Here is a 115343-nt window from a genome sequence, read left to right as displayed (position 1 = left end):
GCCTTGCCACAAGGCTATGTTCATCGCTTTTTGTTGTTTACGAACTTCCTCAGCAGGCTGTTTATTATCAATGGCCATTTTTACGCCATAAAGACCCTGCCAAATAGAAGCGTATACCGGTACGAAGTTAGTTTCTATTGCGCTGTGAAACTTAACTGATTCCCAATATTCAATTAAATCATCAGTTTTTACAGCTTTTGCGCCTTTAGTGTCGTAGTCGCTTACCATGGTATCAACTTTGCCTACCATCCATTCTACTTCTTCTGCGTAACTTTTAAGGTTAGCTTGAAGATGATTAACATGCTCGCCAATAGGGCCGTTAGCTAATACTGGTTGAGCCATAAACGCCGAGGCTAGTAAAAGGCTTGCACCTAAAGTTTTGGCTGGTTTAAATAGTAATTTCATAGCAAAGAAGTCCAAAAAGGTAATTGTAAATGATAGACATTATCATATAGCTAATAGTTAACGAGATCAATAACCACAAACTCGCTTAATAGATAAAAACACTAAATGTAGCGGTAGGTTACAGAAAATAGCCCTATAAACTGTATTAGGATTAGTTATTGAGACCGGCTATTAAGCGTAATGCTTGCCTTTAATGGCATTGTAAATGGCATCACACAGTGTTTTTATACTGGTGTCGTCACTTATATACGGTGGCATAAGGTAAATTAGTTTACCGAATGGACGTATCCATACGCCTTGCTCTACAAAATAAGCCTGAATTTTAGCAACATCAACATTGCCAGCAGCCTCGTTTAGCTCAACAACACCAATAGCACCTAAGGTACGTACATTGGCAACCGCATCTAGTTCACTGCATTTATTAAGTTGTTGTAGTTGGGTATTTATTTGCTTTATTCGTTGTTGCCAGTTTTGCTCAAGTAATAAATCAATACTTGCGCAGGCCGCAGCACAGGCAAGCGGGTTGCCCATAAACGTAGGGCCGTGCATTAAAACACCTGCTTCACCTTCGCTTATGCCAATGGCTATTTTATCACTTGTTATAGTGGCCGATAGCGTCATTGATCCGCCAGTTAATGCTTTACCAATACACATTATATCGGGCTCTATATTGGCGTGCTCTACAGCAAATAATTTACCTGTACGGCCAAAGCCAGTGGCTATTTCGTCGCAAATTAGCAGTACATTATATTGGGTGCACAATTTACGAACGCAGGCTAAATAATCGGGGTGATAAAAGTTCATCCCACCCGCGTTTTGTACAATAGGCTCAATGATAAAGGCGGCTACTTGGCTGTGGTTTGCTTTAAAGTATTCTTCAAGCTCTTTGTCTTCAGCTTGGTTAAACTCGCCCCCAAATTGACTAACCGGTGCAGGTACAAAAACGTGTTCAGGTAAAAAGCCTGAATATAAACTATGCATTGAGTTAACGGGGTCGCATACGCTCATGGCTGCAAAGGTGTCGCCATGGTAGCCCTTGTAAGGCGTCATTAATTTTTGTTTTGTTGTAATGCCTTGGCTTAACCAATACTGCAGCGCCATTTTTATTGCTACTTCAACACTTACCGATCCGCTGTCGGCTAAAAACACTTTAGTTAAACTCGGCGGCGTTATATTTACTATTTTTTTGCAAAGCTCTACCGCGCTGTTATGTGTAATACCGCCAAACATAATGTGGCTCATATTATTAATTTGCTCAATCATGGCGTTATTTATAACAGGGTGGTTATAGCCATGTATTGCGCTCCACCACGAGGCCATGCCATCGATTAATTGCTCGCCAGTTTCAAGGTGAATAATGTTGTGATTTGCATGTGTAACGGGATATACCGGAATTGGCTTAGTCATCGATGTATATGGATGCCAAATGTGCTCACGATCAAAATCAAGGTCAATCGCATTCTTTTTAATCATATGTAAACTTTAACTTGGTGGGCTTCGTTGACAATGGTACTTCAACTCGTAGACTAAGCCAATATCACCGCTGAGAAAAAATAAGAGAGTATTATGGAACTTGCACCTGTTCGTCACGATTGGACCCACGCTGAAGTTAAAGCATTATTTGAAATGCCATTTAACGATTTACTTTTTAAAGCCGCATCGGTTCACCGTGCTAACTTTAACCCAAATGAAGTGCAAATTTCTACTTTGTTATCAATTAAAACAGGCGCTTGCCCAGAAGACTGTAAGTACTGCCCGCAGTCTGGCCATTACCGAACCGATTTAGAACGCGAACGCTTAATAGAAGTAGAAAAAGTAGTAGAGCAAGCACGCCTTGCAAAACAAAAAGGTGCGACGCGTTTTTGTATGGGGGCTGCATGGTCAGATCCAAAAGACAGAGACATGCCATACATTTCGCAAATGGTTAAAGAAGTAAAAGAGCTAGGGCTAGAAACCTGTATGACGCTGGGTAAACTCACAAACGAAAAAGCTCATGAACTTCGAGACGCTGGGCTTGATTACTATAATCATAACCTTGACACGTCACCTGAGTATTACGAGCAAATTATATCAACCCGTACTTTTCAAGATAGATTAAATACCATTGACCACGTACGCGATGCTGGTATGAAAGTATGCTCAGGCGGAATAGTCGGTATGGGCGAGCAAGCAAGCGACCGTTATGGGTTACTGATGCAGCTAGCTAATTTGCCACAACAGCCAGAAAGCGTGCCTATTAATATGCTCGTTAAAGTTAAAGGCACACCGCTTGAAAACGCAGACGATTTAGATCATTTTGAATTTATACGTACCATAGCAACAGCGCGCATTATGATGCCACACAGTTATGTGCGTTTATCGGCAGGGCGTAACGCCATGAACGAGCAAATGCAGTCAATGTGCTTTTTTGCAGGCGCTAACTCAATATTTTATGGCGACAAACTTCTTACCACCGAAAACCCAGACGCTGATGCCGATATGAACCTAATTAAAAAATTAGGCATGAACCCAGAAAAGCGTCACGACTATTCAGACGAAGCAGTAGAAGCTTCGCTTTCATCGCAAGTAGCCGACAAAGCAACCTCTGAATTGTTTTACGAAGCGTAGGCTTTTATATCTATGCCTTTTGATTTTATAAACACGCATCTGCAGGCTCGCCTGCAAGATGCGTTACTTCGTAAACGCCACGTAGTGCAACATGCAACAGCGCGTACTATAACGGTTAATAATAAAACCTATCTTAATTTTGCCAGTAACGATTACTTAGGCTTTGGAGATGTGGCTGTTAACCTTAATAACTCCCAAGCATTAGGCAGCCACAGCTCCGCATTAGTGACAGGTTATCAGGCGCAGCAAAAAGCGCTTGAACAATACTTATGCGAGCAATTTGGTTATGGCGCAGGGATGCTATTTAACTCAGGGTTTAGCGCTAATAGCAGCGTAATTAAGGCGTTGTTTCAAGATAAAGCCGCTGCACAAAACAGCGCTATTTTTCAAGATAAGTTAAATCATGCAAGCCTGATTGACGGTGCTCTGCATTGTAACGCGGCTTTAGTGCGTTTTAATCACAACGACATGAACCATTTACGCTCACGGCTCGAAAAATCAAAAGCGCAAAACAAGCTAATTATAAGCGAAGGCGTGTTTTCGATGGATGGCGATACCGCGCCTCTTAAAGAATTACTCGCACTTGCAAAACAGCACAACGCATGGCTAATGATTGACGACGCACACGGCTTTGGCGCATTAGGTAAAACAGGTTTGGGCAGTTGCGAAGCATTTATTACTCAAACGCTTCCAGATATATTAGTCATTACGTTTGGTAAAGCAGCGGCTAGTAGTGGTGCGTGTGTATTAGGCAGTAAACAGTTTATTGATTACATGCTGCAGTTTAATCGCGATTACACGTATTCAACCGCCATGTCACCGCTTATGGTAAGCCACACACTAGCGCGTATTAAAAGCATAAAAATAGCTGATGATAAACGCGATAAGCTTAATGCTAATATTGCGTTATTTAAGCAACTCGCTAAAACCCATAAGATTGCTGTAATGGAGTCAAACACAGCCATACAGCCCATTGTATTAGGCTGCGCTGAGCAAACGTTGCAAGCGGCAGATAAACTTAAACAACAGGGTATTTGGCTTACTGCAATTAGGCCGCCGACGGTTGCAAATAACACCTCACGTTTACGCATTACTTTAACCGCCGCACATACCGAGCAAGACATAACGCACTTAGTTAAGCATTTAGTAGGTGCAATAGCATGACTGCTCAGCCAGTATTAAAAACAGATCTAGTGCAAACACAACTTGTAAAACCGTGCCTAGTAAGTAGCGATTCAAATAAAGAATTAAATAAGGAGCCAAATCGAGAGCTAAACAAGGAGCTTAAAAAGTCTACACAAAGTAAATTTTCAAAGGCGGCAGCGCGTTATAACACCCATGCAAATGTACAAAAACATGCTGCGATCGATCTATTTTCACTCATAAAACTAGGTATTAATAAAAATAAGCTTTGTGTTGATTTAGGCGCAGGGCCACTTGTTAATACGCATACCTTACAAAGTATGTTTGCAAGCGTTATTGCCATGGATTTGAGCATAAACATGCTGCAAAGTAGTAATTTAACCACACCTAAAATATGTGCAGATATGGATAACTTACCGCTGCAAGCAAACAGTGTTGATGTTATTTACAGTAACTTTGCAGTGCAGTGGTCTGCTAATTTTTCGGCTTTAATGCAATCGCTTTACAGCATATTAAAACCAGGCGGGCAGGCGTACATAAGCACTGTGGTAGAGGGCTCACTTAACGAAATAAAAACAGCCTTTGCAGCGCTTGATTCTAACAGCCACATAAATACCTTTAATAGTGAGTTGCATATAAACCAATCAGTCCAAAAAGCAGGGTTTACTATTAACAGCGCTCAAAAACGTATTTACACCGATGAATACACAACACCTTTAAAAGCTATTGCCTCAATTAAAGCTATAGGTGCAACTACGCAAAATCATACCAATACACGTCAAGGGTTACTTACTAAATCGGCGCTACAAAAAGTATGCAATGCGTATCCGCTTATAAATAACAAAGCATGTGTGTCTTATCATGTGGTGCTGTTATCATTAGAAAAACACTAAATAAGCCCAAAGACATTAAAGGCAACGCATGAAAGAATTTTTTATAACAGGCACCGACACCGATGCCGGAAAAACTCACGTTACCAGCTTGCTACTCAAGCTACTTGCCCAACATAAAAAACACGCTATTGGCTATAAACCCCTTGCTGCTGGCTGCGAAATGGCGTTTGAGCAGCTAGTAAACGCCGATGCTCTAATACTAATGGAAAGTGCAACAGTCAGCGCTAAATACGACGTAGTAAATCCGTTTGCGTTTGCACCCCCTATTGCGCCGCACATAGCAGCGGAGAAAGTTGGGGTTAGTATTACTATTGATAAACTAAGTGATGCTTATAATGATGTAAAACAGCAGGGCGCTAATTACATACTTACCGAAGGTGCTGGTGGCTGGGCGTTACCTATTAACAATACGGAGTATTTATACGACTGGGTTAAAGCAGAGCAACTGCCGGTAATACTCGTTGTTGGTATGAAATTAGGTTGCTTAAATCATGCGTTACTAACCGCTGCGCATATGCAAAGTATGGGTATAAACTGCGTTGGCTGGATTGCAAACCAAGTCGATAAAAACATGGACGAGTATCAAGCAAACCTTGATTCACTTAAAGCACGTTTACCGTTCCCAATACTTGCTATAAGCCCATACAGCGAGCAAACTCCTAAGTTACAAATATACAAAAGCTTGCTTAGTGCATTATCTATAAACACTTAAGTGGTTTAAAAAGATTTACTTTTTTAGGTAAATCTTGAAATAGTCAGCCTTAGTACACATATAAACATTTATAAATACATAGCTTGCTTAAAGACAATGTTACTAAGTTACTAAGGACATAACGACTATATGACGCACCCATTTATTGAAAGCTACGCCCCAGATGCGCACGTAAGCGCCGAGCCAAAAGCACTAAACTATGGCTTACCTAAAAAACGCGTAGGCATAATAGGTGGGGGCACAGCTGGCGCCACAATAGCCATTAGACTTGCTGCGTTAGGGTTAGAAACTTATGTACTTGAAAAGAAAAAGTCGTTAATTGATGGCCCTCCAATGTGCCATTTGCATGCAGGTGGCAACTTATACCGTGAAATACCCGATGAAGACTGCATAGATTTACTCAAGCAATGTATAGACATTGCGCGCCTTTATCCTCACACCATCGATGTTCGTCCTACCGTATTTGCCGTACCTAAACGCGATGACGACTCACCCGAGGATTTATTTCCGCGTTTAAATAAATTAGTAAAAGCCTACAGCGAGCTTGTAGAGCAAGACAGCGCTAATAAAGTATTAGGCGAGCCAGAGCATTATTATCAGTTATATAGTTATGAGCAAATGCTAAAGCTTGCTAAGCAAAAACAAGTAGCGAAGCCCACGTCGTTAGATGAGTGGATGATACCCGTTGCTAAGCATTTAGATTTAGATAAGCTAAAGTTTCCGCTTATTGTTGCACAAGAATATGGTTGGAATATATTTCGTTTATCGGCCAGTGCACAACTCGCCCTTGCACAGTACAAACACGCTCACGTTTTAACAAGCACCAGTGTTAAAAGTGTATCGCCAGTTATAAATACCAATAATGATAAGCAAACACTTAAGTGGCGCATTGAATACCAATCAGAGCCAAGCCTTGATGAACAACCTGATACTCAAACCGATACACAAGTCGATACACAAACGATTGAGGTAGATTACCTTATTAATGCGTGTGGTTTTCAAACCGGTATTATTGACGACCTGGTTGGGGTAGATGTAAAACGCATGGTCGAATTTAAAGCCTCTTACATTACTCATTGGCAAGGTGCTGGTGGGCAAATACCCGAAATAATTATTTATGGTAACCGTGGTACGCCAGAAGGTATGGCGCAGCTGACGCCTTACCCTAACGGATATTTTCAAATACATGGAATGACTAACAACATTACATTGTTTAATGATGGGTTAGCTGATGCAACGCCAATGAGCGCACAACCTAAACTTCCCAATAAATACCTGCATTATATTAAAGATGGCTGGGATGAAGCAGCATTGCAAACACGTACCCAAACAGCAATTGATTATGTAGCCGAGTTTGTACCTGCGTTTAAAACTGCTAATAAACAAAATAATGCCTTGTTTGGCGGGCAACAAATCCCAGGGGATGACGACACTTTGCGCGTAGTCGATGTAAGTTTATATTCGCATATTAATTATGCGCGGGCCGAAAATGTTAAAGCATCGTCAACGTTAATAGCGGCAGATCAAATAGTGGGTGAGTTTATAAAATTGGGAATAATAAGCAGCGATCCTGCTGTAAATCATCACCGCAGTACCCACCAATGGTCGTACCTTAAACATAATAGCGGCGAAAAAATTGACGAAGTTGCACGCATATTGGCACACGAGCGTGGTTTTCCAATTGATATGGCAGAGCTAAATCACAGCTTGTAATAAGCTGATTTATAAAGAAACTTCAGTTTTAAAATTGCTGTAAAACTCTTCCTAAAAAAATTATCAATAAACACATAAATAACACTTGTGTTATGACATAGTTTGTCACAAAATAGCGCTAACGTTATGACATAGTGTGTCATAACGCAGTGATTGCTTTAACCTAATTTAATTTTATGTTCGGTGATCAAACCTATTTTTGTGAGGACAATATGAAACGTGTATTTTTGTTTTTATTAACTAACCTAGCGGTTATGTTGGTATTAGGTGTAGTGCTTTCAATAATCATGAGCGCGCTGGGCTTAAGCCATCGTAGCCTAGGCGGAATTTTACTTATAGCCACCGTATTTGGTTTTGGTGGATCGTTTATTTCGTTATTTATGTCGAAATGGATCGCTAAAAAATCAACAGGCGCGCATGTAATTACGCAGCCTCGAAACGAAACCGAACATTGGCTTGTACAAACGGTATCTGCGCAAGCACAAAAAGCAGGTATTAAAATGCCAGAAGTGGCTATTTACGACAGCCCAGAAATGAACGCGTTTGCAACCGGCCCAAGTAAAAACAACTCGTTAGTGGCAGTAAGCACAGGCTTAATGCACAACATGACCAAAGATCAAGCCGAAGCCGTACTTGCCCACGAAGTATCGCATATTGCTAACGGCGACATGGTAACGCTTACGCTAATACAAGGCGTGGTAAACACCTTTGTAATATTTGCCGCAAAAGTACTGGCAGGCATAGTAGATAACTTTATTAATAGCGATGAAGAAGAGGGTGGCAGTAGCTGGACATACTTCTTATTCGATATGTTATTCCAAGTATTATTTGGCGTGCTAGCAAGCATAGTAGTTGCAAGTTACAGCCGTAAGCGTGAGTTTGCAGCCGACAGCGGCGCAGCTAAATTAGTAGGTGCAGACAAAATGCGATCAGCGCTTGAGCGATTAAAGCAAAACCACCCATCGCAATTAGAAGGTTCAATGATGGCCTTTGGTATTGCAAGTGGCAAAGGTATGGCTGAGCTGTTTTCATCTCACCCACCGCTTGATGCGCGAATAGACGCACTTCGTAAGTAGCTATGTAAGTAACTATATAAATTAGTAAATATACTAAGCCAGCTTAACCGCTGGCTTTTTTATGTTTACGTTAAAATGCTAAAAACAAGCGCACTGTGTTTATATACAGTTATTTTTAATGGGTGCTAAAATCGTTACTTATTTAAGCTATTTGTATTTACGGATATTCTTTGCATGCGTACACTTAAACTCCTTAAAAGTCAGCACTGCTGCTGGTTTTAATACTTAACAAGGATGCTTATTGTAATGGTAGATATTCAGCAAACTAAAGAATGCATTATGTGTTTCAGCTCAATTGATTCTCGCGCTAAAAAATGCCCGCAATGCACCTCTCTTCAAGCTAAGTACTCTAACTTAGAAAATAATCCCATAATTATTGGTGCATTGGCCTTAAGTATTGTTGGTATTTTTGGGTTTGTTTTTTATCAAAATATTTATGTAGCAGGGCTTGAAGAACAAGCACAAAAAAACTTAACTGCTAATGTAAGCCAAATAAGCACTAAAAATGAAACAGATGGTTTGTATGTTGCGTGTATAGGGCAAATAAAAAATGAATCAGACTTTTCGTTTAAAAATATAAAGTTTAAAGTCGACTTTTTATCAGAGCAAAACGCACTAGTCGATACGCTATCAATAACCGACGAAGATCTAATAATAGCTAATGGCTTAACTAATTTTAGAGTAAGAGGCATAGCCCAAAAGTCTGCTACTAGTTACAACAAGTGCCAAGTGTTTATAACCGATGCTTGGGCTTATAAATAGAGACAAATTTTACGAGCAAAATAAAAAAACCAGCAAAAAAGCTGGTTTTTAATATAAACAAATCAGTTGTTACTGAGAAAGTATAATTTCGGTAATTCCCTCAGCAGAGAGTATTTCAATCCAATAGCCGTCAGGGTCTTTAATAAACGCAAGCCCTTTCATTGAGCCATCATCTGGCTTTTTAACAAACTCTACATCGTATTTTGCAAAGCGCTCACTAGCTTCGTAAACATCAGGCACGCTAATACCAATATGGCCAAAGCCTTTAGGTTCTTGATTGCCACTGTGGTAGCCCTCAAAACTGTCATCGTTTTCAGTGCCCCAGTTATGGGTTAACTCTATTAGCGCAGGGCGGCGAAACACCCATTCAGCTTTTGCTTTATCATCGCCTTCTGGAAGCTCTTGCTCGTAGCCTAAAAAGTAAAGCGTAAACTTCATACCAGGAAAGTCATACTTACCTAACAGCTTCATACCTAATACATTTTGGTAAAATTCTAAAGACGGCTTTGGATCTTTAATACGCAACATTGTTTGCTGCATTACATAGCCTTGTGTGGCTTGTTCAATTTGCTCTGGAGATTCGTTATAGCTAGACATGGCGATCCTTTCATAATAATAAAGCGAAAACATAGATATAGTATTTAATTTATCATAATCAACCGTACGATAAATTTAAACCACTGCTTAACATTTTAACCATTAATAATGGGTTTAAGCTCGTAAATGGTGTTTTATAAATAGCACATGTTATTTACTAAGCCATTTTCCTAGATTGATTAGGAATATGGATGATTTTTTACTTTTATAATTACTATTAAACTCTTTACAACTAGGACGTTGAGATACAAATATGACTTTATTAGATGAAAGTACAAAAGAATTTGGCAGCATGAGCGTATTACTTCATAACATCAATACAGCAAGTTATTGTATTGAATGGTTTAGTAAAATGACTGGAGCGTCAATTACCTTAGCAAGAATGGAAGCTGGCAAGTATTTAGTTACCCGAAAGTGGGCAGCAGGGCGAGAGCTAGACGATGTTACTAGTGACTTTAGCCGCGCTAACCAAGCCATTATTCATTTTTTGAATAATGTTGATATAGCTAAAATGAACGAACAAAGAGTTGCCGCAGCTAAACTTTATTGCATAAATTTATTTGTAAAAGCAGAAGGGTTAAGACCTGTTACTAACCCTAATTTACCAAAGCCAAGGCTGCAAGACGCTATAGGCAAAAAGGTGGTTGTAAAATCAACCTTAGGCAATTGCCAAATAGCGACCGGGTTATTGCTACAGCTGGTGGGCAACCAAGTTGAAATACAGGTAAACCCCGATGACGCATTTGATGATCAACCAAGGCAAAAGTTTTACACTAAGCAAGTATCAATTTGTTAAAGCGTTTAACGCCCAACACTTATAGGCAGTTTTACTTTAATGGTAAAGCCGCCTTGATCAGTAACCTTAAAGCTACCCCCTAGCGCAATAGCGCGCTCTTCCATAAATGCTAAACCATAGTGACCTGAATTTTCGGTCGGTTTTACTTTGCTTCCGTTATCACTAATTTCTAATTTTATAAACTGACTATCCGTTTTAATATTTATAATAAGATTGCCAGCATTACTGTGCTTAATACAATTGGTCACGGCTTCTTGGCAAATTCGGTAAATGGCAATTTCATGCTCTTTTGTCAGCGCATTATCTACATTAAAATTAACCTCGTAGCTAATATTTGCTTTGGTAAGTAAGCTTTTTAATCGCCCTTGGGTCATCGCATTTTGTAGCCCTAATTCGTCCAGTTCACGAGGGCGAAGGTAATGCATTAATTGATAAACAGAATCGTACATAGAGTTTGCATTGCTTTTTAACGTGGCCACAAACGATTGCGTTTTTTCATCACTAAGGTGCGACAAAATAGCCAAATCGGTTTTCAAAGCCGTTAAGTTTTGCCCAAGTTCGTCGTGTAACTCTTGTGACAGATGCTTTCGCTCGTTTTCTTGCACGCTCACCATTTTAGCTCCAAGAAGCGTGTTTTGCTCAAGCTGCTTTTTAAGCGCGCGGTTAATATTTTTTAATTCGGTATTTTTACGTTTAAGCTCTGTAATAGCCGCGCCTAAAACCATACTGGTAATCGCATTAGCTAAAATAAACAACTGGCTAATATAGGTATTGCTAGGCTCATGGGTAATACTTGCTTCAACTATTATTAGTGTATTGATAAGTGTAGCGCTAGTTACCGCGCCTAATACGCCAAAGCGATACGAAAACCAAATAATAGGTAATAACGATGCAAGGCGAAGCAATGGATAGGTATCAGGGCGTATCAGGTATACAAGCATCATAACAAGTAAAAGGGTAGCCAACGTAACCGTTAAATTAGTGATTTTAAGTAATGCAGGGCGCTTTAACGGAAGGTTTAAAGAATGAAAAAGCATAATAAACGGCGCAATTAATAACGAGCCAGTTATATCGCCAAGGCACATATTTAATTGATACTGTAATAGCTCTTTAGCAACCAATATGTTTGTAAATTCAAACGCACTGGAAAACAAAAACCACTTTATTGAGGTGCTCGCAACACACAATAAAATTAACGAAAGTATACCTAAACTATTATTAATACTCGGCAGCCAGCGGCTATGTTTAAATGCATACACAAGGGCAAAAAAGCAAAGTTCCTGCCAAAAACCATGCAGTAAATTAAACTCCCAAGCGCCGGTCATTGTATACCCTAAGTGAGCAGCCAAAGCACGAGACGATACCCACAAAGTAATCCAATAACGAGTTGGCGAAAGTAAATAAAAAGCAATTTTTATCCCTGCGGGAATAAATATAGCGCTACTTTCGGGCACGGTTTCTAAATTAGCTCCAACCCAAAAAGCAGCAATACAGGCAATAAAATAAATTACGCCAACTACAAACTGCTTTGTAATTTCTTTAACGGTCGCTGTAATAGTAAAGTTAAAGGCGGGCAGTGTACTAGGTAAGTTCATCTAGCTTTATTACTCCCGCATCAATAGCTATTTTTAACAGCTCAAACGAGGTTGTAACATTAAGCTTGCTGTAAATGTTTGCCTTATGCACGTGCGCTGTTTTAGGCATTATTTCTAATTTTTGCGCTATTTGCTTTGCATTAAAGCCCTTTGCTAACAGCGGTAAAGCTTCAAGCTCGCGGTTAGTTAAAATAGTTAATGCTAAGTTTGGTGTATTTAAAGCAAAGTTTACGTCTTCACTTATGTAGCGTTTACCTAATGCAACCGATTTAACGGCATCAATTAACTCCTCCGACGCAGAACGTTTAGACACATAACCAAGCGCACCTAGTCGTAGTGCATTACTTACATAAGGTTCGTAATCGTGCATAGAGGCAACAATAGTTTTAATTTCAGGGAAATTTTCGTTAAGGTAGGTTAAAAATGTAAGGCCGGTTTCTGATTCATTAAGTGATATATCAACAATAAATATATCGGGTTGTTCAAGCTCAACAGCCAGTTTTGCTTGGCTAACGTTGCAGGCTTCTATTATTACTTCCCAGTCTGCTTGTAGCTCTAATAGCTTTTTAAAACTGTCGCGTACTAATTGATGATCTTCAATTATTCCAATGTGCATGTATTTCTCCCTTTAAATTTATTATACATTGAAATACATAACCATCAGCCAAAAAATTTATTAAATTTAATTACCTAGCAAAAATGTACACTGTAAAAATTAAAGGAGCAATAACGCTCAGTATTTATATATTTAAACGGAGGCACTATGAAAACTCTAAACATTATTTTTGGACTCGCATTACTTTTTACTATTACAAATGCTAACGCAGTAGAGTGGCTAATTTCAGTCAAAAGTCCATTAAGTGCAAAAGCCACTATGGATAAGTTTGAGAATTTGGCAAAACAAAAAGGGCTAAATATATTTGCACGAATAGATCACGCAGCCGGTGCTAAAAAAGTAGATAAGGAGCTTAACCCAACAGAAGTACTTATTTTTGGTAATCCTAAAGGCGGCACACCACTTATGCAGTGCGCACAAACAATAGGTATTGATTTACCACTAAAAGCATTGGTATGGGAAGACGCACAATCGCAAGTGTGGTTAAGTTACAACGATCCTACTTATATAGTTGCGCGCCATAATGTACCAAACTGTTTAGTTGCTACAAAATTAAGTAAAGTATTAAACACACTCGCAACCGCAACTGTTAAGCAGTAAATTAACGCACGTAAATAAGGATTATTTTGAAAACAATTTTAGTTTTTTTATGCTTGGCTTTACAGGCTTTTATAATACTGTCGCTAATTAGTTTTTTTACAGGTATTTATAATGCCTATATAGCATTTTCTGGTGGCGATCCTAAATTAATCGCAGGGCATATTTCATCTGGTATAGTAATTTCGTTAATACAAATGATACCAGCGTTGGTTGGCTATTTTATAAGTTACATGTTGATTAAAAATAAACGTGTAAACGATTTTGCATTGCTTAAACCTGCTTTAAAGTTTTTTGCCTATCTATGGCTTTTATTCATCCCCATTGGTACTGTTTTAGGTGCGAAATTATTAACTAAATTAAACAAGGGTTAGATTTAATAGCGGCATTATATAAAGGAGCCATTATGTTTTACAATGACATGCAGGGGTTATTACGCGTACTTATAATTGGTGTGCTGGGTTATGTAGCACTGGTGTTTTGGTTACGTGTATCGGGTAAACGTACGCTTTCAAAGTGGAATGTGTTCGACTTTGTAGTCACCATTGCGCTGGGCTCTATATTAGCGTCTGTTATTATTTCAAAAAGCGTCCCGTTAGCTGAAGGTATACTTGCCTTTATTGTACTAATAGGGCTGCAATACGCTATTACCTGGTTTAGTGTGCGCTCGTCAAAATTTGCAGCGCTTGTAAAAGCAAACCCCACGTTATTATTAAGTAATGGCGAGTATTGTGATTCAGCTCTTAAATCGCAACGGGTAACAAAGTCAGAAATTCGCGCTGCAGTGCGAGGCGCAGGTATTATTGCAATAGAAGAGGTAGCCGCAGTTGTGCTCGAAACAGACGGCAGCTTTAGCGTAATGCCACACAATAACAGTGGCTCTAAAACCGCGTTAAGCGATGTAGTGTGAGTATTAAAGATCAGTAAAAGAGAAGACAGGCTTTATTGCCTAGCAGATTCAAGCCTGTCTTATATAACTATTTTAGCTATTTAGCCGGTTCTAATAAACTAAACGTAGGCAAGCGCCATTTAAAGCGTATTGATGCCATACGTATTAAGTATCCCGCAACTAGGCTTACAATAATGCTTATGTTGTCGTCAATATTGTAATGGTGCAGCGCTAAATATAAGCACGCTACAATTAACGCCACGCTAGCATACAGCTCGTTGTGCAATACCAACGGTGCTTGACGACATATTAAATCACGCAATAAGCCACCAAATACGCCAGTAACAATGGCTGCCACAACACAAATACCATAGTGCAAGCCCATATTAAGCCCCACTTGGCAGCCAATAATGCTAAATGCAGCTAAACCGAGGGCATCTAAGCGCATAAATATGCCTTTAAATTTAACCACCCATTTAGCCAGCCACGTAGTCACAATGCCTGCAATACAAGTAATTAATAAATACTCTGGGTGCTGTACCCACGTAAGCGGGTAATTGCCTAGTAATATATCTCGTACGCTGCCACCGCCAATTGCCGTTGCACTGGCTACTAGCACTACGCCAAACCAGTCCATTTTCATTCGTCCTGCGCTAAGTGCGCCAGTCATGGCTTCTGCTGTAATACCGATAATATAAACAATCGTTAATAGCATGAGATAATCACTTGAAATATGTGCGTAAAAATAAAGGAGTGATTGTATAGATAAATGAGCTAAAAAACGAATGAGAAATCGTACTAAAAAAGCTTAATTCAGATAGAAATAACTAATGACAAAATACAGTGTAAACAGCCTGTTAAGTCACTGTAGAGCTGAGGGTTAATTATTAAAATTTAAAGGACATTTGTCCGTTAGCCATAAAATAAAGCTGGTTGATTTTTTACTTGGTTTTAGTCCTATGAGCATTTTTAGAGCACTAGTTTTAGCGCTTTAATTAATAGCTAAATTTAATAGTTAAGTTTAATTATTAAGCTTAATAGATAGAGCGTGAAATTAACGCAATATGAATAAATAGTTGCATGGTTTTAATTTAGGAACGTATAATAACAAGTGTTAACTAAATGAAACTAGCGTAAAACGCAGTTTAAGCATTACAGGTTATTAAGGCACACATATGCACAAAGGATTGTTAAAGTCGTGGAAAACAGACAAAGGTTTTGGTTTTATTAAATCAGACATCCTAGAACACGACACGTTTATACACATATCAGCGCTCAAACACATGAGCCGCAAGCCTAAAGTTGGCGACACTATTTATTTTGAGGTTGCAACACAGCCCGACGGTAAAACAAAAGCAATTAACTGTCGCATAGAAGGCGTTACAGAGCTAAAAGCACCTTACCAAAAACACACACAACAGCCGTACCGTATGGCTAAATCTAATTTTGCCAGTAGCTTTTTAGGTAAAGTTGCCTCAATAGCGCTAATTGCTGCACTTTGCTTTTATGCGATTAATAAATACAACGCTCACTCAAGCAACCAAACTCCCATTCTCTTAAATGACGATTTAGCCACCAATGATGATTTAGCCACCTTTGATGAAAAGTACCCAGAAGTCGTTATTCCAAAAAGCACGCAAAATTTTACGTGTGATGGCAGGCAATATTGTACTGAAATGCGCTCACGCGAAGAGGCGGTATTTTTTATTAATAACTGCCCGGATACAAAAATGGATGGCGATAGGGATGGTGACCCTTGTGAGAGGGATACACGGTTTTAAAGGGTAGGGCTATAAAGCTTTTAGCTTTAAAAAAATAGAATTAATTAATTGCTGTGTATAAATACAGTTATGTAAGTTTTGTCCCATAACATTATTAAAAGTCGTTTTGGGGTTAAATTACAAAGGTCATTGAATAACTCTTGTAGTTAGTTGTTACTAACAGAGTTATTTAGTGTAAGTATCGAACAACGTAATATACACCGTTTTGGGGTGTTATAACCCCCCAAAGTGGGGTTCAATAAGCTGTTAGCACTACAAGGAAGTATGGAGTATGCCTGAACGTTTAGAACTAACTAAGAATGCTCAATTCTATGTACCTATAACGGAAATTGAGGATTCAATTGTAAATAACATACTGGACTCTGCTGTGGATAATATGGATAGCGGAGCTGAATATGTTGTTGATTTATTCAGAGAAGATAAAGTTGTTGAAGAACTAGAATTGAACTACAAGTGCTCAATCCGAGTTTTTCCTTCTGTGCGACCAGTATATTTCATTGATGAAGAATTAGAAGATAGAGTTTATGCTTTTATCATATTGATTGAGTATGAAAACTATTTAGCAGTATTTAAAAAAAGTTGTGCTAATACATCTGAGTTCCTAAAAGAGCATTTTAGGTTAGTCGATAGTAGGGAGCTAACAGCTACATTTGATGATAATGATGTTGAATTTCAAAAAATAGCATTAAGAAATATGACTGTTTCAGATCGAGCAATGAGAGCTCGCTCTTATGAAGCCGCAGACCTTAAAGGCTTACTTTCGACCCATTCTGCGGGTAGATCAATTCCGTTCTACTTAAAGTTGAGGCAAGGGGCTATTACCAAAACTATTTCCGGAACGGGTCGATTAGTGGAGTCATCAGAACGTAAATCTTTAGATGATATTGCTATATGGGTTAAAGACCAGGTTGAATTAATTGAAAACCCTTCTAATGGAAATAACTTCCTCGATTCATTTGCAAAAAAAGTTGAGTTAACTGAAGTTTTAGATGTATGTGAGCCTAGTGCATTGTTAGTGGAAAGCACTCCTCTATATGAAAGAATTGAAAAAGATGGCTTAGTCTTGAAATATAAATCATCTAAAAACGGTAATGTAGACGCGTCCACAAAATTATTGAACAGATTATTTTCGTTACTTGAGAAAGTGTACGAGCTCAATTCAGAATGTAAAGTTATAGGAAGAGAGTCTTGTACAAGGCTTCGTAAAAATGCAAAGAGTTTAACTTTGACATCCAAAATATTGACAAAATTTAGAGTTATTGAAAACGGTAAAGAAGTCACGTTACAAAAATTTATTGTAAAAAATGGATACTACAGTGTTACCTTTACCGACCCTAAGTATATGTACTTTATGGGCTCTTGTTTTGAAGACTCCTCTGGAATTTCCGAGATAAATAGCATTTTAGAAATATTTCATCCTAAAATCGAAATTCAGTCTGTCACGTCAGAGAAAGGTAGTTTCTCTAATACGATTACAAGCTTTGATGCAGATTCAATGTTTGGTGTTATTGAGGACTTACATCAAAACGATGACTTCATATTATGTGATGATTTAGGAATTGAATGGGCAGACCATATTACTTTTAATAGAGCTGATTCGAGTATTAGTTTTATACATTCAAAACATGGTGGCGCAAGTACTTCGGCTAGTAATCTTCACGATGTCGTGGGGCAAGGGATTAAAAATCTAGGGAATATGTATTTTACTAAAGCTCAAATGGTTGATCGTATAAATGATAAATTTTCCAATACATATAATAATAATGGGTTTAATACTCAAATAACAAGAGTCAGAAAAGGAAATCCAGCTACAGCCGAAGTTTTTCTTGAAGGATTACTTAAAGATTATAAGTTACATAGAAAATGTATTCTAAGTTGTTCTTTTTTATCTAAAGCTGCCGTTACTACTGAATTTTCAAAAATCCAGCGAGGTGAAAGTGTTTCTGGTCATGTAATTCAGTTACTTTGGATAATATCTTCGTTTGCACACGCGGTTAAAGATATGAATGCAATACCAATTATATACTGTGCCAATTAGTAGTGCTAACAAGTACATTAAATCGGAACAAAAACAGCGGGCTATGTTTCGTTCCTCAACAAAGTTTAGCCCACTATTTTAGTCCGCTTATGTGGGCGTTGAGGCTGTAGAATAACTCATTTTTAAGAAAAACAGCCTGTTTTATGGGTTCCAAATGCATTACCTAATGCTTTAAAAACGCTTAGAGTTAATTACAGGAACTCGTTTTTTAATTGAATTTGGCTGGTGGAGTTATTCTACAGCCTCGTTAGGTGCTAGTGTTCACCATTAGCACTGCAAGTACTTTAACTAAGAGGTTTTAATGAAGAAACTCTATTTATTGGATAGAAATGCAATAGCTGAAATAAAAAAAAGTGCAGATGGTGTTAAAGCAGATCCAAATAAATTAAAGAAGCTAAAACAGAATTAACAAGACACCCAATCTAAATTTTGCACTTTTCGAAGTTAGAGGCTAGCCTTTATTTAGTGCAAAAAACAAGCAGGGTGTCTTATGGCAATTGCAAGAAAGCGTCAAGTAAGTTTGGTTGATACAAAATACTACCATTGTATTTCACGGTGTGTTCGTCGTGCATTTTTATGTGGGGAAGACCGTTTTACTGGTCAATCTTACGAGCATCGACGAGGGTGGGTTGAAGATAAGCTGCTTGAATTAGCGAAGGTATTTTGTATTGATGTATGTGCTTATGCCGTAATGAGTAATCACACCCATTTAGTACTGTATGTAGATGATAAGAAAGCAAACAGGCTGAATGATAAAGCGATTGTTATTCGCTGGCATAAACTCTGTAAAGGCACATCGTTAACGCAAAAATATGTACAAGGTGAAAAGCTAAGTAAAGTTGAACTCATCTTTTTCAATCAAACGGTTAAACAATACCGCGAACGCTTAGCAAGTATCAGCTGGTTTATGCGGCTATTAAATGAAGATATTGCGCGCAGGGCAAATAAAGAAGATAACTGCACAGGACGATTTTATTCGCTGCCATCCATGGCGCTCACCCTTCGGGCCGCCTAAGGCGTTCAAAGTTGTTCCATACAACTTTGTGGGAGGGTAGATTCAAATCGCAAGCATTACTAGATGAAGCAGCACTTGCAGCCTGTATGGCCTATGTCGATTTAAATCCCATTAGAGCTAAAATGGCTAACACACCAGAAGAATCAGACCATACCAGTGTACAAAATCGCTTAACATGCGCGGCAGAAGGTAAACAACCAAAACAGTTACTACGTTTTGCAGGCATGCCACGTCAGATTATGCCTAAAGGGCTGCCGTTTGAGCTTAAATCGTACCTTGAACTTGTTGAGTTAACAGGGCGAATAATACGAGAGGATAAACGCGGGCACATTGATAATATGAACCTTCCTTTGCTAGAAAGACTTAATATATCCCCCGAAAACTGGTTAAAACTCACCACACAATTTACGCGCGTATTTCATGGTGCAGTAGGTAGGCCCACTTCACAAGCAAGTTACTGTGAAAATCTAAACCGGAAACGGCGCTCAAATATCAGTAATTGCGAAAAGCTACTCGCATAAAATTTAAGCTACTCAGTAAAACCATTCAGTAAAAAGTTAAAACTGCATTATGCAGTTATTTTCATGCGTGTAATTTAGTAGGTTTGTGCAAAAAGCAAGCAGGATGTCTTATTGCAATCGCAAGAAAGCGTCAAGTAAGTTTGGTTGATACAAAATACTATCACTGTATTTCACGCTGTGTTCGTCGCGCATTTTTATGTGGAGAAGACCGTTTTACTGGTCAATCTTACGAGCATCGACGAGGGTGGGTTGAAGATAAGCTGCTTAAAATTAACAAGACACCCTAAAATTAACAAGACACCCAATCTAAATTTTTTATTCAAAAATTAATGCTTAAGTTTTTTTATGCGTTAACGACTAGTTATGCATTTAGTAAGTATTACAAACAACAAAATGGTATTCATAATTTATGAATACCATTTTAATGTTCAGTAAAAGCTTATTTAAACTACTTACCTCAACTGCTTATAATAGAAATTTAAAGTCTACGCGTAATACTCTCGTCTGAGTTTATTACTTGTAAAGCTGCACTTGTGGCAAAACCACCCGCATCATCAAAGGTGACATTAATCCAGTTACTGCCTTGTAAAATGTCATGAGGTACAGGGATTTCAATCACGCCAAAGAAGCTTGCACGACCGTTACGGGTTTTACCGTTCTTTTGGTCATATCCTCTAAAGTCTTTTGGTACTGTTACCGTAACACCATTCACTTTTACAACTGGAACAAGAGACTTACCATGAGCACGGCCCATACCTAAGCGTAATACAGCTTCACCTTGGGCTCCCACTTCAACATTTTTAATATTAAATAATAGACTACTATTCGCCTTAATCGGCTTTTTATAAGTTGTTGCGTAATACTTTGTTTCTTGATTTACTTTATCAATGTTTATCTTGTTTTGATAAGTAATGGTCATAATCTTAGTACTTTCTTTCGGTAAAAATACGGTACCTGGCACACTCGTTAGGTTTTTAGTTTCCAATAACGCATGGTTATTATTATCGTAAGATAACGTTTTTATTTGAACTGATTTAACCGAGTTACCCGTAATACCCAATGCTTTCAATGAAACATCAGTATCTTCAAACTCTAAACTCGTCATGATGATGTGTGCTTTATTATTTTGCACATACGCATCAACCATTATATCTAAATCTGATGCCCAACTATCAACATGCGTACCTCGAACATTCGACCATAATTGATAAAACTTCACTAAATCAGTGTATACCCATTGTGTACCTGTTTGACCTGCTTTCTCAAAATTTTGACGCATTAAACGGTTTTCATATGGGTAACCGGTATCACCATGTCTACCCCATTCAGCTTTCACTGGAATAAATGGGATAGCTTTAGCAATAACATTAGGGCGTTCTAAAAATTGTGTTAATAACGCATTATAACCACGTAATTTTTCAGCATCGCGAACATGCGTCCATGGTTTATTACGTAATGAATGCACCGAAGCACCATATTCAGAGATTAATAATGGTTTAACTCGACCAAACTTAATCGTTGAATATTGCTCTAACATATCAAGGGTTGCTTCAACATTACTACCACGTCTATATTCTTCGCCGCGTGGGTGAGTAGGAAAATCATATAAATGAATTGAAAAAACATCCATATCTTTGCCTCCCGTGTCGATAAATAATTTATCGTTGTCTTCCCAGCGTTGGAAGTTATCCCAATCATAATTAGGGAATGCTGTGGTATATCCAGCAATTTTAACGCCTTTATTTAACTTTTCGTTATTTGTTTTACGAACTTCTTTAGCGACACTGGTGTGGTAACTAAAAATATCAGAAATAGGAGCTTTTGCTCTGCCATCTTTAGGATCGATATTAAGATCGTAAAGAGGTTCGTTAACTACCTCTATAAACGCAGGTTTTGGATGACCTACTGCAGTATTACTTTGCGCAAAGTAATTTTTTAAGAACTGGCCCATATAGTGACCTGTTGCTGTACCAAGTGGCTCTTGCGCTGTATCTGTTTGTGAGAAAGCCCAACCAGTATTGCCAATGTTAGTACCATCAGGATAATACGGGTGAACTTGACCTGCAACAACCATATTTTCTGATCTATTTTTAAAACGTCTACCATTAACGAATCTGGCCTGAGTGCTTTTTTCAAAGGTATTTACTGCTGCTTTCCCTAGAGTTGTTGCGGTTGATTCGTCAATAAAACCTGAACGGATGTTATCTTGTGCTTGACCAAAAAGTTGGTTTTTCATATACCCTGTATCACGACCAAAATATACGTCGTAACCTTTGATGAATTTTCCGATCAAATCATCTAATTCATTATTACCTTTGCTATCATCATTCCAATCATTTTCAGTTGGTGCTGAATGTAACGAAATAAACTTTTCACGATTGAAACTTTGAATATTACCGATACGATGTTTAGTATCTAAATTAACATCAACGTTAACTTTATTTGTAGCCGCTATTACATTACTTGTAAAAGTAGCTGTAAGTATTGGTAGAGCGATAATTAATGCTTTATATAGCATTGAATAATTTTTTTGCTTGTTTATCATATAGTATCTCGGATGTTTAGATGTTGTAATTATTTCCATATAAGAAAATCCTCTATTTCTTTTTTATCCTTTTTATTTCTTCCATTAATTTTTCTATTCCATCTGACATAAATCATTAATTAACAGCGATTTTTTATAATTTCAACTACTCGCTGTTAATTTATATTAATAATTAAAGTCAATATTTTAAATCTGAATAGAACAATAAAACTTCTTTAAAAAATAGCTCTATTCAATAAATACCTAGCCAAGATGCATTGTAAACAATTAACTATCAACTAAAGGTGCGGTTTACTCAGTATGCGTCACGACAAGAAAGTATCAGCAATTGCGAAAAGCTACTCGCATAAAATTTAAGCTACTCAGTAAAACTATTCAGTAATAAATCACAACTGCATTATGCAGTTATTTTCATGCGTGTAATTTAGGTTTAATAGGGCTAATTACTTATTTAACGGATGAAATAAAGTGACCCAGCAATAAAAGATAAATTTTGAACTTGAAGAGCAAATTTAGTGTCACAGTTTTGTTTGTTCAATAAATGTGGCTGTCTAGTTTGGTCTGTTCCATAAAGATTGGCCTATTGAGAATACGCAAAACTAGCAAGAGACTTTAGATTGGGCAATTTTATAAGTTGTCCATGTTCTACAGGCTATTAAAAAGGCTGCTTAAATTAAGCAGCCTTTTACATTTAATGTTTTTGAGATTAACCTCAGAGGAAATAAAGAATTAATCTACTGAACGATTAATTTTTAAGGCAAGGAGTCTTCAATTGACAATAAAAATAAAATTCATCCAAAGTATTCCTAATGAAATGGTAGATCCAATTACAGGTTTTAAAGCGAGTAATGAGACAGAGTTGAGCTCGTTATTGGCCTATCATCATGCAAATAGCTCTATTGACTGGGGTAGTGTTAACCTTTATTCAATTCCATATTTATCTGACAAACTTTGTTCTTCAGAATATATTAATTGCTCAACCCCATTTTATTGTGAATATCCTCTTTTTTCAGATGCAGAAACTGTAGATATATGGGGGCAGATGCCTGCAGATTTACTTTCGTTTTCTAAAAGCGAAAATACAATCGTGTTAATCGAAAATAAAATTGGAAGTAAATTTACAAGCGCTGGTACCCAGCTTATAAGGCAAGCAAAGTTCCTTAAGAAAAGTGGTTTTAAAAACAAAATATTGATAGTTCTTACTTCAGAGTTATTTTTGTCTAAAGGCTGGTATTTAAGTGAAATGCAGAATGTAATCGACAACGTTGAAGGTGTTAAAGTTTTTGCTATGAAATGGGAAGATATCTTCAATGCTATTGAATCTAAAGGTATTAATTAGGAAAATAAGAATCTAAAGGGGTCAAATGTTGACTTCATACATCAGAACATAAATTGGTTAAAAGGTTTTGATATAAGCTATTTTTATCCTCTAAAAGCGCAGCGCCTCATATCCTCTTTGTGAATTAATCTTAGTTTACGAAAGAGGGCATTAACTTGAGGTACGCTAGGCGAATGCTTTAAACGTAAAACATCGGCGAATTAGATCTCTAATATACGCCGATGTTTATAACTTATTTAAATAAGCACATTACTTGAAAGGTATTAAGCCTTAGTCTTGTTTGCGGTAAAGGCTTATTAAGCATATCGCTAAAAGTAACGTTGCAATCATACCCGAAGCGCCAGCAACAGCTGATGGAAGAAATCCATCACGGCCAAAGGTAATTAAAATACCATTGGCAAGCATTGCAACTCCGCCTGCTAAGGCTGTAAGCCCGCCAATGGCTTTACCACCTTTAGCTAAGTAAGACAGGCCAAAAACAAGTGCTGCTAATCCTAATAATACTTTAGCTGCGTAGTAAATCATGAATGACAACGAAACCACGCCACTAATTAAAGGTTGTGCGCCTTCTACGGTACCCGCTACTTTTCCAAATGTTGAAAACAAAGTAAGGCCAATGCTTACCTGCACTATGTTAAGAATCGCGCTAAATGTTATAGCCGACCATCCTAGCTGAGCGTTTTTTGCTTGCACCATAGCAGAACCCGCAAAGGCAACAAGTAGAGTGAAAACCACGGCTTCTAGTCCCCATGCATACTGCCTTGAAAAACTAATTTCTGCACTGTAAAGGGCAGTAAAAACAGCCTGTGTTATCGCTAACACCAACAATAAAGATGCCGTAATTAGCATGGTGCGTTTATTCGTAAATTCCATTATGTACCTCTTATAATTTTATGCTTTTAAAAGCTGTAATAGCTCTCATACTTGGGTAGAAGACAGGTAAAGCTATTTAATTATTTCACTCAAACCTACAAAAGTAATAATTAATAACAAATAGGCTCAAGCTACGGATTTTAATTAAAACTTAAATCGGCAAAGTCGTTGTGATTCAAGCCATTTATGCCTCTAAAAACGCTGGGTCTCACACCCTCTTAGTGAATCAACTTTTAGATTACTAAGAGGGCATTTTACACGTATTCTAGCAATGGACATAAGTGACTTTGTAAAAGCCACTTATTGTAGTCGGGCAATGCTGTAAAATAGCTTAAAACCTACTTTGTTAAGATAGAAATATAAAGTGAGACCAATCACTTAACGCTGTGATAGTTTGTTCTGTAGGGGGCGCAACATAGATTAAACCTGCAATGGCAATAATTGAAGCTAGCGTAATTAACTTATTATCAAAGTCAGCTATTTTTAAAGCGGTGCCAAAAGAGCGTTTAATTCTGACATTACTTAAATCTACACTGTAAATTTCATCCAGCAATAAATGAATTAATCCGCCTAATAAAATAAACCCACCCGTTAACCAGGCAAAAACAGCAGCTTGTGTGGTTGATTGGTCATTCAGTTTCCATGTTACTTGAGTCGTTAATAGCGCGCATAACAGTATAAATAGTAAAGAGTGGCAACTACCTCTATGTACTGTGATCCATTCAAAAATGGGTCTAATAATATATTTCATAAATCCGTAAACCAATAATGGCACTACGATTAACTCGATAAAGCTAATTTCAATAATGAGCTCGGTGGTTATGTAATGCAGTACCAGTAATACAGCGCTCAGTGCAAATAAGTTAAAAATAGTATCGAGTGATGTTGAGTTATCTGAATCTATGTCGGGTAATAAGCCGCCAATTGAGCCTAAAAACCATAGCCAGAGTGCGCCGTTTAAATCAATATGGCCTGCAGATAATAAAGTGGCTGAACTTAAGCCGGTGATGATTACGGCAGTATTAAGATGAGTATTGAAGTTTGCCATTGTATCTCTTGATAGAAAAATAGGTTGGCATTCTATCAATTGAAAACTTAATTGTTCAATTTACTTTAAAGGTTTGGATGTAAATCTATGTTTTAGGGGTCTGGTTTATCACTTTTTACTAGTGTGGTTTTTTGTGGTCAATGAGGTAAGTTGTAATTGTTATTATAAAAATCAATAATAAGCGTAGTTATTTTAGCTTAGCATACTAAATGAAAGGTCACTTCTTATGAATCAAAATAGATATAAAGCATCGTTTCCTGCGCCTGACATTGGTAGTAACTATTTTGTCTCATCAACTTGGAGCAGTTATGGTTTCTGGGCTTTATTAGCACTGACTCCGCTCGCTCATTACATGATGTACTATACCGAAGATGGTTTAGCGTATGGGGAAGATTTAAACACTTTAGTGTATGTAATACTTGGTGCTATTACCTTGTTTGTTTTAAATATTGCAGCCCAATCTATATGTTGTTTAGGCAGGCTTTTGGCAGTGGTTTGCTTTAGCATTAGTCTGTTTTTTATATTATTGCTTATTTACCTCAGCGTATATTCACACTTCCCAATTGCTTATTTAGGTGTTATTTCGTATTTTGGGTTAGCGGCTTATTTTTATAATAAAGATTATTTGAAAGCCATAAATACGTTATAGCATTTACTATGTAGTTACTCATTCACGCCATCTAATTTTTTATATCGTCATAAAAGGCGACTTTTCCTCGGCCTGTTTCTTTTACGTGATAAAGGGTTTTATCACCGTTATGCATTAATTCGAGTAGCTCTTCACCATCATTAGGGCCGACTGCAATACCAATGCTTGCACCCACGGTGCATGTTTTATTTTGTGAAATATAAATGTCTTGTTGTAGCTCATTTAGCAAAGCGATTGATTGCTCACGCGTGGCTACTTTGTTGTAGGTATTTACCTGTTGCGCAATTATAAATTCGTCACCGCCTAGGCGGATACAAATGTCGTTTTTTTCGTGGAAAAGTGTTTTAAATCTGTGCGCTGTTTCAATAAGCACTTTGTCACCGGCTTCGTGGCCGTAGGTGTCGTTAATGGGTTTAAACTTATCTAAATCAATCATCATTAGTACTAGGTGCTGATTGTGTTTAATACACTCGCGCAGCGCTTTTTTAAGTCGTTTTTCGCCGGCTCGACGATTAAGTAAATCGGTAAGTGGGTCGTGATCGGCTTCAAAGCGGGTTTGAAATTCGCGTTCGGCGCGCTCAGTTACATCATGTAAAATTACTTCAACTAAGTGTTCTTGTTGAACGCTTCGCTTTGTTTCACGTTGCTCTGTTAATCTAACAAATAAACAGTGCAGCCAAATGGTTTTATGGCCCACTTTACACTCTATATCTAGGGTTGCTTGTGGTGGGTTTTTATCACAACGTATATCCGCAAGTAGGTTTTGTAATTCATCAACGTTATTTAACAGAGCAGGAAAGTGCAAGGTTGATAACTCTTCTTCGCCGGGTACGGTAAAGTAATGTTTAAACGCGGGATTAAAGGTGGTGATAATATTTTTGTCATCTAATAAACAAATACCGGCGCTGGCTTGTTCAAAAATAAGTCTAAATTTAGCTTCTAGTTCTTGAGTTTTTTTACGAAGGGATTGCTCATTACTAATGGTTAGCTTTAACTCATGCATTAAGGCATTTATACCTTGCGTCAGTCTGCTTATTTCGTCTCGCTTACCTTGCTTAAACTCTAGCATTGTCATGGTTTCGGGATTGGTAGGATCAATTGTCGCAAAGCTGTCTGTTAGGTTTTGAATAGGCTGAGTGAGCCATTTGCGTACAACCAGTGACACAAAAAAAGCGATGACGATTGATTGAATCAGCATTAAAATAAATTCTTTTATAAGTGATGACTGTGCTTGTTGTTCAATAAAGTTATCGTCGGGGTATATGGCCAGTACACCTATAAAAGTGTCTTCTATAAAGGGGTGAACTAATTTAATTAAAACAGCTTCTTTTTTCTTGTTAGTAGAGCCACTTGCAATAAATAAATCCATTTCTCCTTTTGGGTTTACCTCTCCTTCTAAGCTTGCGCCTTGCACTAAGTCGTTACTTAGCAAGCCATTAATAATTTCTTGGCTTAATTCACGATCGTTTAGGTAGGCTGCTATAGCGGCTGTTTTTCCCATTGTTTGTGCTAACTGCTGCACGAGTAGGTAATTGGTGTTTTTCTTTTCTTTAAGACCCGAGTAATAAGAAAGTGTTGACGACACTAACGTTACTACAATGGCGACAATAGCGATTGATAGAGCAACGCGTACGTAGAGTGCTTGGCTAATTTTTATCAAATGTGTATACCACTTTTACTGCGTCTGTAACCTGCGATTGAGGAATATAACCAATTGCAAATTGTGATGCAGCTATTTTGTTTAACGCGTCTTCAACGGATGTTGACGGTGATGGGGGCTTTGCGCGCCCTGAAAATAATAACCTTGCCCAATAAGCATTAATTTTTTGCTCATTTTTGTTGACCAGTTGCAGGTAAAAATCATTTTTTAATGCAGATTGCGCCGGTAAATCAAGTGGCTTAGAGGTTTCACCATCAGGAAACGTTAAATAGCGACCCATATAAATATCGATGACTTCGCGTTTGGATAAAGCGTTAATTGTATTGTTTTTATTTACCACCACTACAAACTCTGTAGATTTGGCATTAACACTAACAAGAAGCAGGCAAAGCGGCAGCAACACATAAAGGAGTGAGTTACGATAGCTCATCATTGTTAAAACACCATACTAGCGTTCAAACTTAGCATATGTACTTTGTGGCCTTTGTCTACATCTGCAGGATTACTAAGACTCCATAAACCCGCACCTTCGGGCTTTATATCAAAGCGGTCTAGTTGAGCTTTTAGCGCTAATCGCTCCGATAGTTGCCATTTTACACCTATGTTAATTGAATGCTGATGAACATAAGGCACCTTAATAGCAGCTTGTGTTGCAAATGCTAGCTGTTGTATTGGCTCTGAAATTTGATCGGGTATGCCTGGTGAAAAAACAGGTTCGTTTACTTGTATAACATCGTGACGATTTTTGGCTGCAGAAAAGCTCGTGTAAAATATTGCATTATTTACCCTATAACCAGCGCTAATATAAGTATTGAGTACTGATGGAGCTATTATCCAATCGGATTCCGAAATACCTACTTCAGATTGAATAAGCCAATTATTATGATCGTAGGTTAGTCCAAATGCCGCGTATTCTATACTGTGGCCTTTGGTATTAAATTTGTTAGATATCGTTTGTGCTTGTGGCCATATACTTTGTGGTACTGCGTCTAGTAAGGCTAAAAACTCATCTAATGATGTTAACTTATAGCCACCAAAATCAGATTTAGATAAAGAGAAACGTGCGGTCCATGCGTCAAGTGAATAGGTTACACTAAAGGTGGTTAAATTATCAAAATCAATAAAAAAGTCGTCATTATCGGCTTTTAACTTTGCTGTAGAGCTTCCATATGCGAGCTTTAAACGTAAAAAACCTTCATCAATGGCTTTACTGTATTCAATATCCACACCGTCGTAATTTCCTGCAATGTTTGCAAAAGAGTAGTATTCATGAGGAGGGCGGATCCACAAATAGGCGTATCCTACATAAGGATATTCAGAGAGTAAGTAAAGATCGCTGTTTAGCCTGCCAGCACGAATAGCCCAATGGCGCGAGGGGCGATAACGAATAAAAGCGAGTTCTAAAAAGTTATCAAGACTTTTGAAGCTATGATCTTGTACTACTACTTGAACCACAGAGTCCCAGTTTTTTGAGAGCGAGATATTAGCTTGCCCACCTAAAATTGAATCACGCGTTACTGAAAAACCGGTATCGTTTTCGTTTAAATAATTTGATGCAAAGCCAATATCTGAATCGTCAGTGTAACTGAGTGTTAAAGATGCAAAACCACTAAATTGCACGTCTACTTCATTTGCATCGCTTTTATTAGCAGCAGAAATTACCAATATGGCTATGGCAATTGTACCTCGGAACAACATGTTAGCGCTTATTTTTATGATATGGATAATAAAAAGATAGCACATTTTTTAAAATTACCAACTTACTCGACATAAGGTTTTACCAAAGGCGTTAGCATGGCAAAGCTAAAAAAATTACACTCTTTATGCTTGGTTTATAATTTACGTTAAATTGTAAATAAGCACACATAACACCATCCTAAATTCCATATAAAAGGGGTAATTAAAGTTGCTTTAATTTTTACCTCCTAAAGTAATAATTTATTAACTAAGTAACCTATTAACTAAGTAACCTATTAACTAAGTAACCGTAATTATCTTATTTGTTAATTATTGTGATGTTATATTGTTGTAATTGGCATTTGATATAGTATAACATACACGCCATCTAATTTTCCTAAATAGAGTTTGAGTGTGACAACACCTACCGCGATTAATAAAACACCAACAATTGCCCCTAAAACTTTTGATAAACAACTTAGCAATGCAGACGCCGTCCTAAGTGATGCGATGATTGAAGTGAGTTCTTTAAATTTTAGTATTAAAAATAACGCTATTTTAAAAAACTTAAGCTTTAGTGTGGCTGCAGGTGAGGTTTATGCGCTACTTGGTGGTAATGGTGCGGGTAAATCAACCACGTTAAAAACGCTACTTGGGTTTAATAAACCAACCGAAGGCTCTGTAAAAGTAGCGGGTAAAGAGGTGAGTAAAGCGCTTGATTTTGTGCGAGGTAAAACAGCGTATTTGCCAGAGTCGGCTACGTTATATCCGCATTTAACTGCTCGTGAAAATGTTGAATATTTTTTATCACTCGCTGATATTAAAAAATCAGATGAGCAAATTAACGCGGCTTTTAATCGAGTTGCATTGCAACACGATGCATGGGATCGCCACATGCAAACTTATTCAAAAGGCATGAGGCAAAAAACAGCAATTGCACTTGCGATACTGCGTGAAGCACCCATTTTTTTACTTGATGAGCCAACCTCTGGCCTTGATCCTGTTGCTATTGATGAATTTAATCAACTTGTACGTGAGCTTGCATTAACTGGTGCGACTATTTTAATGGTTACCCACGATGTATACGGTGCCTGCCAAGTCGCTAATCGAATTGGTTTACTTAAAAACGGTGAGCTGGTGGGAGAGTTTGATGCGCCCCAAAGTGGGCGTATTGATACCGAGCAAGTACACGCTGCGTTTGGGCATCACGCTAAAAGAGGTGCTTAATGAGTATAAATAACTTTTCAAAGGTGGTGATTGTTGCCAAAGATGAGTGGCGTTATTGGCTTCGCTCAAAATTAGCAATGACCGTGCTTGCTATAGGTTTGGTGCTCACGCTTGCTTCGGTAATTGTAACGGCTATTACCATGATGGAGCTAAGCCATGCTCGTCATGAGTTACAAACAACAAGCGATAAGAGCTTTGTTGATCAACCCGACCGCCATCCACACAGAATGGTGCATTACGGGCATTATGCATTTAGAACGCCTTCGCCACTTAGTACGCTAGACCCTGGTATTGACGCTTACACAGGCAACTCTATATTTTTAGAAGGGCACAGACAAAACAGCGCAATGTTTGCAGATAGTCGCCAAGGGACTGCATTAACTAAATTAGGCAGTTTAACGCCTGCATTTATTGGGCAAACACTCGCACCGTTATTATTAATATTAATTGGCTACAGCGGTATTAGCCGAGAGCGCGAATCGCAAACGCTTTCTTATTTGTTATCGCAAGGTACATCGGGTGTAACGCTAATTGCAGGTAAAGGATTGGCGCTACTTTCTGTTGTAGGCTTAATTTTAACTCCGCTTACGGTATCGGCTTTATTTACGGTTGCTGCGGGCGAAAGCTTACTGGCAGTTGTAAGTTTTGTTGTTGGCTACGCTTTATATTTAACTGTGTGGGTATTACTGATTTTACTGGCATCGAGCGTGTTTAGTAAAAACAGTGGCAGCTTTACCGCACTTGCCTTTGTGTGGATTTTACTGTGTATTGTTATGCCACGCGTAGCAAGTACCAGTGCTTCAACGGCTGTGCCATCTGCCGGTAAAATAGAAACAGACTTTGCTGTAAAAGCACAACTTAGAAAATTAGGCGACGGCCATAACGCAAACGACCCTGCCTTTATGCAATTTAAACAATCACTTCTTAAAAAGTACAACGTTAAAAGTATAGATGAGCTACCCGTTAATTTTAGAGGATTAGTAGCCAGCGAATCTGAAGCAAAATTGACTAACGTACTAAACAAATTTGCCGAGCAACGTATGCAAGCTGAGCTTAAACAAACGAAGGTATCTCGTTATTTTGGTTGGGTTTCACCTATGGTGGCTATTCGGTCGTTATCGATGATAGTGGTAGGAACGAGTATTGAAACTCATCACCGCTTTTTGCGTGAAACCGAACAGTTGCGTTTTGACTTTGTGCAAGGGCTTAACAAAGTTCATGTAGAAAAGCTTAGCTACCAAGACGATATGAACCGCAATGCCAGTACCGAAGCGACTAAGCAGGCTCGTGTAAGTGCACAAAATTGGCAAGTACTGCAAAACTTTACTTTTAATGTAGATAACGCACAAGTGAGAGCGCAGCGAAGTATCCCTGCATTTTTACAGTTATTTATTTGGATTGCAGTGCTGTTAGGCGGTATTAAATTTGTAGGGAAGCGTTTGTTATGAGTTATGTATTTTCACAGCTAATTCGTGAATGGCGTTTTTTACTTCGTCAAAAATATTTAGTGATATTACTAGCATGTACATTTGCTATATCGGGGTTTGCAGTTTTCAGCGGCCTTAGTGAAGTAAGCCAGCAACAACATACTATTGAGCGTTTAAAAACGGCTGATTTAACTGAATTAGCTAACGTACAAAATAAATACAGTGATGCTGGTTCGCTTGCCTATTACAGCTTTCATTTAACGTATTCAGCACCTTCAAATTTAGCGTTTGCTGCTTTAGGCGAGCGCGATATTTATCCGTGGAAACACCGCTTAAATTTACTTGCCCTAGAGGGGCAAATTTACGAGAGCGATTCACAAAACGCAGAGCTAGCGGAGGCAGGTAAAATTGATTTTGTATTTGTAATTAGTGCATTAGCACCGCTGATAGTTATTTTACTATTTCATGATTTATTTGCTAATGAGCGAACAAGCGCTAGGCATGACTTATTAGTGACTACGGCTAAGTCGTACTTTGCATTATGGGGGGCGCGTATAGCTGTAAGGTTAATAGCAGTAATAGTGTGTTTAATGTTGCCATTTTATGTAGGTACATTGCTTAGTCATTCGGCCCTTGCTGATGTGGGGTTTGTTACTTTTATATGTGTAATTTACATTGCGTTTTGGACTTTGCTCAGTGTGTGGTGGGGCAAAAATGCCAACAGTGCGCCGCGTGTTGCTTCAACATTAATCGGTTTTTGGGTGTTAGTTGCCTTTATTATTCCTATTTTAGGCGATTTAGTTATAAACAAAACGGTTCACTCACCAAAGGGCGGCGACATTGTGCTTACTCAGCGTGAGGCGGTTAACGATGCATGGGACTTACCAAAGAAAACCACAATGGATGCTTTTGTAGCGTCAAATCCACAGTGGAAAGATCATGTTGATATGCAAAGCGAGTTTGAGTGGAAATGGTATTACGCATTTCAGCAAGTTGGAGACGAAAAAGCAGGGGAACTTTCGCATGCTTATCGTGATGCAGCGCACACAAAGTATCAACTAGCAGGGATTGTATCGTGGTTTTCACCACCACTATTGCTACAACGCAGTTTTACCCGATTGGCGAGCACTGATGCTTTAGCTGCATTTAGATATGAATACCGTATGCGAGGATTTCATAAAAGTTTAAGGGAGTTTTACTACCCTTGGCTGTTTATAAAAGGCAACCCACCTAAAGCTGCGCTTAAGAGTATACCTAGCTTTAAAAAAACAATGCTTAATGAAACGGATGAGCCTGACGTTACAGGCGTTAAGCTAAAAGAAAATTTATGAGTCAACTAATTAACAAGGTTTATAATGAATACCAATAAAAATGGGCTAAAGCTCAGCTATTTAAGCGCATGCTTAGTCAGTTTGTTTAGCAGCCACGCTATGGCTGCTGAACAAACCCCAAAGGATGACAGCGTAAATAATAGCCCTATAGAAAGATTGGCAGTGATTGGCTCGCGCCAAGCTTATCAAGGCAATTTTAGCCCTTTAGAAACACCGCAATCAGAATTAAAAATAGATTTAGAAGCGCTTGAAAACGCAGGTGCTATAAATTTAAATCAAGCGCTTGGTTTATCGGCATCGGTAGCGCGTCAAAATAACTTTGGCGGACTTTGGAATAGCTTTGCGCTACGCGGCTTTGTAGGCGATGAAAACTTGCCAAGTAATTACCTTGTTAATGGGTTTAATGCCGGGCGTGGTTTTGGTGGCTCACGTGATTTGTCGGGTATTGAATCGGTTGAGGTGTTAAAAGGTCCACGTGCTGCTTTATTTGGCCGTGGTGAACCTGGCGGTACAGTAAATCTCGTTACTAAGCGCCCAACGTTTGATACAAGCGGCGAGCTAAAGCTAAGCGTAGGCAGCTTTGACACCTACCGCGCTGATGTAGATTACACCACACCCCTTAGCGACGACGTAGCAATTAGACTGGTTGGTTTTTATGAAGACGCAAAAAGCTTTCGCGATACAATAGAGACAACTAAACAAGGCTTTAGCCCATCAATAACATGGAATATTAATGATAATAGCCAACTAATATATGAGCTTGAATACAGCGACCAAGAGGTCCCTTTTGATAGGGGCGTATTAGCCATAGATGGCGAACTTGGTTTAATACCACAGAGCCGCTTTTTAGGTGAGCCAGGTGATGGCCCAATAGAGGCTGACGTACTTGGCCATCAATTAGAGTTTATTCATGACTTTAATGATAATTGGAGCGTATTGCTGGGCGCTAACTACCGTGATACTTCGCTTGAAGGGTTTGCTACCGAAACTGGTTTTGCAGGTGTTGTTGATGGTGAAGTAAATCGCTTTAGGCGCTACCGTGATTACAATGCAAAATATCAGGTATTTAGAGCCGAAGTGACAGGTAATTTAGAGGTTGCAGGGTTGGATCACCGTTTAATAATTGGTGTTGATTCTGATAAGTTCGAAAATGATCAATTTGTTCTTCGTGTACGTGGCGATCAGTATATAAATGTTTTTAATCCTGTATATGGAGCATATGAGTTACCTACGCCAACGGCCAATACCGATAAGTTAGAAGTCCAAGAGTCGTTAGGTGTATTTATACAAGACCAAATAAGCCTAACCGATAAGCTTGATGTACGTATTGGTATACGTTTTGATGACTACCAGCAAACACTTAATAATCGTTTAGCTGACACGCAATCAAAACAAAATGAGTCACGTGTTAGCCCCCAGTTAGGTGTTGTGTATGAGGCGAGCGAGTTTGTATCTGTTTATGCCGCTTATGGCGAAAACTTTAGGCCTTTATCAGGTACTGATACAAATGGCGATGGGTTTGAACCAAATCAATCTACTTCAACAGAGTTGGGAGTTAAATTTACTTTAAACGATGGCGCTTTATTTGGCACTATCGCGATGTTTAAAGTAGAGCAAGACAACATGCTGGTGGTTGACGATCCCACTGCATTTACTTTTGCTGCAATAGGCGAAGCACAAAGCAAAGGCATAGAGATTGATATAAACGGTGAGCTAACGGATGATGTGAGCCTATGGTTATCGTATGCGTATGTTGATGCAACTATTGAAAACTCATTTTTTGATGCTAACTTTGGCTATACCGTTGAAGCGGGTAGTTCTTTATTAAATATTCCTAAACATCAACTTAGTTTACAGCTTGTTAAATCAGCCGAGTTATATGGCAAAGCAATTAAGTTTGGCGCAGGTTTAGTTTATGTAGACTCACGAAACGGCTTTTTTGGTACCGATTTTGAGCTACCAAGCTATACAACAGCGCGTACGTTTATAGATGTTGATGTAACTAAGGCAATTGGCTTGCGTGCAGAGGTAGATAACCTGTTTGATGCAACCTATTATACTAACTCATTTGCTGATGCATGGGTTCAACCGGGCACACCCAGAAGTGTAAGGCTATCTGCAACGTATAAATTTTAAACGTAAGCTAAAACGATACTAACAAAAAGGCTGCTTAAATTAAGCAGCCTTTTTGCTTAGTTAAAAACTTAGCTAAAAACTTAGTTAAAAACTCGATTAAAACGGTGCATAGCCGTCGTTCGTTTTTTTAGGGTTAATCCAGCGCTGTTTAGCATCAATAGGAATGCGTGGTGCACCTTGTGCTGGTAATCGCCCGCGTTCTCCATACAACCACAAAACAAAATTAGTTCGCTCACCACTGGTTATAGGCTTTGCTGCGTGTGCAATATTGCCACGATGTAACATGGCAGTGCCGGGCTTAAACGTAAGTGATTTAATGTCGCCTGTGTACGGGTGATAAAAGTCAACTTCTGACCCTGTAAACTCTTCGCCTGGTAAGTTTAAGTTAATATTAAGCGTTACGGCAGATGCATCGGTATGTGGGCGAATTGACGAATCTGTGTTTGGCTCATAATAAATAGAAAAACCAAATGTTTGTGTATCAAACCCCGTAACCTCCGGGAACAGCATACGCGAAATAGGGCGCATGTAAGTGTTTAGTATTTCGTTATAAAACGCTTGAAAGCTTGGCGCTGCTAAATAACCTTCTGATCGGCTATCAAGCATGGCACCACGGCGATTTAACGCTATGCCATATGGTGGGCGCATAGGAATTTGCGAATTCCATACTTGTTCTAAATACCCGCGTAATACGGCAAGGCGCTTTGGATCAAAAAATTGAAATTGAAATACATCAGGCGCTACTTCGTGTAATAACGCTTTTACGGCCAGCTCTTTTGATGGATCTTCCCATGCTTGCTTTACTGCTTCGCGTAGGTTTTTATCAAGTAGTGTGTAGTCAAGCGTAAACGTTGAGCCATCTATTGATGTTGTTTCCCATTCGCTCCATGCGTTTGTAATTAGGTCGGTGTTGCTATTCCAAAAGTGTTGTACTGCTGGTTCACGGTAAAGCATGGCTTGGCGTGTTGGTAACTCTAGAGCACGCGCTAGTTGTAATTGGTTGGCAAACATTTTGTGTAACTCCAGTTGTTGAATTTGGTTTATATCAATTTAGGAGTGCAATTTATTGCATTTGATTTAGTAGATAAACAGCCTGCTTTAGGAAACAGAATATACTATTTATTGATAATGAAGGTTTGTATACTTTTTGAAGCAGAGAAAGCTAGCTTTGTAGATAAGCAAAAGGCTGCACAATATGCAGCCTTTTGTTGGTGTAATTTAAGTTGCTTAATAAATACTAGTGGGTTGCTCTGTCGCCCCAAATATCTTCTAGGCGGCTATCGCGACCACAACGCCAACGATAAGTGTTGTATCGGATTGGGTTGTTTTTGTAATAATCTTGGTGAAAGCTTTCCCTCCCTTTAATAGGGTAAAAGGTGCTTGCGTTTAGTATAGGTGTCACCACCGTTTGATTAGGAAACTCGGCTACAACAGCTGCTTTTGTTTTTTCAGCTAATTTACGTTGTTCGTCGTTTTCTACAAAAATAGCGCTTAAGTAACTCGGGCCTTTATCGCAAAACTGGCCTCTGGCATCAAAGGGATCAATATTAACCCAGTAATGATCAAGTATGCCCTTATAGCTTACTATGGCTGGGTCGTAAGTAATTTCTACAGCCTCGTAATGGCCTTTATGATTACCATTGTATGTCGGGTTTTTAAGTTTTCCGCCAGTAAAGCCCGATATTACATCGGTTACGCCTTCTAGCTTTTCAAAGTCACTTTCCATACACCAAAAACAACCTCCAGCTAAAACGGCTTTTTCGGTTTTAGCTGCATGAGTAAATGTGCTAAACAATATTGCGGCAGATGTTAATGCGAGTGCGAGTGATTTTTTCATAAAATTATCCACCTGAAGTGTGAGTTTAAATACTTATGAAGTTAGACCCGCTAAGTGCTAATACTATTTCATTGTAGAGGCATAGTTTTAGCTGGCTAACTTATATATGGTGCAAACTAATGTGCTTGTGATGTTTTATAAACGTAAAGCGGGTATTTAGATCACTTTTTAGTTAGTAGCATTGTTTAATTAGTTTAGCCAAATAAGCGTTATTTAATGGGGTGTTGAATTATGCTGGCTTGTTCATTAAAGTGACAACATTCGAGATATAAATTAGCAGGTGATAAATGAACCAGTTAACTGAAAAATCAATAAGCTGCCCTTATTGTGGAGAAAGTATAGAAGTATTACTTGATGCAGCAGATATTGATGAGCAATATATAGAAGACTGCCAAGTATGCTGTAAGCCTATTTCGTTTGTAGTATTTGAAGATGAGGACGAGTTAAACGTTAATGTTTACAGTGAAGACGAAGCATTTTAACTCGTTAATTAGATATTAGGCTGCAAAATTGCAGCCTTTTTATTGTGTATGTGTTTGGTTAGCTATTTTGCTCACGCGCTAGCTGGTTAGGAAGAAGTTCTTCTACTATTTCGCGTGCTGGAAGTGTATAGCGTGTGCCGTCAAACATTACTGAGGTAAACTCGTTAATATTAGTAATGCCTGTTAAGGTCCAGCCTTCGCCGCGCTTTGGGCAATATACTGTGGTAGTGGGTTGTATTACTTGAAAATCGTCACTCATTACGTTCTCTTACTCTTTTTGCTTTAAAGATAATGCTTGTTAATGGGGTATGGTAAGTTAATAATGTGTGCCTATAAAGAGCTAATTTAACTAACCACTTAAATAAAATGTTTAATACCACAAAGCTTGAACGCGTTACGCTGCGTTTAATTACCCACAAACACGCTGCGTGTTTATTTAATATTTTAAACCACCCGCATGTGTCAGAATTTAACGACTACGAAACACCGCTCAGCAAAACACAAATCAAACAATTAATACAAGATGATATTAGTGCCTACTACGAAGGCGAAGTGATTAGAGTGGCAATTGAACATAATATATCTGGAAAGTTAATGGGTACTTGTGGGCTTTATAATTTAACACCGTGTAAAAGTAGTGCGTTTATAGGATTTGAGCTGCACCCCGACTTTTGGGATAAAGGCGTAATGTTTGAAGTAGTCACCGGTTTTATTGAAGCGCTACTTAAGGAAATTGCGCTTAAACATTTATCGGCTGAGGTGAGTGCACACAATGCACGTTCCCATAATCTACTTATTAAGTTAGGTTTTAGCTTAAGAGAAAATTCTATTTGGCATAAATCACTTTAACTCAATACTACAATTATAAGTGCTTACCTTTTTTCAATCCTGAAAGGTCAACGCCTCCAAGTGTAAATTAAATACAAAAAATAACGGCTTTCTATTATAGTTAAGCGTAAGCAAATGAATTTGTTACCCGTGTTTTATTAAATATTTACGCTTAACAAGGATTTTATATGCTAGAAAAACTATCTCAAGATGCGCTTGTTATTTGGGCTACCATTGACCCAATAGGTACTATGGCGCTGTTTGCTGCGCTTACTTCTCATTTAACAGATCAACAACGTCGTAAAACAGCCTTTAAAACGGTCCTTTATGCTGGTTGCGTACTATTGGGTTCTATTTTAATAGGGCAGCTAATACTTAATGCGATGGGAATTAGGTTGGTGTCGTTTCAGTTAGGGGGCGGAATTATATTGTTTTTGTTTGGCCTGCAAATGATATTTGGAAACGATTCTAACAAAGCTAAACAAGACCCCGATCACGATATAGCAGTGTTTCCGCTAGCTATACCTGCAACGGCGACTCCTGGCGCTATTTTGGCGGTGATACTACTTACCGACAATCATATTCACCCAATTACTACTCAAATAGGCACAGCGCTTGTTACAATTGGTGTGTTGGGTATTACATTAATATTGTTGCTGCTTTCGGGTAAAATAATTAAGCTTATTGGTACTGGCGGCGCGTCTATTTTAACGCGTGTGATGGGGATGATTTTAGCCGCGTTTTCGGTTGAGCTTATTATGACCGCGCTTGAAATAAAACAATGGGTTAAGCTCGATTAAATAACTCCTAAATATTTAAAGGAATGCCGCATGGCAATAAAAATAACAAAACACTATTTTATTAATTTAAGTTTAGCCGTAGTCATTTTTGCTATCGGTATTTTAGCCATACGCTATTACAACCATTATGTATCGGCCTATACAGACGTAACAATTAACTCAAGCGTGCTTAATGAGTCGCGCAAAGTGTTTATAAGATTACCCGCTAATTACAATCCTAAAAAAGCGTATCCGTTAATTATTAAAACCGATGGTAACTTTAATTTAGATACATGGGACAAAGCACTTACAAAACAAGCTAAGAGCGAAAAAGGGGATAAGGCTATATTGGTGTCTATTCCTAATTTGTTTTTTACAGATACACGTAATCGCGATTTAGTGCCACCTTATGCTCGCCAAGATGTAAATACACAAGCGCGCCCAGAGGGCGAAACACTTATAGAGCCTAATGGTGAAGCCGACAAGTTTTTAGCGTTTATTGAAACTGAGTTATTCCCGTATTTATCGGCAAAATATAAGCTTAGTAATAACCGTGTATTAAGTGGTTTTTCGGCCGGTGGCAGCTTTGTACTTTATACACTGCATACAAGGCCTGAACTGTTTAATGGCTATTTTGCATTTAGCCCAGCGGCTTGGTATGACGACATGACAGTGGTTAATAATGTAGAAGCGTTTTTAACTACTCAAGCTAACAAAGTTAAGGCGCCTACTTATTTATATCTTTCGGTGGGTGGGGCAGAGCATCCGTTAATGTTAAAAGCGTTTAATAATTTAGAGTCTGCTTTAAAAGCAAACCCTAATAATAACCTTGCGTGGCAAAGCGCTATAAACGAAGGTGCTGAGCATTCAGATAATCCACCACTTAGTGTATCAAAGGCATTAGCTGGTTATAGTGCGTTTATTAAAAAGTAGGTTAGATAGGTTTAAGCGGCAACTGTATGTATATACAGTTGCCGCTGTTTTGTGTATTTAGAATGCTCAATCAGCTTTATAGCACTTTACTTAGTTTAATATTATTAACGACTTACAAAGGAAAGTTGGTTTAATTTATATTTGCACAGGAAACACGAATGCTGTGTTTATATACAGTGCGTAGCTATTGAGTTAGAATGCAGTACGTACCTATGAGCATATACACATCTATTTGTTACTGCTTTTAATCAGCTTTGTGATCAGTGATAAGCAGTGTAAGTACTTTGCAATTTCAATATAATTTCACCATCTTTTTACACTCTTAATGCAGTTAATATAAATTAGCTGGTGGCTTTATAGTAAAAGAACACATCATACTAAATATTACTATAACGCTATACTTAGCAATAGAGTTAAATTAGAAAAAGTAATCAGGTAGGTAGTGCAAATAATAAAGCGGGAGGTTTAGGTAAAAAAGAGCATTTATAAAAGTGCTCTTTTGTAAGTTATTACTACTTTGCTTTGGTCGGTTTAAAAAATAATACCAGTGCAATTATAAATGCTGAAACGCCACAAATTATAAATACGTTTTTTTCACCACCAGGTATGTATTGCATAAATGAGGTAAAAAACTGACCCGAGAATACAGCCATCGTAAAGTACGATAAATTACGGCCTCGTACTTTCACATCACTGAGCTCTACCGTCATATGGTTTAAAAGCGGAATACTAAAACCAAATCCTATACCTATTAATATTGCGCCTAAAATTAAAAGTAGGGTGCTTACTTGTGTAAAACAAATATACGATAAACTAAACGCTAAAAAGGCAAATGCCAAAACCTTGGGCTCACCAAGCTTCTTTGTTATTTTAGGCATAAAGCCTGCAGTAACTACAGCCACTAAAGATATAAATGCGAGTAGTTGGCCTATTTGTGACTCATTAAAGTTTTCCTCGTTCATTGTAATGGGCAGTAAAACAGTAGACGTAAAAAATATGGTCATCGCGAGTGTTGAAATTACATAAACGCTTTTTAACGAGAGGCCATTGTTAGCTTTGTGGTGTATATGTTCTGACACTTCATCGCTATTACTAGCCAGTGAGTTTTTACTTGGCACAAATAATAAAAGCATAGCCAAAAATACCCACGCTATTAAATAAAGTGAAAATGGCAGTGCCCAAAATTGCGACGCTAATAATCCGCCTAAAAATAAAAATATAACACCGCCTAACTCTATCGCCATGCCTTGTTTTGCAATCATGCCAAGGCGTGCTTCGCCTGTGTACCAAGCAGAAATTAAAACCGTACAACTTGCCATTACCACAGCAGTTATACCGCCGAGTAAAAATCGATTAGCAAATACAAGCGTTGGGCCTTTTAAAAAGTAAGCACTGGCACCCGCAACCCCATATAAAAATAACCCAATTACTAAAAGTTTATAAGCTCCGTATTTATCTATTAATTTTCCTGCTAGCGGCGCAAAAACCACAGCGCCTAACGATGGCAACGTAATTAAAAGTACGGTGCTATCGGTTATACCTAATCCTTGTGAAATACTTACTAAACCTGGCGCAAGTAGGGTTCCCACCATAATAGTTAAGCTGGCAATACACAGTAATGTAAAGCTACCCGCTGTTTTTAACATACCCATTTTTACTCCTTAAGTTTTAAGCTATTACTTTTTAGCAAATGAATTAAAAATGCCACTTAGCAAAATAAATATAATGCTTACAGCAACAACGCCAGGCCATTGATAAAGTGCAAATGCTTTAACACCAACCATTGAACCAACAGCGCCTCCAATGTAATAACCCAGCATGTAAATTCCATTTATGCGACTTTGCGCAGTGGGGTCAATACTAAAAACACGCACTTGGTTAGCCACTTGCGCACTAAATATGGCAAAGTCGATTAAAATAATGCCAATAACTAACGACGCTAAACTGCCATTAAACAAACCTGTAATAGCAAAGCCGATTGCCGCAAGCGTAAGTGCAATCATAATTAGAGCTTTAGATCCCAGTTTGCTGACCCATTTACCCGACGACTTAGCGCCAATTACGCCAGCCAATGCTATTACACCAAATAAACCGGCTTGTTGAGCGTTGTAGTTAAATGGCTCGTTACTTACATAAATTGCAAGTGTTGCCCAAAGCACATTAAATGATGCAAACCAAAATGCACCCGAAAGTGTAAAGTGCTGCAGTGATTTATGTTTAATAAACAACGCCAACGTACTTTTAATGAGAGGCCAGTAACGCAAATTAGTGTGTGGCTTATTGCCAGGTAAAAACACGCGCAGTAATATACCAAATACCGCTGCAAGTACTGCCGACATTAAAAATACACTTCGCCAACCAAATTGCTCACCTACAAACCCATTTAACGTTCTTGAAAGTAAAATACCGATGGTTAAGCCCATCATTAATGTGCCTAACGTGGCACCTTTTTGCTCGCTCGATACAAGCGATGCTGCAAAGGGTATTAATTGCTGGGTTATATTGGCGCTTACACCAATTAAAAATACCGATATAAGTAATAAAGGTAAGTTAGGTGCAAGCATTGCTGCACTACAAGCCACTACTAATAAGCTCGACAAAATAGTAATTAAACGCCTGCGAGCAATCGAGTCACCCAAAGGAGAAATAAATAATAACGCAAACGCGTAACCAATTTGTGTAAGCGCGGGAATACTCCCAAGCTGCGAATCAGTTAAATTAAATTCGTTCGCTATAAGCGGTAAAATAGGCTGGTTGTAGTACAAGTTTGCTGCTGTTGCTGCAATTGCAGTGGTCATTAGTAATAAAATAAATCGACTTAATGACTGATTTTGTTTGGGTTTGGTCATAGCTGTCTTGTGTTGTTAACTCATGCCGCTATGGTATGAGTTCTTTACCTATAACAAAAATGATATTATTTTATAGAATCTATACAGATAATGCATTTAAGGTGCATGATGGATATTAAAACATTAAAAAGTTTTGTCAGCGTGGCTAAGCATCAGAGTTTTTCAGAAGCGGCCAAAGAGCTACACACCGTGCAACCTGCAATAAGTAGGCATATTGCTCAGCTCGAAAGCGAGCTTGATGTTGTGCTGTTTATAAGAAACTCACGCGATGTTGCAATAACTCAAGCGGGTGAGCAGCTATTAAAAGATGCACGCGCTATTTTGGCTCTAGCTGACAAAGCTAAAACTCAGGTTAAACGTGCCCACAACGGGCAGGTAGGTACACTTAATATTGCGCACTTAAGCTCGGCATGTTTAACCTTTATGGCAGCACTGGTTCGAGAATATAAACAGCAATACCCAAGCGTGCACGTTACATTGTTTGAAATGACTGCAACTGAGCAGATACATGCGTTTAAAAATGATTTAATTGATGTGGGTTTTTCACGGCCTTTACCTGATTCAATTAATGATGAATTTGTAAGTCATACTATTTATGTAGATTCATTGGTGGCCATCGTTAATCAAAACCATGCGCTGGCAAATTATAAAAATATTGATTTAGCTAAGCTAAAAAATGAACCCTTTATTATTTTTAATAGAGAGGAAGCACTTGGTCTTTTTGATGAAACCATTTTGCAATGCAAACAAGCTCATTTTTCACCGAACATTATTAGCCAACCTAGGCTTATGCAAACATTAGTTACTGAAGTGGCTGCTGGCCTTGGTGTGGCAATTGCGCCTTATTGCGTACGTAAATTATATAGTGAAGGGTGCCATTTTATAAAACTGAGCGACGTACTCACGCAAATCCCGGTGCTATTACAAATTAAAAAAGCAGATACCAATGCGGCTGTTAATGCATTTGTTGAAATAGCCTTAAATGCAAAATTGAGTATTGAAAAAAGTATGGCAGAAAAAAAGCCCAGTTAAAAAAGTTAAAAGGGCTAAAAGGGTTGTGCTTAGGGAAGTTGTAGTCGTTTTTAACTTATATTTAGAGCTTATATTTAGAGCTTATATTTAGAACTTATATTTAGAACTTATATCTAAAACCAAATGCTATACCGTCATCTTCCGACTGCTCCATTTGTGCTTGTTGATCGTCGTTATCACTTTCAAAGTCGCTAAAGTCTTTACGCGCTTCTACGTAGGCAATAGTGTCTTCGTCAATTAAGTAGTGAAGGCCAATAACAGCAAACTGACGCTTAAATACATCGTCTGGATCGGCGTTAAAGTTTGGCTGAATTACGTAGTCATCACCTGCATCAAACACGTTGTAGGCAATAAAAGGGCGAAAATCGTTATCAAAGCGGTAAGATGCAAATGTTTCTACACCTATTGCGTCATCAATTAAGCGACCAATATTATCGGTGTCGTGGTTTTTGTTTTTATTTATGTTGGCAGCAACGTAAAGGCCGGGCTTATCAATATTGCCCCACATAATGCCTGCACCGTAAATTAAATCTTCAACATTGCGAGTAGAACCATCGCCAAACGTTAAATCAAACTCGCCACGGTTAATACCCGCTGTAAGCGTGAGCATATCGGTAGGGGTATATGTTACAGATGCACCAAATGTGTAGTTAAATTCAACTTCTTGGGCTGCACTATCGCCAGAGTTCCATAGCGTTTCGCATTCTTCTTCTGAAATATCGCTTACGTCACAGGTATAAAATTCGCTGTTTTTAAGCTGCGCTTGTACTGCAAAACTAAAATCGTTATAGCTATTGCGGTACTGCACTAACTTATCGCCACGGCCAGTGCCATTTACAGCGCCATCGTCTTTGTTATAGGTGTAAACGCCAGCTGCATTACCATCCCATACAAAGCTATTATTTGTGCCATAAACTACGTCGTACCATGCACCCCATTGTTTACCAATGGTAAGTTGACCATACTTTTCGTGTGAAAGGCCTGCGTAACCTAAACGGTTATACAAAAACTCGTCCTGAATTGACTCAAAACGATTGTTATAAATTATATCGCTACTGCCTACAGGGTTTACACCCCATTCTACGAGTGCAAGGGCAGTCCAGTCTTTCTTGAGCTTTCGGGTAAAGCCAAAGTTAATGCGCGAAGTACCGTTAACAACTTCGGTTTCGTTTTGTGTGTTAATTACACGCACATCAAGATATCCACCTACTTTTAGAGTGTTTTTATCATCTTTGTATAACTCTACCGCCGAAACAGCGGGTGCTAATACAATACTTGCGCTAATCAGTGTCGCTAATTTTTTGCTCATCTTGTGTGTTGCCCTGTGTAAATTTCAGTGTTTTTACGTAGGTAAAAATTCAGGTTCGAAGATTAACAAAGCAATAAACGGCTCAAAAGTGAAAAAAAATCAACAAAATTGGACGGCAAACTTAATTGACATTCACTCGAGGTTAATTTTGTTTTTCAGGTGTTGCTGAGGTTTGTTTTTTTAGTTGTTTTGTAGGTAAAAAGGATTGGTAATAAGTGGTGTGTTAAAATTCTAATTTGAATTAATTTCATCTTGGTTAAAAAATAGCGACTAGTGCAAAAGCTCTAAAAGTGCTTTATTTTCATAAATATAACTTTTTATTGTTATAGGTTGTACAAAAATGAGTTAAGTAAACACACAAACACGTTAAAAGTGTTTTTACTCTAGGGTCTGTTGATCTTTGCGGATTGAAATTTGTTCAAACTAGGGGCTATTTAATTGCGGCGCGAAGTTTGTAACCTAGTGGGCTAAGTAAAAACCGAGCAAAGCTTCCGCGTCCTGCTCACGCCCCTTACCTACATCCATGTAGGCAACAAAGAGTAAATAGCCCCTAGGAAGAACCCTTTGGGCAGCGCCTGTTTGGCATTAATGCTACGTTATCGCCCATTTATGGGGAATAACCACACTGTATAGGCTCTGCCTTGCCTAAATACCAAACAGACTGCTGGAAATTCAACCTTAAAAGATCAACAGACCCTATTTATATACCAAATTCTAAACGCTCATATTGGTTTATTATGAATGTATTTATGAATTTTAATTTATCTAAGTTGAATAACAATTTGCAAAAACACTAAATCTAATTTGTTATTTTAATTACGAGTAGCTCAGTGATAATAATTGCCTTAAACGACGAGGTTTGCCTTTAAACTTTCATAGAAAAACAGGCCATTTTGGTTTAAACTGCGCGCAATTTAAATACATCATTACTCCTTTGGAGGGTAGCGCTATTATTAGTACAGCTAATGTCACCATGCAATTTGGTGCTAAACCATTATTTGAAAATATCTCAGCAAAATTTGGCGACGGAAACCGTTACGGTTTAATCGGTGCAAATGGTTGTGGTAAATCAACATTTATGAAGATTCTAAGTGGTGAGCTCGAAGCGTCTTCAGGTAATGTAAGTACTGATCCAAATGAACGTGTTGCTAAACTAAACCAAGACCAGTTTGCCTACGAAGAATACTCAGTAATTGATACTGTGATCATGGGTCACAAAGAGCTGTGGAAAATAAAACAAGAACGCGACCGCATTTACTCTTTACCAGAAATGAGTGAAGACGACGGTATGAAAGTAGCCGATCTTGAAACTGAGTTTGCTGAAATGGATGGTTACTCTGCTGAATCTAAAGCAGGCGAGCTTCTATTAGGCGTAGGTATTGGCACAGACCAACACTTTGGCCCAATGTCAGAAATTGCACCTGGTTTTAAACTACGTGTGCTACTTGCACAGGTGTTGTTTTCAGACCCAGATATAATGCTACTTGATGAGCCTACCAATAACTTGGATATTTACACCATCAAGTGGTTAGAAGACGTGTTAAACCAACGCGACTGTACCATGATAATCATCTCGCATGACCGTCACTTTTTAAACTCTGTGTGTACTCACATGGCCGACATTGACTACGGTGAGCTACGTATTTACTCAGGTAACTACGACGAATACATGTTTGCAGCAACGCAAGCACGTGAGCAACTACTTAGCGAAAACGCGAAGAAGAAAAACCAAATTGCTGAACTTCAACAGTTTGTATCACGTTTCTCTGCTAACGCATCTAAAGCTAAGCAGGCAACATCGCGCGCTAAACGTATCGACAAAATTCAGTTAGACGAAGTTAAAGCGTCTTCACGCCAAACGCCGTTTATTCGCTTCGACCAAGAAAAGCAGTTATTCAGAAACGCGCTTGAAATGAATAACTTAACGCAAGGTTTTGAGGACAATACGTTGTTTTCTGGACTTGAAGGTTTAGTAGAAGTTGGCGAACGTATTGCTATTATTGGTGAAAATGGTGTTGGTAAAACAACATTACTTAATACATTAGCAGGGCGCTTAGCTCCTAAAGCCGGTGAGTTTAAGTTCTCTGAAAACGCGAACATTGGCTACTACGCGCAAGATCACGCAGATGAGTTTGCAACCGACATGAACTTGTTTCAGTGGATGGAGCAATGGCAACAAGAAGGCGACGACGAGCAAGTGGTTCGTAGCTTCTTAGGTCGTATGCTGTTCTCTCAAAACGATATTAAAAAGTCAGTTAAAGTAATTTCAGGTGGTGAGCAAGGCCGCATGCTGTTTGGTAAAATTATGATGCATAAACCAAACATATTGCTAATGGATGAGCCAACCAACCACATGGATATGGAATCTATTGAAGCGCTTAACTTAGCACTTGAAGCCTACGAAGGCACATTAATGTTTGTATCGCACGATCGTCAATTTGTATCATCGGTAGCTACCCGAATTTGGGAAGTTAAAGATGGTAAAATCATTGACTTTAGAGGCAACTACGCAGAATACCTAGCGAGTAAAGAAGCTTAATTAGCTATTTACACGTTAGCCCTAAAAAGCCATGTTTAAACATGGCTTTTTTTGTTTTTGTGGCTTTGTATTAGTCGCAATTAATATGGCTTTGGGTATAATACCCGGCTTAAACAGGACATAAGTCCGCTATTTTAAAAATACATTACTGAGGAGTATTTATGACTGTTGGCATTATTATGGGTTCTAAATCAGATTGGCCAACCATGGAACATGCAGCACTTATGCTTGAGCATTTTGGCATTAAGTACGAAACTAAAGTCGTGTCTGCACACCGCACTCCTCAATTACTTGCTGATTACGCAAGTTCAGCCGCAGAACGTGGTATTAAAGTGATTATTGCAGGCGCTGGCGGCGCTGCGCATTTACCGGGTATGGCTGCTGCTTTTACATCGCTTCCTGTACTGGGCGTACCTGTAAAATCAAAAGCATTAAATGGTGTTGATTCACTTTTATCTATTTGCCAAATGCCTAAAGGTGTTGCTGTTGGTACGCTTGCCATTGGTGAGCCGGGCGCAGCAAACGCAGGTTTACTAGCCGCACAAATTTTAGGGTGTCAAAATCCAGAAATTTTTGCAAAAATTGAAGCTTTTCGTAAAGCGCAAACCGACACTATATTAGCTAATCCAAACCCTGCAGAGTAATAATGAATATTTTAATATTAGGTGCAGGGCAACTTGCACGTATGATGAGCCTTGCAGGCGCGCCACTTAATTTAAACGTAGTGGCGTACGATGTAGGCAGCAAGCAAATTATGCACCCGCTAACTGGCGAGGTTTATACCACATCACTTGAGCAAGCAATTTCAAACGCAGATGCAATTACTGCTGAGTTTGAGCACATTCCTGATGACGTACTAACACTTTGCTGCAACAGCAATAAGTTTTACCCAGGAAAAGCTGCGATTAAAACCGGTGGCGATCGCTCGCTTGAAAAAGCATTGCTTGAAAAAACAAACGTAACTTGTGCGCCGTACCAATTAATTACTGAAAAAGCGCACCTTGAACACGCTGTTAAAACCCTAGGTAAGCCACTTGTTATTAAAACATGCCAAGCAGGTTACGATGGAAAAGGTCAATGGCGATTAAAGTCAGATGATCAAATAGATGAAATTTGGTCACAAATGGCTGATTTTATTGCATCGGGCACAGAGCTTGCGCCACATACAATTATTGCTGAAAAAATGATCCCGTTTGATCGTGAAGTCTCTATTATTGGTGCGCGCGATAAACACGGTAATGTTGCTATTTATCCGCTAACAGAAAACGAGCACACAAATGGTGTGTTAACGCTCTCTATTGCTGGTAAAAACAATCGCAGCGTTGAAGCTCAAGCAAACGATGCATTTACTAAAATAGCAAACGAACTTAACTATGTTGGCGTACTAGCTATTGAGTTTTTTGATGTACAAGGCACGTTACTCGTTAACGAAATTGCACCGCGTGTACATAACTCAGGCCATTGGACGCAGCAAGGTTGCCACTGTTCGCAGTTTGAAAACCACATGCGTGCTGTTGCAGGTTTACCGCTTGGTAATACTGAGCTTAAACACATTACCGCGATGATAAACGTATTAGGGCAACCTAGTATTCCAGCTGACGTACTAAAATACGCAGATGTGACTAGCCATTGGTACGGTAAAACTGCAAAACCAGGTCGTAAAATGGGCCATATAAACGTATCGGCCACTAGCATGAACGACCTAGCAGATAAATTAGGCGAGCTTACTGAATATTTACCTGAGCAAGACTACCCAGGTATTTTAAAAGCGGCAGCTAATTTAATCCTTCATTAAACGGCTAAATACTCGTTTTATTAAATGCCGAGCTTGCTCGGCTTTTTTATGTTTAAAAAAGGCGCGTGGATACCCAGTTTGTGAAATAATGATTGAGTCTAAAATTTTACAGTGAAATTATTTAATGAAACTTAAAGCAATTTATAGCGCACTACTTGTTGCCGCTTCTTTTAGTCCTTTTTTTAGTAACAGTGCATTTGCATCAGACTCTCTTCGTGTTGCTACTTTTAATGTAAGTATGGATGCAACTAATCACACACCTAAAGGTGAGCAAGTTAAAAGTGATGCTTTAGTGAATGCACTTAAAGCAAACCACCAGCAAATTAAGAACATAGCGGAAATTATTCAACGTGTTCGCCCTGACATTATTTTACTTAACGAATTTGATTACATCCCAAAAGAGCAGGGTATTGAATACTTTAATAAGCATTATTTAAATGTAGGTCAACATAAACAAGCCGCTATTAATTACCCTTACTCTTATATTGCCTCGGTAAATACAGGCCTAGCCACTGAGTTTGATTTAGATAACGACGGCAAGAAAAATGGCGTGATGGGCGATGCACAAGGTTTTGGCTTTTTTGAAGGGCATTACGGTATGGCTATTTTGTCAAAATACCCAATCGATTTTGATAAAGTAAGAACCCTTCAAACCTTTAAATATAAAGACATGCCAAATGCACAAATGCCCGTAATGCCTAAAACAGGCGAAAACTGGTATAACGCACAAGAATGGCAAGCGTTAAGACTTAGCTCTAAATCGTTTTGGGATTTACCTATTAACGTAAATGATAAAACCATTCATGTTATTGCATCTCACCCAACACCCCCTGTATTTGACGGTGAAGAGGATAGAAACGGCAAACGTAACCACGATGAAGTAAGGTTAATTGCCGATTACGTTTCAAACGCTAAGTATATTTACGATGATAAAGGCGAAAAGGGCGGTTTAAAAACTTACTCTCGGTTTGTTATTTTAGGCGATTTAAATGCCGCACCAGAGGGCGATAAAGCCCGCACAAATACCACCGATCAACTGCTTAAAAATCCATTGATAAACGCTCACTTTGTTCCAAAAAGTGAGGGCGCTAAAGAGCAGTATGCTGTGCCTTATGCAAAAAATTACAGTGCTAATTGGCAAGCGCGTGTTGATTACGTTTTACCGTCAAACTATGGCCTAAAAATTAAAGACGGTGGTGTGTTTTGGCCAACTAAAACGAGCAATGAATATCGTTTAATTAAAGACAGAAACGCATCGAGCGATCATCGACTGGTGTGGCTTGATTTAATCGTTGAATAACGCCTATTAACAGGGGATGCGCTAGTAAACTGAGCTTTACCCTGTTTAATGGCTATTTATCTTAAAAAATTGCAATAACTTGAGTGCTTCTGCTTAAATACGGCTTAATTATAATAACCGTATAGAAGCACTATGATTTTTAATTTTTCTTCATCTAAAACGTTAGTGGCCTTAGCTGTTGCCTCAAGTGTTATGCTTGCAGGTTGTAGCGCGACCGCTAACACCTCATCAACACAGCAAAGTGCTTTACCAGCAACATCGGTTGCTGCGGTTGTAAACACGCCAGCAGATGCCGGCTCACAAAAAATAACGCTAGAACAAGCAATGGCCGATCCTGATTGGATGGGCAATCAGCCAGAGAACGCTTACTGGGCGAGCGATTCGGCTACTATTATTTATGCTCAAAAAGAGCAAGGTAATACACTACGCAATTTATTTAGCCAATCGGTTACTAGCCAAACAGCAGAGCAGGTAGCACTTAATAAACTTCATACTGTGGGTTCAAATAAAGTTGTTTATTCAAAAAATAAAACAATGGCGGCCTACACGTTTAAAGGCAATGTGTTTGTTAAAAACCTAAAAACCGGTGAACTTAAACAAATTACAGCGACATCAGCGAGCGAGTCTAAACCACAATTTTTAAATAATGGCGATTTAGTTTACCGCCAAGGCAATGTATTTTTTAAAGTTGATTTAAAAACAGGCTTAACGAGCGAGCTTGCTAACTTAAAACTTGCTGGTGAGCCAAAAGGGATTGAAGAGCCAAGCACGTATATTGCTAAAGAGCAGCATAAATTGATTAAGTTTGTGGCGCTTCAACAAAAAAATAAAAAAGTTAAGCAAGCACGTAATGAGCAAATTAATGAACAAAACGATTCAATTGCTAACACAGCTTACTACTTAGGTGACGGTAATAAAGTTGCAGAAGCACAGCTTTCGCCAAATGGTGATGCGCTGTTAGTCGTTGTACAAAAGCAAACAGATTGGCGTGGTGATGGCGATATTATGCCTAACTACATTACAAATGACGCCACTATAGAACCTAAAAAAGCACGCCGCCGTGTAGCCGATGCTAAAGAAGAAACCTCAAAGCTTGTGTACATCAATTTAACTAACAAAGAGCAAACATCACTTAGCTTTAATACCTTACCGGGCTTTGATGAAGATGTTTTAGCCGCAGTTAAAAAAGAAAATTATGCACGTGATGGTAAAACATATAAGTCTAAAAAGGCGCCTCGTGGCATTAACCTTATTATGGACTGGGGTTTTGAGCAAAGCCCAATAGTATGGAACGATGACGGCTCGCAAGTAGCTGTCATGCTCGAAGCATGGGACAACAAAGACCGCTGGCTTGCTACCGTTGATTTTAAAAGCAACAAACTTGTGTCGCAACATCGCCTTCATGACGATGCATGGATTGCTTATGCGTTTAACGACTTTGGCTGGTTACATAACTCGAACACGCTTTATTACCTATCGGAAGAGTCGGGTTATAGCCAGCTTTATAAAAAACCAATTAACGGCAAAGCAACTGTGCTAACACAAGGCCAATTTGAGGTTTCTAACTTAACGCTTACCAGCGACGACAGCGCAATTTATTACAAAGCGAATGTTGAGCACCCAGGCCTGTACGAAATTTACCGTGTTAACCCGCAAACAGGTAATAGCGAGCAAGTTACTGACTTAAATGGCATGACTGATTACACGTTAAGCCCAGATGAAACTAAGTTACTCCTTAAGCACTCTACAATTACCAAGCCTAATGAGCTTTATGTAGCTGACGCTAAAGCCAATACAAAAGCCACGCGCTTAACCCATACTGTGTCGGATGAGTTTTTAGCTAAAAAGCTAACTGTACCTAAAATTGTTGCTGTGCCATCGAGCCATACAGATCAACCGATATACGCAAAAGTGTACTACCCAGCTGATTACGTAGAAGGTGAAGTAGGTAAAAACCGCAAAGCGGTTATTTTTAATCACGGCGCGGGTTACTTACAGAATTCACATATGGGGTTTTCGGTTTATTTTCGTGAATTTATGTTCCATTCATTGCTCGCTGATGAAGGTTACATAGTAATGGATATGGATTACCGCGCATCTAAAGGTTACGGCCGTGATTGGCGCACCGCGATTTATCGTCAAATGGGCACACCTGAAACACAAGATTTAGCCGATGGCGTTAAATGGATGGCGCAAAATGCCAATGTTGATACCAAAGCAGTCGGCACTTATGGCGGCTCTTACGGCGGCTTTATGACCTTTATGGCATTGTTTACCGCGCCTGAGTTATTTCAATCGGGTGCAGCACTTCGCCCTGTTACCGATTGGGCGCACTACAACACAGGTTATACGGCTAATATATTAAACCATCCTGATGTTGACCCGATTGCCTATGAGCGCAGCTCGCCAATTTATTATGCTGAGGGTTTAAACAAGCGTTTATTAATTAACTCACCAATGGTTGACGATAACGTGTTTTTTCAAGATTCAGTACGTTTAGTACAGCGCTTAATAGAGCTTGAAAAGCAAAACTTTGAAACAGCGATATTCCCCGTTGAACCACATGGCTTTGTACAGCCTTCAAGCTGGTTAGACGAATACCGCCGTATTCATAAGTTATTTAAAGAAACGCTTTAATTCTTAAAATAAAGTATAAAAACAAAAACGCCGCGTTAGTTTAATAAATTAACGCGGCGTTTTTATTGGAGGGGCAATAGCTTATGCGCTATTTTTGCTTTTTTAAGAGCTCTATAGCCAGTGGTATGGCAAGTAGAGTCCCACCTATAACTCCAATTAAATGTGCATCAATGGCCACTGTGGAGTTAATAAGTTTTCCTATATCAGCATTTGGGCCGCTAAATTGCTCAAACGCTATTTTAATCCATACGCCTACAAATAATAAATAACCCGACTTAAGCCCTACAGTTATGTCTTTAACTGCCCCCCAAATAATTACACCATGCAGCAGAGCACTTAATCCGGTGTAAATATGTATGCTTGGGCAAAACCAATACACGCCGAGTCCACACCACAGTGCTAGCGCAGTTGTATTAAAAGCGTAGCGAGTAGGTGATGTGTATTCGCCATGTAAAAGCCATATTAGTAAAACACCACTGGCATTTAGTCCCAAATGAGCCCAATTAGCATGAACAAATTGGCTAGAAAAAATTCGCCACAGTTCGCCTTCATCAATTAGGCTTCGGTTAAATTCAAGTAAATTATTTAAATCAAATGCAGCAAAAATGGTACTAAATAGCAGCAGAATAATAGGCGGTAATATATAACGAGGTTGAATAGGTAAATTAAGCATTTTATTATATTTTTTTAGTCAAAATTTTTGCATATTGTGCCCGTTTAACTTTAAGATGCCAAATACAACTACGTAATTAAGTGTTTTTAGTATTTTTATGCATTTTAAACTTAACTCATTATTTGCCATTGGACTGTGCGCAGTATCACTGCCTTCATTTGCACAGCAAGCAACTCAAATTGAAACTCGCGAACCTGAAGCCGCTACTGGATTAATCCATAAAAAAGTGGTGCAAGGTGATAAATACATGGTTGCTGCGGCAAATCCATATGCCTCAAGAGCCGGTCAACAAATTTTAGCCCAAGGCGGCAGTGCCGTAGATGCTGCTATTGCTACTCAGCTTGTACTTACTTTAGTTGAGCCGCAGTCGTCAGGTATTGGCGGTGGTACATTTATGATGTACTACAACAAAGCAACCAATAAGCTTACTAGCTTTGATGGCCGTGAAACAGCTCCTGCAAATGCAGACGAAACGCTGTTTTTAGATAAGCACGGTAAAGCCGTTAAATGGATTGAAGCAGTAGTAGGTGGGCGCTCTGTTGGTGTACCTGGTATTTTACATGCCTTTGCAAGCGCGCATAAGCAATACGGTACCTTGCCGTGGGAAGAACTTTTTAAACCAGCTATTGAACTTGCAGAGCAAGGCTTTGTAATTTCGCCGCGTTTACATGGTTTATTAGCACGCCAGTTAAACCCAGGCGTGTTGAGTATGCCTATTATTAACGAATATTTTTACCCAAATGGTAAATTAATCGAAGCGGGTAGCGTTAAAAAGAATCAACCACTTGCTGATTTATACAAAGACATTGCAAAGCAGGGCATTGATGCATTTTACAAAGGCGAAAACGCTAAACAAATGGTTAATGCTGTACAGCACTCTAAAGTTGCCCCTGGTAAGTTGAGCGTACAAGACTTAGCGGATTACAAAAGCAAAGAGCGCGACGCTGTGTGTATACAATACCGAGCGTACAACGTATGTTCAATGGCACCACCTAGCAGTGGTGGTGTAGCGGTGCTACAAATGCTTGGCTTACTTGAACATAAAGATATGAGCGCACTTAAGCCAAATGGCGAAAAAGCGATTCATTACTTTAGCCAAGCATCGCGTATTGCATTTGCCGATCGCGATATGTACATGGGCGACCCTGATTTCACCCAAGTACCAACAAAGGAGCTTTTAAACAAAGATTACATTGCCTCGCGCGCTAAATTAATTACCGAAACAGACCAACCAGCCGTTGCAGGTAATCCTGTAGGTTACTTAAGCTACGCAATGGATGACTCATACGAGTTACCGTCTACCTCGCACGTATCTATTGTCGATAGTAAAGGCAATGCAGTGTCGATGACCAGTTCAATTGAAATGGCGTTTGGCTCTACGGTTATGGTTAATGGCTTTATTTTAAATAACCAACTAACTGACTTTTCGTTATCGCCACGTAAAAACGGTAAGCTAGTAGCAAACCGTGTAGAGGCTGGTAAACGCCCGCGTAGCTCTATGTCACCGGTAATGGTATTTAATAAAGACGGCAGCTTACGTTTAATTGTAGGCTCACCTGGTGGTAGTCGTATCATAGATTACGTTGCACAAGTTGTTGTGGGTGTTATTGACTGGAATTTATCAGCACAAGACGCTATTAACTTACCGCGTACAACAAATCGTAACGATTACACCAGCCTTGAAAAAGGCACAACCATTGAAGCCATTGCGCCTGCGCTTACTAAACGTGGCCACAATGTACGTATTATTGATTTAAACTCAGGCTTACACGCAGTTGAAGTTAAAAATAATACCTTATATGGTGGTGCGGACCCTCGCCGTGAAGGTGTTGCGTTATCTGATTTAACTGATAATAACGCCACTATACAATTTTAAATTATGTATAATATGCATGTGGGCAGTGAAGCCCGCATGTATTTTCTCTCAATGGTCTGACTAGCTTAATTGTCGTTGCAATTAAACCTTTAACACTGATAATGACAGATCATAACTTAAGACTCCGTTAAAGCCTGGAAATATGACAACTAATACTGATCCTAACTACTTATATATTCATCATTCTGGCCCTGGCCTAATTGAAACACCGCTATTAAATAAAGGCAGTGCCTTTAGTAAAAAAGAACGCGAAAATTTCAATCTTGCTGGTTTACTTCCTCCTCGCTTTGAAACAATAGAAGAGCAAGTTGAGCGTTGTTATCAGCAGTATTCTAGCTTTACCGACAACCTTAATAAGCATATTTACTTACGTGCGATTCAAGATAACAACGAAACACTTTACTACCGTTTAGTGCGTGATCATCTTGAAGAAATGATGCCAATCATTTACACGCCGACAGTTGGCGACGCTTGTGAAAAATTCTCAGACATTTATCGCAGCGCACGCGGCTTATTTATTTCGTATGAAGATCGTTACCAAATTGACGACATTTTACGCAACGCTACCAAAGGTAAAGTAAAAGTGATTGTTGTAACTGATGGCGAGCGTATTTTAGGCCTAGGCGATCAGGGTATTGGTGGCATGGGTATCCCAATTGGTAAATTGTCACTTTACACTGCGTGTGGTGGTATAAGCCCAGCATACACATTGCCTGTAATGCTTGATGTGGGTACTAATAACGAAAAGCTTTTAAACGATCCTATGTACATGGGTGCACGCCATAAGCGTATTGCTCAAGACGAATACGATGAGTTTTTAGATTTATTCATTAAAGCGGTTAAACGTCGCTGGCCAAATGTATTACTTCAGTTTGAAGATTTTGCACAACCAAATGCAATGCCGTTACTTAAGCGCTACCGCAATGAAATTTGTAGCTTTAACGATGACATTCAAGGTACTGCTGCTGTAACGGTCGGTTCTTTACTTGCTGCGTGTCGTGTTAAAAATTCAACCCTAAGCCAACAAAAAGTAGTTTTTGTGGGTGCAGGTTCTGCTGGTTGTGGTATTGCTGAGCAAATTATTAGCCAAATGGTTTTTGAAGGTATTACAGAAGCTCAAGCGCGTAGCCAAGTATTTATGGTTGACCGTTTTGGCCTACTTTCAGAGGGTATGGAAGGCTTACGCGATTTCCAACAAGCACTTGCACAACCGCAAGGCTCGTTAAGTGATTGGACTTACAGCGGTGAATACGCATCACTTCTTGATGTTATGCACTGTGCACAACCAGACATTTTAATTGGTGTTTCAGGCCAACCTGGTTTGTTTACTGAGCAGGCTATTCGTGCAATGCACGCCGGTTGTGAACAGCCAATTATTTTCCCATTGAGTAATCCATCTAAGCAGGTAGAAGCGCATCCTGCTGATGTGATTAAGTGGACTGACGGTAAGGCGCTTGTTGCAACAGGTAGCCCGTTTGATCCGGTTGAACACAACGGTGAAATTTTCCCAATCCCACAATGTAACAATAGCTATATTTTTCCTGGTATTGGTTTAGGGGTTATTGCCGCTAAAGCGACACGCATTACAGATGCTATGTTAAGTGTGTCTAGCGAAATGCTTGCAGAGTCGTCGCCGCGTGCAAACACAGGTAAAGGCAGTTTATTACCAGCCTTAACTGAAATTGAAACGCTAAGTAAGCGTATTGCATTTGCCATTGCTAAAAAAGCAATCGAAGAGGGCGTTGCTCTTGAGATTACTGATGATGCGTTATGGGCAGCAATCGACAAAAATTACTGGTTACCAAAATACCGTAACTATAAACGTTGTAGTGTTTAATTAGGTTTATACGTAATTAAAAATAAATAACGTTGTAGGCACAGTTACAACGCTTAACAAAAAACAGGCAATTGCCTGTTTTTTTGTGCTTGTTCATATTTAATTAACCACGTAAGGTCTTTAATAGCATTTACAAAATTAAAGGATCGACTAATGAAAACACTGACTCTTGTTTTAGGTAGTGCACTGGCTTTAAACGTACTTAGTTTTGATGCACTCGCGGCAGCGACACCCGATGCTCCTCATATTTATGTTAAGGGCGAAGCGACTCTTACTACAATGCCAGATTACGTACAGCTTAGTGTAGGTATTACCGAAGTTGATAAAGACTTAATTGCAGCTAAAAATAAAACCGACTTAACCATCGCTAAGGCAATTAAGCTCGTAAAAGAAATTGGTGTTAAAGAGGGAGATATAAACGCCGGGCAAATCTCAATAAACCGTGATAGCCAATACAACCGCACTACCGGTAATCAAGAATTTAAAGGCTTTAAGGTTTCTCGTACGTTAACAGTAAAACTCAGCGATATAAATAAATACCCAGAGTTACTACAAAGCTTAGTTAACAACGGTATTAACGAAATTAATCAAACGCAATTTTTAGCAAGTAACTATAACGAGCTGCATAAAAAAGCGCAAAAGTTAGCAATTAAAGATGCACGGGATGCTGCAAAAGAGTTTAGTGAAGATTATGGCGTTGACTTAAAAGGTTTGTACAGCGCATCACTGAGCCCACTCAATGTGCAGTCGCAGCCTTATATGCGCGCAGAAAAAGTAATGATGGCTGATAGCGCACCAAGTAACTATGTACCTGATGCCTACCATGCTGGAGAGATTAAAGTTACTGCCTCAAGCTATGCTGTGTACTACATAGATTAAAATATAGGTTCTTCCTAGGGACGATTAACTCTATGTTGCTCGGTTTTTACTTAGCCCACTAGGTTACAAACCTCGCGCCGCGATTTAATCGCCCCTAGATTGAACAAATTTCAATCCAAATAATTCAACACGCCCTAGTGGTGCTCAAAACGTGCCACCAACTTCTCACCTTGCTCTTGGCTGATACGCGCTATTGAGTTAAGCATATTAGTTACTTCGCGTCTGTCGTATTCATTAGTTACATGTTCATTTATGTCATCAACAATTGCATTTAAATAATTAAATAAACTGTTTCGTGCATCGGTATCTTTATGGGCAACAAACAAAATATTTTTAAATGCCTCAAGCACGTTTGTCATTACGTATGCATCGCCTTTGGCGTAATTACGCAGCGGTGTAAAGTTGTCGTGTAATAACTCATCAAAGCTTGTTTCGTGAAGGTACAACAATGGGGCATTATCACTGTGCTTAAACGAGTAGTTAATATCGTTAATTGACAGCCTTTGGATAAGTAAAATACTCAGCATATCAATTGATTTAACCGCAGTACCTGGATCGTTGATACCCGGGCTCATTGCCTTAACTGCAATCTCAGATATTTGCGTTAACCCATAACGGTAATGATCGCTAATGTACTCTTCTATATAAAAAATAAAGCAGTCGAGAATTTTATTTATCAGCTCTTCATCGTTTGCTATATCTTTATTACATTTTAAAAACGGGTAACCTTTAACTGTAAAATAGCCTTGGTTAACAGAGATATACACCTTTATATCTTGCTCTGCCAAAATGGCACACAGCTTATCGGTATGTACGCCTTTATAATATCCCTCTGTTTTACTGCTTACCGAATGCCACTTGCTAAAGTCTGGAAAGTCTTCAACTGGGTTCTCTTGTTGTCTTAGTATTATTGTTTTAATTTCGTTTTTAGTTTGGCTAAACAAGCCATTTAATACGTTATCAACCTGAATGGCACGAGAGATTGAATGTATAAAAAACACAAATAAACCTAATGAAATCAAGCCAAAAACAAGTGCAAACAACACACCAATTGAAGGAATAGCCGTACTGCCACCTTCAAGTTTATTAATGTTTATAAGCATAATAATTGAGTAAATTATGCTGCCTAAATAAAAGCCCAAAACCATTTGGTGTGATTTACGCGTAATAAGCCCAGGCACTACGCGGGGCGATAAACTCGCACTGGCCGAATTTAAAACCACCATTACCATCGAAAAACTAAACACGGTAAGCGAAATAATACTCCCCGCTAAAGTGCTTAAAATAGTACGCGCGTTTTCGGCGCTATCAACAAGTACAACCGATATAAACGATTTTAGCTGCTCAATAGGGGCTAAATATTCAACCGACATAGTTATAATGGCAAATACTAAAAAGCCCACTGAAAGCATAGAAGGGTAAAAGCCAATACTGTTAATCATTTCACGGTAACTGTCGGCTACTTTGCGAGGTACAAACATAAAATCCTTATGTAATTTTCTACTTACTTAATACCCTTAGCTTAGCATAGGCATTTATTAAACTTCTGATAATGCTGCTCAAATTTATATGTTATTATCACGCCCACAATAATAAAGCGCATGCTTATGCGATAAAAATAACAGGAAAACGCCGTGATCATTTCAACTTATGCTGCATTACTTGCATTTTTTTACATTTATTTGAGCTTTAACGTAATAAAAGTGCGCCGCGCGGAGCAGATATCACTTGGTGATAATGGTAACGCAACGCTACAACGTGCTGTGCGTGCCCACGCTAACTTTATGGAGTACGTGCCAATTGCTTTAATTTTACTTTTTTTGGCAGAGTACCAAGGGCTTGCTAGCCATTACTGTCATATATTAGGTGGTGCGTTATTAATAGGGCGTGTGTTTCAAAATTTAGGCATAGTAGAAAAAAGCCTGAAATATCGCCAAATTGGTACCATTACTACATTTTTGGTGATTATTGTTAGCGCCTTTGTATTGCTAGTGACACGTGGCTAATTAAAGAAAAGTTAATGAGCAAAATATTTATAATAGGTTTACCGCGTACCGGCACTACTAGTGTGTGCCACGCATTTTTAGAGCTTGGTATTACAACGGCGCATACCGCGTATACTAATGCTTGTTTTGAAAATGCTAACGCGATTGCCGACACTCCCATATTTAATGACTTTAAAGCGCTTGATATTCATTACCCAGACTCTAAGTTTATTTATTTAGAGCGCGAACTTGGTGCATGGCTTGTATCAATAAAACAGCTTTTAACGCGTATGCACACTAATTTAACGCGCGGCGACGGGGGCTTTAATATTCATATAAAACGTTGTTATTTAAATACGTTTAGTGAGCTTTCGCTTAATAATATTAGCGACGATAGTTACTTAGCTCACTGCTATAAAACACATTTTAATGATGCTCAAACGTACTTTAATAACCGTGACAACGATTTTTTATCCATTGATATAGCAAAGCCTGATAGCTATAAAAAGCTATGCAATTTTTTAGCGTTAAAAAGTGATAAAACTGATTTTGAAAAAATGAATATGGGTGGCAAAGTTACCGCGTGGAACGATATTAAACACCCGTTAAAAGTTGAATCTACCTCTAAAGGGCGCATAGATAAATTACTGCCTTACAAGATTTTTTAAATCAAATACGTTAAAATCCCCGCATTATTATTTAAGTTGTACAGAACATGTTTGAATTAAAATACCACACCCCATTTGAATGGACCGAAGTTGTCCTTGCTGACTTTAATACTTTTTTACAAGATCACGCCGCTGCAGAAAAAAAAGCATCGGGTATGGCTATGTCTATGCTTTCGCATTATCCAGACAAACGTAAATTAGTAAAAGCTATGACCGACTTAGCGCTAGAAGAATTAATACACTTTAAACAAGTACTTAAATTACTTTTAGAGCGAGATGTAAACTTAGGTGACGACAAAAAAGACCCGTACATAAAACAAATACGTGCACTGTTTAGACACGGTCGTGATGGTTTTTTAATGGACCGATTACTGGTTGGCGGTGTAATTGAAGCACGTGGCCACGAGCGTTTTTCTTTAGTTGCACAAGCGCTTCCTGAGGGTAAAGAAAAAGACTTTTATGTTGCTATTGCTAAGTCAGAAGAAAAACATAAAAACCTATTTGTAGAACTAGCTTACGAATACTTTGAAAAAGAAGAAGTTGATGTTCGTCTAGAAGAGCTGCTTATAGCTGAAGCTAAAATCTGTGAAAGCATCCCGTTTACAGCCGCTTTGCATTAATTAAAACTAGCGTAAAGCGTATTTTCACTCGCTTTGCGCCACACACCTCTGCTCTTATTTCTTTGTTAACCTCTTCATGAATTGTTGATTTGCAATTTGCGAATCAAAATAATAAAAAACACGTTTATACATCTTAATCCACTGATTATAAATACAAAAACCCTTGGTCTCATACTTGCTACCTATACAGTAAGCAAATTGAGGGAAAGGCTTATGTTAAAATTTATTTTTATACTATTACTAATATCTTTTACCGCTATGGGCAGTGAAAGTCATTTAGATTATATAGAAAATGCAAATGGTGAGCGGGTACAAAAAGTATCGCACTTAGTTAAATGGACGCATACTCGCTTTGTGTTTACCCGTGATATTTCTCGTATTGCACTTGGCCACGAAACAACACTTGATGTGAACGTGGTAAATGGCCGTGAGCTACTAATTTTAGCTAAAAAGTTGGGCCGCACATCTATGATGGTGTGGTACGACGATAAAAGCTCTGAAACATTTTTACTTGGCGTAACCGAAGACTACAGCGTACTAGAAAATGCCTTAAACGACATCCATCCTGACGTACAGCTAACCATAGCGCCTGATCGCCATGCTGTTGTATTACGTGGTGAAGTACCTACTATAAATTATCGTCATGCCGCTTATGAAGCTGCAAAAAACTACCTTTATGCCAGTAGCTCACAAGCATCACAACCCGTTATCACCTCAAATCCTAACCAAGGTATGTTTAATTCACTTGCTCAACGCTTGCAAGGCTTGGGTAACGCAAACGGCGGCAGCTCTCAAAACTCGAGTAAAGTCGCTATTATTAATTTAATAAAAGTAACTCAAGCACCCAAGCCTAAAGAAGAACGTATTAGCGAAGTAATAAAATCAATGGGCGCAGATAAAGTGACCATTAAACGCATCTCGGTTGATGAGTTATCAAATGACGACAACGATGTGTTTTTACTTTCCGGCTCTGTAAAAAACCAGATAGAGCTAGTGCGCTTATTAAATACAATTAATAAATTATTCGAACCAGAGCAAGCATTACAAACTCAGGGTTCTCCTCTTGATCCTAATAATTTAATGGGCGGCGCAACGCAGGATAAAAGTTCAGGTATTGAAGTACTTGCCAACGAGTCAGGCGGTTTAATAAATGATGCTACCTCAGGATTAAATTTAAGTAATGTGAGTTCTAATATTGCAAGAGCAACGTTGCTGTCAGTGGCTGGCGGTAAAGTTTTGTCGAGTATTGAAGTTGAAGATTTACCGCAAGTGCGTGTATCGGTGCAGCTATACGAAGTAAATCAACGTAGGTTAAAGCAATGGCGCCCAGATATTAGCGTGCTCTCTAATGGATATGAAAAAGAAGCGGGTTTATTTGGCCGTGACGGTATGACTAATCGTGAATCTGGCTCTGCAACAATAGAAAATGCGCTGCAATTAATTGGCGGTCAATTAACTAATAACTTACAGCTTTCTACCTCACAGTTTGCCATTGATATGTTATTTTCATTACTTGAACAAGAAGGTATTTCTCGAACGCTTTCTCGCCCTACAATCACGGTTTTAGCCGGTGAAAGTGCCGTGTTTAAAGTCGGTGGTGAAGTACCTGTACCTACAAGTTATAGCCCTTCAGGAATTACAAGCGGGCAGCAAGGTAGTAGTGGGTCGGTGTTTAGCGGTACAGAATTTAAATCATTTGGAGTTGAATTAAATGTACGCGCCATGGTTGACGACAAAGACAGAATAACACTTGATCTAAACCCTGTAATTTCATTACCCGATACCACGTTAACCGCCGAAATTGCACAAAGTACAGGCAGCAGTTTAAACAGTAGTGCATTTAATACACGCAGCATGCAAACATCAACACGTTTAAAAGACGGACAACCTCTTATTATTGGTGGCTTAATTAGCACCGATAACAACGCAAGCCACGACTTTGTACCTGATGGCAACGGCAATAGCATGCTAGGAAAGTTAAGCGAAACAACCAGTAAAAGTGAAAACAACCGCGAGCTAATTATTGTTGTTACTCCAAACCTGGTGCGTGAGCCAATTAATACCTTACGTTCGTGGGAGCAGGCAAATATAGACACCCAGTTACTTAGTTACATACAGGAGCAAGGCCTATGAAAATATTTTATATAATTTTACTGCTTACTTTATCGGGTTGCGCTCATATTGATTACAAGCCAACAGTAAATCCTTACAACGCGTTGAGTGACATCGTTAAAAAATACCAATTAAATTCCCAACCATTAAAGTGTGAAGGTATAAATGCAAGTAACTGTTTAAACCTAGTGCATGAGGTGAATCAGTTAATGCTTGAACACCCCGATAACAAGGCAATACTTTCAATATCGGCCTACGTACTTTATAAAAGTGGCCGTGCTAATCAATCTCAACAAGTTATAAACACATTACTGAATAAAGCTAATCCACCATTAAATGCAATTACTTTAGGGGTTACGTTAGCAATAGAGCAAGGTAATTTAGCTAAAGCAAAAAGTATTGCTCAATACGGCGTTGATGTTTTTGGTACACATGCTTCACCATACCTGCAAATGGCCTCTATACATTATGCTCAGGGCAGTTACGTTATAGCTTCAAACTACTTAGAGCTTTCGGTTAAGTTTGGTTTAAATAGCACTGCCTATTTTTACCATAAAGGGTTAATTGAAGAAGCTAATACCAATAATTTATTGGCTTGTGGCTACTATGAGCAAGTTTTACGTGCAGAACCCACGCATAAAAAAGCACTTGCTAGGCGCGGTAAACTCTCCGTTTTAGGTAATTGTTATTCTTAAGGCCTTCGGGCCTTTTTTTATACCTAAAATTTGGCATTATTTAGGGCCAAAACCACTTTATTATTTATCAAAAATACAAGTAAAGCTTACGCTCATCCTACGTTTTATACGTAACCTCACAAGACTGCTTTTAATATTTACCCCTTACACTATCCATCAGTTTTAATAATACTTTCAATAACGTAAACCTAGCATTATTTATCTAAAATATTTTTAATATTGATTTGCATTTTGCAAATCAAAAATTAAAACATCTAATAAACAGTAACCATTAAAAACATAACCAACTGTATTTAATAGTTATTTATAGCTGGCATGGTCCTCGCAATATGTAAAGTGAGCATAAGCTCTTCTAATTTAAAGGCTACGATTATGAAAACTATTAAACATAACTTAAATAGCAAAAAGCAAAAAGGTTTTGTACTAACGTCAGAGCTAATCATTCTTTCTACTTCAATGGTAGCAGCACTTGTAATTGGTTTATCTACATTACGTGACTCGGTAACCAGCGAACTTGAAGATGTAGCTGAAGCAATTGGCTCACTTGACCAAAGCTATGTATTTGACGGCATGATTAACGCCGAAGGCACTGCTGAAGTGTCTGGCTCTGGGTTTGTAGATTCAGTTGATGTGTACGCAGGCGATGGTAGTTCATTCACTTTTGTTGCATCAGACTTTAGTGAAAGTGCCGCACTTGTTAATGCTACACCAAGCGGCGATGCTGCAACTCGTACAGCAGCTGGCGGTTCGCAAGGTAACTAACGCAAGGTAACCAATATAAGGCAACCAGGTTTGAATACCAAGCTTAAGGCTCACTGCCACAAAAGTGTGGCAGTGAAAGTTACTCTGGAGGAATATTATGAAAAGTAAAAGTAACAAAGGCGCAACCACAGCGGCTCTCACATTACTCATCACCTCTGGCATGTTAGCTTCGGCTTTGGGCATTAGACAGGTAAACGATGAAAATAGCGTAACAGCGTGGGTAGTAAACAAAAATATGTCGGCCGGTCAAACAGTTACCGTTCATGATGTAGAGCAAAAAAGTATAGATCCAAGTAACTACTCAAATATTGCACTGAGCGTTCAAAATCCGCGTGCATTAATTGGTCAAAAATTAGCAACTAATAAAATGGTTGAGCAACCCTTGTTCGACACTGATTTTATTAGAGCGAAAAGCCAAAATTTGTCAGAAGCCATACCGGCAGGGCGTGTTTTATATACTTTAAAACTAAATACCTTAGATATCCCGCTTTCGCGTATACACAAAGGAGACCGACTAGACATAGTTGCTAAAACTAATCGTTTAGTAAGAACAGTCGCCCGAGATGTACAGCTTATTGGTGTTTCAAAAGGGCCTAAATCTCAAGCCGCAAAAAGTGGCGTAATGGATAATTTAGCAAAAGAGACAAGCTCCGCTGGCGGTGTTTCGTTAGTACTTGCGGTACTTCCAAAAGATGTTTATTCATTGGCTGGTATAGATAATGCCGACAAAGTATCAATTATTGTGCATAGCGCTTATGACATTGAACAAGGTCGTTTGCAAAACTTTTCACGCTTACAAACCAGTCGCACAATCGAAGTGGTTAAAGGCGTTAAAAATGAAGCTGTATATGTAGCTAAGTGAGTTTTTATGTTTAATTTTTCAAGCAAACATGAAGAAGTTCAAACCAGTTTAAGTACCTTTGAAGAGCTTAAAAAGCTATTGCACGATGCCGTTATCGAAGAGTACGAACAAGAACCAACCGCGCTTTTATCAAGTAACGTTCTCGAAAAAATCTCTGCTTTGTGCAGTGAAATTCCACAATTTAATCAATCTTCATTTAATCAACACCAACAAGAGCAGGTTGTTCAGGCTGTATTTGATGAAATTCAGGGTCTGGGTCCTATTGCACAGTTTATGCTGGACGATCAGGTGAGTGATATTTTAATAAACGACACGCAAGATATTTGGATTGATAAACAAGGCAAACTACTTTGCACAGCCAGTAAGTTTGATGACGAACGCCATTTACGCCGATTTGTTGATCGCTTACTTGATGGTTGTGGCCGACAAGTGAATGCGCTTATGCCAATTGTTGATGGCAAACTAAAAGATGGTAGCCGTGTTCATATTATTGTACCGCCTGCGTGTACCAGCGCAGCTATTGTGTCTATTCGTAAGTTTAACCATAAAAAAATAAACGATGACTTTTTAGTTAATAACCATTTTTTAGATAAAAACATCCTATCATTTTTAAAAAGTGCAGTTAAAACAGGCGTTAATATTTTAGTATGTGGCAATGCCGGGGCTGGTAAAACGTCATTATTAAACGTACTTGCCAACTCAATTAATCCGAATGAACGTGTTGTAACCATTGAAGAAAGTGCTGAGCTTAATTTGCATCACAACCACGTTGTGCAATTAGAAGCCCACGACACAAACAGCGATGGTAAAGGTGCAGTAAGCCTAAGAGATTTAGTAAAAGCAGCCCTTAGAATGCGCGCAGATAGAATACTTGTAGGTGAGGTACGCTCAGGCGAAGTAATCGATATGCTCCAAGCAATGAACTGTGGTCACCAAGGTTCGATGACGACCATACATGCTAACAGCGCAAATGATGCCGTTATTCGTTTATCTACCTTAGTGCAGTTACACAATGCACAACTGAGCGATACCCATACAAGTTCGCTAATCGCGTCGAGTATTCAACTTATTGTGCATGTTTCTCGCTCAACTAATGGCACCCGAACTCTAAAAAGTATTGGTGAAATTAAGCGTGTTAATGGCGGCGCACATTTTAGCCCGCTTTATAGTATTAACGAAGCAGAGCCTGTACAAAGTGAGTTAATAGATAACTCAAGTGTTATTGAGTTTATGAAAGGCCAAGGCGCAAATGCAAAAGAATTAAAAGCATTACTGCACAATAACCCGGAGGCTAACAATGACTAAACTTGATTATTTATTAGCTATAGCGGCGGTTATAACCTTTGTACTTGCAACTAGTGTGTTGGTTTCTTTGTATGCTAAAAATAAAAGCAGCCAAGGCACTAAAAAAGTAGATATTTTAGAAGAAAAAGACGTACTTACTCTGTCACTACGAGTGCTAGGCTTAAACATAAGTAACGCCTGGTTTATAAGCATGGCGTGCTCGCTTTCGAGTAGCTCATGGTTTTTAGCCAAATTATATTACCCCGAGGCATCTACAAGCGCGTTTATAATTTCAATAGTCGTTTTTATAACTTGTTTTATTACTGTGATTGACTTAGCTCATTATAAATTAGCTAAATTTGAACATCATTTTTTAGAGTTTATAGAAACCGTGCAATCGTGTTTAAGCACCGGTTTATCGCTACAACAATCAATGCAGTTTGCTGATGAACATGCAGACCCATACATAAAAAAGCAAAGTACTTTGCTATTACAACGCATGAGTATGGGTAGCGATGCCGAAACATCATTTTCTCCTTTAATTGAAAGATACAACTGCGAAACAGTTAGATTGTTTGCTCATAGCATCATCACGCATACACAAAGCCAGTGTGATTTAACTGACATGCTAAAAAGCGTATGTAACATGATGTCACTCAGAACTCTCGATCGCCAACAGCTAAAAGCAAAGCTATCGGGTACTAAATATGCGGCTGTATTTAGTGGCTTTTTACCTTATGCCTTAATTCCTTTATTTAGCTATACCGATCCTACCTGGTTTGAACCGTTACTAAACGATCCCAATGGAATCGCATTTATAACAGTTGCACTTATTTGTCAGCTATTTGGATTTTTGTGGCTACGCCTTAGCTTAAGGGTAACATTATGATTGATATACTTTTACTTATCGGACTTTTAGTGAGTATGGGCTCGTTTATTCATATTCATAGGCAGTCTCTTAAAGTTGAATTAGATAAACCCGATACTAAAAACATTAATTGGTATCCGCTAATCATCATCTCTAAACGTCAACTAAGACAAGCAGGGATTCAAATTAATAAAATATTAATAAGTCTGTACTGCTTCAAAGTGGCTGCTACTTTTAGTGCATTTACGGTTATAGAACTAACAGGTTATGAGCTGAGCCAATCGATTAAATTATTACTGTGTTTTATGTGTTTTTTTGCACCCGAATGCTGGTTTTTATTACGTAAAAATCAACGTCAAACCACTATTAATAATAGTTTAGAGTTTTTTTTACGGGTGTTACTGGTTTACATGCGCGCTGGATTTTCACTAGAGCGCTCATTTGCACTGGCGGTTGATCATGGATTAAATCAAAAACACCCATTGTACAAAGAGCTAAAGTTATTTTTATTCGAACTAAGCGCAGGTAAAGATCGTGAATTTGCATTTAATTCACTTTTTGAAAGAACCGGCGTATTAGGAATTAAAAAGCTCGCCAACTTAATGTTAATAGGGTCAAAACTTGGTACGCCACTTATCCAAGCAGTAGAGGCTCAACTTGAAGGCCTAGCTCTAAAAAAGAACATTTTACTCGCTAAAAAGGTAAACAAAAAAGCGATGCACACAACCTTTCCAATTATCTTAATTTGTTTTCCGATGTTTTTGGTATTGGTGTTTTTTCCCGCAGCATTACAAGTAATGAACGTACTTAAAATGCTTGTAGAAGTGTTATAGGAGCCTGATATGAAAAAGCATTATCAACAAGGGTACATACTTACTATTGAGCTTATATTAATTATTACAATTTTAATTATTGGCTCAATTGGTGGAGTTATTTTAGTCAGGGATGCCCTTATTAAGCGCCATCAAACTAAAGTAGATAATCAAATTACTGTCGTTGATGCTAACAATAGACCACTCGGTATTGCAGTAAGTTTTGATGAGCACCAAGCACCACTCGTTTTTTATACAGACCGGGGAGCAAACAGCACATATAGAGCATTAGTAGGCATACGAGATGATAGGTTTACCTCGCGAGAAGCTGTTTATTACGATGCTCCAAATTGCCAAGGTAATCCGTGTTTAAAGGGCTTAAGCGACGAAGCAACAGACAGCCAAGGTGTGAGCAAACTAAATAATACCGGTAATGTAAGTTATATAAATGCGCTGCAGCAAGGTCCAAATTATGCAATAGGGCAGTTAGGTAATACCGTTATTGGTCAGTTATTAAGAAGTACGCCACAACAATGCCCTGCTAATAGTGAACAAATTCTATCTCGTTATGTATCGCAAAAAGTAGTAACAGGCTCACCTTGTGAAAGCTTTGAAATAGATAAGCAGCCGGCCGACAGCAGTTGTTTAGTTGGGGTAACAGCTTTAGGTAATTCACTTTTAGGTACAAGCGATCAAGGTTTATCGCAATCGTGTGATACATGCCAAACGGGGTACGAATCGCAAGGTGACATACTTGATTTATATTTACCCCAGGTAGAACCGCTTTTAAATACAGCCCTTAATGCACTGTCATTAGTTGGTATTGGAACAAGTGTTGATATAGAGCTTGGTACAATATGCTGCCCAGAAGGGACACGCTTAGAAGAAGATGAAAACATTGTAGAGACACTTGTTTTCACTATTTTACAAACTACATTTGAGCTCGCCGGTATTGATTTAGTAAATAACCTTATTATTAGTGAAACACTGAGCTTAATAGGGATTGAGCCAGGCATTACATATTGCAAAACATCACTTAATTTAGTTAATGCAGAACAAGTAATTAATATCACTACAGGCGAACCTGCACTTAGTAGCTTAACACCACCATTTAAAGTTTTACTGCCAGTACACAGCGGCCAAAACAGTACAACGTGGATACATACTCCCCCTAAAGGGGAAGGAGAACGTCAATGAACGCCTCAAATATATTTACCTCACATGCTAATGTAGCAGATACACAAGCTGATGAAATATCAACAGAAATTAAAGAAACGCTAACACTACTAAAACAGTTTTATGATGTTCCAATTGTTAAATTTATCGATTTTAGAGAAGTTTATTCAGAGCAGTTAATAACCTGCAACGATAAAGAAAGCGTCGAAAATGAGTTATTAAGCTATCAAAAACGCTGTACACAAGAAAAACTATATCTATTTGAAGATACTTTTTTTGATGATGTATCAAACAACACGCACAAATTAATTCGTTTTTATGCACAATATCCAATTTATAGTGTCACTAATAAATTAATTGGCGTAGTGCTGATGGCCGATTTAGCACCTAAAACATTAATAGGTTCACAAAAAGATCAGTTTATTTCATTTGCTAAATTATTGCAGACACAGTTAAATAAAAATTCAGATTTAGTAAGTAATCAAAGTACTAATCCTGCGAAAAAAAATTATAGGGAAAAGTATATTCATGTATTTAGTTTAGCGCCCGTCGCATTCTTAATTGCATTAGTATTATGTTCATTCACTGCATTACTTCTTTATACTATTGAAAAAAAGGAGCTGCAAAGTAATTACAATCAACAAACCCAGCAATTACGTAAAACGTTATTTAATGCATTAGAGCGATTTGATAATCAAGGATTGTATATATCTCAAAAAGATTTAGTTATTGCAGGCTTTTTGCAAAGCCAAAATAATTATACAAAAGAGCAACTTAGTAATTTAGTGCAGAGTCAGGTTTCACAAAATTTAACTTACAAAGGGTATGTTGTGTTTGATTATGAGTATAACCAGCTTGCACTTTGGTCAAAAAACAATTTTGATTTAGCCGCGTATGGGTTTACAAACTGGTTAGAAAAATTTAATAAAAGAGCTAATAAACAAGCAGTAGAAGTATTTACGGTTGCTGATACGGCCTTCTTAATTTCTGAAATAAAAATAAAACAAGGCTCTATTTATACACTTACAGCATTTGATTTAAGTAAGTTTTTAAAAGCCGTTATTGGCAAATTAAACACTGAAAATTATAACGTTTTTATAGCAACACCACAGTTTACTTTAGGAAAACAAGGAGAAGTAAACCCGAGTATAATTAAAAATAGTATTAGCGCTTTAAGCAGTCGTTTTCCACCTACTTGGCGTTTGCATGTGCAACCAATGAATAAAATAGTACGACCACAAATAACTAAATACAGTTTAATTAGATTAGGGTTAATCTCTTTTTGTGTATTCGCGTTTGTGTATTATTTTTTACGTTTACCAAGGCGTTTACACAGTGAAATAAAACAAAAAAATCAGTTAATACTCAATAGAGAGGAGCTTTTTTCAAGTTCTCTGGATGCACTGCCGCATGGGTTTGCTATTTTTAATAGCCATGAATTTCCTGTGATTACCAACAATGCTTTTAATCTTTTATTTGCACAGGTGAATAAACAAAACAGTCAGCTATCGTATAGCCAGCTGATAAGTATTGCGCAGCAGCATAATATTATAAATCACTACCATGAACATCATAAGCTTGATGATGACCGTAACCAATTAATAGATATAGGTTTTACAGACGGGAAGTGGATAACTGTATTACAAAGACATACAGATTTTAATGGTTTCGTTTGCTACTTTAGAGATGATACAGAGGCACATCAAAAAGAATGTTTACTTGCTGATGTTCTCGAAAAATCAAAACAGACAAATCAATTAAAAGAAAAATTTGTTACAAGGCTTAGCCGTCAATTAAAAACGCCTTTATCATCTTTAAAGTCATTAGTTGAAATATCTAAAGATCCAATAAGCTTTAACGAATTTAAAAACAATGTGGGGAATATTTCTGATGCATGCGACCAGCTCGAAAGTGTAATTCAGCAACTCGTAAATATAAATAAATCGGAAATAGGTAAGTTAAAGCTTCAGGCCAAAAACGTAAACCTAAATCAAATGATCAATAATAATATGTCGATTTTAGCAAAAGAGGCTGAAAATAAAAGAATCGTTCTTAAAAATAATATTACGCCTGAATTAACGGTCGCAAGCGATGAAAAGTTAATTTCTCAATTGGTTATTCAATTAGTGACTGAGGTTTTGGATTCATCAAATAATACAACGCTTTCAATTAACGCTCAGATTAAAAATGAAAGTAAACGTAATTACTTATACCTCGATTTTTCATTAAGTAATTTGATCGACAGTAGTAACTTTATAACTGAGCTTAAAAGTATATCGGGTGATGATATAACGCGCTTTATAGATGATAAAGACGTGTCATTAGAGTTAAAGTTTTTTATTTCAATATTTAAAATGTTAGGTGGTAAAGCGATAACTGTAAGTAGTAACGCGAATAAATCAACGATATCACTTTCTATGTTGGTCAACATAGCAACCAAACAAGGTAAAGGTAAAGACAACGAGCAAGAAGTACCAAGTAGCTCGTTAACAAATAATGATTTAGTAAAAGCTAGTTTAGTAACTAACAAACACCAAAACACGCTATTACTGGTTGATGACGATCCTCTTGTTGAGATTGTAATTAGAGCGATGCTAAAAAATGAAAATATTAAAATAGATTACGCGCGCAGTGCAATAGAAGCGATGTTGATGGTATCGCAAAACAGTTACGACATTATTTTAATGGATATAGTTATGCCTGAGCTATCGGGAACTGACGCGATGTTAAAAATTAAAAAACACAGTGATAACTCTAAAACTAAAATCATTGCACATACTTCTACACCCGATACAGATTCTAAATACGTAAATCAGGGTTTTGATGACTTACTATTAAAACCAGTAAAGCAGGGTGTTTTAATAAACCAAATATCACGTATTTTAAAAAGATAAGCCAAAGGAGTAATAAATGAATAATACTATTGGAAATATGGCGGAAGTTATCGATTTTAAAGTAATACCTATAGATAACACTAAACGACTACTTTTAGTAGATGATGATTTACTAATAGAAATTGTAATTAGAAAAATGCTCAAAGAAGAAAATATTTTAATTGATTTCGCATCAAGTGCAATAGAGGCACTACTGATGGTTTCTCAAAATATTTACGACATTATTATAATGGATATAGTCATGCCGCAATTTACAGGCACTGACGCAATGCTAAAAATAAGAAAGCATGCTGATGCATCAGCAACAAAAATTATTGCTCATACATTTAGTGAAAACGAAAATAGTGATAACAAGTATGTGAAGCTTGGGTTTAACGGCCTGTTATTGAAGCCAGTTAAGCAAAGTGTATTAATAGAAAATATTAGATCTTTCTTGGAATGATAAATTGAAACAGTAGGGCGGTTAACTATTTTTTATTTATAGCTTACTAAAAAATTAAATTATAATTTTTGAAAGCACTAATGTTTATTAGTGCTTTTGTGTATATGAACCTTTAATTTATTTAAATTTATAAAAGTCCTTTAATAAGAATAATTACTTCAAATTATTTCTTCAAAGTATTACAAACTACGCTTTTGTAATTGTTGCATGTATACGAGTCATCGTTTCACACTTCTTAAAGCGGTTTGATAATCACAATTATTAAACACTGCAATATTATAAAGTCAGTAAATTTATTTAGCCTAGAGCCCACGTATCACAGGGGTTTAACTTTTAAAACATTAAGATTTTTTAATAACTAATAAATACTTATCTTGGGATGGAATTTGCTTTATAAGGCTATATTCCACTTTTATAGTTCAATAAACATTATAATTTTTAATGTTAAAGAGGCAAAATTATGAGCAAAACACAGTACGTTACAGTAGATGGTCATCAAATTGCTTATCAAGAAATGGGACAAGGAACACCTTTATTATTGATACACGGAATACCAACCAATAAATTTTTATGGCGAAATGTGATGCCAAAACTTGCATCAAAACATCGAGTAATAGCGCCTGATTTACTAAACTTTGGTGAATCAGATATGCCAAGTAACACAGATGTATCTATAAATGCGCAATGTAGAATAATGTGTAAGTTTATGGAAGAACTCGGTATTTCTAAAGTTAATATTGCTGCACATGATATTGGTGGTGGTGTTGCTCAATTAATGGCTGTAAATCATCCGGATAAAGTAAACGGGTTGGTTTTAATTGATAGTGTATGTTTTGATTCTTGGCCAATACCAGAATTTGAACCTTTGCTAGAACCAGGTGTAGAAGAAAAAACAACTGTAGCTGAATTTGTAGATACATTAAGAGATTTCATGCCCAAAGGTGTTTACGACTCGAGCGTAATGACTGAAGAGTTGATGAAAATATACTTAGCACCATGGAGTAATGAAAAAGGAAAAGCCGCTTTATTTAGTAACATGCGCAGGCTCAATAAAGAATATACCGAAGCTATTACAGGCGATCTTAAAAGCTTACCTCATGAAACACTCATAATATGGGGTAAAGAAGACAAGTTTCAAAAGCCAAAGTATGCGCCAATGTTAGAAGAAGCAATTCCAAATTCATCATTGATTTGGATAGATAGAGCCGCTCATTGGGTTATTGATGAACATCCAGATAAAGTGTCTGATCTTATTAGTGAATTTATGAATGATAAAACATTCTAGTGAATTACTAGGTTTATTAAAAAGCTATTTGTTTCAATACGTTAAGTTTGATTGGGTAAAGTAGCGAATAGGCAATCATTGTAATACCGCTTGATAATATTAATAACCAAGCGGTATTTTTATATGTTCAAGAAGCTAATACCGTAAATGGGTAAGACACTGACTATTAAGATAAGTAGGTTAATGCTTATTAAATAGTCAAAATATCGCATTTATACGTTAATTAATGAAGGTGAGTAACTTGGTTATGTATTTATTTATACTATTTAACATAATATAAATTATAGGTAGTTAATGCATATATAGAAAGAGCGCTTAAATGCGCCCTTACTATGTCCAATACTAGGTGGTATCGGACATTAGGTGGTTTTATTACAATAACAGGTATTACTAATACAGATACTTTATTTATCAATTTGTTTAATCAATACTTAATAAACGCTCAGCTGTATATTCGTTAGTAATTAATCCACTGATCATGTTTGACCTTACTGCGCCTAAAATGGCTAACACTTTTTCTTCACCAGCAGCTATCGCATAAATCTGTTTGTTAGCATTTGTTTTTAATGGCGTACTTGCTACACGCTGATTAACTTTGCAATCTAAAAGCTTACCGTTTTTATCAAACACCCAACTAATCATTTCACCAACGGCACCGAGTTCTTGTAACTCTTTAAGTTCTTGCGCATCAATAAAGCCATCTATATGTAATGGCGATTTTTCACCTAAGCTACCAATACCCACAAATGTTACATCGGCATCTTTAGCGAGTTTTAAATTACCGGTAATATTTTGTTGTGCATGTAACTGTTCTTTTTCTTTAATACTTCTTGGTAAAACTGGCAATGGCATTGGGTAATGTTTTGCATTGGTATGTTCGGCCATTCTTACTACAACATCATAAGGTGAAGCCGATCCATCTAAAGCCATATTACCTAGCATTGCTACAATTTTATGTTGCGGGCAATCAACAGTTCTTAGCTCATCAACACATGAACGTAAAACTCGACCGGTTCCCATAGCAAGTACTTTGGGTTGTTCTGATTTTAAATGACGTTCTATTTCTGCCGCGCCAGCTTGAGCCAAACCTAATGTAGATGAAGGTTCAGACGGATCGCTCGGTACAACTTCGCACGAATCTAACCCAAAACGGCTTTTTATTTTTTCGGCCAGATCCATACATTTAGCAATCGGGTGATCTAGCCTAACTTTAATTAGCCCTTGGCTAACTGATAACGCAACCATTCTTTGTGCAGACTGGCGAGATATGTTGAGCTTTTTAGCTATTTCATCTTGCGTTTTACCGCCAACATAATACAACCACCCTGCTCTGGCCGCATCGTCTAGCTTTCTAATTTCTGTATTTGATAGCTTTACCACGTAAACCTCTTAAAATAGAAGGAAAACTAAGTCCTTATTTTCATTACATAATTTTAATTATATGTGCTGCTATATAAATTATTTTATTAATTTTGGAGTATCTATTTATTAATAACGTTTTTGTTATTTATAGTTGTAAATATACCATTCCTTAATAAAAAATACCTAGGTTTCATAGGATTATGTAATTAGAATTTAGTTAATAGCACCTTTATAAAAGTGCTATTCAAGGTAATTTAAAATTGGCTTTAGCTAATTGTTAAACCATTATTATCAAACTTTAATACTTTATCTGCAGGTGCGCTTAGGTAAATACTGTCGCCATATTTTAATGGGCAATCACCATCAGCTTTTACTGTTACGGTCCCTTTGCCTTCAATATTTATATGTAAAAAGCTCTCCGATCCTAAATGCTCAATTACACCGACAGTTCCAGCCCAAGTACCCATTTCTGAAGAGAGTGTTATATGCTCTGGTCGTATACCAATACAACTAACATTCGAATCTTCATTTTGTGGATCATCTATAAAGTTCATTTTTGGAGACCCAATAAAACCAGCTACAAATTTGTTTACTGGGTTTTTATAAAGCTCTAAAGGTGTGCCTACTTGTTCAATAATACCGGCATTAAACACAGCAATTCTGTCTGCCATTGTCATGGCTTCAACCTGATCGTGTGTAACATAAATCATTGTTGTAGCTAAACTTTTATGTAGCTCAGAGATTTCTAAACGCATATTTACACGTAGTGACGCATCGAGGTTTGAAAGTGGCTCATCAAACAAAAATGCCGACGGTTGACGTACAATAGCGCGCCCTATTGCAACACGTTGGCGCTGACCACCCGATAATTGCCCAGGTTTTCGGTCTAAATAGTCGGTTAAATTAAGTATTTTAGCGGCGTTTGCAATTTTACTTTCGATTTCTGCAGGGCTTACCTTGGCTCTTTTTAAAGGAAAAGCAATATTATTACGTACGCTCATATGCGGGTATAACGCATATGATTGAAACACCATTGCTAAGCCTCTTTTAGCTGGCGGTGTTTTTGTAGCGTCAACACCATCTATTTCTATATTACCGCTGGTTGTATCTTCAAGCCCTGCAATCATTCGTAATAACGTAGATTTACCACAGCCCGACGGACCAACAAAAACGATAAATTCGCCATCTTTTATTTCTAAGTCGAGAGGCTTAATTACGTTAACTTCATCAAAGTTTTTAGTGACTTGTTTTAGTGTGATGCTGCCCATGTGTATTCTCCTATTTCACTGCGCCGAAACTTAATCCGCGCACTAATTGTTTTTGACTAAACCAACCAAGTATTAAAATTGGCACAATGGCCATGGCAGATGCTGCCGATAACTTAGCGTAAAATAACCCTTCCGGGCTTGAGTAACTGGCAATAAATGCGGTTAAAGGTGCAGCATTAGCAGCGGTTAAAATAAGGGTCCAAAATGCTTCATTCCACGATAAAATAACATTTAACAATAGCGTTGATGCTATACCAGGTAAGGCTATTGGTAATAAAACATGAAATATTTCTTCGCCAATTGTTGCGCCATCCATACGTGAAGCTTCAAGTATTTCGTTTGGTATTTCTCTAAAGTAGGTGTAAAGCATCCATACCATTATTGGTAAATTAATCAGTGTCATTACAATCACTAAACCCAATTTTGTATCGAGTAATGCAAAATCACGAAACAATAAGTAGATAGGAATAAGCACGCCTACTGGTGGTAACATTTTGGTTGAAAGCATCCACATTAATAGATGCTTTGTTTTTTTAGTTTGAACAAAAGCCATAGACCACGCAGCAGGTACGGCAATTAATAAACCAAGTAAACTTGAACCTAATGATATAACCACTGAGTTCCAAAAATGGTTAAAGTAAGGTGAACGTGACAATACATCTCGGTAGTTTTCGAGCGTCCAATCGAACACATATAAACTGGGGCTTGCTGAAATTGCTTCGGCTTCAGTTTTAAAACTGGTGATTAGCGTCCACAAAATAGGAAAGAAAATCATACCGCTTATTGTCCATGCAGCAATGGTATAAATTAGTTTGGAACGACGGCTATCTTTTATAGTCATAATTAACCCTCCAAGTTTTTGCCAATTAAGCGCATTAAAAATATAGCGACTATATTTGCAATAATAACTGCAACTATGCCCCCTGCCGAACCGCCACCTACATCAAATTGAAGTAGTGATTGCGTGTAAATTAAGTACGTTATATTGGTTGACGAATAACCAGGACCACCGCTGGTTGTAACTAATATTTCAGCAAAAATTGACAGTAAAAATATAGTTTCGATTAAAATAACAGCAGTTACAGCACGCGATAAGTGCGGCAAAACGATGTAAAAAAACTTACTAAATGGGCCTGCGCCATCTAAATCAGCCGCTTCTAATTGTTCACGGTCTAATGATTGTATTGCTGTTAGCAGTATTAATGCTGCAAATGGCAACCACTGCCAAGACACAATTATGATGATTGAAAATAACGGAATTTGAGCAAAAAAGTCGATAGGTTCAAAGCCAAGCCATATCGCAAAGTGTGCAAATAAGCCATTAACTGGGTTCATTAGCATGTTTTTCCATACCAATGCCGACACAGTTGGCATTACAAAAAATGGGGCTAGTACCATAATGCGAACGTAGTTTCGTCCCCATATTGCTTGGTCTAGTAAAATAGCTAAGCCAATACCACCACAAATAGTGATCAGTAAAACCCCAGTTACTAGGTAGAGCGTGTTAAAAAATGATTCAACAAAAGCCGGATCAGTTAGGAAAAATTCATAGTTTAAAAAGCCTACAAACTCTTTATCCCCTGGAACGAGTAAGTTGTAATCAATAAATGAAAAATACAGTGTCATACACAGCGGAACTATCATCCAAGCAAGTAATAAAATTACACTAGGAAGAAGCATAAACCGAGCAAGCGTGCGCGAGTTAGTTGTTGCCATAAAGGTGACCTTAAAAAAGCCAATACTATTTACTCTTAGCTACCGAGTGAAAATCAGAAACCCTTGATAGCGTTATAACTAACAAGTAAATAGAATTGACATAAAATATTGGGTAAGTTTGAGTACTTACCCGCCCATTACATGCTATTTAGGATAGCGAGCTTTACGCATTGTTCGCTCAACGAGATGCTGAGATGTACTAAGCGCTTGTTTTACGGTCATTTGGCCAGTTAATGCTGCTGAGAATTGTTGCCCAACAGCTGTACCAATTCCTTGAAACTCAGGAATAGCAACAAACTGAATACCTACATAAGGCACCGGTTTAACGGTCGGGTTTTTAGGATCTGCAGATTGAATAGAATCTAAGGTAATTTGCGCAAAAGGTGCTGCGTCCATGTACTTTTGATTACTGTAAAGTGATTTACGTGTACCTGGCGGTACTTTTGCCCAACCTTTTTTGTCGGCTACAAGTTGAGTGTATTCTTTAGATGTTGCCCAGCTAATAAATTTCATTGCGGCATCTGGTTTTTTGCTGCTTGCCGGTACTGCTAAAGTCCAAGACCATAACCAGTTACCGCGTTTACCTAGGCCGTTATCTGGCGCAAGTGCAAACCCTACTTTATCGGCAACTTCTGAGTCTTTTTTGTTAGTAACAAATGCGCCGGCAACGGTAGCATCAATCCAAATACCACATTTCCCGGTTTGAAATAGTGCAAGATTTTCGTTAAAACCATTTGCAGATGAACCAGCAGGTCCCGACTCTTTCATTACATCTACATAATACTGGAGGGTATTTTCCCACTCTGGTGTATTAAACTGTGGCTTCCAATTTTCATCAAACCAACGCGCACCAAACGAATTAGCCATTGATGTAATAAGTGCAACGTTTTCGCCCCAACCTGCTTTACCACGTAAACAAAGACCATATACCCCTTCTTTTTTATCGGTCATTGCTTTGGCAGCTTGTCGTATAAAGTCCCATGTTGGTGCTTTAGGCATTGCCAGCCCCGCTTTATCCATTAAATCAGTGCGGTACATAACCATTGAGCTTTCGCCATAAAATGGGGCTGCATAAAGTTTATCGTTAATTGTTAAACCGCTACGGATTGCAGGGATTAAATCGTCTAAATCGTAGTTTTCACCTAAACTATCTAACTCTTTTAACCAATTTTGTTTGCCCCAAATTGGTACTTCATAAGTACCTATAGTCATAACATCGTATTGGCCGCCTTTTGTTGCTACATCGGTAGTGACACGTTGGCGAAGAATGTTTTCCTCTAGAGTGACCCATTTTAGATCTATATCAGGGTTTTGGCTGGTAAAGTCACTGCTTAATTCTTTCATGGTGATCATGTCACCATTGTTAACAGTGGCTATTGTAATGGTTTCTTTTGCAGCAGCGCCCATGCTTATGAAGCCACACGCGAGCATAATTAATTTATTTTTCATCGGGTAATTCCCCATACACGTTATGTTTTAACAAGTGCTATTAAATTTCAATCTATTGCCAATTCTATATATGGCAGTTTTAAAGCATAAAACTGCCCGCAAAGTGCCTTTTTAGGCGCTTTGTATAAATAGATAAACTAGTTGGATAATGATTTAAAATTTAACAGATATTTCAGAAGTAAAGCCGTCAAATCCTTTACCGATTTGGCCGCCCGAATTAACACCTTCTTCTTGATTAACATACTCAACTTTTAAAAGCGTTTTATCGTTAAACCAGTAACCTGCGGCTACTTGTATACGCTCTACTGTGTTGTCTGTTTGTTCAATTAAGTCGGAAGTGTTTTCGGCTTCTGCATAACGAGCCGCTACATATAGCTTTTTAGGGATTAGATATTGTTGTGCTTCAAACACGAAGTACTCAACCGATGAGTCGCCTTCTATTACACTGTTTGAATCAAAAGTAGTGCCATTTTCATCTGCTATGCCGTTTGTACCAAAGTAGGTAATACCGGCAACGGCATTACCAGCTGCATCTGCAAACGTGTAATCATCAGACGATTTACCAACCATAAAGATTAGGCTTGTTTCGTCCGATGGTTGATAAGCTAAGTTAAGCTGGATGATTGATTGCTCAAGCCCTGGCATTGCGCCAACGTGAGTGTCACGCTCGTTTGAAGGTGACGCTGAGAAGTTATAGTTTTCACCATCGCCAAAGCGGTAGTTTGTTGTTGTTACGCCATCAAGACTAGCTACACCATTTTCAAAACGTAACTGGTCACCTTGATTCGCTTTTAATAAGTTTAAGCCTGCTTTAAAACCACCTTCAAATTCTAAAGTACCTTGAAGACGGTAGTTATAACCGCGGTCTTCTTGAAAAGCTTCGCCAAAGCTAGAAGTAGTAATACCACCAGTTACATTATAAGCACGCACTACACCACTATCGAAAGTTTCGCTGTAACTTAGCTGTGCGCCGTTTTCTGCGGTTGCGTAGTCGGTTACACCATTACCAATAAGTGCATTATTTTGATTATCTGCACCGTCTTGAAAACCTTTAAATTGAAAAGGTGAACCACCAATATTACCTAAACGAAGCGTTAAGTTACTGTTATCTTTTGGTGTGCCGTAAAGACCCAATAGATCAAATTCAACACCTGCATAATCATTATGAAATGAAAAATCACGATCCTCGCCACCAAAATCATTAGGCTCTTCTGCAATGTCTATATCGGCAGTGATGAACTCGTTAATATGAAATTTAAGCATCAGGTTAGCTCTAATACGGCCAAATCCTGATTCTTGTTCTTCATCTTCTGGACGAAATGCGCCGTCTTTAGCCTGAATTGACTGAAAGTTTTGCATTAATAAAAAATCTACGTCTACTCGATCTAAATATTCAGAAATATCAGCCTGTGCTGGAGTCGATGTAACCATAGCTGCCGCTATGAGAGAAATTGCAAATTTAGTCTTTTTATTATTCAACATAATAAGCTCTTTATTTAGTGTGGTGTGTGATACCGACTTTATTAAATACATATTCATTTAACTAAGCTGGTACTAATTCAGTGTGTATAGATGAGGCTATTGAGCAAAATACTTTAAAGTCAATGAAATTGCACAAATGAGCATAAGCTCATCTACTGAGCATAATCACAGAATGAATTTGGAAGGTCAACGATTTTTTATTACAAAAAGTTTACAAAAAATAGAATTTATATGTAAATAATTTTGAATCAATAAGTTAAGTAGCAAATTTGTTACATCAAAATTTGAGGAAATAAAGAGCTGGATTAAGGAATTTATTGTAGATACGTTATTATTGTTCAATACAATCAACGAAAGTGTAAGTTCGAAAAGGATATAAAAGCAGGAAATACTTTAAAGATAGGCTATTAGCTAAACCTATAAATAGTTTATTTATTAGTGTTTTTTAAGTAACGTTCTTGAGCTTATGAAGGGGTTAGCTTAGTATTAAAGCACTTAAGATGTACTCAAAATAGAAGTAACCTACATATGGAATTTGTTCGCCCGCTAGAGCCTATCCTCATTATTGATGATGTTAAGGAAATTCGTGATTATCTAAACCAAATTTTAACTGAGTTAGGGTTTGAAGATATATTAGAAAGTGCCGATTTTAGCTCTGCTAAGCCTATTATGGACAAAAAACCGCCAGGCGTTATATTTGTAGACGTTGATTTACCTGACTCTGACGGTACGGATATATTAGAATACATTAATAGTACCTACCCGCATACTCATGTTGTTATGTGCTCTGGCCATAATAGCCTCGAAAACGTGCAAAATACGTGGGAAATGGGTGCTAAAGGCTTCATTGCTAAACCATTTAATACAAAAAAAGTAGATACCGTAATGAAGCGTCTTGAAATAATAGAATAATAATAAGGTTAACATGCAAAGTACTGTTACTGCGATTATAGAAGATCTTTCGAGTGTTATATTTGGTAAACAGCAACAAATAAAACTGGCACTTACTTGCTTATTTAGTGAGGGACATTTACTCATTGAAGATTTGCCAGGTATGGGAAAAACTACCCTTTCTCATGCATTGTCGGCTGTGCTAGGTTTATCGTATCAACGCATACAATTTACCAGTGATCTTCTCCCCGCTGATATTTTGGGTACTAATGTATTTAATTCTAATGAGCATAGCTTTACGTTTCATAAAGGCCCTATATTTAGCCAAGTAGTTTTAGCTGATGAAATAAACCGCGCAGGGCCTAAAACACAAAGTGCGTTGCTTGAAGCAATGGAAGAGCAACAAGTAACAATAGATGGAAAAAAATATACGCTGCCAAATCCATTTTTTGTGATAGCAACACAAAATCCGCTTTATCAATCGGGTACTTACCCGTTACCCGAGTCACAATTAGACCGTTTTTTAATGCGTATAAGCTTGGGGTTTCCTCCTAAAGAGGCCGAAAAACGCTTAATTTTGAATATGCAAAAACGAGATTATAGCCAATTACCGCAGCGGATTAACAAACAAGAACTTGCTGAAATTCAATCCAAAATAAGCAAAATCACACTAAGTAGTCCAGTGGTTGACTACATTATTGAACTAGTTAATTACACTCGTACGAGCAATGCGTTTGCAGCATCGCTATCACCGCGTGCAAGTATGGCTTTGGCTAAAGCAGCTAAGTCATGGGCTTTTATTGATGGCCGTGATTTTGTAATGCCAGAAGATGTTCAAGCCGTATTTGCAAGTGTGTGCCAACATCGATTAGGTTTACATAATGAATCGGGTGAATCACAGGTAAACGATATTTTAAAAAACGTTTTAGTTCCGGTATAAATTTTTATGCCAAAAACAACGGTTAAGCGCCCTTCTTTATTTAAGTCATTTAAAGTCAGTTTATTTAATAAGTTATTAAAAAATAAACATTTAAAAAACTCAATTACGCTTGAGCATAGAACAATTTATGTATTGCCGTCATCCCTTGGCTGGTACTTTGTTATTGTGGCTATTTTAAACTTTGTGATGGGTATTAATTATCAAAATAATTTAATTTTAATAATGTCCTACCTTATGTTTGTGGTAATAATTATTGCTGTGCTAATGGGTTACAGCAACGCCAAAGGTTTAACGGTTAAATTTAAAGATGCGTTTAATAGTTACTCACCTCAAAAGCCAAGCATTCGATTTGAATTGCAAAGCCCCTCAGTTACCCAATCTATTAATTTAACGTATCAAGGTAGTGAACAAACTCAACAACATACTGATGAAGTGGATAGTAAAACGCAGCTACTCACACTTAACTTACCTTATAGCTCACGCGGTAAATATGCAGTACAACGCATTAAAATTGCGAGTAACTATCCGTTTGGTTTAATTACTGTTTGGAGCTACATTCAATTACAAACAGATGTTTTTGTATACCCGTCGCTTGAACAAGTACTTAGTGATACACATACCTCAATGCTTGACGAACAAGCTGATAAAGGGATATTAAAAGAATCGGGTAGCGAAGAGTTTGAGTTGTTAATCCCACATTTACCTGAGATGGGTTTACAAAGAATATCATGGAAGCATTACGCTAAAACACAACAACTATTTGTCAAAGAGTTTGCAGATTTTAAAACCGCGAATGCCCTATTCGATTTTACATTGATGAATGGGGATACAGAACAACGTTTAAGCCAATTATGCTTTTTAATATGTGAAGCAACCGAGCAAAACACGCCTTTTATGTTAAAGCTACCTGGTAAAACAATAAATACTAATACCGGACAGCAGCATAAGCAGCAATGCTTAGAGTTATTATGTTCATTTAATGGTGGTGTGTAATGGACATATTAAAAAACGAAAAAGTAATAAATTACTCACTGTGTTTTATATATGCATGTTTGATTGTATTTTTTATAGCGCATTTACCGTTGGTTTTTGTAGGCGTACTTGCACTTATTTGTGCATGGAATTTTTTCATAACACTGAGTAATAAACCAAAGCCAAATGGGTGGCTTGCAAACATACTCGCTGGTGCGTCGCTTGGTTTAATGCTCTACACCGTAGGTATGTCCGATACGGTTATTTTATTTGTAGCCATGTTACTGCTTGCTAGTTTATTTAAGCTGCTGCAGGCTAAAACCAAAAAGCATTATCATGTAATTACAACGCTTACATTTTTTTCACTCTCATCGGTATATTTATTTAACCAAAGTATTTTAACGACTTTAACTGTAAGTAGTTTATATATATTAAATTTTGCAGTACTTGGTCTACTTGAGTCAAAACATAATTTAAAAATAGCCTCAAAGCAAAGTGGTAAGTTACTGCTTTTAGCGCTTCCATTAGCTATATTTTTACTACTTTTTTTACCAAAAATGCCCGCGTTTTGGCAACTCCCTGGGCCAAAACTTGCAAAAACGGGGCTTTCTGAACAAGTCGATCCATTCGATATTGCAAAGCTTTCTAATTCAGATGAGCTGGTGTTTAGAGCTAAATTTAATGAAAGAAAACCTGTAGCCCCCTATTACTGGCGAGCAATAGTGCATGATGAATTTAATGGCAATGCATGGCTAACGTCTGACTTTTTAAAATATAATAATTTAAAAACTAATATTGAGAGTACAAATGACGAGCAACTTATTGCAAGCTACTCAATTATTACTGAGCCCGCTACGCAAAAATGGCTCTATGGTTTAGCGTATTCAAGCAGCAGCTCACAAAATATTGAAGGTAATTCACTCGGTTTATTACGAAAAAAAAGCCGCCAAGCTAAAAGCTTACAATATGATGTAAACAGCTTTAGTTTTTCAGATTTACCACTTGGACAATTTGAAGAAAAACGCTACAAATATCTAGCTCATAAAGAGAATGTAAAAACATCATCACTTGCTAAAAACCTAAAGAAAAATACACACTCTGACCGTGAATTTTATAATAGCCTATTGCAATACTTTGTAAATAAAGGATTTACTTACACGCTAACCCCTACACCTATGAGTGGTGATAATACGATTGATCAATTTTTATTTGATAATAAACGAGGCTTTTGCGGCCATTACGCGAGTGCTGCGGCTTATATTTTCAGAACGGCTGGTATACCCGCTCGATTAGTCAGTGGCTATTTAGGTGGTGAACTAAACCAAGGAAATAATACGCTCACCGTTCGCCAGTACGATGCGCATGCATGGGTAGAAGTGTATTTAAAAAACGAAGGTTGGGTTATTTTTGATGCAACGGCTGTTGTTGCACCAGAGCGCTTAAATGGTTCACTTTCACAAAACGAAGAACTAAATACAGAGTTTAAAAGTAATCTAGATTTTGGATTAGTGAGCTTAAGTAATTTTCCGGGTATTAATTGGTTAAGGCTAGAACTCGAGAATTTAGATTATCAATGGTCTAGCTGGGTACTTGGCTTTGATGAAGAAAAACAAAATGATTTTTTAAAATCTATTTTTGGTAGTAAAAACATTTGGCTTGTTCCATTAATGGTATTACTCACTGCAGGTTTTTGTTTTGTTGGTTACTTTGTTTATTTAAACTTACCAAAGCGCCCAACTAAATTAGCGCCTATGGTAAAAGAGTTTAATCAAATACAAGCATGGGCAAAAAAACAGAAGTTTAATACGTCCGAGCATTCAACACCCAGCCAAAAATTACAGCTATATGCTGATCAAAAACCTCAATCTGCTCAATCAATAAACACTTTTAGCCAATTATTTAACCAAGTACGCTATGGTAAAAAACCTTTTACTAAAGAGCGTAAAACTCAGGCTAAAGATCTGATAAAATTAATTAAAATTTCCAAATGAGAATACTATGAATGCTGTTGTTATAGGCGTTATTTTAATGCTCGGGCTATCTTTGGCCCGCGTTAACGTCATTGTAGCTATGATTATAAGTGCTTTAGTTGCGGGTTTAACCGCAGGCCTGGGTATAAAAGAAAGTGTTGATGCATTTAATTCTGGCCTTTCTGCCGGAGCTGAAATTGCACTAAGTTATGCCATGCTCGGTGCTTTTGCTGTTGCTATTTCTAAGTCGGGTTTAACACGCATTCTCGCTGATAAGTTACTTGCTAAAGTAAATGCTAAAGGCAGCGGGAATGAAACATTTTTAAGTTACTTCATTTTATTAATTATTTTAGGTTGTGCGATTTCTTCGCAAAACTTAGTACCTGTACACATAGCGTTTATTCCTATTTTAATCCCGCCGTTACTCGTGGTTTTTAATCAGTTAAGGTTAGACAGGCGTGCTATAGCGTGTATTTTAACATTTGGATTAGCAACTTCTTACATGGTGCTGCCTTATGGTTTTGGGGGAATTTACTTATATTCTATTTTGCATAAAAACCTAGTTGATAACGGCCTAGACATTGTAAATACACAAGTCCCTATGGCGATGATAATTCCTGCATTAGGTATGTTTATTGGATTACTTATTGCGGTATTTATTACCTACAAAAAACGTCGCGAATACACAGAGCTCCCATTAACAACTCAGAGTAAATCGGCTGAGGTAGAAAACCCTAAAAAAGTAATGATTGTAGGGCTATGTGCGGTACTTGCCTCACTTGTTGCACAAAACCTAAGTGGCTCAATGATTTTAGGCGGTTTAGTAGGTGTAATGATATTTAGTGTATTTGGTGTAGTTAAGTGGGAAGAAAACGGCGACGTATTTAGTAAAGGCGTTGCGATGATGGCGATGATTGGTTTTATTATGATATCGGCACAAGGCTTTGCATCGGTTATGCAGGCCACTGGCGACGTAGCGAGCTTAGTACACAGCACAGCCGCACTTTTTGATGGTAATAAACCTTTGGCCGCCGGTGTTATTTTGTTAGTCGGGTTATTAATTACAATGGGAATTGGTAGCTCGTTTTCAACAGTGCCTATTATTGCAACTTTGTTTGTTCCTTTGTGTTTAGACCTCGGGTTTTCTGTTATGGCAACCGCTGCACTTGTTGGTACTGCGGGCGCTTTAGGTGATGCAGGCTCCCCTGCTTCAGACTCAACGCTTGGACCAACATCAGGTTTAAATGCCGATGGCCAGCACGACCATATTAGAGACTCTGTTATTCCAACGTTTATTCACTTTAACATTCCACTGCTGATATTTGGCTGGATTGCAGCAATGGTGCTTTAAGTAGTATGTATGCATATAAGTATTCGTAAATTTAATTAAAAGCTAAATGTAACTAAAAAGGTATGTTTAAAGCATACCTTTTTTGCTTCTAACAACTCTTATCCCTATCAATTTCTCTTTTATTTTGATTAGTTTATTAGTAAATATTAACTGAGGTGTTGAGATTACATTTAATAAATATTTAGTATGAAGTGTTCTTTATGGTTTTTTATATAAGCACCAATTAAGGTGCTTATATAATGTTACTCTACCGCGTCTTTAAAGCTCTAAATTACTCAAAACCATAAATCATTTTATCGCATACTACCGGTGTTGGTCTGTGATTATCATCGACAGCAACAAACGTAAAGCTACCACTAATGGCAGAGTGCTTATCATCTCTGTGCATAGTTTCTAATAGTATATCTACATCAACTTTTAAGCTGGTGTTACCTACATGGACTACTTTAGCAATTAACTCTGCAAAAGTACCTGCTGGTATCGCTTCTTTAAAATCAACTCTATCGGAAGATATGGTAACCAAAGGCTTACGGCAAAAACGAGTCGCTGCTATAAATGCCACTTCATCCATCCACGCCAGTGCATCACCACCAAATAAAGTATTGTGATGATTAGTACGCCCAGGAAACACGGTCTTAGTTACCGATGTAGTTGAGTCTTCAATACGCTGAGCAATTATTGCATCGCGATTTACGTCAGTCATAATCTCTACTTTTTGTTTGCTAATGTATCTTGCATTAGTAATGCAGGATCGAGGCGTTCGCCTTTCCAGTTAAAACGCCAATCTAGGTGAGGACCCGTTACACGCCCTGTTGCACCAATTTCAGCCACTTTGTTACCTTGCTCAATTTTGTCACCCACTTTTACATCAAGCTTACTTAAGTGAATGTAAGTTGAGGTAATGCCATGGCCATGATCAATAATTAATGTACCGCCTGAGTAGTATAAATCAGGTTCAGCAAATACCACGGTACCACTAATAGGCGCGTAAACAGGAGAGCCTGTTTTATTAGCAATGTCTAAGCCAAAGTGCGGACGACGAGGCTCGCCATTAAAATAACGTTGGCTGCCATAAACACCCGATATACGCCCTTCTGCAGGCTTTAACACAGGGTCTAAAAAGTACAGTAAATCAGAGTCTACTTCTCTCGCTTTACGAACAGCAACTGCTTCGCGGCTTATACGTGCACTGACTTCTTTTGCCGGTGAAACATACTTCTTAGCCACGCCGGTAATTTTATCAATTTCATATTCACGCTTAGTTATGGCTAGCGGCTGAGAATGCGATTTACCCGTGTTATCTACCCATTTTAAAGTATGAGTCGTTTCAGCGTCACGCCCAAAACCAAATACAAAGTCACCATTTGGCGAAAGTTTTAAGCTTTTGCCATCTAAGCTTACTGAATTAGCGTTTTCTAGCTTTCCAGTAACTAAACCGCCTTGTGTTAAATGCCCTTTTAACTCAAGCGCCATAGCACTAAAGCTAGCAGAGGCAACAAGCGCTGTTGCTAAAAATGTTTTAAACATAACTAATCGATCCTTTTCCAACACCTTCATAAGCGGTCACTTTCACTGCTTTTTCTGGGTATTGGGCTTTAATTTGACCAGCTACATGTTCAGCAATACATTCTACGGTTGTATCTACTGGTAAAATGTCGCAACGAGATTCGCTAATAGCCATTTCAAAATAGCCTTGTGCCGATGTATAGGCAAAACATACGTCATCAGCTTTAGCTGTAATGTGTTTTAAATCACTGCCGCTAATTTGATCTTCACTGGTGGCTAAGTAAATATCTTCCCACTTTTGAGACCATTCTTTTTGCAAGCGCGGCATAGAAATACCATCTAAACTAATACCAATTTGAGAACGATGCCCGTGAACAATGCGTTGGCAATTACCGTCATGCTTTTTAAGACCATGGCTGTAATGATAGTAAAAGCTTTGGCTGTGTTCAGGCTTAAGAGACAGCTCAATTTTTTCAATGTTATCTGGGAGTTTTGGTAAAATAGTCGCAATTAAAAATTCAGTAACCGATTCAACCGTTACTTCGTCTGCGTTAATCATACAATAAGCTTGATGAGGGGCGCTCATAGCTAAGTGGTTGTTTTCACCAAATGTACAGTCGAGTGTTTTATGCTCGTCAAATTCAGATACGGTGCCATTAAGGCCCGTAGGAATTGCTAATCGGTGATCAATACACTCATCTATAATGCCTTTAATTTGCTTTTTAACTAAACCAAAGTCTAAAACCATAGACTCTTCGTTAAGTTTACCGTGCAAAGTTAAATCAACAATCCAGCTCTCGCCAACGGCGCCGCGTTTGTTACATAAGTAAGAAAAATCAATCACAGTTAGTGAGTTAACAAAAAGGATCATAAACTTCCTTTAGACTGGTTATAAGACAGCGCTAATTATAATGATTTCTGATTGTAATTGCGCGGTTTTATAGTGCAAAAACCAATCGCGTTGATTGATTGGTGATTTAATATGCAATATTTTGATTTTTTAACTGCTCCGAGTTGTTTAGCGTACAAGTGTACGCTAAAGTACTTGGCAATTTCTAAGCGAAGATAAGTGTTATGGAACCTAAAAATAGCTATACAAAAGAAGATTTGATCCTTTGTGGTCAAGGTGAAATGTTTGGTGAAGGCAACTGCCGTTTACCAAGTGACAACATGTTAATGATGGATCGCATTACTTCTATAACTGCTGATGGCGGAATACACGGTAAAGGCGAAATTGTTGCTGAGCTTGATATTGACCCTAGCCTTTGGTTTTTCGATTGTCATTTTAAAGGCGACCCAGTAATGCCAGGTTGTTTAGGCCTAGATGCTATGTGGCAACTAGTTGGCTTTTACTTAGGTTGGTCTGGTGGCCCAGGTCTTGGCCGTGCTCTGGGTGTGGGTGAAGTTAAATTTACTGGCCAAATTTTACCTACTAATAAAAAAGTAACTTATCGCCTTGTAATGAAACGCGTAATTAAACGTAAATTGTTTATGGGCGTTGCTGATGGCACTGTAGAAGTAGATGGCCGAGTAATCTACGAAGCAAAAGATTTAAAAGTGGGCTTATTTCAAGACACTAGCGCGTTTTAATTACTTAAACTGAATCCTTAAAAATTTAGTTTTAAAAGTTAACGCACAAACAAAAAGGCCTCCACATTGGAGGCCTTTTTGCTTAAATTCGATTATTGATTTTAGGTTTTGTACATGTTGCGGTTTTCAATCGCCTCACGCCACCCTCCTAACCACTCTGATTTGGGATCTACTTGTTGATAAGGGCATAGCTCTTTTGAGCGACCTGCTAAACCTGCTTTAAAACCTTGAGAATGAGCTCTTTCTAAACGATCTCTTTTCTGTCTCTTCATCGGTAATATCCTCACCTTTTTATTTATATATTGTGTAGCATTAGTGAAATCTACATTTAATGAATAGTTAATAAAAATGTAAAATTCAAATCGTAAAAGCAATTAAATTGTTTGACTTTAACTAAGCTGCTGATGCAAAAATGAATTAACATTTAAAAAAGTAAGTGGTCATACAACATTTAATTTGACCGGTTTTATGCTAAATAAAATGCGACTCAATAATCGCTAAAATGTACTTAAGTACATAATTTACGACCTGTGCATTTTTACTAAGTTCCAAACAAAAATGTAATCGTGACACTTTTATTTCAGTTATTTTTACTCACCCTATTTGCATTCTTTTTAAACAATTTAATATAATGCTTGATTATTTAAAGTCGATCGGTCTAATATATAGTTATGAACAAAAATACATCAACACCAATACGACGTGGTCGCCCACCTAAAATAGCCAGAGAGAACGCCGACACTAAAGCGTTACTTATTCGCACGGGCCTAGAAACTCTAACCGAATTTGGTTTTAGCGCCACGGGGCTCGATACTATTTTAAAAAAAGCGGCTGTACCCAAAGGCTCTTTTTATCATTACTTTAAAAGTAAAGAAGCCTACGGCATTGCGTTAGTTGATGCATACGACAATTACTTTATTGCCAAACTTACCCATTACTTACAGCAAGAAGATGTTCCCCCACTTGAGCGAATCGTTAATTTTACCCAAAGCGCCATTAAAGGGATGAAAAAATACGATTACAAACGTGGCTGTTTAGTCGGTAACTTAAACCAAGAACTTAACCATTTAAGTGAAGAATTTAAAACCAGATTAATGCAAAGCTACACCGCATGGCAAAACCATGTAGAAGTTTGCTTAAATCAAGCTAAGCAACAAGGCACTATTGCAAGCCATGTAAACACACAATTAATGAGTGAGTACTTTTGGATTGGTTGGGAAGGTGCTGTTATGCGCGCCAAGCTCACTAAATCAAATACCCCACTTACTTTGTATACAGAAATGTTTTTACGCGCATTATTAACCTAATGCGTTTTTATTTACCAATTAAAAGACGATCGGTCTAAAAGGATATCCCATGAGTAACCCAATTAAAGCCATTGTTATTAATAAAGAAGATAATAACTACAGCGCTTCATTATCTACTATCGAACATAGTGATTTACCAAACGAAAATGTATCTATTGACGTGCTATACAGCACACTTAACTATAAAGATGGTTTAGCAATTACTGGTAAAGGCCCCGTCGTACGCAGTTTTCCTATGGTGCCAGGTATTGATTTAGTGGGTACGGTTACACATTCCACCAGCGATGAATTTAAAGATGGCGATAACGTAATATTAAATGGCTTTGGTGTAGGCGAAAAACATTGGGGCGGGCTTGCTCAAAAAGCAGCGCTTAGTTGCGATTGGCTAATCCCCCTACCTACTGGCATTTCACCTAAACAAGCTATGCAAATTGGTACGGCCGGTTATACCGCCATGCTAAGTGTGATAGCGCTTGAAAAACAAGGCATTACTCCAGAGTCTGGCGAAATACTGGTAACCGGTGCTAATGGTGGCGTGGGTAGCTTTGCTATTTATTTACTAAACCAACTTGGCTATAACGTAACGGCGGCAACAGGTCGATTAGATCAAAGTGAATATTTAAAAGAGCTTGGTGCTTCACACGTAATTGACCGAAACGAGCTTTCAAACCCAGGTAAGCCTTTGCAAAAAGAGCGTTTTGCAGCGGCAATAGATTCGGTAGGCAGCCATACACTAGCAAATATTTGTGCATCATTAAAATACGGTGGTGTAGTAACAGCCTGCGGACTTGCACAAGGTATGGATTTACCAGGATCAGTTGCGCCATTTATATTACGTGGCATATCGTTAATGGGGATTGATAGCGTAATGCGCCCTAAAGCCGACAGAATTGAAGCATGGGATCGTTTAGCTAAATTAGTAAGCGCTGATTATTTAGATAAAATTTCGACAGAAATCACGCTTGATCAAGTAATTGATAACGCAGAGCAACTTATGGAAGGTAAAATTCGTGGTCGTGTTGTAGTTAATTGCCAAAGTTAATTAAATAAAAATAAGCCACATAGTAATATGTGGCTTAAAAGTTTAATTAGGCACCGAATGCAGCTAATTTTTCAGCTAATTCTGTTTTAGTAATCAAACCCATTTCTTCTTGCTTTTTAAGCTTGCGAATGTTGTCAAAGTTATCTAGTTTTAAACGTGCTTTAGCTAACTTTTCTTCCATTTCTTCTTTAGATAAAACATCAAGTTTAACTGCTTTTTCTAACTTTTCTTTTTCTTGATCATATTCTTTTTGAAAAATTGCTTTTTCTTGAATTATAATTTGATCTTTTATTTTCTTTTCGATTTCAATAGCTTCATCTTCAAGCTCAATCTTTTTCTCTAAAAGAGGTTCTATTCTTGATAAAGGCTCTTGTAATGCAACTTCAACATTTTCACCTTGGTTAGCTAAAAGGTTCTCAACATATTTTTTACCAATGTCTTTGTAACCAATATTAAGCTGACCTTCGATTGAAGTGATTTCTGAACGAATCGCTGAAAGTTTTGCATTTTCTTTCGCTGAAGTAGCAATATCGCTACTTAGTTTTGATGTAGAGTCACTAATATTTGAGCCAATAGTGCTTGCTTGAGTTTTGATCTTATTAAAAAGTCCCATTTCGTAATATTCCTTAATCTTTAATACTATAAATTGGCATCATGCCGTATCTTATAAAGCTTTTTAATATTACCGATTATTTAAACACGTGTAAATTTTATCTTTCAATTCATTGTATGTGTAGATTTTAGAGTATCAAAACTTATAGATAAAACTTATAATGCAATTTGTATTTTAATAATGAGGCAACACCTATGAGCAACCAAGAACTTTTCAGTAATAACCCACTGCAAGGCGTAAAATTAGAACAAGTGGTTGAAGAGCTGGTTGAACAATACGGGTGGGAACTCCTACACGCTTATTTACAACTTAACTGCTTTAAAAATAATCCTGATGTTAAGTCTGCGGTTAAATTTTTACGTAAAACACAATGGGCACAAGAAAAAGTAGATAACTTTTACCTGTACCGTCTTAAAAACTTACCTAAGCCTGATGATGTGCAATACGAATTGCCGCCACGAGATCGCGTTATCCCAGCTGATCATAAACCTGGTGAGCCATGTGAACTTAGTTTTGTTGACGCTAAACGTATTATTGAGAAAAAAGAATCAAAGCAACGTGCTCGCGATCGTAAGCAACGTTCTAATTCAAGTAACCCTTGGGGTAACTAAAGCCACTTTGATATTGTTGTAGAGTTATTTATAAATAGCTCTACAGCTATCTCTCATTACCTTCAGTTGTTGCCCGCGCCCATATAATTCATAAGTAACTAATAAATAACTAATAGATAGATAACAATTAATATCCCCGATTTTTCCAAAAGTCTGTTTCAGTGCGTTCGGCCTCTAATGCCACATTAAATGTTTTATCAGCAATCATTTTTCCATTAAGCTCAAGGGTCATTCGCCAATCACCTAGTTTATTTTCTATTGGCAGCCAAAGTGTATCGCCTAAGTAAAAATTCCAATCACTATCTTTAACGTATACATCGCCTTCAAAAGGGTTCATAACATCACCGTTGCTGTCTGGAATATCAGGATGGTAAATACAATAATGAAGCTTTTCTCCCCTACCTTTTTTAATATTTACAATTAAGCCAAACTCAATATCTACCTCAGCTATGACACTTGTTGTAAATTGCTCTATTTGCGGCAACGCTTTACTTTCGCTATCCCACTTGGAGTAAATTCCGTGGCTTTGCAACGTCACTACAGGTTTTGTTTTAGCCATTTAGGTAGCCTTTTATATTAGCTATTTTGGCATTAGTTTAACTTTTTGAAATTTTAAAATAAAACACATTCTCATAAAGTTAAATCTCAACTTAGCTTTAATACTTTGCCTATTTACATAATTGCTAATTTGTCATCATTCTTTACACACTATTTGCACAATTGCTGATTATTGTTTCAGTAACTTAATTGATCAGGTAGGTAACAATGAAACAACACACACTTTATAGTAATAATCGAAATAGAGTAAATGCTTTAAAGCTCACTTCTCTTGCTTTAATTGTTTCATCTTTAGTTGCATGTGGTGGTGGAGAAGGCATAGCTGATAGCTCAGCAACTACAGAAAGCTCATCACAAACCACCACAGAAAATGGCACAGGTACCAGCAGTTCAACCCAAAGTGTACTTTGTGAATATAGCTACAGTGAATATAACGAGTCTGAATCAGTACAAGCCACCAGCACAGCAGATTGGTCATGCACAGGAACTACACGCGACTTAGTAGCTAATGGCATACCCGATCACGAAGTAGGTACATTCCCTAATGCTGATAACCCAAATACTATTTCTGAACAATCAGTAAATGAAAGCTACACACTTGAGCCTATAGAAACTTCACAAGCAACCATGCTTGGTGGTCCTCGTGGAATGATAGGCGTTGTACTTAATGGCATTAAAATAGACGCTGGTACAGGCGGAAGTTGTGATGATACTGGCACCGATTGCGATTTAGGCGACAACAGCGGCAACTGGAATATAGAAGCCTTAAGCCAAGACACGTTTAGTTTTGGAACAGACGACAACAATGCACACGTACAACCCGATGGCACATATCACTATCATGGTATGCCAGAAGGATTTGTAGCAATGCGAGGTGGTAATAGCACCACTATGACTTTAATAGGCTGGGCAGCAGATGGTTTTCCTATTTATGCACGTTACGGCTATTCAGACTCAAGTGATGCAACTTCAGCCCTAACCGCAATGTCCGGTAGCTACCAACACATAACAACCGTAAGCGCAAACCGCCCTTCTACCGATATATACCCATTAGGTACATTTGCACAAGATTGGGAATACGTAGCAGGCTCTGGTGATTTAGATGAATGTAATGGCCGCGTTGGTGTAACGCCTGAGTTTCCTGATGGGATATACCACTACTACGCAACAGACACTTACCCGTTTTTTCAACGCTGTGTTAAAGGCGAAGTTTAGTTAGGAGTAAGCTATGCCTTATATAAAAAGAGGTCTACTGAGTATGACTACTTTGGGTTTGTTTGTTATACCAAATTTAACAAACGCGCATTTAATGGTTGCAGATCACGGTACGCTGAATTTTGTTGATAATAACGTGTTTATTGTGCTTTCAATCCCTATGTCGGCTTTTAAAGGGGTTGATGAAGATAAGGATGGCAAAGTATCAATAGTTGAGTTTAATGCTCATAAAAAACAAATAAGTAAGCGAGTTAAAAAGAACGTTTATTTAGCAGATCATCAGTATAAATTTACTATTGACGGACTTTTGCTAAACCCAGAAGCGTCACATACACATAAAAGCAACAATATAGACCAAGTAACCATTACTGGGCGCTACTCTTTGCCCAGTAAATTAACTAAAGTTAACTTTAACGTTAAGCTATTTAGTAACAATGAGCACAAGCAGCATTATCAAATAACAGCGACTAATAAAACGCAAAAACTTACTCATCAATTTGAGCTAACACCAACGTCGCCCTTTAGTAAGGTGTTTTAATAATTAGTAATACTTACCTAATAATTAAGTGACAAAGAGCATAAGCTAAACAAACTTATGCTCTTTTTTATCTTTGTCTTTTCATCCAGCACTCTTAATTTAAGTACTTTCTATAAAGATACAAGCTTTGGATTTTTAGGAAAGTAATGCTCTTCTTGCTGCTCACATAAACTAAACTCACGGGTATTTTTGTAAGGGAGCTTCATAAAACCAGCCACCCCAACATCCGTAATATTTACCGCGTATTGCATTAGTTTATTAAGCAGGCGCTTAAACTCAACTTCTTTAGTCGAATCAAGTAATCGATAGTAATGGTGAATTTTCATTCTATCGGGCAGTGCTTCAAAAATGATGCACCCCGTATGATGGATTTGGTTCAGCTCAAATACGCACTTAATAACTTTTTTAGGTAGTTGGAGTTGCTCATCTGGGTCTTTACCATCTTCAAAGTATGAATGCGGGCGGGTTATGTCGTTTGCTTTCATACTGACTACTTCGTATTCAAGCTCTGGTAGGCTATCAAACTTAAATGCCCCTGTGCCGTCTCGTTCTAGTTGAATGGTTTTACGGGCATCAAACAAACAACACTTAAATAAACCTTTTTGATTAATAGCTTGGGCAAGCATTACCGTGTTATTAATCGCATCACTAAATGCATCACCCAATGATTCGTCATGCATAATTAAAGACGACTCAACAAACAATGAGTCATCCCTCCAATGAAAACTAAGCCCACCAACCACAGGATACTTAGCTAATCTGCTTATTGATGCTAAAAATGCTTTTTCGGTATCGCCGGTATCAAACAAAAACTCTTTATAATAGCGGTCAAGTTGAGCGTCGTTTATATCGAGTAATTGCTGGTTATGATCGGCTTGGCGTAAAAACTGTTTTCGTGAACTATATACAACTGTATCGGGCTGCTCGTCGCTGCCATACCAAAAAGGGATATCGGCTTTTTTTTGCTTTTTATCAAGCTCAGGTAAGTACGCTTTAGCCATAGTTGTAATATTACGCATAAAGTAATCGCCAGCACCATCACGTATGGCCTTACTTTTAGAAAGCATGCCATCAATTACTTTAGCCAGTTCTTTTGGGAGCCCTAAGCTGCTTGCAGGGATGGCTTGCGCACCAAAACGACACGACTGGGCCGACGCAAGCGCATATAACGTAGCAGCAACGCCTTGTTCGTCAAATCGTGGGGATGATTGCTCCCCCGACATTTGCGCTTCACCAATAAAGTACACATCGCCCATACGCGCATTAGTCGTGCTTAAATCGCCCGACATTAAATCCATAAAGTTACTTGCTACGGGGTTACCATCACTGTCTAGCTGTGCATACACAGAGCTGCCCCAATCCACTAACGACAGCGCATCAGTGTTTGCATCCCATACAAGGTTTGAAGGCTTTATATCGCCATGCACAATGGGTTGCGGGCTAATACCATTTTTATGGCTGCGTAAATCAACTAATACATTACGCAGCCTAACCGCGAGCGCCATTATTTGCGCTGCACTAAAGCGCCCTGTTTTAAGCGATACTTTTTCAAGATCCTCTCCAATGGCGCGCGCCATCATTAAAATCCCTTGTTTTTTAATTCGCTCGAATGCATAAAAGGTAGGCACTAAGGGGTTATTAATTTGCGAAAGCATATACGCTTCGTCTTCTAGGCGGTCACGTACACTTTGGGCAAGCGTAATACGCGAAAACTTAAATACCCAAGGTAAGCCGTTATCGTCATCACCTGCAAACACAAAACCAAAAGCACCTGAACCAATCATTTCAACGTTTTTGTAGCCCAGCAGTGTTAGCTGCTTAATACAAATATTAAGCCACTGGCGGTGTTTTTTAGCATCGCGGTGCGAAAGCAAATAAACAGATTGCTCTTCGTTGATATAAAAGTTGCGGATTTCTTTGGCTTTCAATACAGGTACTCAAACTTATAAAACTAACCAATTATTAGTTTTATGTAATGAGATTACAATAGGTTAAATAAGAGTTTTGAAATCGTTGAATAAAACAGCGCTAAAATAGCGCCATAGCAGTAAATTTAAGTGTAAACGTTAAAGCTCAAAGTAAGCTTTTACAATGCACTGTATATAAGTACAGTTCATTGCTTTTTGCTAACTTTTAATAACACGAAGCTGCTTAATTGATGACACAGCTATGTGCGTTTGATAATAATATTTATTAGTGGCTCTACCACGGCTCATAAAATCGATAGTTACTCGTTTAGCTTCGCCTGTTACTTCTATTGTTTTATCAATAAAAAAGGTGTCTGCTGGTTGTCCGTATTTACTTTGAAGCTCTGCTACCACATTAGGCTGTATTGATATCGTAATAGAACGCCTATCTCGATAATCAGTTTCGGTATTTAAATACAACCAACTCCCCTGAGCTCCCGCCGCTTTAATATGAAACTGGTAAGTGCCAGCAACACCCTTAGGTGCACTTTGCTCAGTTAAAGCGATAAGGTTCATATTTCCAGCCGTACTTTGGCTCATTTCAATTTTATGGGGAACAGAACTACATGCACTAAGCGTTAGCACACTTAGTAAGGCTAGATATTTCAAGACACAATTTCCTTGTTTTTTACACCAATTCGCATAATTAAGTAATCTATTTTGAGACAAGAAAATCGTGTTGATAACAAAGCAAAAATTTCGTTATTGAGTTGTTCTATATCAAAAATTTTTAATGCAGTTAGCGATTTAATCCCTTAAATTGATTAACTATTATTGAGAATTGGTATTATGCATTATTAAAAATATGTAGCGTTAATGATACCACTTTATGCAGCCATGTTTCTATAATCAATCCAAACAATTAGTTAGCGGGTATTAAGGTGCATTGCGCTGAGAAGGAGCTGTTTTAAAGCTTTTTAGCAAACTTTGTGGGTCAACCACCTCGGTATGCTCTTTAGCAGCCTGCGCCCACCATATTAGTTGGCTAAACGTGCGTGAGAAATAATTAAACCACGATGATTGACTCTCTCCTGCAACAGGTTTGCCATCCTCACTAAACACATCTTGCGCTTTTGGCACGTGGATCATCGCCGATACCGGCAAACAGCCAAGTTCAGATAAAAAAGTACGCATGCTAATGGCAGCTCTTACGCCACCCCACTGTCCTGCTGAGTAAGTTACTATTGCACTTGGTTTATACGAAAATAGTGAGCTACCAAAATGATTAAGTAAGTCAGCGAGGGCTGGACTCATGCTGTGATTGTACTCAGGGCTAATCATTATATATCCATCTGCGGCTTTAATTTTATCAGCTAATAGAGTGAGTTCTGTAGGTGCATTACTTTTAGCGTATGCAAAGTGTGGTTTAAATACGTTTTCGCTAGGAAAGTCCAACGTATCAATTAGCTCAAACTCATGATCGCCAAAATGCTCTGTTAAGCATTCTATACAAGCCCTAGAAACCCTTAAGCCTAAGCGAGCTGGTTTTGGTGGTGTACTATCGCGTACCGTGCCTAAAAATACTAAAAACTTCATATGTAATTCTCAACTGTATTTGAACGATAGCTAAACACTAACATTTTTAGTTATTGTGTATTACACATACGCATTGTTTATTGATTCAAAACATAATAAAAATTAAATTTAAAACTGAAATTTAGCAACAACCTGGCCGTTAAACATATTTTATCGTGTGTTACTATTTGATCCTAAGATCGATTTAATCATGCAGCAAGAGTTTTACCCAGTAGGCTCTGAACTGCCTAAAAGTAAAACACACTGCTTCAAACTCAACCTTGAAAAAGCACGCCCTAGTATTGATAACTTAGCCCTACACCACCCCAAAATATATTTCGAAGTGTCTCGTCACCTACAAAGCGTTTTTCATCTTTATTAACTGCAATGCTATAGCTTGTATATGTGTATAAGGCTAACTGATTAAAAAGCTGATACGACAAGTTTGCAGTAAACTTTACGTTGTTAATTCCGTTGTGCCCATCATTAACATACCCCGCATTAAACCCCACGCCCGATTGAATATCTACTGATAGTAAATCGTTAATATAAAAATCTTTTTTTACTGCCAGCTCCAAAAATGTACCGCTGGCATCAAATGAATGATAAACACTACTTAACAACTGAATATCGTCTGCATAAAAATACGCAAAGTCGAGGCTTAGCTCATTATCGTGAGCATCAATGCCTTCTTCACGAGCTTTAATATAGTTATAACCTACATACATCTCTATCCGCTCAGATAAGTGAGCGGTATAAATAGCATTTAAATTAAGCTCTGAATAATCACTACTAATACCTTTTGCCGCCCAAGGGATCACCGCAAAGTTTTTATAATTAAACTCAGTAGCAATTGATGTAATACCATTACCGGCAAGGTTATCTCGACCTTCGGTTACATATCGGCTTTCCCATAATGGGTGGATATGTAAATCAAACTCTTTATTTTTATAATTTACGTCAGTATTAGTATGCTTAATATTTCCGCCTACACCCACTTCAAGCTCTTGATAGTGCTCTTGTGTTTTTGCTTGTGCGTAAGCTGTATTTACTCCCGCTAGAGTCGTAATAACAAATACATATTTTAAATAGTGAGTCATTTATTAAGTCCAAAACCATCATAAATGGTAAAAAGTGGCGCATAGTATTGTTATAAAACGTATTAGCGCAATAAATGGATGCACATTTATTGTTTTATTTATTAGATTTTAAAGTATTTACTAAGTATTACCCATAAACTACAAGTTGCAATTAGCTCGGATTTCAACCAACAAACCAAAGCTATATACGCACCGAGCAATGCTCTAGCTGGTACTTAATTTAATAGTTAAAATGATAGTTATAGTACTCACGGTGAGGTGTTCCCTATTGCAAAAACAGGAAAGTATAAGTAGGAAGTGTAAAAAAGTGCGGTAAAGGGGAAAACTATAAGCAGCAATAATTCATTAAGCTGCTTATTATTCTTAAAATAATTAACCTAATTTGTTAGCCAGTTTAGTGACTCAAATAAGCCATAACGGCAATGAGTGCAAAGTAAAAACAAAAACCGAGTAAGAAGATTAAGTCGACTCTTCTAGCTTTACTCGCTTTATAAGATGCAAAATCCTTAAACTCGCTTTTATACTGCCCAAACGTTACCACTTTTACTAGCAGCCACCCGGTCGAGTAAAACAAAAAGCTCAAACCCGTTTCAACTATTAGCCAAATAAAAATTTCAAACGCAATACTCATAATTTATATCCATTACTTTGCTATGAAAAAACTATATCAATTAGTTATTTAAATTGCAGCCGATTAAGCTAACTAAGGTGTAACAGTAAATTTCGTTAAACCTATTAGTTGTCCTGACTCAGTAATGACTTTAACTTGCCATTTACCAACAGAGTCTTTAGGAAAGTTTACCTTGTGAGTCCATGCTCTATAACCAAGTTCTCTCCCACCGTTTATATTTAACGTAATTCGATCAACCTCTTTTTTATTATGTATCCATACATGAAATATTTTTTCGTTTAAACCTCTTGGCGCTTTAACAGCCGTCCAACTATATAAACCTTGATGGTGTAGCGTATAAGAATCTAACTGCTTAATGCTCCCTACAGGCTTTTTATGCTGTAAATCAACCTCATGAGCTAACGTAATATCGGTTAATCGCAGTGCTGCCGGAGGCACGTAGCTTCTTAATTGCCAAATAGACGCGCTTAAGGCACATAAAATCACTACAAGAATAGGAAAACGCCACCAGCGTGCATTAGGCATTAAATTGTTTAAACTCGGTAGAGTAACCACTACAGCCGTTACAAGAGCTGCGGCTAAACTTTGGCTAGTAGTCAAATTTAATAAAATAGGCAGCGTAACAAGCAAAACAACGAATAAAGCAAAGTTATGAAAAACAGTAAATAACGTGCGGTTTCTGGCAAGTTTTTTGTAATAAAATGGGTCGATTACCGATATAAGTGCACACAAAGCAATGAGGGAAGTAAAAATTGCTTGAGGATGATCCCACTGCGTAACCGCTAAAAAAAATGGCAACGCAAAAAATAGGCTTTCTTGTTGCACCATTTGCAGAGCAAAACGCATTACATTAGGAGATACAGCCACACCAAATTTTTCTTCAACTTTGTCACGTAGCCAGTTATCAATAATCAGCCATAGCCAACTAACAAGCAAAAATATGGCAATAAATTGCGAAAAAGACTCTTTTCTATCTACCAGTGCAAAGCTAGCAACACCCGACAAAAATGACATCACAGCCAATAATCCAGGCCGTTTTTGCATTGCGCTTATAAATTTAGCAATTATATTTTTACAATAATCCATTTATGAGTATTTCCGTACGGGTATGTACTTTATTATTTTTATTCAGAATATGATTAGTTTAACCAAGTTTAAATGAACAGCAGATAGATGGGCTTAAAACTAGCCATTTAACAGTTGATTACAAAAACAGCGATTAAATAGCATCATCCTAAAAAGTAGGTTGTTTTTACTTATTTAAGCTCAGCGCAATTAAATAAAAGATCGGCATAGCGGTCCATTGGTACATTTATTAATTTTTGTAACGCGTGAGCTTTGGCCAGTAACTCATCTTGATTGAATGAAGGCATTGTATTATTAAAAGCAAAAACAATTTTATTGCCACCTTCAATTACAAAACTAAGAATTTTTCCTGCAAACTCTTTATCAAGCAGTTGGTCAAATACCTCTCTTTGCCCAACTTTGGTATGGCAAATATTAAGAACGAGTACACCATCAAAAGTGAGCGCATTTTTACAATCACGTAAGTATGATGATTGCACCTGATCTGATTCCATCCCTTCTGAGCTATATAAATCAGAAAAAATAACATCCGTTTTTATCTGCGTGTTTTTCATGTAGTTTGCCGCATCATCAATATGAATAAACAAACGTTCTGACACAGGAACTTCAAAATATTTTATAGCCATATCAGCAACGGCTTTACGGTATTCAACGGTATGTATAGTCAGTGCGGGAAACGCATGATAAAGACTTTTTGCTATAGAGCCCGCCCCAAGTCCCATTATCATCGCGGTTTTTAAGTGCGGTATAAAAAAAAGCGCAGCCATCATAGCTTGCGTATAAGCTAAGCTTAACCCGTTAATATTATTTAATTTGATACAGCTTTGATAAATTTTCCCGTCAAAGCTGAGAATAAGATTCTTTTTTGTTTGATATACATAAACCGGGCCATGCTCATCAGTAACTGATGCAATACAAGTGCCTTTGATATCCACGAATACTCGATAGGTGAGGTGATGAAAAATAAGTATAACTTACTTAACGTACTGACATTGTTATTAATATGATTTATAGCGCTTTTATTAATACCTAAGTGCTATGCAGTTATTAAGAAGCCTGTTTACCTTTTAATACTAGACTAGCAGAAGTAACTACTTTTATAGCTAACTTAAGCTTAAATAGTCATAACATTTACTATAAACAACGATGTAAACAGCTAAAAGCTTAGCTAATACACTGTTATAGCTATAAAAAACTTCTTTGAATATTCCTCATGTTCAACATGAATAAAGCGCATACCGAAATAAAGGAAGTCTAAACGGCTAAACACCCATCCTTTATTTCTATCGATTCATGCTTAATTGTCATCAATTACTAAGCAATCACATCTAACAATAATGATTAATGAATATGACTCATGTTTTATGTGAAATTAAACCGTTTTTCTTCATATACCAATCAACGTATAAATTACTCATCCCTTAGCGCTAAACACTATTACTAACAACTTAAAGCCGCTGGACAACAAAACCAGCTAAGTAAGTTGCAAGGCTAATAAAGCGCAGAGCATCAATCAGGTTTAAATTATAAAATTGGATATAAACACGATGAAAAAAGATTTTACATTTAATATTAAGAGCGTTTCACTCGACGAAAATTATCATCCATCAACTAATACGCGTATCACAACAAACTTTGCTAATTTAGCCAGAGGTGAATACCGCAAAGCAAACTTGCGTAACGCCTTAAACATGATTAACAACCGTTTTAATGCCCTAGCCCATTGGGATAACACCAAAGGTGAGCGTTATGCTGTTGAGCTTGAAATTGTCTCTGTTGAAATAGGTATTGAAGACGGTGGTGAAAGCTTTCCCTCAATCGAAATATTAAAAACAAATATTGTTGACCATAAAACAAATAAGCGCATTGAAGGCATTGTAGGAAATAATTTTTCATCGTATGTGCGCGACTACGACTTTAGCGTACTCCTACAAGAGCACAATAAAGGCAAGCCTCAATTTAGTATTCCTGATGACTTTGGGGTTTTACATGGCAAGCTATTTCAGTCATTCGTAAATTCGGATACATACAAACAAAACTTTAAAAAGCCACCGGTTATATGCCTAAGTGTGTCAGATAACAAAACCTACAACCGCACTGAAAACCAACATCCGGTACTTGGTGTTGAATACGAGCCAAATGAATCGTCTTTAACTGAGCAATACTTCAAAAAAATGGGCTTGCAGGTACGTTACTTTATGCCATTAAATAGCGCCGCGCCTTTAGCATTGTTTTTCTTTGGTGATTTACTTAATGATTACAGCAATCTTGAGCTTATAAGCACCATTAGTACGATGGAAACGTTTCAAAAAATCTACAGACCAGAGATTTATAATGCCAATGCAACAGCGGGTAAATCATATAAACCAAACTTAAAAAACTTGGATCATTCACTAACGCAAATTGTGTATGACCGAGAAGAGCGCGGCAAGTTAGCAAACGAGCAAGGCAAGTTTGCACAAGAGCACTTTATCAAACCATACCAAACGGTTCTTGAGCAATTCTCTAGTAGCTATCTTTCATAACACTTGATAGTAACGACCAATAACAACTAAAAATAGCGCGTTTAAAGCAACGTTTAAAATTACCTAAAATACGGCATTATTTATCATGAAAAAATTACTACCTACATCAACCGCTGGCAGTTTACCTAAGCCGTTATGGCTTGCAGAGCCAGAAACACTTTGGTCACCTTGGAAATTACAAGGTGATGAATTAATTGAAGGTAAACACGACGCCCTACGCTTGTCGTTATTCGACCAGCAACAAGCAGGCATTGATATTGTTAGCGATGGCGAGCAAACAAGGCAGCATTTTGTAACTACATTTATAGAGCACCTAAATGGCGTTGACTTTGAAAAACGCAAAACAGTAAAAATTCGTGACCGGTACGATGCAAGCGTACCCACCGTTGTGGGCCCTGTTAGCCGTCAAAAACCTGTGTTTGTCGAAGACGCTAAATTTTTACGCAAGCAAACCAAGCAACCAATAAAATGGGCATTGCCAGGCCCAATGACCATGATCGACACGCTTTACGACGACCACTATAAAAGCCGTGAAAAACTAGCGTGGGAATTTGCCATAATTCTTAATCAAGAAGCCAAAGAGCTAGAATCCGCAGGCGTTGATATCATCCAATTTGATGAGCCCGCGTTTAACGTATTTTTTGATGAAGTAAACGACTGGGGAATCGCCTGTTTAGAGCGCGCAATTGAAGGGCTTAAATGCGAAACCGCCGTGCATATTTGCTATGGCTACGGTATTAAAGCCAATACAGATTGGAAAAAAACACTAGGAAGCGAATGGCGACAGTACGAAGAAGCATTCCCTAAGCTGCAGCAATCTAATATCGATATTATTTCACTAGAGTGCCATAACTCCCATGTACCAATGGATTTGCTAGAACTTATTCGCGGTAAAAAAGTAATGGTAGGCGCTATTGATGTAGCAAACCATACTATCGAAACGCCAGAAGAAGTAGCTAATACGCTACGTAAAGCACTGCAATTTGTAGATGCCGACAAACTCTACCCGTGTACAAACTGCGGCATGGCTCCCCTACCTTACCATATTGCTAACGGCAAACTAAATGCCTTAAGTGCTGGGGCTGAAATTATAAGAAAAGAGTTATTAGAAAAGAATTAAAAAAAGAACTTGGAAAGTAGCTTTAAAACACAAATTGTAAACGATTAAAGCTGGCGCATCATGTCATGATCAAACCTATAAACATGGTGCGCTAGTTAAAATTTACTAAAGAACAAAGATTAGGTTAGATACTTAATTATTTTTTATTAAAAAGTTCTAGCCTGTTTTTTGAAAAATCGATAACAGCTTGGTATTGAATAAAAAACGGAGAGCCTAATAAGCCATGTACTCCCTTTTCACCATCTGCTACTTGTACATGGTCAAGATTAAGTGATACAAAATCAGGACTCTCAAATAAGGCATTTCCTAATTCTATTGAATGAACTTCTATATCGCCCATATCGTGATCCGAAGTCCCCAAACCTGCTGCATTCTCAACATTGAGTGTTTCTTCAATGCCAAGCTCAATAAGACATGCACGGTCTAAAACAGATGATCCAGCGGCACTATCTAAAATAAAACGTAACGATTTACCATTAATTTTAGCTTCAATAATTTGGTGGCCTGTTTGTGATATTTCAAATTCAATTATAGTTTTGCCTTCAGATAAATTCATATACGTTCCTTGTTATAAAGTTTTTAAAATCTTACTTACTATTTTCAGCTTCCCACAATTAATAGCCAAATTTTACTAGTCGCCCACCTCAGCGCGTTTTGTTATGTAACGTTTATCACCTGAGGCTCAATATTTGTTAAAACATGAATGATTTCATTTGTAGTCATTACTGAATAATGAAACAGCTTATTGTTGTTTAAACTGAAAGTATTCGTTTTAGTTTGAGCATACTCCAATAAGCTTGAATCAGAATATACGCCGATGACGCCCAAATCACGGTTTTGATGATAGTCATGAAAATGGCTACTTTCATCATAAGTTTCGAATAAAACGGTATTTGTAAACACAACCATAAACCTTACGGGAGCATCATCTTCTAAATAAGTGATAATGTTCAGTGTTAGTAACCCATCCACATACGATAATTTGTCTAAGCTCCAGTCTTGGTAATTATTTGTGACTTCATCGATGGCAGTATTCATTGAATTACCTAACGAGCCTGTAGATTAACTCGTTTTTTATTTGTTTTTATTGATAAATAAACCATAGCTGAGTTCCTATTTTGGTTCAATCGATTACTGTATTTTTACGCAGAATATAAAGAAGTGTTTACTGTTGGTTTTAATTGGCGTTTTGAAAAGGATTACTGGTGTTTATGTGCAAAATTTAGGATGGGTGCCTTTGTTATTTCCTCTAAGAAAAGAACTAGATAAGTAAAGTCGGGTCTAAATCTACATACGCCCTACGATGAATCAACTTACCTAACTACATTGAAAAGTAAGGGATCACCGCTGTTAAAATTTGCGATGGAAAGAGAGCTTTAGCGCTTGCTGTCCACCTCAGGCCGTGTTGTTATATGTAGATTAATTCAAGTCTATTTCAGGGTGCTCTTTAATCCCGTACATTTTTTCCATTATTTTTAAGTAAAAATCTAAAGAGGGCATCTTCATTTCTTCACGCAGTTTATCTACATTAGTTTCATCTTCTATGGGGCTAAACACAACTTTACCTTCACTCACGTCAGCTTGAGTACCATAGATTTGTTTCTTTCCTTGTGCAATAAGAACTCTATCAGTTAAAAGAGCAACTTGTTGTCCGCTAACACCTTCGCCATTCAAATATGATTGCTTTAAATAAGGAAGCATTTTTACTTTAAATGCAACATCAGGTGAATGCTGAATGACTAAAAATGCTGCTCCAACTCCTTTAACTCCAACTAAATCTTTTGTTACCCAATGATGCTTTTTAATGATAGCTTTAAGTTTTCCTGTATTACTTTCATCTATTTTCATCATTTGTTCTAGGAGTGCTTTGGGCGGGTTTTGCCATCCAACTTTTCCTATTTTGTTTCGAATATGTTGATCTTCAATTTCCATTTCAATTAGTTCTTTTTGCAGAGGAAGGTTAATTTCGGCAAAAGAATAAAAAGGTATTAGCAACAGTAAAAATAGGTAACGCATCAACTGAACTCTCCTTGTACATATAACGCCTCAAACAGAGGCTAAAAATTGTTGGGCAAAATAGCGAGGCTCGAGTAATGGCCAGCTGTTTTTAGTCCTACTGCTTTGCCTTGTTAAGTATACTTTAACGCAAAACCAGATATATAAATAATGTTGAAAATAAACCTTTTGAAAAAAGTATTAATCCAAACGATTTGGGATTTTTTGTACGGTTTACCATAAAGCCTTTAATATCTATTTGACCAAATTTAAAAGCAATAACATTATGAATAATCCAATGACCTGACAGAGCAAGTATTGCAACACTTGCCACTGAATCCCCATAACCTTCGACTTGCGGTGTTACAAATACTGCTACAAGAATAATCATTAAAAAGAATATGAGTGATATTTTATACGCTTTCTCATAACTCAATTTTGTACACCTAACGAGCCTGTAGATTAACTCGTTTTTTTATTTATTTTTATTGATAAATAGACCATAGCTGAGTTCCTATTTTGGTTCAATCTATTAGTGTTTTTCATAAAATTTAGGATGGGTGTCATGTTTATCTTTATTAGTATGGGTGTCATACTAATTATTAATCACCACCAGTTGTATAATCATGTGATGACCTAATATTTGGACCTTTACTCTTAGTAAACGGATCATCTTGACTCCGATAAAAGATCCATAAAGCTAGCGCCCCAACAAATGGTATCAGCCATACAATAAATATTTGCGCACCTTTTTGAAAGGTTTCCAAATCATCACGACGCACCAGAAATATTGAAACAATAATATTGAGTAGAATCGCAATACCTGCGACTAAGTACCAAATTTCAAATTCCAATTTAAAGCTCCCTTGATATATAACGAAAATACAAACTTGACAGCCACCTTAATCGAACAAACAAAACTGTGCCACTAAATTTGCCATTCCGGTTCAGAATTTATCTTTTATTGCTGGGTCACTTTATTTCATCCGTTAAATAAGTCATTAGCATGCTTAAACCTGAATTACACGCATAAAAATAACTGCAAAATTCCAGTTTTAACTTTTACTGAATGTTTTACTGAGTAGCTTAAGTATTATGCGAGTAGCTTTTCGCAGTTGCTAATATTTGATCGCTGTTTCCGCTTTAAATTTTCACAGTAACTTGCTTGTGAAGTGGGCCTACCTACTGCACCATGGAATACGCGCGTAAATTGCGTGGTGAGTTTTAACCAGTTTTCGGGGGATATATTAAGTCTTTCTAGCAAAGGAACGATTAAACAGGACAGCCACTCTAATTGTACAAATAGTATTGTGTCATTAAATTTACTTTTTTGACCAAGAATTCACCTGTTTTTATATTATTATTCACAAAGCACACATTAAATAAGTCATTATCACTCTTAAACCTAAATTACGCGCATGAAAGTGACTGCATAAGGCAGTTGTGGTTTATTACTGAGTAGCTTAAGTTTTATGCGAGTAGCTTTTCGCAGTTGCTAATATTTGATCGCCGTTTCCGCTTTAAGTTTTCACAGTAACTTGCTTGTGAAGTGGGCCTACCTACTGCACCATGGAATGCGCGCGTAAATTGCGTAGTCAGTTTTAACCAGTTTTCTGGGGATATATTTAACCTTCCAGGCAAAGAAAGGTTCATATTATCAATATACCCGCGTTTATCCTCTCGTATTATTCGCCCTGTTAGCTCAACAAGTTCAAGGTACGATTTAAGCTCAAACGGTAACCCTTTAGGCATAATCTGACGTGGCATACCTGCAAAACGCAGTAACTGTTTAGGCTGTTTACCTTCTGCCGCACATGTTAAGCGCTTTTGTACGCTGGTATGGTCTGACTCTTCTGGTGTGTTAGCCATTTTAGCTCTAATGGGATTTAAATCGACATAGGCCATACAGGCTGCAAGTGCTGCTTCATCAAGAAGTGCTTGTGACCTGAAGCGCCCCTCCCACAAAGTTGTATGGAACAACTTTGAACGCCTTAGGCGGCCCGAAGGGTGAGCGCCATGGATGGCAGCGAATAAAATCGTCCTGTGCAGTTATCTTCTTTATTTGCTCTGCGCGCAATGTCTTCATTTAATAACCGCATAAACCAGCTGATACTTGATAAGCGTTCGCGGTATTGTTTTACTGTTTGATTAAAAAAGATAAGTTCCGCTTTACTTAGCTTTTCACCCTGTATGTATTTTTGTGTAAGTACTGTGCCTTTACAGAGTTTATGCCAGCGAATAACAATCGCTTTATCATTCAGCCTGTTTGATTTCTTATCATCTACATACAGTATTAAATGGGTGTGATTACTCATTACGGCATAAGCAGCTACGTCAATACAAAACACTTTTGCTAACACAAGTAGTTTATCTTCAACCCAGCCTCTACGATGCTCGTAAGATTGACCAGTAAAACGGTCTTCACCACACAAAAATGCTCGACGAACACACCGTGAAATACAATGGTAGTATTTTGTATCAACCAAACTTACTTGACGCTTTCTTGCAATCGCCACAAGACACCCTGCTCGTTTTTTGCACTAAATAAAGGCTAACCTCTAACTTCGAAAAGTGCAAAATTTAGTATGGGTGTCTTGTTGATTCTTTTTAATTTCTTTTAGAGTGGGTGTCTTGTTAATTTCTATGCGCTTGTTAGGTGCAAATTTTAATACTGCCCTTTTAGCCATCTTTTTGCTGTGATTTTTTCAAGCTTTCGTCTGTACTTTTTTGGTGAAAACTCTTCTACAATACCATTCATAACATCGAAAATATCTGCTGATATAATTGTTCCAATAGCATGAATTGTTTCATGCCTATTCAAGCCTTGTCTCATGAGTCTTGCGAAAGTTTCTGGTATTAATTCAACCTTCATAGCTAATTGATTTTCAACTATTACATGAATTGATGAATGTACACTTAAAGCATCCTCGGTTAATTCGTGATCTAAACCAATATGGAAATCATGAACTAATTCAATTCTTGTAGCTTCATCTAGGGCTAACCAGTTTTCGGGTTCTACTGCTTTATTGGGATTATATGTATCCATGTTGCCTCGAATGCATGAGTTGTCTTTGCACCTAACGAGCCTGTAGATTAACTCGTTTTTTATTTGTTTTTATTGATAAATAAACCATAGCTGAGTTCCTATTTTGATTCAATTGATTACTGTATTTTTACGCAGAATATAAAGAAGTGTTTGCTGTTGGTTTTAATTGGCGTTTTGGAAAGGATTACTGGTGTTTATGTGCAAAATTTAGGTTGGGTGTCTTTGTTATTTTCGTCTACATACAGTACTAAGTGCGTGTGGTTACTCATTACGGCATAAGCAGCTACGTCAATACAAAACACTTTTGCTAACATAAGTAGTTTATCTTCAACCCAGCCTCTACGATGCTCGTAAGACTTCCCAGTAAAGTGGTCTTCACCACACAAAAATGCACGACGAACACACCGTGAAATACAATGGTAGTATTTTGTATCAACCAAACTTACTTGACGCTTTCTTGCAATCGCCATAAGACACCCTGCTCGTTTTTTGCACTAAACAAAGGCTAGCCTCTAACTTCGAAAAGAGCAAAATTTAGTGTGGGTGTCTTGTTTAATTTGTGACAAGCATTAACAAAACTACTAAATAGAATAAAAAATATAAAACTTAATTTATACACCCAAACCTTCCCTGAAATATAACGAGCCTGTAGATTAACTCGTTTTTTATTTGTTTTTATTGATAAACAAACCATAGCTGAGTTCCTATTTTGGTTCAATCGATTACTGTATTTTTACGCAGCATATAAAGAAGTGTTTGGTGTTGTTTAAATTGGCGTTTTGGAAGGGATTACGAGTGGTTGAGTGGCTTTTATTTAGGTTAAAAGGGCTTCCCCTTCTTAATGCATCGTGTTTTGCAGTTTTTCTATATTATGAACAAGGCAATACAGTTGCCATTGCGTATTAACTTTCGTTTGACCCCGTAAGGTCAATTTATTCATGCCCTTGTTGACGGTAATATTGCCGAACACGGGTTCAATACAGCCTAATCGCTTACTGTATTGTCGTCGTCCGATTGGGCTGTCTATTTTTACTTTCATCTTATCGACATAGCTCAGCTTTTTGCGTGATTCATTATTTATAAACTGTACTTGTCGCCCCGTTTTAATGGGTGGCTTTCGCATGCATTGTTGTTGTAGTGGGCAGGTTTTACAGTCTCTTAAATAACCACAGAATCGCGTGTATTGTTGGTTATAGCTGTTTACATTGACCCCGCTTCTCCACATGGCATTGCCTGCAGGGCAGCGGCATGTTTGCGTTGCCTCATCATAATGAAAATCGTCTGAGGTAAATAACCGAGGCTTGCCTTTGCTGCGTTTTAGTCGGCGCTTTTCTTGCTCAGTTTCGTATGTTTCGCTGGCTTTAAACAGCGGATTTCGTTTTCTAAATTGGTTATCCGCAATGTAGGTATCAAACCCGCTTTGCGCCATAAACTCAAGATTTGCTTCGCTGTTAAAACCACTGTCTGCGGTGAACTTAATCGTGTGATCGTCTTTGGGTTTGTCAGTGTTCAATTTATCGAGCTGTTGTTTTAATTGCTTAACAGCTGGCTGTAGGGTTTGTTGCTCACCCACTGAGCCCCACGCTTGTGCTTGCAGGATAATTTGATGTTTATCATCGTTTATCGCGATGCCATTGTAGCCTTGAATTGTCCCTTTTGAGGTCGTCATCTTCGCACTATCTGGGTCAGTGATATTACTTTTAACAGGCTTGCCTTTACTGCCTGTTTTCTCTTCGTGAGTGGCTAAAAACTCGGTGATTTTATCTGCACTTTTATCCAGCTTTTCTTTTTGTTTTAAGTCCTGAGTTATCAACTCTTCGCCCAGCCCATCTTGTGATTGGTGGCGTTCAATAATACGTTTGCTTGCGCGTTCTAGTTTTGCTTTTTTGCGACCTAACTCATCGAATGTGCCACTCCACTCTTTACTCGCATTGGACTTTAATTTACACCCATCAATGGCAAACATGTTGCGGCCTATCAAGCCTTCTTCATCACATATCATCAGCACTTGCGTAAAAAGCGGCTCAATCTGTTCATGCATTTTAGACACAAAACCCGCTATAGATGTGTAATGCGGCTGGATATCACCCGACACACTCATAAATAAAATGTTCGTCTCACACGCTTTAGCAATTCGACGGCTACTGATCAATCCATGTGCATAGCCCAATAAAATAATCTTTAGCATTACCGAAGGCGGATACGCAGCAGCGCCTGTTTTGTCGTTGTTATACCACGCGTCAAAGCCCGATAAGTCGA

105 protein-coding genes and 5 pseudogenes (1 of these 110 running past the window's edge) are annotated in these 115343 nt (G+C 37.9%); 61 read left to right on the top strand and 49 right to left on the bottom strand.

Annotation, left to right across the window (positions count from 1 at the left end):
* Both GQR52_RS12495 and bioA read right to left on the bottom strand, forming a co-directional pair.
* Positions 1–405: the beginning of a hypothetical protein gene (locus GQR52_RS12495; protein ID WP_007586790.1), read on the bottom strand. Its footprint begins 408 nt before the window's first position; only the first 405 of its 813 coding nucleotides appear in the window; it begins with the start codon at positions 403–405; its stop codon lies beyond the left edge, outside the window.
* A 171-nt stretch (positions 406–576) separates the two neighbouring features.
* Positions 577–1878, bottom strand: coding sequence for an adenosylmethionine--8-amino-7-oxononanoate transaminase (bioA, locus tag GQR52_RS12490; RefSeq protein ID WP_165728676.1), 1302 nt, complete (start codon positions 1876–1878; stop codon positions 577–579).
* Positions 1879–1971: 93 nt separating this feature from the next.
* Between bioA and bioB the strand changes: the two genes are divergently transcribed.
* The 7 genes from bioB to GQR52_RS12455 all read left to right on the top strand — a co-directional run bounded on the left by bioB (position 1972) and on the right by GQR52_RS12455 (position 9311).
* The gene (gene bioB, locus GQR52_RS12485; RefSeq protein WP_024593493.1) at positions 1972–3012 is read left to right on the top strand and encodes a biotin synthase BioB; all 1041 of its coding nucleotides are present in this window, start codon (positions 1972–1974) and stop codon (positions 3010–3012) included.
* A 12-nt stretch (positions 3013–3024) separates the two neighbouring features.
* Positions 3025–4176 carry an 8-amino-7-oxononanoate synthase gene (locus GQR52_RS12480; protein ID WP_165728675.1) on the top strand — a complete coding sequence of 384 codons (1152 nt, stop codon included), beginning with the start codon at positions 3025–3027 and terminating at the stop codon, positions 4174–4176.
* On the top strand, positions 4173–5048 hold the full coding sequence (locus GQR52_RS12475; RefSeq protein WP_165728674.1) for a methyltransferase domain-containing protein: 876 nt from the start codon (positions 4173–4175) through the stop codon (positions 5046–5048). Before GQR52_RS12480 ends, GQR52_RS12475 begins: the two co-directional genes overlap by 4 nt.
* Positions 5049–5076: 28 nt before the next feature.
* The gene (gene bioD / locus GQR52_RS12470) at positions 5077–5760 is read left to right on the top strand and encodes a dethiobiotin synthase (protein ID WP_165728673.1); all 684 of its coding nucleotides are present in this window, start codon (positions 5077–5079) and stop codon (positions 5758–5760) included.
* A gap of 129 nt (positions 5761–5889) precedes the next feature.
* Positions 5890–7473, top strand: coding sequence for an FAD-dependent oxidoreductase (locus GQR52_RS12465; RefSeq protein ID WP_165728672.1), 1584 nt, complete (start codon positions 5890–5892; stop codon positions 7471–7473).
* Between the two features lie 212 nt (positions 7474–7685).
* Complete coding sequence (gene htpX, locus GQR52_RS12460; RefSeq protein WP_007586783.1) at positions 7686–8549, top strand: protease HtpX; 864 nt, start codon at positions 7686–7688, stop codon at positions 8547–8549.
* Between the two features lie 246 nt (positions 8550–8795).
* Complete coding sequence (locus tag GQR52_RS12455) at positions 8796–9311, top strand: hypothetical protein (RefSeq protein ID WP_165728671.1); 516 nt, start codon at positions 8796–8798, stop codon at positions 9309–9311.
* Between the two features lie 69 nt (positions 9312–9380).
* Here the strand turns inward: GQR52_RS12455 and gloA are convergent, their stop codons facing one another.
* Complete coding sequence (gene gloA, locus GQR52_RS12450) at positions 9381–9908, bottom strand: lactoylglutathione lyase (RefSeq protein WP_165728670.1); 528 nt, start codon at positions 9906–9908, stop codon at positions 9381–9383.
* 253 nt (positions 9909–10161) lie between these two features.
* On the opposite strand from gloA, the gene GQR52_RS12445 reads away from it, so the two are divergent.
* A complete protein-coding gene (locus GQR52_RS12445) occupies positions 10162–10704 on the top strand; it encodes a hypothetical protein (protein WP_165728669.1) in 543 nt (180 codons plus the stop codon).
* 5 nt (positions 10705–10709) lie between these two features.
* Here GQR52_RS12445 and GQR52_RS12440 read toward each other — a convergent pair whose 3' ends face one another.
* Both GQR52_RS12440 and GQR52_RS12435 read right to left on the bottom strand, forming a co-directional pair.
* Complete coding sequence (locus tag GQR52_RS12440) at positions 10710–12299, bottom strand: MASE1 domain-containing protein (protein WP_165728668.1); 1590 nt, start codon at positions 12297–12299, stop codon at positions 10710–10712.
* Positions 12286–12915 carry a response regulator transcription factor gene (locus GQR52_RS12435; protein ID WP_165728667.1) on the bottom strand — a complete coding sequence of 210 codons (630 nt, stop codon included), beginning with the start codon at positions 12913–12915 and terminating at the stop codon, positions 12286–12288. Before GQR52_RS12435 ends, GQR52_RS12440 begins: the two co-directional genes overlap by 14 nt.
* Before the next feature lie 147 nt (positions 12916–13062).
* Between GQR52_RS12435 and GQR52_RS12430 the strand changes: the two genes are divergently transcribed.
* From GQR52_RS12430 to GQR52_RS12420, 3 genes are read left to right on the top strand one after another with little or no spacing between them, the layout of a single operon-like run.
* Positions 13063–13515 (top strand): DUF302 domain-containing protein, encoded by a 453-nt coding sequence (locus GQR52_RS12430; RefSeq protein WP_165728666.1) that lies wholly within the window; start codon positions 13063–13065, stop codon positions 13513–13515.
* A 26-nt stretch (positions 13516–13541) separates the two neighbouring features.
* Positions 13542–13886 carry a hypothetical protein gene (locus tag GQR52_RS12425; protein ID WP_165728665.1) on the top strand — a complete coding sequence of 115 codons (345 nt, stop codon included), beginning with the start codon at positions 13542–13544 and terminating at the stop codon, positions 13884–13886.
* Between the two features lie 32 nt (positions 13887–13918).
* Positions 13919–14422, top strand: a complete 504-nt coding sequence (locus GQR52_RS12420) for a YetF domain-containing protein (RefSeq protein WP_165728664.1) — start codon at positions 13919–13921, stop codon at positions 14420–14422.
* Positions 14423–14498: 76 nt separating this feature from the next.
* Here GQR52_RS12420 and GQR52_RS12415 read toward each other — a convergent pair whose 3' ends face one another.
* A complete protein-coding gene (locus tag GQR52_RS12415; RefSeq protein ID WP_165728663.1) occupies positions 14499–15116 on the bottom strand; it encodes a trimeric intracellular cation channel family protein in 618 nt (205 codons plus the stop codon).
* A 460-nt stretch (positions 15117–15576) separates the two neighbouring features.
* Here GQR52_RS12415 and GQR52_RS12410 point away from each other — a divergent pair, with 460 nt between their 5' ends.
* The 4 genes and pseudogenes from GQR52_RS12410 to GQR52_RS12395 form a co-directional block, all read left to right on the top strand.
* Positions 15577–16182, top strand: coding sequence for a cold shock domain-containing protein (locus GQR52_RS12410; protein ID WP_165728662.1), 606 nt, complete (start codon positions 15577–15579; stop codon positions 16180–16182).
* A 271-nt stretch (positions 16183–16453) separates the two neighbouring features.
* Entirely contained in the window at positions 16454–18220 is a 1767-nt protein-coding gene (locus GQR52_RS12405) for a hypothetical protein (RefSeq protein WP_165728661.1), read from the top strand.
* Positions 18221–18710: 490 nt separating this feature from the next.
* Positions 18711–19756: pseudogene (locus GQR52_RS12400) on the top strand (transposase).
* A gap of 110 nt (positions 19757–19866) precedes the next feature.
* Positions 19867–20028: pseudogene (locus GQR52_RS12395) on the top strand (transposase); the annotation flags it as partial.
* Positions 20029–20234: 206 nt separating this feature from the next.
* Here GQR52_RS12395 and GQR52_RS12390 read toward each other — a convergent pair.
* A complete protein-coding gene (locus GQR52_RS12390) occupies positions 20235–22301 on the bottom strand; it encodes an agarase (protein ID WP_165728660.1) in 2067 nt (688 codons plus the stop codon).
* 772 nt (positions 22302–23073) lie between these two features.
* On the opposite strand from GQR52_RS12390, the gene GQR52_RS12385 reads away from it, so the two are divergent.
* Positions 23074–23640, top strand: a complete 567-nt coding sequence (locus GQR52_RS12385; protein WP_165728659.1) for a PD-(D/E)XK nuclease family protein — start codon at positions 23074–23076, stop codon at positions 23638–23640.
* Positions 23641–23910: 270 nt separating this feature from the next.
* On the opposite strand, the gene GQR52_RS12380 is transcribed toward GQR52_RS12385, so the two are convergent.
* Complete coding sequence (locus GQR52_RS12380; RefSeq protein WP_165728658.1) at positions 23911–24513, bottom strand: thiamine biosynthesis protein ThiC; 603 nt, start codon at positions 24511–24513, stop codon at positions 23911–23913.
* A 346-nt stretch (positions 24514–24859) separates the two neighbouring features.
* On the bottom strand, positions 24860–25561 hold the full coding sequence (locus GQR52_RS12375) for a metal-dependent hydrolase (RefSeq protein WP_165728657.1): 702 nt from the start codon (positions 25559–25561) through the stop codon (positions 24860–24862).
* 226 nt (positions 25562–25787) lie between these two features.
* On the opposite strand from GQR52_RS12375, the gene GQR52_RS12370 reads away from it, so the two are divergent.
* On the top strand, positions 25788–26210 hold the full coding sequence (locus GQR52_RS12370) for a hypothetical protein (protein WP_165728656.1): 423 nt from the start codon (positions 25788–25790) through the stop codon (positions 26208–26210).
* Between the two features lie 31 nt (positions 26211–26241).
* On the opposite strand, the gene GQR52_RS12365 is transcribed toward GQR52_RS12370, so the two are convergent.
* The 3 genes from GQR52_RS12365 to GQR52_RS12355 are packed head-to-tail and all read right to left on the bottom strand — an operon-like array spanning position 26242 to position 29568.
* The gene (locus GQR52_RS12365) at positions 26242–27870 is read right to left on the bottom strand and encodes a sensor domain-containing diguanylate cyclase (protein ID WP_165728655.1); all 1629 of its coding nucleotides are present in this window, start codon (positions 27868–27870) and stop codon (positions 26242–26244) included.
* Positions 27857–28303 (bottom strand): hypothetical protein, encoded by a 447-nt coding sequence (locus tag GQR52_RS12360; protein WP_165728654.1) that lies wholly within the window; start codon positions 28301–28303, stop codon positions 27857–27859. The genes GQR52_RS12365 and GQR52_RS12360 overlap by 14 nt, the downstream gene beginning before the upstream one ends.
* A gap of 2 nt (positions 28304–28305) precedes the next feature.
* Positions 28306–29568, bottom strand: a complete 1263-nt coding sequence (locus tag GQR52_RS12355; RefSeq protein WP_165728653.1) for a hypothetical protein — start codon at positions 29566–29568, stop codon at positions 28306–28308.
* Positions 29569–29961: 393 nt separating this feature from the next.
* Between GQR52_RS12355 and GQR52_RS12350 the strand changes: the two genes are divergently transcribed.
* The 4 genes from GQR52_RS12350 to GQR52_RS12335 are packed head-to-tail and all read left to right on the top strand — an operon-like array spanning position 29962 to position 35668.
* Positions 29962–30774 (top strand): ATP-binding cassette domain-containing protein, encoded by an 813-nt coding sequence (locus GQR52_RS12350; protein ID WP_197119837.1) that lies wholly within the window; start codon positions 29962–29964, stop codon positions 30772–30774.
* Positions 30774–32222, top strand: coding sequence for a DUF3526 domain-containing protein (locus tag GQR52_RS12345; RefSeq protein WP_165728652.1), 1449 nt, complete (start codon positions 30774–30776; stop codon positions 32220–32222). Before GQR52_RS12350 ends, GQR52_RS12345 begins: the two co-directional genes overlap by 1 nt.
* Positions 32219–33532, top strand: a complete 1314-nt coding sequence (locus tag GQR52_RS12340; protein WP_165728651.1) for a DUF3526 domain-containing protein — start codon at positions 32219–32221, stop codon at positions 33530–33532. The genes GQR52_RS12345 and GQR52_RS12340 overlap by 4 nt, the downstream gene beginning before the upstream one ends.
* A 24-nt stretch (positions 33533–33556) precedes the next feature.
* Positions 33557–35668 carry a TonB-dependent siderophore receptor gene (locus tag GQR52_RS12335; protein ID WP_165728650.1) on the top strand — a complete coding sequence of 704 codons (2112 nt, stop codon included), beginning with the start codon at positions 33557–33559 and terminating at the stop codon, positions 35666–35668.
* A 96-nt stretch (positions 35669–35764) separates the two neighbouring features.
* Here the strand turns inward: GQR52_RS12335 and GQR52_RS12330 are convergent, their stop codons facing one another.
* A complete protein-coding gene (locus GQR52_RS12330) occupies positions 35765–36679 on the bottom strand; it encodes a 2OG-Fe(II) oxygenase family protein (RefSeq protein WP_165728649.1) in 915 nt (304 codons plus the stop codon).
* Positions 36680–36905: 226 nt separating this feature from the next.
* Positions 36906–37505 carry a peptide-methionine (S)-S-oxide reductase MsrA gene (gene msrA / locus GQR52_RS12325; RefSeq protein WP_165728648.1) on the bottom strand — a complete coding sequence of 200 codons (600 nt, stop codon included), beginning with the start codon at positions 37503–37505 and terminating at the stop codon, positions 36906–36908.
* Positions 37506–37792: 287 nt separating this feature from the next.
* Here msrA and GQR52_RS12320 point away from each other — a divergent pair, with 287 nt between their 5' ends.
* A complete protein-coding gene (locus tag GQR52_RS12320; RefSeq protein ID WP_024593951.1) occupies positions 37793–37987 on the top strand; it encodes a CPXCG motif-containing cysteine-rich protein in 195 nt (64 codons plus the stop codon).
* Between the two features lie 58 nt (positions 37988–38045).
* Here the strand turns inward: GQR52_RS12320 and GQR52_RS12315 are convergent, their stop codons facing one another.
* Positions 38046–38246: a hypothetical protein gene (locus GQR52_RS12315; protein ID WP_007586727.1), complete on the bottom strand. Its 201-nt coding sequence runs from the start codon at positions 38244–38246 to the stop codon at positions 38046–38048.
* A gap of 107 nt (positions 38247–38353) precedes the next feature.
* Here GQR52_RS12315 and GQR52_RS12310 point away from each other — a divergent pair, with 107 nt between their 5' ends.
* The 3 genes from GQR52_RS12310 (at position 38354) to GQR52_RS12300 (ending at position 40527) form a co-directional block, all read left to right on the top strand.
* Positions 38354–38836 (top strand): GNAT family N-acetyltransferase, encoded by a 483-nt coding sequence (locus GQR52_RS12310; RefSeq protein WP_165728647.1) that lies wholly within the window; start codon positions 38354–38356, stop codon positions 38834–38836.
* 167 nt (positions 38837–39003) lie between these two features.
* Entirely contained in the window at positions 39004–39615 is a 612-nt protein-coding gene (locus tag GQR52_RS12305) for a MarC family protein (protein ID WP_010552776.1), read from the top strand.
* 30 nt (positions 39616–39645) lie between these two features.
* On the top strand, positions 39646–40527 hold the full coding sequence (locus tag GQR52_RS12300; protein ID WP_010552777.1) for an alpha/beta hydrolase-fold protein: 882 nt from the start codon (positions 39646–39648) through the stop codon (positions 40525–40527).
* 512 nt (positions 40528–41039) lie between these two features.
* Here the strand turns inward: GQR52_RS12300 and GQR52_RS12295 are convergent.
* Both GQR52_RS12295 and GQR52_RS12290 read right to left on the bottom strand, forming a co-directional pair.
* The gene (locus GQR52_RS12295; protein ID WP_165728646.1) at positions 41040–42179 is read right to left on the bottom strand and encodes an MFS transporter; all 1140 of its coding nucleotides are present in this window, start codon (positions 42177–42179) and stop codon (positions 41040–41042) included.
* Positions 42180–42203: 24 nt separating this feature from the next.
* On the bottom strand, positions 42204–43376 hold the full coding sequence (locus tag GQR52_RS12290) for an MFS transporter (RefSeq protein ID WP_165728645.1): 1173 nt from the start codon (positions 43374–43376) through the stop codon (positions 42204–42206).
* Positions 43377–43484: 108 nt separating this feature from the next.
* Between GQR52_RS12290 and GQR52_RS12285 the strand changes: the two genes are divergently transcribed.
* Entirely contained in the window at positions 43485–44408 is a 924-nt protein-coding gene (locus GQR52_RS12285) for a LysR family transcriptional regulator (protein WP_165728644.1), read from the top strand.
* Positions 44409–44508: 100 nt separating this feature from the next.
* Here GQR52_RS12285 and GQR52_RS12280 read toward each other — a convergent pair whose 3' ends face one another.
* Entirely contained in the window at positions 44509–45717 is a 1209-nt protein-coding gene (locus GQR52_RS12280) for a porin (protein WP_010552780.1), read from the bottom strand.
* A 949-nt stretch (positions 45718–46666) separates the two neighbouring features.
* Between GQR52_RS12280 and GQR52_RS12275 the strand changes: the two genes are divergently transcribed.
* From GQR52_RS12275 to GQR52_RS12255, 5 genes are all read left to right on the top strand, one after another.
* Positions 46667–48256, top strand: a complete 1590-nt coding sequence (locus GQR52_RS12275; protein ID WP_076916407.1) for an ABC-F family ATPase — start codon at positions 46667–46669, stop codon at positions 48254–48256.
* Between the two features lie 161 nt (positions 48257–48417).
* Positions 48418–48900: a 5-(carboxyamino)imidazole ribonucleotide mutase gene (gene purE, locus GQR52_RS12270; protein ID WP_002962540.1), complete on the top strand. Its 483-nt coding sequence runs from the start codon at positions 48418–48420 to the stop codon at positions 48898–48900.
* 2 nt (positions 48901–48902) lie between these two features.
* Positions 48903–50051: a 5-(carboxyamino)imidazole ribonucleotide synthase gene (locus GQR52_RS12265; protein ID WP_165728643.1), complete on the top strand. Its 1149-nt coding sequence runs from the start codon at positions 48903–48905 to the stop codon at positions 50049–50051.
* A gap of 124 nt (positions 50052–50175) precedes the next feature.
* Positions 50176–51351: an endonuclease/exonuclease/phosphatase family protein gene (locus GQR52_RS12260; protein ID WP_165728642.1), complete on the top strand. Its 1176-nt coding sequence runs from the start codon at positions 50176–50178 to the stop codon at positions 51349–51351.
* Between the two features lie 132 nt (positions 51352–51483).
* Positions 51484–53988: a prolyl oligopeptidase family serine peptidase gene (locus GQR52_RS12255; protein WP_165728641.1), complete on the top strand. Its 2505-nt coding sequence runs from the start codon at positions 51484–51486 to the stop codon at positions 53986–53988.
* An 88-nt stretch (positions 53989–54076) separates the two neighbouring features.
* On the opposite strand, the gene rrtA is transcribed toward GQR52_RS12255, so the two are convergent.
* Positions 54077–54661: a rhombosortase gene (gene rrtA / locus GQR52_RS12250; protein WP_165728640.1), complete on the bottom strand. Its 585-nt coding sequence runs from the start codon at positions 54659–54661 to the stop codon at positions 54077–54079.
* 97 nt (positions 54662–54758) lie between these two features.
* Here rrtA and ggt point away from each other — a divergent pair, with 97 nt between their 5' ends.
* From ggt to GQR52_RS12235, 3 genes are all read left to right on the top strand, one after another.
* Positions 54759–56537, top strand: a complete 1779-nt coding sequence (gene ggt / locus GQR52_RS12245) for a gamma-glutamyltransferase (RefSeq protein ID WP_165728639.1) — start codon at positions 54759–54761, stop codon at positions 56535–56537.
* Between the two features lie 142 nt (positions 56538–56679).
* The gene (locus GQR52_RS12240; RefSeq protein ID WP_007586692.1) at positions 56680–58374 is read left to right on the top strand and encodes an NAD-dependent malic enzyme; all 1695 of its coding nucleotides are present in this window, start codon (positions 56680–56682) and stop codon (positions 58372–58374) included.
* A 153-nt stretch (positions 58375–58527) separates the two neighbouring features.
* Positions 58528–59253, top strand: coding sequence for an SIMPL domain-containing protein (locus GQR52_RS12235; protein ID WP_007586691.1), 726 nt, complete (start codon positions 58528–58530; stop codon positions 59251–59253).
* Between the two features lie 134 nt (positions 59254–59387).
* Here GQR52_RS12235 and GQR52_RS12230 read toward each other — a convergent pair whose 3' ends face one another.
* Positions 59388–60734 carry a DUF2254 domain-containing protein gene (locus GQR52_RS12230; protein ID WP_165728638.1) on the bottom strand — a complete coding sequence of 449 codons (1347 nt, stop codon included), beginning with the start codon at positions 60732–60734 and terminating at the stop codon, positions 59388–59390.
* 153 nt (positions 60735–60887) lie between these two features.
* On the opposite strand from GQR52_RS12230, the gene GQR52_RS12225 reads away from it, so the two are divergent.
* The 14 genes from GQR52_RS12225 to GQR52_RS12160 all read left to right on the top strand — a co-directional run bounded on the left by GQR52_RS12225 (position 60888) and on the right by GQR52_RS12160 (position 75718).
* The gene (locus GQR52_RS12225) at positions 60888–61259 is read left to right on the top strand and encodes an MAPEG family protein (protein ID WP_007586689.1); all 372 of its coding nucleotides are present in this window, start codon (positions 60888–60890) and stop codon (positions 61257–61259) included.
* A gap of 14 nt (positions 61260–61273) precedes the next feature.
* Entirely contained in the window at positions 61274–61906 is a 633-nt protein-coding gene (locus GQR52_RS12220) for a sulfotransferase (protein ID WP_165728637.1), read from the top strand.
* Positions 61907–61953: 47 nt separating this feature from the next.
* Complete coding sequence (locus GQR52_RS12215) at positions 61954–62526, top strand: tRNA-(ms[2]io[6]A)-hydroxylase (protein WP_007586685.1); 573 nt, start codon at positions 61954–61956, stop codon at positions 62524–62526.
* Between the two features lie 213 nt (positions 62527–62739).
* On the top strand, positions 62740–64659 hold the full coding sequence (locus GQR52_RS12210; protein WP_165728636.1) for a pilus assembly protein N-terminal domain-containing protein: 1920 nt from the start codon (positions 62740–62742) through the stop codon (positions 64657–64659).
* A complete protein-coding gene (locus GQR52_RS12205; RefSeq protein ID WP_165728635.1) occupies positions 64656–65333 on the top strand; it encodes a hypothetical protein in 678 nt (225 codons plus the stop codon). Before GQR52_RS12210 ends, GQR52_RS12205 begins: the two co-directional genes overlap by 4 nt.
* A gap of 372 nt (positions 65334–65705) precedes the next feature.
* Positions 65706–66095, top strand: a complete 390-nt coding sequence (locus GQR52_RS12200) for a hypothetical protein (protein ID WP_010552792.1) — start codon at positions 65706–65708, stop codon at positions 66093–66095.
* A gap of 97 nt (positions 66096–66192) precedes the next feature.
* On the top strand, positions 66193–66957 hold the full coding sequence (locus GQR52_RS12195; protein WP_165728634.1) for a hypothetical protein: 765 nt from the start codon (positions 66193–66195) through the stop codon (positions 66955–66957).
* 6 nt (positions 66958–66963) lie between these two features.
* Positions 66964–68262, top strand: a complete 1299-nt coding sequence (locus GQR52_RS12190) for an ATPase, T2SS/T4P/T4SS family (RefSeq protein ID WP_165728633.1) — start codon at positions 66964–66966, stop codon at positions 68260–68262.
* Positions 68255–69130, top strand: coding sequence for a type II secretion system F family protein (locus tag GQR52_RS12185; protein WP_165728632.1), 876 nt, complete (start codon positions 68255–68257; stop codon positions 69128–69130). Before GQR52_RS12190 ends, GQR52_RS12185 begins: the two co-directional genes overlap by 8 nt.
* Positions 69127–69942, top strand: coding sequence for a secretion system protein (locus GQR52_RS12180; protein WP_165728631.1), 816 nt, complete (start codon positions 69127–69129; stop codon positions 69940–69942). Before GQR52_RS12185 ends, GQR52_RS12180 begins: the two co-directional genes overlap by 4 nt.
* A 9-nt stretch (positions 69943–69951) precedes the next feature.
* A complete protein-coding gene (locus tag GQR52_RS12175; protein ID WP_165728630.1) occupies positions 69952–71118 on the top strand; it encodes a hypothetical protein in 1167 nt (388 codons plus the stop codon).
* Positions 71115–73991, top strand: a complete 2877-nt coding sequence (locus GQR52_RS12170; protein WP_165728629.1) for a hybrid sensor histidine kinase/response regulator — start codon at positions 71115–71117, stop codon at positions 73989–73991. Before GQR52_RS12175 ends, GQR52_RS12170 begins: the two co-directional genes overlap by 4 nt.
* A gap of 16 nt (positions 73992–74007) precedes the next feature.
* Complete coding sequence (locus GQR52_RS12165) at positions 74008–74433, top strand: response regulator (protein ID WP_165728628.1); 426 nt, start codon at positions 74008–74010, stop codon at positions 74431–74433.
* A gap of 460 nt (positions 74434–74893) precedes the next feature.
* Positions 74894–75718 (top strand): alpha/beta hydrolase, encoded by an 825-nt coding sequence (locus tag GQR52_RS12160; protein WP_165728627.1) that lies wholly within the window; start codon positions 74894–74896, stop codon positions 75716–75718.
* A 420-nt stretch (positions 75719–76138) separates the two neighbouring features.
* Here GQR52_RS12160 and GQR52_RS12155 read toward each other — a convergent pair whose 3' ends face one another.
* From GQR52_RS12155 to GQR52_RS12130, 6 genes are all read right to left on the bottom strand, one after another.
* Complete coding sequence (locus GQR52_RS12155; protein ID WP_165728626.1) at positions 76139–77098, bottom strand: sugar-binding transcriptional regulator; 960 nt, start codon at positions 77096–77098, stop codon at positions 76139–76141.
* 248 nt (positions 77099–77346) lie between these two features.
* Positions 77347–78348: an ABC transporter ATP-binding protein gene (locus GQR52_RS12150; protein ID WP_165728625.1), complete on the bottom strand. Its 1002-nt coding sequence runs from the start codon at positions 78346–78348 to the stop codon at positions 77347–77349.
* 10 nt (positions 78349–78358) lie between these two features.
* Positions 78359–79189: a carbohydrate ABC transporter permease gene (locus GQR52_RS12145; RefSeq protein WP_165728624.1), complete on the bottom strand. Its 831-nt coding sequence runs from the start codon at positions 79187–79189 to the stop codon at positions 78359–78361.
* Positions 79190–79191: 2 nt separating this feature from the next.
* Positions 79192–80064: a sugar ABC transporter permease gene (locus GQR52_RS12140; RefSeq protein ID WP_165728623.1), complete on the bottom strand. Its 873-nt coding sequence runs from the start codon at positions 80062–80064 to the stop codon at positions 79192–79194.
* Between the two features lie 144 nt (positions 80065–80208).
* The gene (locus tag GQR52_RS12135; RefSeq protein WP_165728622.1) at positions 80209–81513 is read right to left on the bottom strand and encodes a sugar ABC transporter substrate-binding protein; all 1305 of its coding nucleotides are present in this window, start codon (positions 81511–81513) and stop codon (positions 80209–80211) included.
* 153 nt (positions 81514–81666) lie between these two features.
* Positions 81667–82995, bottom strand: coding sequence for a hypothetical protein (locus GQR52_RS12130; protein ID WP_165728621.1), 1329 nt, complete (start codon positions 82993–82995; stop codon positions 81667–81669).
* A gap of 528 nt (positions 82996–83523) precedes the next feature.
* Between GQR52_RS12130 and GQR52_RS12125 the strand changes: the two genes are divergently transcribed.
* From GQR52_RS12125 to GQR52_RS12105, 5 genes are read left to right on the top strand one after another with little or no spacing between them, the layout of a single operon-like run.
* Positions 83524–83907: a response regulator gene (locus GQR52_RS12125; RefSeq protein ID WP_165728620.1), complete on the top strand. Its 384-nt coding sequence runs from the start codon at positions 83524–83526 to the stop codon at positions 83905–83907.
* A gap of 13 nt (positions 83908–83920) precedes the next feature.
* The gene (locus tag GQR52_RS12120) at positions 83921–84826 is read left to right on the top strand and encodes a MoxR family ATPase (RefSeq protein WP_165728619.1); all 906 of its coding nucleotides are present in this window, start codon (positions 83921–83923) and stop codon (positions 84824–84826) included.
* Positions 84827–84832: 6 nt separating this feature from the next.
* Complete coding sequence (locus GQR52_RS12115; protein ID WP_165728618.1) at positions 84833–85819, top strand: DUF58 domain-containing protein; 987 nt, start codon at positions 84833–84835, stop codon at positions 85817–85819.
* Positions 85819–87789: a DUF3488 and transglutaminase-like domain-containing protein gene (locus GQR52_RS12110; protein ID WP_165728617.1), complete on the top strand. Its 1971-nt coding sequence runs from the start codon at positions 85819–85821 to the stop codon at positions 87787–87789. Before GQR52_RS12115 ends, GQR52_RS12110 begins: the two co-directional genes overlap by 1 nt.
* A gap of 7 nt (positions 87790–87796) precedes the next feature.
* Entirely contained in the window at positions 87797–89119 is a 1323-nt protein-coding gene (locus GQR52_RS12105; protein ID WP_010552808.1) for a Na+/H+ antiporter family protein, read from the top strand.
* A 271-nt stretch (positions 89120–89390) separates the two neighbouring features.
* On the opposite strand, the gene GQR52_RS12100 is transcribed toward GQR52_RS12105, so the two are convergent.
* Genes GQR52_RS12100 through GQR52_RS12090 form a run of 3 tightly spaced genes read right to left on the bottom strand, consistent with a single transcriptional unit; the run spans position 89391 to position 91496 of the window.
* Entirely contained in the window at positions 89391–89822 is a 432-nt protein-coding gene (locus GQR52_RS12100) for an acyl-CoA thioesterase (protein WP_010552809.1), read from the bottom strand.
* Between the two features lie 5 nt (positions 89823–89827).
* Entirely contained in the window at positions 89828–90646 is an 819-nt protein-coding gene (locus tag GQR52_RS12095; protein ID WP_165728616.1) for a M23 family metallopeptidase, read from the bottom strand.
* On the bottom strand, positions 90639–91496 hold the full coding sequence (locus tag GQR52_RS12090; RefSeq protein WP_165728615.1) for a 6-carboxytetrahydropterin synthase: 858 nt from the start codon (positions 91494–91496) through the stop codon (positions 90639–90641). The genes GQR52_RS12095 and GQR52_RS12090 overlap by 8 nt, the downstream gene beginning before the upstream one ends.
* 203 nt (positions 91497–91699) lie before the next feature.
* On the opposite strand from GQR52_RS12090, the gene fabA reads away from it, so the two are divergent.
* Positions 91700–92215, top strand: a complete 516-nt coding sequence (gene fabA, locus GQR52_RS12085; RefSeq protein ID WP_007582756.1) for a bifunctional 3-hydroxydecanoyl-ACP dehydratase/trans-2-decenoyl-ACP isomerase — start codon at positions 91700–91702, stop codon at positions 92213–92215.
* Positions 92216–92316: 101 nt separating this feature from the next.
* Here the strand turns inward: fabA and rmf are convergent, their stop codons facing one another.
* A complete protein-coding gene (rmf, locus tag GQR52_RS12080) occupies positions 92317–92487 on the bottom strand; it encodes a ribosome modulation factor (RefSeq protein ID WP_002960897.1) in 171 nt (56 codons plus the stop codon).
* Positions 92488–92886: 399 nt separating this feature from the next.
* On the opposite strand from rmf, the gene GQR52_RS12075 reads away from it, so the two are divergent.
* Both GQR52_RS12075 and GQR52_RS12070 read left to right on the top strand, forming a co-directional pair.
* Positions 92887–93522: a TetR/AcrR family transcriptional regulator gene (locus GQR52_RS12075; protein WP_165728614.1), complete on the top strand. Its 636-nt coding sequence runs from the start codon at positions 92887–92889 to the stop codon at positions 93520–93522.
* A 49-nt stretch (positions 93523–93571) separates the two neighbouring features.
* Complete coding sequence (locus GQR52_RS12070) at positions 93572–94564, top strand: MDR family oxidoreductase (protein WP_165728613.1); 993 nt, start codon at positions 93572–93574, stop codon at positions 94562–94564.
* Between the two features lie 46 nt (positions 94565–94610).
* Here GQR52_RS12070 and GQR52_RS12065 read toward each other — a convergent pair whose 3' ends face one another.
* On the bottom strand, positions 94611–95177 hold the full coding sequence (locus tag GQR52_RS12065; protein WP_024593630.1) for a hypothetical protein: 567 nt from the start codon (positions 95175–95177) through the stop codon (positions 94611–94613).
* A 194-nt stretch (positions 95178–95371) separates the two neighbouring features.
* On the opposite strand from GQR52_RS12065, the gene GQR52_RS12060 reads away from it, so the two are divergent.
* Complete coding sequence (locus tag GQR52_RS12060) at positions 95372–95788, top strand: VF530 family protein (RefSeq protein ID WP_008169409.1); 417 nt, start codon at positions 95372–95374, stop codon at positions 95786–95788.
* A gap of 127 nt (positions 95789–95915) precedes the next feature.
* Here GQR52_RS12060 and GQR52_RS12055 read toward each other — a convergent pair whose 3' ends face one another.
* Positions 95916–96347 (bottom strand): DUF3859 domain-containing protein, encoded by a 432-nt coding sequence (locus GQR52_RS12055; protein WP_165728612.1) that lies wholly within the window; start codon positions 96345–96347, stop codon positions 95916–95918.
* 206 nt (positions 96348–96553) lie between these two features.
* Here GQR52_RS12055 and GQR52_RS12050 point away from each other — a divergent pair, with 206 nt between their 5' ends.
* The gene (locus GQR52_RS12050) at positions 96554–97561 is read left to right on the top strand and encodes a YHYH protein (RefSeq protein WP_165728611.1); all 1008 of its coding nucleotides are present in this window, start codon (positions 96554–96556) and stop codon (positions 97559–97561) included.
* 13 nt (positions 97562–97574) lie between these two features.
* A complete protein-coding gene (locus GQR52_RS12045; RefSeq protein ID WP_165728610.1) occupies positions 97575–98099 on the top strand; it encodes a hypothetical protein in 525 nt (174 codons plus the stop codon).
* A gap of 110 nt (positions 98100–98209) precedes the next feature.
* Here GQR52_RS12045 and GQR52_RS12040 read toward each other — a convergent pair whose 3' ends face one another.
* The 7 genes from GQR52_RS12040 to GQR52_RS12010 all read right to left on the bottom strand — a co-directional run bounded on the left by GQR52_RS12040 (position 98210) and on the right by GQR52_RS12010 (position 105333).
* The gene (locus GQR52_RS12040; RefSeq protein ID WP_165728609.1) at positions 98210–100027 is read right to left on the bottom strand and encodes a serine/threonine protein kinase; all 1818 of its coding nucleotides are present in this window, start codon (positions 100025–100027) and stop codon (positions 98210–98212) included.
* A gap of 198 nt (positions 100028–100225) precedes the next feature.
* Positions 100226–100675: a hypothetical protein gene (locus GQR52_RS12035; RefSeq protein ID WP_165728608.1), complete on the bottom strand. Its 450-nt coding sequence runs from the start codon at positions 100673–100675 to the stop codon at positions 100226–100228.
* A 267-nt stretch (positions 100676–100942) separates the two neighbouring features.
* A complete protein-coding gene (locus GQR52_RS12030) occupies positions 100943–101602 on the bottom strand; it encodes an NAD(P)H-dependent oxidoreductase (RefSeq protein ID WP_165728607.1) in 660 nt (219 codons plus the stop codon).
* Positions 101603–101877: 275 nt separating this feature from the next.
* Positions 101878–102681, bottom strand: a complete 804-nt coding sequence (locus GQR52_RS12025) for a hypothetical protein (RefSeq protein WP_165728606.1) — start codon at positions 102679–102681, stop codon at positions 101878–101880.
* Positions 102682–103075: 394 nt separating this feature from the next.
* Positions 103076–103312 (bottom strand): hypothetical protein, encoded by a 237-nt coding sequence (locus GQR52_RS12020; RefSeq protein WP_165728605.1) that lies wholly within the window; start codon positions 103310–103312, stop codon positions 103076–103078.
* 72 nt (positions 103313–103384) lie between these two features.
* Positions 103385–104398 carry a DUF5924 family protein gene (locus GQR52_RS12015; protein WP_165728604.1) on the bottom strand — a complete coding sequence of 338 codons (1014 nt, stop codon included), beginning with the start codon at positions 104396–104398 and terminating at the stop codon, positions 103385–103387.
* 170 nt (positions 104399–104568) lie between these two features.
* Positions 104569–105333 carry an ATP-binding protein gene (locus GQR52_RS12010; RefSeq protein ID WP_165728603.1) on the bottom strand — a complete coding sequence of 255 codons (765 nt, stop codon included), beginning with the start codon at positions 105331–105333 and terminating at the stop codon, positions 104569–104571.
* Between the two features lie 612 nt (positions 105334–105945).
* Between GQR52_RS12010 and GQR52_RS12005 the strand changes: the two genes are divergently transcribed.
* The gene (locus tag GQR52_RS12005; protein ID WP_165728602.1) at positions 105946–106923 is read left to right on the top strand and encodes a DUF1852 domain-containing protein; all 978 of its coding nucleotides are present in this window, start codon (positions 105946–105948) and stop codon (positions 106921–106923) included.
* A gap of 85 nt (positions 106924–107008) precedes the next feature.
* Positions 107009–108043 carry a methionine synthase gene (locus GQR52_RS12000; RefSeq protein ID WP_165728601.1) on the top strand — a complete coding sequence of 345 codons (1035 nt, stop codon included), beginning with the start codon at positions 107009–107011 and terminating at the stop codon, positions 108041–108043.
* Between the two features lie 136 nt (positions 108044–108179).
* On the opposite strand, the gene GQR52_RS11995 is transcribed toward GQR52_RS12000, so the two are convergent.
* The 10 genes and pseudogenes from GQR52_RS11995 to GQR52_RS11950 all read right to left on the bottom strand — a co-directional run.
* Positions 108180–108599, bottom strand: coding sequence for a retropepsin-like aspartic protease (locus GQR52_RS11995; RefSeq protein WP_165728600.1), 420 nt, complete (start codon positions 108597–108599; stop codon positions 108180–108182).
* 101 nt (positions 108600–108700) lie between these two features.
* A complete protein-coding gene (locus tag GQR52_RS11990) occupies positions 108701–109081 on the bottom strand; it encodes a hypothetical protein (protein WP_165728599.1) in 381 nt (126 codons plus the stop codon).
* A 381-nt stretch (positions 109082–109462) separates the two neighbouring features.
* Entirely contained in the window at positions 109463–110059 is a 597-nt protein-coding gene (locus GQR52_RS11985; protein ID WP_165728598.1) for a DUF6624 domain-containing protein, read from the bottom strand.
* 124 nt (positions 110060–110183) lie between these two features.
* The gene (locus tag GQR52_RS11980; RefSeq protein ID WP_231609578.1) at positions 110184–110474 is read right to left on the bottom strand and encodes a hypothetical protein; all 291 of its coding nucleotides are present in this window, start codon (positions 110472–110474) and stop codon (positions 110184–110186) included.
* A gap of 166 nt (positions 110475–110640) precedes the next feature.
* A complete protein-coding gene (locus GQR52_RS11975) occupies positions 110641–110892 on the bottom strand; it encodes a hypothetical protein (protein ID WP_165728597.1) in 252 nt (83 codons plus the stop codon).
* A 239-nt stretch (positions 110893–111131) separates the two neighbouring features.
* Positions 111132–111308, bottom strand: a pseudogene (locus GQR52_RS20550) (transposase); the annotation flags it as partial.
* A 200-nt stretch (positions 111309–111508) separates the two neighbouring features.
* Positions 111509–112554: pseudogene (locus GQR52_RS11965) on the bottom strand (transposase).
* Positions 112555–112703: 149 nt separating this feature from the next.
* Positions 112704–113084 (bottom strand): hypothetical protein, encoded by a 381-nt coding sequence (locus GQR52_RS11960; protein ID WP_165728596.1) that lies wholly within the window; start codon positions 113082–113084, stop codon positions 112704–112706.
* Between the two features lie 233 nt (positions 113085–113317).
* Positions 113318–113554: pseudogene (locus GQR52_RS11955) on the bottom strand (Mobile element protein); the annotation flags it as partial.
* A 368-nt stretch (positions 113555–113922) separates the two neighbouring features.
* Positions 113923–115343: transposase (locus GQR52_RS11950; protein ID WP_165728595.1), on the bottom strand; the 1421-nt coding region annotated here is incomplete at its 5' end.

The organism is Pseudoalteromonas sp. 31A1 (genome assembly GCF_011378815.1).
GTDB lineage: Bacteria > Pseudomonadota > Gammaproteobacteria > Enterobacterales > Alteromonadaceae > Pseudoalteromonas > Pseudoalteromonas arctica.
This window is presented reverse-complemented; position numbering and strand designations above follow the sequence as displayed.

Coding starts and splice junctions, on each gene's coding strand:
- bioA (WP_165728676.1), bottom strand. CDS start 1,878: ATGATTAAAAAGAATGCGATTGACCTTGATTTTGATCGTGAGCACATT.
- bioB (WP_024593493.1), top strand. CDS start 1,972: ATGGAACTTGCACCTGTTCGTCACGATTGGACCCACGCTGAAGTTAAA.
- GQR52_RS12480 (WP_165728675.1), top strand. CDS start 3,025: ATGCCTTTTGATTTTATAAACACGCATCTGCAGGCTCGCCTGCAAGAT.
- GQR52_RS12475 (WP_165728674.1), top strand. CDS start 4,173: ATGACTGCTCAGCCAGTATTAAAAACAGATCTAGTGCAAACACAACTT.
- bioD (WP_165728673.1), top strand. CDS start 5,077: ATGAAAGAATTTTTTATAACAGGCACCGACACCGATGCCGGAAAAACT.
- GQR52_RS12465 (WP_165728672.1), top strand. CDS start 5,890: ATGACGCACCCATTTATTGAAAGCTACGCCCCAGATGCGCACGTAAGC.
- htpX (WP_007586783.1), top strand. CDS start 7,686: ATGAAACGTGTATTTTTGTTTTTATTAACTAACCTAGCGGTTATGTTG.
- GQR52_RS12455 (WP_165728671.1), top strand. CDS start 8,796: ATGGTAGATATTCAGCAAACTAAAGAATGCATTATGTGTTTCAGCTCA.
- gloA (WP_165728670.1), bottom strand. CDS start 9,908: ATGTCTAGCTATAACGAATCTCCAGAGCAAATTGAACAAGCCACACAA.
- GQR52_RS12445 (WP_165728669.1), top strand. CDS start 10,162: ATGACTTTATTAGATGAAAGTACAAAAGAATTTGGCAGCATGAGCGTA.
- GQR52_RS12440 (WP_165728668.1), bottom strand. CDS start 12,299: ATGAACTTACCTAGTACACTGCCCGCCTTTAACTTTACTATTACAGCG.
- GQR52_RS12435 (WP_165728667.1), bottom strand. CDS start 12,915: ATGCACATTGGAATAATTGAAGATCATCAATTAGTACGCGACAGTTTT.
- GQR52_RS12430 (WP_165728666.1), top strand. CDS start 13,063: ATGAAAACTCTAAACATTATTTTTGGACTCGCATTACTTTTTACTATT.
- GQR52_RS12420 (WP_165728664.1), top strand. CDS start 13,919: ATGTTTTACAATGACATGCAGGGGTTATTACGCGTACTTATAATTGGT.
- GQR52_RS12415 (WP_165728663.1), bottom strand. CDS start 15,116: ATGCTATTAACGATTGTTTATATTATCGGTATTACAGCAGAAGCCATG.
- GQR52_RS12410 (WP_165728662.1), top strand. CDS start 15,577: ATGCACAAAGGATTGTTAAAGTCGTGGAAAACAGACAAAGGTTTTGGT.
- GQR52_RS12405 (WP_165728661.1), top strand. CDS start 16,454: ATGCCTGAACGTTTAGAACTAACTAAGAATGCTCAATTCTATGTACCT.
- GQR52_RS12390 (WP_165728660.1), bottom strand. CDS start 22,301: ATGATAAACAAGCAAAAAAATTATTCAATGCTATATAAAGCATTAATT.
- GQR52_RS12380 (WP_165728658.1), bottom strand. CDS start 24,513: ATGGAATTTACGAATAAACGCACCATGCTAATTACGGCATCTTTATTG.
- GQR52_RS12375 (WP_165728657.1), bottom strand. CDS start 25,561: ATGGCAAACTTCAATACTCATCTTAATACTGCCGTAATCATCACCGGC.
- GQR52_RS12370 (WP_165728656.1), top strand. CDS start 25,788: ATGAATCAAAATAGATATAAAGCATCGTTTCCTGCGCCTGACATTGGT.
- GQR52_RS12360 (WP_165728654.1), bottom strand. CDS start 28,303: ATGATGAGCTATCGTAACTCACTCCTTTATGTGTTGCTGCCGCTTTGC.
- GQR52_RS12355 (WP_165728653.1), bottom strand. CDS start 29,568: ATGTTGTTCCGAGGTACAATTGCCATAGCCATATTGGTAATTTCTGCT.
- GQR52_RS12345 (WP_165728652.1), top strand. CDS start 30,774: ATGAGTATAAATAACTTTTCAAAGGTGGTGATTGTTGCCAAAGATGAG.
- GQR52_RS12340 (WP_165728651.1), top strand. CDS start 32,219: ATGAGTTATGTATTTTCACAGCTAATTCGTGAATGGCGTTTTTTACTT.
- GQR52_RS12335 (WP_165728650.1), top strand. CDS start 33,557: ATGAATACCAATAAAAATGGGCTAAAGCTCAGCTATTTAAGCGCATGC.
- GQR52_RS12330 (WP_165728649.1), bottom strand. CDS start 36,679: ATGTTTGCCAACCAATTACAACTAGCGCGTGCTCTAGAGTTACCAACA.
- msrA (WP_165728648.1), bottom strand. CDS start 37,505: ATGAAAAAATCACTCGCACTCGCATTAACATCTGCCGCAATATTGTTT.
- GQR52_RS12320 (WP_024593951.1), top strand. CDS start 37,793: ATGAACCAGTTAACTGAAAAATCAATAAGCTGCCCTTATTGTGGAGAA.
- GQR52_RS12315 (WP_007586727.1), bottom strand. CDS start 38,246: ATGAGTGACGATTTTCAAGTAATACAACCCACTACCACAGTATATTGC.
- GQR52_RS12310 (WP_165728647.1), top strand. CDS start 38,354: ATGTTTAATACCACAAAGCTTGAACGCGTTACGCTGCGTTTAATTACC.
- GQR52_RS12305 (WP_010552776.1), top strand. CDS start 39,004: ATGCTAGAAAAACTATCTCAAGATGCGCTTGTTATTTGGGCTACCATT.
- GQR52_RS12300 (WP_010552777.1), top strand. CDS start 39,646: ATGGCAATAAAAATAACAAAACACTATTTTATTAATTTAAGTTTAGCC.
- GQR52_RS12295 (WP_165728646.1), bottom strand. CDS start 42,179: ATGGGTATGTTAAAAACAGCGGGTAGCTTTACATTACTGTGTATTGCC.
- GQR52_RS12290 (WP_165728645.1), bottom strand. CDS start 43,376: ATGACCAAACCCAAACAAAATCAGTCATTAAGTCGATTTATTTTATTA.
- GQR52_RS12285 (WP_165728644.1), top strand. CDS start 43,485: ATGGATATTAAAACATTAAAAAGTTTTGTCAGCGTGGCTAAGCATCAG.
- GQR52_RS12280 (WP_010552780.1), bottom strand. CDS start 45,717: ATGAGCAAAAAATTAGCGACACTGATTAGCGCAAGTATTGTATTAGCA.
- purE (WP_002962540.1), top strand. CDS start 48,418: ATGACTGTTGGCATTATTATGGGTTCTAAATCAGATTGGCCAACCATG.
- GQR52_RS12265 (WP_165728643.1), top strand. CDS start 48,903: ATGAATATTTTAATATTAGGTGCAGGGCAACTTGCACGTATGATGAGC.
- GQR52_RS12260 (WP_165728642.1), top strand. CDS start 50,176: ATGAAACTTAAAGCAATTTATAGCGCACTACTTGTTGCCGCTTCTTTT.
- GQR52_RS12255 (WP_165728641.1), top strand. CDS start 51,484: ATGATTTTTAATTTTTCTTCATCTAAAACGTTAGTGGCCTTAGCTGTT.
- rrtA (WP_165728640.1), bottom strand. CDS start 54,661: ATGCTTAATTTACCTATTCAACCTCGTTATATATTACCGCCTATTATT.
- ggt (WP_165728639.1), top strand. CDS start 54,759: ATGCATTTTAAACTTAACTCATTATTTGCCATTGGACTGTGCGCAGTA.
- GQR52_RS12240 (WP_007586692.1), top strand. CDS start 56,680: ATGACAACTAATACTGATCCTAACTACTTATATATTCATCATTCTGGC.
- GQR52_RS12235 (WP_007586691.1), top strand. CDS start 58,528: ATGAAAACACTGACTCTTGTTTTAGGTAGTGCACTGGCTTTAAACGTA.
- GQR52_RS12230 (WP_165728638.1), bottom strand. CDS start 60,734: ATGTTTGTACCTCGCAAAGTAGCCGACAGTTACCGTGAAATGATTAAC.
- GQR52_RS12220 (WP_165728637.1), top strand. CDS start 61,274: ATGAGCAAAATATTTATAATAGGTTTACCGCGTACCGGCACTACTAGT.
- GQR52_RS12215 (WP_007586685.1), top strand. CDS start 61,954: ATGTTTGAATTAAAATACCACACCCCATTTGAATGGACCGAAGTTGTC.
- GQR52_RS12210 (WP_165728636.1), top strand. CDS start 62,740: ATGTTAAAATTTATTTTTATACTATTACTAATATCTTTTACCGCTATG.
- GQR52_RS12205 (WP_165728635.1), top strand. CDS start 64,656: ATGAAAATATTTTATATAATTTTACTGCTTACTTTATCGGGTTGCGCT.
- GQR52_RS12200 (WP_010552792.1), top strand. CDS start 65,706: ATGAAAACTATTAAACATAACTTAAATAGCAAAAAGCAAAAAGGTTTT.
- GQR52_RS12195 (WP_165728634.1), top strand. CDS start 66,193: ATGAAAAGTAAAAGTAACAAAGGCGCAACCACAGCGGCTCTCACATTA.
- GQR52_RS12190 (WP_165728633.1), top strand. CDS start 66,964: ATGTTTAATTTTTCAAGCAAACATGAAGAAGTTCAAACCAGTTTAAGT.
- GQR52_RS12185 (WP_165728632.1), top strand. CDS start 68,255: ATGACTAAACTTGATTATTTATTAGCTATAGCGGCGGTTATAACCTTT.
- GQR52_RS12180 (WP_165728631.1), top strand. CDS start 69,127: ATGATTGATATACTTTTACTTATCGGACTTTTAGTGAGTATGGGCTCG.
- GQR52_RS12175 (WP_165728630.1), top strand. CDS start 69,952: ATGAAAAAGCATTATCAACAAGGGTACATACTTACTATTGAGCTTATA.
- GQR52_RS12170 (WP_165728629.1), top strand. CDS start 71,115: ATGAACGCCTCAAATATATTTACCTCACATGCTAATGTAGCAGATACA.
- GQR52_RS12165 (WP_165728628.1), top strand. CDS start 74,008: ATGAATAATACTATTGGAAATATGGCGGAAGTTATCGATTTTAAAGTA.
- GQR52_RS12160 (WP_165728627.1), top strand. CDS start 74,894: ATGAGCAAAACACAGTACGTTACAGTAGATGGTCATCAAATTGCTTAT.
- GQR52_RS12150 (WP_165728625.1), bottom strand. CDS start 78,348: ATGGGCAGCATCACACTAAAACAAGTCACTAAAAACTTTGATGAAGTT.
- GQR52_RS12145 (WP_165728624.1), bottom strand. CDS start 79,189: ATGACTATAAAAGATAGCCGTCGTTCCAAACTAATTTATACCATTGCT.
- GQR52_RS12140 (WP_165728623.1), bottom strand. CDS start 80,064: ATGGCAACAACTAACTCGCGCACGCTTGCTCGGTTTATGCTTCTTCCT.
- GQR52_RS12135 (WP_165728622.1), bottom strand. CDS start 81,513: ATGAAAAATAAATTAATTATGCTCGCGTGTGGCTTCATAAGCATGGGC.
- GQR52_RS12130 (WP_165728621.1), bottom strand. CDS start 82,995: ATGTTGAATAATAAAAAGACTAAATTTGCAATTTCTCTCATAGCGGCA.
- GQR52_RS12125 (WP_165728620.1), top strand. CDS start 83,524: ATGGAATTTGTTCGCCCGCTAGAGCCTATCCTCATTATTGATGATGTT.
- GQR52_RS12120 (WP_165728619.1), top strand. CDS start 83,921: ATGCAAAGTACTGTTACTGCGATTATAGAAGATCTTTCGAGTGTTATA.
- GQR52_RS12115 (WP_165728618.1), top strand. CDS start 84,833: ATGCCAAAAACAACGGTTAAGCGCCCTTCTTTATTTAAGTCATTTAAA.
- GQR52_RS12110 (WP_165728617.1), top strand. CDS start 85,819: ATGGACATATTAAAAAACGAAAAAGTAATAAATTACTCACTGTGTTTT.
- GQR52_RS12105 (WP_010552808.1), top strand. CDS start 87,797: ATGAATGCTGTTGTTATAGGCGTTATTTTAATGCTCGGGCTATCTTTG.
- GQR52_RS12100 (WP_010552809.1), bottom strand. CDS start 89,822: ATGACTGACGTAAATCGCGATGCAATAATTGCTCAGCGTATTGAAGAC.
- GQR52_RS12095 (WP_165728616.1), bottom strand. CDS start 90,646: ATGTTTAAAACATTTTTAGCAACAGCGCTTGTTGCCTCTGCTAGCTTT.
- GQR52_RS12090 (WP_165728615.1), bottom strand. CDS start 91,496: ATGATCCTTTTTGTTAACTCACTAACTGTGATTGATTTTTCTTACTTA.
- fabA (WP_007582756.1), top strand. CDS start 91,700: ATGGAACCTAAAAATAGCTATACAAAAGAAGATTTGATCCTTTGTGGT.
- rmf (WP_002960897.1), bottom strand. CDS start 92,487: ATGAAGAGACAGAAAAGAGATCGTTTAGAAAGAGCTCATTCTCAAGGT.
- GQR52_RS12075 (WP_165728614.1), top strand. CDS start 92,887: ATGAACAAAAATACATCAACACCAATACGACGTGGTCGCCCACCTAAA.
- GQR52_RS12070 (WP_165728613.1), top strand. CDS start 93,572: ATGAGTAACCCAATTAAAGCCATTGTTATTAATAAAGAAGATAATAAC.
- GQR52_RS12065 (WP_024593630.1), bottom strand. CDS start 95,177: ATGGGACTTTTTAATAAGATCAAAACTCAAGCAAGCACTATTGGCTCA.
- GQR52_RS12060 (WP_008169409.1), top strand. CDS start 95,372: ATGAGCAACCAAGAACTTTTCAGTAATAACCCACTGCAAGGCGTAAAA.
- GQR52_RS12055 (WP_165728612.1), bottom strand. CDS start 96,347: ATGGCTAAAACAAAACCTGTAGTGACGTTGCAAAGCCACGGAATTTAC.
- GQR52_RS12050 (WP_165728611.1), top strand. CDS start 96,554: ATGAAACAACACACACTTTATAGTAATAATCGAAATAGAGTAAATGCT.
- GQR52_RS12045 (WP_165728610.1), top strand. CDS start 97,575: ATGCCTTATATAAAAAGAGGTCTACTGAGTATGACTACTTTGGGTTTG.
- GQR52_RS12030 (WP_165728607.1), bottom strand. CDS start 101,602: ATGAAGTTTTTAGTATTTTTAGGCACGGTACGCGATAGTACACCACCA.
- GQR52_RS12025 (WP_165728606.1), bottom strand. CDS start 102,681: ATGACTCACTATTTAAAATATGTATTTGTTATTACGACTCTAGCGGGA.
- GQR52_RS12020 (WP_165728605.1), bottom strand. CDS start 103,312: ATGAGTATTGCGTTTGAAATTTTTATTTGGCTAATAGTTGAAACGGGT.
- GQR52_RS12015 (WP_165728604.1), bottom strand. CDS start 104,398: ATGGATTATTGTAAAAATATAATTGCTAAATTTATAAGCGCAATGCAA.
- GQR52_RS12005 (WP_165728602.1), top strand. CDS start 105,946: ATGAAAAAAGATTTTACATTTAATATTAAGAGCGTTTCACTCGACGAA.
- GQR52_RS12000 (WP_165728601.1), top strand. CDS start 107,009: ATGAAAAAATTACTACCTACATCAACCGCTGGCAGTTTACCTAAGCCG.
- GQR52_RS11995 (WP_165728600.1), bottom strand. CDS start 108,599: ATGAATTTATCTGAAGGCAAAACTATAATTGAATTTGAAATATCACAA.
- GQR52_RS11990 (WP_165728599.1), bottom strand. CDS start 109,081: ATGAATACTGCCATCGATGAAGTCACAAATAATTACCAAGACTGGAGC.
- GQR52_RS11985 (WP_165728598.1), bottom strand. CDS start 110,059: ATGCGTTACCTATTTTTACTGTTGCTAATACCTTTTTATTCTTTTGCC.
- GQR52_RS11960 (WP_165728596.1), bottom strand. CDS start 113,084: ATGGATACATATAATCCCAATAAAGCAGTAGAACCCGAAAACTGGTTA.